This window comes from Paenibacillus sp. USDA918EY (assembly GCF_009870825.1).
Classification (GTDB): Bacteria; Bacillota; Bacilli; order Paenibacillales; family Paenibacillaceae; genus Paenibacillus_AQ; species Paenibacillus_AQ albilobatus.
In genome coordinates, this window is record NZ_WTWY01000018.1 from 1 (window position 1) to 115,343 (window position 115,343).

Here is a 115,343-nt window from a genome sequence, read left to right on the forward strand (position 1 = left end):
ACAAAGGCTTTCAGCCGCAGAGCAAACCACCCGTTCACACGGGTGGTTTTGATTTGATTTCGTGAAATTGCATATTGACACGGTAATAAAATCAAAATAATATATATTTACTTTACGGTATAGTATTGTAATTTAAAGCTAAAGGAGGCTTACCTCATGGAAGGGAACTTATCGACGAATGCGGTACATTTGGCCCAGCATAAGGATCGGCGCAAATGGTGGTCGTTAACCATTGTTTTGTTTGCGACGTTTATGGCCATTTTGGACGTTTTTATCGTGAACGTTGCGATACCGCAAATGAAAAAAGGGCTAACCGCAACGGATGCGCAAATCGAATGGGTCGTCGCAGCTTATACGTTGGCCTATGCGGTACTTCTCGTAACCGGAGGAAGATTCGGGGATCTTTTCGGCAGGAAGAAAATGTTTATCGCCGGCGTGACCGGATTTACCGCCGCTTCTTTGTTATGCGGCCTTGCGGATACTGCCTCTTGGTTGATTGCTGCAAGGATATTCCAGGGCGTGTCGGCAGCCGTTATGGTGCCGCAAGTTCTTTCTACGATCCAGGCTTCTTTCCCCAACCAGAAAGAACGGGGCGTTGCGCTCGGAATATATGGGGCCGTCATCGGAATAGCGTCGGTTGCCGGTCAGATCATCGGCGGTTTGCTAATCGAATGGAATATGCTCGACATGGGCTGGCGAAATGTTTTTTTCATTAACATTCCGTTTGGCATTGCAGCCATTCTGGGGGCTGTATTCATTCTGCAGGAAACGGTTTTGGAAAAAGCGAAGCGAATTGATGCGATCGGGGTTATTCTCATCACGGCAGGACTTCTCCTTTTTGTGTATCCTTTCATCGGCGGAAGCGATCTGGGGTGGCCGGCATGGACCTGGGTATCGCTCGCTGTGTCGATTCTGGTCCTATCGTTTTTCCTCCAATATGAAAACCGATTAAAGCAAAAAAACAAATCTCCTTTGATCGACTTGAAGTTATTTCAAAATTCAGCCTTTAATTTCGGCATGATCGTCATTTTGGCATATTACTCGGGCAATGCGGGATTGTATTATGTTCTCACGTTATACTTGCAGCAGGGGCTTGGACTCGAACCTTATTTGTCGGGCATGACCTTTCTTCCGCTTGGATTCGGCTTTGCCGTCTTTTCAATGCTCACTCCCCGGCTTGTCCGCAAATTTTCGATCAATATCGTTTACGCCGGGGTAATCATTATGTTCTTGAGTTATGTTGCAATAATTGCAATCATACGATTATCAAGCGGCGAAACTTCTGTACCTGCATTGGCTGCCGCTTTGTTTTTCGCAGGTGTCGGCCAAGGGATGATTGCACCGCTCCTCATTCAAAGCATTCTCGCCAAAACCGCCAAAGAAGACGCAGGTACGGCTTCGGGGGTACTGACCACGTTTACCCAGGTTTCCCAAACGCTTGGCATTGTCGCCATAGCCGCCGTGTTTTATTCCATCCGGGAATCTCATCATAATGATTCCATCGCTTTTCAGAGTGCGATTTGGATATTGATCTGTTTGTGCCTGGCGATTACGGCCGGATTGGTCAAATTGATATCGGCTAACAAGCCGCGAGCCGGACAATAAACACCCCTTTCAAGCCACAAATAGCCAGTCGTCGGAATGGAATCCACGACTGGCTACTAAGGTGTCGGATTGAACCCAAGCAGGGTCTACTCATAAATGATTAAGATTTAAGCGACAGCGCAATTCCGGTAAAAATGACGCCAAGCGCATACGCTCCGGCATCGGGGTAACCAATGCTCCGGTCGCCGACTGTCCCTGCGCGCCCCATCCGGGCTGCGATCGCTTCGGTTTTTTTGGCGCCTTCGACCGCCGCCTCGGATGCCGTAATTCCGGCGGAGATAAGATCGGAGCCGGCTTCAGCGGCGTTTGCCCACGCTTCCGCGTAAGGAACGAGTGCGTCAATCAACGTTTTGTCGCCGACAACCGCCCCTCGTCCGAAGGATCTCTCGCCGGTGTCCTGGATTCCTTTGACCACCGCGCTCATCATTTCGGAAATTTCAGGAACGGAAAGCTCCTTGCGTACTCCAGCATATTTTCCTGCCGCCCGGAACGCCGAACCCCAAATCGGTCCCGAAGCTCCGCCGCAATGCTCCATGATCACCAGCGAACAGGCATCCAGGAACGAGCCGATATCCTTTGCCTGGGAGATCACGTCGTCCCATTCCGCTTTGAGCTGCTTGAATCCTTTCGCCACGCTCATGCCGAAATCCCCGTCGCCTGCATGGGAGTCCAGCTCGCAGAACGGAACTTCGTTTTCGATGATCACTGCGCTCATTTTATCGACCAGATAAATCATGTTGTCCAGCGACAGCTTGCCGCCACGAATGACGGCATGTTCTTCGCCGGTAACCATGCCGAACGATCCCGGTTCTCGCTCTGCCTCCTCGATCGCCGCCCCGCTATAACGAACCGGCTCGAACGGGCCGCGGACGACCAGCGCCGGCGTCTCGCATTCCGCAGCGAGCAGTTGCTTCAGCCGGTCATTTAGCCTCATGATCGACACGGATGCGCCCGCCATGTCGATGCTCGTCATGTAGTTGCCGACGAACACCTTGTACACCGTGATTCCGCGTGAGTCGAGCTCGCGCATCACGGCGTGGTTCAACAGATAAAGCTCCTGCAGCGGCGTCCCTCCGAAGCCGTTTACCAATACGGCGACCTCTTCGTTTGTGTTCCCGTTGATCTTTGGACTTTCCAGCAACGCAGTCACCATTCGGGATGCGATTTCGTCCGCCGAAATCATCTTCTCCCGCCGGATGCCCGGTTCGCCGTGAATGCCTACTCCATATTCCATTTCCTGCTCGCCAATCGCGAAGGTCGGAGTACCTTTCGCCGGCACAGTACAGGAGGTGAGCGCAAAACCGATGCTTTTGACGTTATCGATCGCATCTTGGGCAGCCTGCTTCACCTGCTCGAGGGACATGCCCGCTTCCGCCGCCGCGCCGGCGATTTTATGCACGAGCACCGTGCCTGCCACACCTCGGCGCCCGACGGTGTACAGGCTGTCTTCCACCGCAATGTCGTCGTCCACTTGGACATAGTCGACCCGGATGCCGTCCTCGCCGGCAAGATGCGCCGCGTTTTTAAAGTTCATGATGTCGCCGCTGTAGTTTTTGATGATAAGCAGCGTGCCTTTTTCGCTCGCCGACGAGCGGATGGCCTGATAGACCTGGATTTGCGACGGCGAAGCGAACACGTCGCCGCAAACCGCGACGTCGAGCATCCCCTTGCCCACGAACCCCGCGTGAGCGGGCTCATGGCCGCTTCCGCCGCCGCTGATCAGCGTAACCTTTTGCGGATTCATCTCCTTTTTCTTGATGATTTTATATTTGCTGTTAAACTCGAGTTCCGGATGGGCCATGACGAGGCCGCTAAGCATTTCCCTGACAAGTGTCTCCGCCTTATTCATGATTTTTTTCATCGTATCGCATCCTTTTGCTTAGTTTGAAGCCCAGCCCGATTCGGTCAGCAACGAAGATAGCCGAGGCCACGCTTCTTCCGTGATCGGGAATGGCATCAGATGGTCCTATACATGTTCGTTATAACTGTACCACTTGCCCCGCGGCAATTTCGACCGGGTCGCCTTCCGCGCTGATCCAGACGGATAACGCCGACGGATTATGGACGATGCGGTTGTCCGCCGAAAAACGGAGCCGCTTCAACGCGTCCGAATAGGCATAGATTTCGGCGTTGGTCGCGTACCAAATGTCCTTCCTGCCGCCGGCGATTTCGCCGAACCGTTCGATCAGCTCCCAATTCCGGTCGTTTTCGAATTCATAGCTATGTCCCCATACGTATAAAAGCGCCATGTGCGAATGCCTCTGCTCCAGAGATACGAACTTCTCCGCATATTCCGCCATTTGTTTATGATGGCAGGTCGGATGCCAGCGGAGCGAGTCTTCGGGCAAAGCAAACGAGCCGTGGCTGTTGACCGTACGGGCATATTCGATGCCGACGGAACGAAGCAGGTCAACCACTTGATCGCTGTAAGTACCGTACGGGTAGCTCATTCCTTTTACAGGGACGCGGATAAGAGCCTCCAGCGCTTTCCGGTCCTCCACGACCTGCCAAACGATTTGCTCCGCCGGCGATCGGTCCAAAAACGGATGGCTTACGGTATGCGCCGCGATTTCATGTCCGCGGTACAAATCCTCCACTTCGGCCGGATCGACGTATCCCTCTCTGCCAAGTGTGCCGCTATTTAAGTGAAACGTCGCCTTGAGCCCGTAATCGTTCAGCATTTTTACCAATCTGCGGTCATGCTCCCTGCCGTCATCGAAGCTGAGCGTCAGCGCTTTGTTCACGCCATTCGGAAACCGGTCAAATTGTATGCGCATTCAAGATCTGCCTCCCCCAAAAAATGAATTACTTGTCCAATACTATATTCAATTCGAACTGCGAAGTAAATCGGTCCGAAAGCCGTGTTTTTGTGTACCGTCCCCTCCTTGTTGATCAAACCTCTGCGCCCACACTAATAAAGGCCATTCTTAAAATTTCGATCATTCCGATTTATAAAAGCGCTACTCCGCGACACGGTCCGCTCTGTTCATCTTCCTGAATTGGTTGGGCGAAGTCCCGTTTTTCTTTTTGAATACCGTTATAAAATAAGAGCTGTTTTGAAACCCGATCCGCTCCCCGATGTCCTTTACGTTTAACGTTGTCGCGAGCAGCAGCTGTTCGGCTTCATGCAGCCGTAAATCGGTCACGTATTGCGTAAAGGACACGCCCATAACCTCATTAAACAGTTTGCTGAAATAAGGCACGGAAATGTTGAGCTCGGAGGCGACAAGTTCCGCCGAAAGACCGCTGCTCCGGTAATGGTTTCCGATAAATTCGCAGGCGATCCCAACAACTTCGGCGCGATCTTGGTGCCGGTTCATTTTCAACTGTTCGATGATAAAATCGGCCAGCTCCCCATAAAACGCCTCGACCCGTTCGAGCTCCGCAAAATGCTGCACGATGCCGTAAAGCGAATCTTTCCCGTAATTTCTTAGCAGCGGCGTAAAATCAGCCATCGTTCCGAATTCGGTTTCAATCGTCGTCACCGATTGCCGCAACGCGGCACGGATGTCCGCCGGCGCGTTGCGGCGCAGCGCTCCGAACCATTCGCCGAGAATTCTTCCTGCCTCTTTTCGGTCATTTACTTTGATGGCTTCGAACAGGGACCTTTCCAATTTGACGGGATAACGAGATGAAGATTCCGTTGAGGCCCGAATCGCATCGAAATGATAGACCATTCGGCGATGGTCCACGTAACTGTACTCCAATGCTCCCCTTGCATCCTCAAAAGATTGCCCCAGCTCCCCGATCGACACCGCCCGGCTGCCCACGCCGATTTTCATGCGGAAACCCGTCACCCGTTCAGCCTGCTGCGCCAGCAAGTTCAGCCGATGGGTCGAGGGATGGTCTTCGGGCTCATGCATCAAAATTGCAAATATGTGCCGTCCGATATCGACCTTTTCCATCTCTTCCCGTTCCCGAAAAATGCGGCGCGCCAGTTCGAAAACGGTATCCTTGACCAGCCGGATTCCCGTATCCGCCACGTTCCCTTCCCTTTGAATCGGACTCTCTACGACGACCGCCACCGCCCGCATCGGTCCGGTATGCAGCCTTATGCCATGCAGTGCGGAATGCAAATCCTTCATCGTTTCGTCGGTGGCAGGCTCGCCAAGGAGAATATCCTTAAGACGGCTTTCTTTCAGCCTCTCCCTGTGTTTGACCGCTGAATCTTCAAGGGACGTGACTTTGCCGATCAAATTTTTGAACACGTCGCTTAAATACGCGGCTTCATCGCCGGTTCCGCCGTCAGCTTCCCCGGTTGCCTGTACCGGATGGCTTCCTTTGACCATTTGAACCACGTTTCCGATGGGGCCGTATAATTTACGGTTCATTAGGATCGTGGCCGCAAAACATGCGAAAAGCAGCAGCAATGATATGATGATAATGTTTCGCTGAAGTATAAAGCTTCCTTTTGTCAGATACGCATAGCTCGTCGCATTCAGCAAATACCATTCAAGCTTGTCGTTGTATGCATACGTGACCAAAGATTTGGACCCGCTTATCGAATCGACGAAGCTGCCGGAAACGTTGCCCGACTTCATCACTTTGCCCATGAATTCGGCGCCGGAAGCGGCGTCCATGAACGCCTCGGGCTTGTCGCTGCGGGTGATCAAAATGCCGTTTTTGTTCGTGACCATAAAGCTGGATTCCGGGGAACCGCCCATTTTGTCAAACAATTCCTGAAGGGCCGACAGTTTTAGATTAATGAAGATCGCATACTCCGACCTCGCATCGGACGGAATGAAGATCAGGGAAAGAATCGGGTTGTCGTAATGCTTGCCCGAATAAACGTACTGCTGTCTGTGGGGAAGAAAAATCATTTTGCCCAGTCCGCTTCGAACCTGAATCAGCTTGCGGGCTTCCGGATCAATGTCGAATATTTCAACGTCCTGCGGGATCGAATGGATGAAATTTTCCGTCTCCCCGTTATACAAATATACGGAATCGATAAAATCATTCGCATTGACGGCATCGTGAAGCTTGCGGTCCAGGACGAGCGAATCCGCCGGATCCAGCCGGAGCGCATACAGGCTTTTGATCACGTCCTTATCGTTCAGAAGCTGCTCCCCGACCCGAAACGCTCTTTCATACAACATTTCAATGTTGGCATTGGTTTGATCGAGCAGCTTCCGGTGCGTTTCCGAGATTTGCTTCTCGCTGATCATATTGGTAAACGTGTAGTTGACGACCGAAAGAATGAGCAGGCTCAAAACAAAAATGATCGTGTTGGCAGCGATCAATCTGAACAGAAAGCTTCGGGTCGGCACATGCCATCTCCATTTCATCGGGTTCACCGGCGCTTCACATCCCTGTCGTTCTTGATTCCTAAATATATTGGCCGTTGATCGGCCGAATCCTTCCGATTCGAAGGCGGTCGAATCTTCCGGGATCGAGGATACAGGCCTTCCCCTGACGAGGAAGGCCTGCTTTAGTTATCGCGCCGGCGTAAGCTTGGCGTCGGCCCAATCGGCATGGTCCTCGGCGTTTCCGTCTCCGCCATCCATAACCACCAGTTTAAGCTCGTTTTTGCCGGAAATGTCGACATCGACTTGGCGGGCAGGCATGCTGCGATGCATCGCGCCGCTGTCGAACAGCTTGACGCCGTCCGCCCAAACCTGGAACACGGCCGACCCGCCGTTGCTCTCTTGATCGATTCCCACCGTGGCGGTAAACCGCTTGTAGTCTTTGCCCCCGATGGAGTAGCGGATTTCCGATGAGGCGTGGGTTCCCAAGCCCTTCTCGTAAGAACGGCTGCCTTTGCCGTCATACAGGGTCAACGCGTTTCCGCCGACGCTCCAATCTTTTCGCACCCGGCCCCAGCCGCTTGTTGCGTCCGCCCATTCCATATCGCTTAAATACTGCGGCGCGTCTGTGAAATTGAACTCAAAATCATCGCGGTCCGTGAGCTTCATCCGGACGGTGCCGGAATATCCGGAGCTAATGGCAATCGGTTTTTGTACCGGATTGGCTTCGATCCATCCGGGGAACCCGGCGGGATGCGACCAGCCGTTCCGGATGTGCAAGCGTACCGAACCGTCCGCGTTCAAAGATGCTTGTACCGATCCCGAGCCGTCGCCCTGGACGGTTACGCGGTTCCCGGATTTCCCGAAAATGAGGGAAGCGTAGTTTACATTGGTCTTGGAGGCCCGGAAATCCGCCGTCCCGAGTCCTTCCTTCTCATCCTCCATCCAAGGCCAATCCGGTTTGACGCCGTATTTCTCTTCCCCTTCGGCCCGTTCCTTGTAAGCTGTACCGGTGAGTCTGCCGATTTGGCTTTCCGGATAAACGTTCCATTCGCCATTTCGATCCCATGTGATCCGGTCGGCACCTGCAGCGGCATCAAAGGATACGCCGACGGCGTCGTAAGTTTCCGGCGGGTCCGCAACGGTATACGTCGTGGAAATGAGCCCTTTGCCGTCGATCCGCATCTCGAAATCCACGCCAGTCGCTCCGTATTTGCCGGAAATGCGGATAACGGCTTCTTTGCCCGAAATGCTCCGGCTGATCCCGGAAAGCGTCCACGCCCCCAGCTTCGACGTATAGCCCAAATCCAAATACGGCCCGCCGGTCAGGAGCGTTTTCCCTTGATATTCGCCGCTTGTGATCATGCCCGTCGTCTTGCTGAAGACCATCCGAAAATCTTTGCCGGTAACGATGATGTCGCCTGTCGTTTCCTTAATATCCGGGGTTTTTCCTTGCGGCTTCCACGGAACAATCGTTTTTTGCCCGATGGTAAGCATGTATTCGTCAACAAGCGGGTTCGCTGCGGTATGGTCATCCCGGTATATTTTCAAGCGGATGGCATCTCCGTTTTTCCACTTTCTTGCCGGAAGCGCCAGCTGCCCTTGGCTCATCGGCTCTACGGATGGCCCCTGAATTTTTCCTTTTTCTTTCCCGACGCTCCACTCAATGGTGACCTCGCTCAAGTTCGTATGATTATAACGATTTTCGATCGGGATCGCGAGCGGTTTGCCGGCTCCCGGGTTCGGAAATGTATCGGCGTTAATCCTTACGGGCGAATAAGCTTTTTTGACGTTCCAGTACTCCGGCTTTTCCCTGTTCCATTCGTCGAGGATGCCCCAGTTGACCAGGAAGCCCGGCCAGATCCCGTTCGGACCATAAAAGCGGAGATCGCGCGAGTGCCATATGGCTCCGCCGAGTACGCCCGGCGTCTCATATAGATCATCCCACAACCGGTGGAGTGCGGTGCCGTAGAAATCCCGATATGCCGGATCGTCGTCGATCCAGTCGCCATAATAGACATATCCATGAGCATATTCGTCATACAGCTCCGGTTTATCATGCGCGCCGAAAGTATGGCCGTAAGGAGTGTAATGAATGCTGAACAAGTCGGTATACCCGGCCGGAGCGTTGAACCCCCAGCTGAACTTCACGGGACGTGACGGATCGACCGCCTTGACGTAATCATGTGTGGCAGCCACATTGCTCCCCCACGCGCTTTCATTGCCGATGGACCAGATTACGATGCTTGGATGGCTGCGGTCTTTCTCGATTGTTTCAGAGAACTGGCCCGTATAATTGTTTAAATATTTGGGATCGCTGGCCCTGCCGTCGCTAACGAACATGACCGAGTTTTCCTGTTCGACGTAAAAGCCGAGCTCGTCGGCCAGATCCAGCACGTATTCGTACTGCGGCCAATGGGATGCGCGAATGTAATTGACATTGGCTTCCTTTAGCTTAACAAGCGACTCGCGATCATGCTCCGGATCGGCGGCGACGCCGATGAGCGGGGAAGACTGATGCCAATCCACGCCGCGCAGCTTCACGACTTTCCCGTTTACCAGCATGGTGTTGCCGTCCATTTTAATCGACCGGAAGCCGACCTTGCGGATCACGGTTTGCACGGGTTTGCCGTCTGCCATGACCGTGGCTTTTAACGTATAGAGCCGCGGATGCTCGGCATCCCATTTGGCGGGCTTGGCGACCGGAATTTGGATTGATGCTTCCGGCTGATCTCCCGTCACGGATATGACGGACGGTTGAATCGGCACCTCTTTCCCGTCCGGATCAGTAAGCTGCAGCTTAACTTCCCCCTGCTTCGCTTCCTCCAGCGCCATGCCTGCCGAAACTTTTAAAATCGCGTCCGAATAGGCGGCATCAAATTCGGTTTCCGTCTGCAGCCGGGTCATATGATCGACAGGAAGCGCAAACAGCTGTACCTGCCCGACTAAACCGCGGACGTGCTGGTATTCGATAAATCCCGTTTCCGCCGTTATGCCTACGGTGATCGTTGCGGGTTCGCCGGGGGTAACGTATTCCGTAATGTCGGCGTCAAAGGTCGTGAACCCTCCACGATGCTGACGGACCAAATGGCCGTTAACCCAAACGCGCGCGTAATTGAATGCCGCTTCGAAACGGAGCATCACCTTGCTGCTTTGAAAGGTTTCGGGAATGTCGACCGTTTTCTGATATGCGTGTTCAATGTTGCGGTCAGGGAACCAGTCGCCTCCCTGCTGCCCGCGGATGTCGAATCCGAGCACCTCCAGGTTGGCCGGAACCCGAACCTCCTTCCAATCCGACGTGTCCGTGCCGTTTCGCCAGAATCCCTGGCCGGGGTTCAGCTTGAACTTCCATGTTCCGTTTAAGCTGACGACGGGGTCGGGTACGCCGTTCACGGATGCCGGGAGAGGAACGATGACCGGCCGCGGCCAACCGTTGGTTTCCGGTCCGGCCGGTACGTTCGGCATCGGATCGCTTGGCGTTCCCCAAACCGCGAATTCGCGGATGCCCGCCTTGGTGCCGGGCTCGAGCCCTGTAACTGTGACCCGGACATAACGCCGGGCCGTCTCCAGGAAGCGATCTTTTCTCACCTGATCCCGGCCGGAGATCCCCGTTTGGTCAGCCGCCTGATACCAATGGAGGGCGTCGGCGGACACTTCGATTTTGTATTTGTAGTTTTTCGCTTCATTCCAGGTGATCTGCGTACCCGTCAGTTCGTAATCGCGGCCCAGATCGACCAGCAGCCAGCTGTTTGGCTCCGTGCTTCCCGCGATCCATGCGGTTTCGTCCTTGCCGTCCACGGCATTCGCAGGACCAGCCGTCGGCTGCGACGACGATGCGGACGCCACTTTGCTCAGCGCGACGTTGGTTTCATCGCGCAAAAGGCTGTACGTCATGGATGCCGTAAGGCTTTTGTTCGTCCCATCCGTGACGTAAGCGCGGATCGTAACATCGTCTTCGATGACAATAGGATCCGCATATTGTTTCTTGGTCGCCGATGTCAACGGATCGGAACCGTCAAGCGTATAAAAGATGGAGGCTCCCGGAACGGAGCTGGACAACGCGACGACCGTGCCCGCAGCCACCTCTCCCGGCGGCGGGTCAGCCGACAGCGGTATGACTTCATATTCGAACGCTTTGACCTCGCTATCCTCTTTTCCCTCCATGGCCGCATAGGCCTGCAGCTTGGTTATTTTGCCGATACCTTCGCCGTGTAGAACGATCGGTTCCTTATAAGGAGTCTTTGTATCTGATGTCCTTGGATCGGTGCCGTCGGTCGTATAATAAATCGTTGCCCCAGGCTGGCCGCCGAACAGCTCGACCGCTGTGCCGTCGATCACCGGTCCCGGTTTGACGCTTGCCTCCACAGGCAGCACGACGGCCGTGTTGTAGAGCTCAAACTCCCATATGGCAGCGGCAATGCCGACTTTCTCCAGCTGGTGAAGCCTGACGTAACGCGCTTTTGTCGGTGTAAATCCATACACCTGGTCCTTCAAATCGTCATTGCCCGTTTCCTCGGCCACCGTTGTCCATCGGTTTCCATCCTCAGACACATCAATCGTAAACTTGGTCACGTAATTGACGTGATCCGGATTTTTTCGGAGGACGGCATAATTAACGGGCTGGCTGCGGCCCAGATCGACGGTCAAGTCCCACAGCACATTTTGCTCCGGTTGGGCGTAGGTTCCGGGATTGCCGTCGATGGCGCGTCCGGCGACATTGCCCCAGCCTGCAGGAGACGACATTTCTGCGGTCGCTGTCAGCGCCAGGTTCGGATATTGGGAAAAATCCTCCGTGAGAACCCGATATTCAAAGCTCCCCACCTCGCTCGTCCCCCCTTCCTTTTCATCGATGGCAACCGCTTTGATGCTCATATCGGACTCGACTGTAATCGGCTCGGTATATTGCCGCCGGGTTTCGGATGTCACCGGGTCGGTTCCGTCCGTCGTGTAATAGACGGCGGCCGTGCCCGGAGAGCTGGAGAGCTTCACCTGCGTTCCCGGCAGGACCGTTCCGGATTGCGGCTCAGCCGTCAGGACGGGGACCACGGCCGCCTGCGCGTACAGTTCAAGCTCGCTGATCCGTACGGCAGGCCAATCGACGCCTTCGGCCGTCTTTTTGGTCACGTGGAGCCGGACATATCGGGCCGATATGGCATCCGGCAAAACTCGGTCGGTCACGGCATCCAGGTTGCCAACCACCGAATCCGCCGTTTGCCAGGGGCCGTTCATGTCACCCGAGCTGTATTCCAGTTGGAAATCCTGCGTAGCCCACGTGCCCGCCGCGCCATGGTACGCCGTCCAGCGCTTGATCGGCTGAACGGAGCCCAGGTCCACCATCGCCCATTCGTCGGCCAGCGGACTGCTCTGCCATCCGGTATCGCTTGTGGACCACATGCGGTCCAAACGGCCGTCCGTCAAATAGGCGCCGGGATGCTGCGGAAGCGCGCTGCTCACCGTCACCGGCTTGTTGAGCGCCAAGTTCATCCCGGAAACGGCAGCGTCGGTGCTGCCGGGCGCTGCCGCCTCCTCTTCCTGCTCAGCATTCGGCGCTGTCTGTTCCTCCCCTATCGGCTGGGGTTGGACTTCGGCTGGGGGAGATGTTTCCCCTGACTGCTCCTGCTCTGATTCAGGCGGCTGAGCGCCGGGAGGTTCTTGCGCCGCCGGTTGTTCGGCTTCAGGCCGTCCTTCTTGCGGCGGCGCCCCTCCCGGGATCGGCGTCTCGGTCCCTGAGCCGGCGGCAAATACCCTTGGAGAAATGAGCGAATCGGGAACAAATTGTCCAAGAAAAAGTGAAACGGACAAAGCGGCAATGGCCAGTGATTTCAACTTGAGCATTTCGGAAATCCCTCCCCAATTTTTCAAAATGAATGCGACGAGCGAACTGACACCTTAAGAGCCGTTATTTCTTCTTGGAAGCGATAAATGCATCCAGCTGCCGCTGCATCTCTTCGATGACTTTGTCGATTCCTGCCGATTTTAGCTTGCTTTGGAATTTCGGATAAAATTGATCATAGTCCGAAAATCCTGCATACGCCGCATCCACATATTCCTTTTCGACGGCGTTGATTTGGGCCATTTCGGCTTTGACCGGATCGGCATTAAACCGGAAACCGAGCGTAGGCGCCTCAACCGCCCCTTTATCCCATTTTTGCAGCGATTGGATAAGCTCCGGGCTGACGTGCTTGCTGAAATGTTTTAGGCGAATATCGTCCCAGGCCCAGTACACCTGATTGTAGGTTTGCTGGTCGCCGATGCCTTCAACGGAAATGGCGCTGCCGTCCATTTTATAGTTGACGTCCTTCACGCCGTAAGAAAAAAGGTCGTAATTCTCTTGCTGGCTGCGGAACCAATTGACGAAGGCAACGGCCCCTTCCGGATGTTCGCTCGTAGAGAATACCGACAGCAGGTTGGAGGCGGCATCAAAATTGTATTTCGGCTTGTCGGGATTCAGGAACACGTCCTCCAGATCCCCTTGGGGAAGCGTTTTCTTGAACGCGTCGATCCGTTCCGTCGTTTTCAGCACGTTGGACCAGATGGCCGCAAGTTTCCCGTTATTGAGCGCGGCTTCGGGATCCTTGATTTCCTGGGCATCCTTCGGCATCCAGCCGTTCAAATACCATTTTCGCTTCGTGTTCACGATGTTTTTAAAAATTTCGGATTCGTAGAAGTTGTGCACTTTCAGCTCCGGATCCGCAGGATCCACATATCCCGGCCCTGCTCCCATGTCGCCGACGGGCAGATAAACGTCGCCGAACTCCCGCAGCAGCGCGCGGGTGCCGTCATTGGCGATCGGCATCATTCCGGGTTCGTTTTTCTTGATCGTATCGAGATAGTTTTCAAAATCGGCGAGCGTGCGGATTTCGGGCAGGTTGTATTTTTGGCGCAGGTCTCCCCGAATCGCAAAGAAGTTGTTGTTTTCGGCCGTCGGCACGAGCGTAGGGATGCCGTAAATCCGGTTATCGATCGAAGCGCTGAGCCAGTTGGCCGACGGAATGCTCGCCTTCAGGTCCTTGCCGCTTGTTTCAAGCCACTCGTCTAGCGGCGCCACGACATGTTTGGAAACGATTTGGGATAGCCAGCTTACGTGCGTCCATGCCAAATCGTATTTTTCGCCCGAAGCGGCGATCAGGTTCAGCTTGTTGGAATACTGATCCCATGGGAAGTACGTAAATTCGAGCTTCAACGGCAGCCCATCGGCGTTCAGCTTGTCTTCAAGCGCTTTCTGCACATTCGCCAGATCTTTCGGCGCGTCGCCGGGAAGCACGATTTTGACGGTTCCGCCGACTTGCGCTTTTTTCTCTCCTCCCGTGCCCTGTTCGTTTTTCTTCCCGCCCGCGTTCCCCTCCTTTTCGGACGCTGAACCGCCGGAGCCGGAACAAGCTGTGAGCAGACCGCTTAGCATCATCGCCAAGATAAGGATGGAAACAAGCATCTTCTTTTTCGTCACCATATAGAACCTCCCCCATTAAGTAGAAAAAAGCTATCTATGTTGAACCGTCTTCGGACGGCTGCAACCTATCCTTTGACCGCGCCGATCATGATGCCTTTCACGAAATACCGCTGAATAAACGGATAGACGAGGATGATCGGGCCGATCGTGACCAGCACCATGGCCATCTGCGCCGTCTCCGACGGCAGCGTCTGGCTGCCCGACACCAGATTCCCCTGCGTGCTCATGTAATTGATCATGGATTGGATTTTGAACAGGATGAATTGAAGCGGGTACAACTTCCGGTCGTCGATTAACCACAACGCAAGTCCCCAATCATTCCAATATGCGAGCGAATAAAACAAGGCCACGGTCGCGATAATCGGCGTGGAAAGCGGCAGCATGATTTTGGCAAACACGTAAAACGGTCCCGCCCCCTCCATTTCAGCCGATTCCATAAGCGCCGGCGGCAGCGACTTGAAGTAATTCCGGATCAGGAACACGTGAAAAGGATTGACGAGCATCGGCAAAATCAATGCGGCCAGCGTATCCTTCAGGTGCAAATATTTGGTGACGAAGATGTACCATGGGACAAGCCCCGCGTTAAAAATCATCGTAATGAAAATAAACAAGGCGATGCCGTTCCGGTATTTTACCTTCTGCCGGGCCATCGTGTGGGCAAGCATGGCGCTTAGCAGCAATCCGAGTCCGGTCCCGATCGCCGTCACGGCGATGGAAACCATATACCCCCTCCAAATTTCATCTCCGGAGAAAATGAGGCGATAGGCATCCCATGAAAACGTGTCCGGAAACAACGAATATCCATGCTGTATGACCGAAGATTCGCCGGAAATCGAAACCATGACCGTTAATAGGAACGGAATCGTCGTAAAAGCGCAGAAAGCGATCGCGATGAGATGAAATAATGCTTGTGAAAACGAGTACCTTGTTTTTTGTGCGTGCATGCGATCATTCCTCCGTTAAAACAGCGCGTTGTCGTTGTTCATTTTTTTGACGGCCCAATTGCAGCCGAGAACAAACAGAAATCCGCATATCGACTGGTACAGGCCGACGGCTGCCGGCATGCTGACGTCCCCGACGTTTTTGACCGCCCGAAACACGTAAGTATCGATGACGTCCGTCGTTGGATACAATAGCCCGTTATCGCCGACAATCGAGTAAATCGTTTGAAAATCCCCGTAAAAAATTTTTCCGACCGCAAGCAGCGTGACGATCGTGATGGTCGGCACAAGCAGCGGCAGCGTAATGTACCGGATGCTTTGCCAACGATTGGCGCCGTCCAGCGCGGCCGCTTCAAATAATTCATCGTCGATGCCGATAATGGTCGCCAAATACAAAATGACCGCATAACCCGTATTTTTCCAAACGTACACGCCGACAAGGATCGCCACCCAATACCCCGGAGCGGAATACCAGTCGACAGGCGCCAAATGCAACAGATCCCTCAGCTGGTTCACCAGCCCGTATTTGGAGCTGAACATCAAGTAAACGAAGTTGCCGACGACGACCGCCGAAAAAAAGTACGGCAAAAACATGAGGCTTTGATACATTCTGCGAAAAAAGCTTTTACGGATTTCGTTCAGCAAAATGGCGAAGGCGACGGCGATGAGCGTCCCGAAAACAATGTAATTGGCGTTGATAAACAGCGTATTAAACGTCGTTCTCCACGCATAATCGCCTTGAAAATAAAACGCGAAGTTCCTCAGGCCCACCCAGGGGCTTCCGAATATGCCGTCCTTGAAGTTGTAATCCTTAAACGCGATCAAAATCCCCGGCAGCGGCAAATAACAAAACACCAGGAAATATAGCAGCCCCGGCAGCGCCATCACATAATACCACCGGTTGCTTCGCAGTTCCTTGAGCATACCCTTCATACCATCGAATCGCTCCCCCAACATGTGAATTCGCCTTGTAAGCGTTGTCATCAACGATGATAGAAGGTTTGCTTCGGAAAGGAAATTTCACTTTGTTAAGATGATATAAAAATTTTACGAAACGGCCTTTAAAATTTTTAAGCGGATGCTAATTTTTGCAAGTTGGACGAGGGAATACGCATATTTTTTCTTTTACCGGCCGCTCAGAGGATTCCTGTTCAAAAGGTTCAAGCTGTGAACAAATCTCCTCCTCGACTTTCCTTTTCCATAAAAAAAACCGCCTTAAAAAGGTTAAGGCGATTAAATATAGGCATGTGCGATAGCGCTATTTTTTTACACTAATTGAAGCAACCGAATGATTTCGCCGTCCACGATTTGTTCCGTAACTTTCATAAATCCCAGCGACTCGTACAAATTTGCCGCAACCAGATTTTCGGGTCGATGTCCAATCATCACTCTTTTACAGTTTATGGCGCGCATATGTTCCAACAATTTTTTCATCGCTGCTTTGCCATAACCCTTGCCTTGATGCCTTTCATCGATCATGAAAGCCGGTATCCAGCAGTTTCCTTCTTCATCTGGCTCCGGGCAAAATACAATAAAGCCGACCAAGCTGCCGCGTGAGATTATGGCACGAAGTTCGAAATGTTCCATAAATTTGGATTCGGCGATCCAATAGACCACCGGAGCCGGAAATACGTTCAATTGTTCCGTCTTTACCTTTAGCCCGGTACAAGCATACCAGTTTTCAGCCGACACTGCTTCAAGTCTGATTTCCATTCAATATTCCCTCCCGAAGATGGTTCTGCGGAGGAAACTTAACGGCCGCTCCCCCGCTGTTTAGTGCATGTTTCCTCTTTTGATCATTTGGATATTTTTCATACCACATCACTCCCTTCAATAAATGGACGCGAAACTTCAAACTGTTGAACGCATCAAATATTCCGAGACTAACTAGTTGACATCGCCAAGATAGCGGATAGATGACTCTTTTTGACGGATCATTTTGGTGAGCGCTTGTGGATAGATTCTGATTTCTTCCAAATGATCGAGCTCGACCCATTCGGCGCCAATTTGGTCTTGGTCGGGATTCGTTCCGTTTAAAAATGCTGTCGTCTCGGATAATAATGAACAGTTGAAATAAAATTCGACTTGATGAATATCCGAATCCCATTTCGCAAATTCGTGATTTTTGCCGATATATTCGCGAATATAGACAAGATCGTGGACCTCTACGCCGGCTCCTAATTCTTCGATGCATTCCCTGTAAACGGCATCTCTTAATTGTTCACCGGGGTCTTGCCCTCCACCGGGGAATAAATAATAGAAACCAAAATCATCCCTGTTTTTCGTTAACAATATTTTATTTTCGCGAACAATGATCGCCTTTGCCGAGTTTCTTATAGGTTTCATGACGCCTCCGTTTTTGATTACTTGTTTACGAACAGATTACCAATGCTTTAATAATGGTTTCGGCGCATTCTTCTGGCGAAAAAAGGCTCGTGTCGACCGAACAGCTGTAATGTATGTTATCCGCCATGAGTTGGCTCTGCCATTCGGATTGATCTTCCGTTCTGTCGTGACGTTCCCGGTTGCGCTGTCTGCAAACTTCCAACGGGCAAAACACCTCAACGATATCGAACGGATATCCTGCAAAAATTTCCCGGACCTTGTCATAGTGGGGCTTCAATTCGGGTCTTTCAACTAAAATGCCATCAACGAGAACGTTCTTTCCCAGATCAGAAAATAACCTTGCGGTATGATACATCATCCAAATGGCTTCGCTCAAATATTTCCAGTAATCTTCCTGCAAGTATTTATTGCCGATCATTTGCTCGAAAAGATCGTTGGCAACCACGTAAAAAAACTTCTCAGATCTCGATTGGATAACGTCTACAATAGATGTTTTACCTGAACTCGTCACGCCGTTTAAAAAAATAATGTTCCCTTTCCCCATTCCTCTTAGCTCCTCATAAAACATGATTCCCACTTGGATTTTACGTTGTTTTCGGACCGCAGACCGATAGAACATCAATGCTTAAATCTTCTTCAACATCAACCGTCTCCGCAATGCTTCCACTTCTTCCGCCGCCTCCATCTGCATCTCCGCGATCCGCATGAGTTTTCGGCTTTCCGGTGACTTCGGGTCCTGTTCCAACTTTTTCAGCAGCTTGGGCACCTCCCAAACGGCACGCAGTGCAAAGGCGGCAAGACATCCGAAGCGGGGAAGCGCCTCGTCGCCATACCAACCTGCACCCTTCAACCCTGTGATGTAAGAAGATATGAAAAGCTCAAGATCATCCCTGCACGACTCAGACGGAATTTGCCCACGGCTGACGGATAATCCGAAAAAGCGGCCCAGATCCTCGCCGACACCGGAAATGCTGACAAACTGCCAATCGATCAACGTTGGGCTTCTTTCATGCAAGCCATCGGGCGTCAGCAAAATATTGGATTCATAATAATCCTGATGGGAGAACGTTCTCGGCAGTCTCTCCAGCGCCGCCAACCATTCTGGAATGCTGGTTTCCACCATGGCGAATCGGTCGATGACAGAAACTAAACCATTACACGAAACAGAGATGTGCTGCACCATGGGCTCCTGATACGCATCGCGGTATCTCTTGCATTCATTGATCCAAGAACGCAACCAGTGACGATTGATCCACGAAAAATCGGGCAGCGGCTGGCCGAGTAAATAGGCCGCGTGAAACTCCCCCAGCTTAGCGGCTGCAAATGCGTAGTCCTCCCGTTCCCAGCGCTTGGATTCATGCGGCATGTCCTCAAGCCATAACCATACGGACCCGTCATCCTGTTCATCGATCGCATAGCATTCCGGCGCCCGGAAACTTGCAGGCAGGCTTTTCAGCAATCCAGACTCGTAAGCGAGCACCTCGCGGCGCCAATAATTGTAGTGGGCCGGATCGTCCCGGTTCGGGTCGGCCAAGACGATTTTAAGAATTGCGGTCCATGCGTGAACCGCTCCCCTGACAATGTGTTTGCCTGAAACGCGGTATACCCCGTCCGTCACGAAATTCCGGTTCTTCGGCCCGATCGGCTCGCAGACCCATTGGGAAAGGAACCCGTCGTCCGTTTGAAGTATCTTTTTTGCGATTGCTTCCAGTCTGGTTTCGCTAATTTGGGAACTTACGCCTGTTTCGCTCATAAAGGTTATATCCTCCTTCTAAGGATATTAGGGACATATTTGCCTAAGAGAGATATTCGCCTTGCTGCAGCAACTCCCCTTTTCTCCCTCGTTATTCTAATCTTCATTGACGAGATGGAGGCATACCCGGGGTAACCCAAGTTCAAGGAAAATGAACGAAACCGGAAGTCCTGCCGCTATTGGCGGAACCTCCGGTTTGATTTCTTCTTTAAATGAGATCTTATTGCCCTTCTCCAAGAGGGGTCGATATGTCTATTTCGCTCTTGTAGCACTCTTGCAGCCTTCCGGGCCAGCCGGTAAAATTGATCAGCGCATCATCCGCATGGGTCAACTGATCGATGGAGCCAACGTGCACGGTTTTTCCACACCATCCATGCTGTTCCAACACAAAAACAACCATCCTTACTGCAATCAACGGAATAATAAATACTTGCGTTTTTGCACCGTTTCGTTTAATTTAGTTTTCGAACCGATTTTTCGTTAAATTTTTCCAACCCAACCAAACTTGTTGAGAAGGAGCTTATGATTTTTATGATCAAGTCACTTGGAAATCGCCTTTTAATCATTTTTCTCATCATCGCCTTGTTATCAGGCTGCAGCATTGCCAAAAAACAAATCGTCCCTCAAGACGTCGATCCGGCTGCCATATTGCACGGTATTTATAATTTTGAAAATATCAAATCGGTCAAATCCGTATCCCAAGTGCCTTTGAATGAAATTTCGAAACTCGCTGATGACATCGACATCCATTATCAATATGCCTTCATGGTGAAAGGGGCCGTGGACCAGCAAAACAACCCTTTTCCGGACATGCTGTACGTCATTGCCGCAATCGAAAACCGGAGGGAACACGGGGAGATGGATATCTATAAAGTAGAAGGCAATATCAATGGGAATTACTCGTTATTGCGACCAAGATACCATTTGTTTGACGTCAATGTCTGTTACGGAAAAACCAAGTCCGAATGCAATCCTAAAAAACATCCACCCTATGAAGCTATTGGTATTACTTTTGAACTGGATAAATTCAAAGACTTCAGGCCAAAAAAGAAAAACACCGTGAATATCGAAATAGGTTTCGCTTTCGGAAAGAGTAAAAACGAGCTCCGCGGCAATTTTTTTAACGATGCCGGACCGCAGAAAACGGGAGGAAAGTGGGACCCGTTAGAGCTGCCGGCCGATTTTAATTGAGATCATACAAAAAGAACAGGCATAAAAATGATAACATTCATACCATTTTGAACACCTGAGAGCTAAAGGCGCTTCTTGTAGAGAGCATCGTTGCGCTATATTTTGCCTACAAACGCCCCAACCGGTTTAGAAATGACGAGCTCTCCTCCTTTTTCGCGGATCAGTTCTTCCGTCAATTGAAGAAAACAAGGAGCAATGGCTTCGCGAACTTCTTTAGACAGGTTTTCGTCGTTCATAGGCCCTTGATACAGCTGCGTTGCCGCATAATATCGAAATACGGGCTCCGGCTCTTTCACCATAAAACCGGCTTCGTACGTCCAACATTCGACCTGCTTGAAATGTTTGCTTAACGTTTGCTCCCCGTTCTCCAAGGAAAACGTGATCAGCTCTTCCTTCACGCCAAAAGGAATGCCTAGCCGGTCCATCGTGTTCAGGTGCAGTTTGAACAACTCCGGCATGCCTTTTTCGCTGTTGGTTGTTGCAACCAATCGGCCCGTTTGCTTTAGAATTCTACGCATTTCCGCAAGTCCCCGATTGAGATTCGGAAGATGGTACAGCATGTGGTTTGCCATCACGAGATCGAATTGTTTGGATAAAAATGGGAGGTTCTCCGCATCGGCCTGCATAAGCAAAACGGGCAGTGATTCCTTTTCGGCTTGAACCCGGGAAGGAATCATGACCCCCTCGGCCAAATCGCATGCAGCCAAAAAACCGCCGCTGCCTTTCAGCATTCGGCCGACAGGCAGAGAAAATCTCCCGTTTCCCGCCCCGACGTCAAGCACGAGTTCACTTCCCGTCAGCTTCAGCTTGCCGATTAACCACTCTTCGAATGTCTCTTTTTGCAAGCCGTACGATTCCAAGACCTCATATTTCGCCTTCAGATTCTGTTCCGTGCCATAAATGGATCGAATGGCGTCTTTATCGTGGGATCCTTCGTAATAATTCCGGATTTCCTGCATTAGTACGGCCTCCCTATTCCTTATGATCATGACGAAATGATCTTGTATTGTTCCTCACGTGTTCCGCTTTCGTCCGCAAATTCGCCGCTGCCTTTAAAAATCCATTTTATTCAAAACGCAGGTTGATTATAATCATGTCATGATCAACTTTGAAAGGAAGTGGCTCATGATCAAAACGGCCCGAGTGCCTTTGACCGCGCTGGTTTCGGTTTTGGATCCCTCCTCCCCGGACGGGCGTACTTGGTACAAGAAAAAAAGAAACTTGCTGCGGATGGCCCTTATCGTGTTCTGCTTGATCGGCATGTTGGTCGTTTTTTTCAAATACGGCGGCGACGAGCGCAAGCATTTATGGATCGGCATTGGCGGGTACAGCGGCGTACTGTTTTTCTTCAGTTTCATTCCTACATATGTCTTTTATCGAATCCGCCGCCGACGTGCAGGAATGACCAAAGCAGACCTCGGTTTCATGGCGTTTCTCGTCTTGTTGTCCCTATACCCGCTCATCATGCTCGGAATGGTGACGGCCGATATCGTGCAGGGCCCGATCATTAAAGTAATCCATGTTGAGGACAAGTGGAACCCGAAGCGCGGCGGAGACATGGTCAGAACGAGCGAAGGCACGCAATACGAAATTGCCGACCCCAAGATTGACATTAGGGAGGGGGGCACCTACCGTGTCAAAGTGCTGAAACATTCCAAACTGATCCTGGAAGCGAAGAAACAGCGCTAAAAAAGCAAATTTGCCTAGGGCAAATAACGTGCTCCCGGTGTCAGCCAAAAGGAACTATGAAGCATCGATCCTTCGTATTTCGTAACGAAAGCCGACGGCGTCCTGTTTTCCAACACGGACCCGACGGCTCTCCATTTTACCCTTTTTCCAGAAAGTTATGGTCAAAATAAGCTTTAAAATTCGGATACAAAAAAACAAGATGCTCTTGGAGTTTCTTCCGATCCGTATGTACTTCGTCCAAATCGAACAAAATTTCGTGGTCAATCTCGTAAATCGCCTGATGCTCCCCGTCCGGTCCGCCACCCACGTCGATGCACCAAATGCAGCCGTACTCCGCATCCCATGTGAACGGAAGATAACCAAACCTGCAGAGCAGCGGGTTGTACATATTCCGGATATTTTCGAGCGGCTCATTCGTGTCCTGTTCCGGAACAGCGTTGAAATAATGATGATAGGTTGAGATGAAAGCCTTGTACCATTCCGGAAACGTCAAGCCGAACTCTTTTTCCAGCGCGGATACATCCTCTGCGGTGACGGTAGACGGCACCAGCTTCCAAACGGACCATTCCCCTTGGCTGTCATCCGCTTTCATCGCAGCGGGCACGCCGGGGCGCATCCATACGCAAAACCCCTCCTCCCAAACCTCGCTGTGCCGGTCATAATAAGCTTCAAATCCTGATTTGATGTAGTCACGTATATTCATCGGAGATTCCCCTTTAATATAAAAAAGTCCGAACTTCAAATGCGGCAGCCCGTACGCTGCTTCCACCGGTTCGCATTTTTATCGTAACCCAAGCCGGAGATCCAAAGAAACCCCTGAAAGAGAAAAAATAAAAAGCCGCAGGAAAGCGACTTTTCAAAATGTGACAAACGGCCATATAAGCTCCCCTTCCCGCCTGTGTCCGTCGACAAAAATTCAGGAAGCTATTTTGCGCCGAATCCAAGCAACTACAACCAGCAAGATCGGAATTAGCACTAAGGTTATAATCGACGAACCCGTCCCCCCGGTCGGGAAATAGTGAAGCATTTGCTGAAAGTTTTTGGCCACCCAAATGCTGAATACGGCGATCAGCAGGCCGACCGGAAATACCAGCGGGCGATAATCTTTAATATTAAGCCATTGCGAGACGCTCAAAACAAATGAGTAATGCCACATCGAAATCTGCACGAATCCGCCCAGAATCCACAGCGCCATGACGATGGCCTCTACGTGCGAGAAAAAATCGGATATGTTGATATAACGCGACGCCGACAGAAAAGGAAACGTCAGGTTGGCCGTCGTCTCCCCGAACAGAAACAGACAGGTGGAATTGGTGATCACCATCGTGAACATCATAAGGATGACCGCGAGCAAACCTCCTTTGAGGCGATTATCCCCTTTGCGAACGGAAGGATAAAAAGAGGTGATAAACAAAAATTCCATAAACCAAACCGACGGTTCAAGCGCCCCCTTGACCGAAGGAAGCACCCCCAACCCGAACACGGGAAGGATATTCAAAAAATCATATTCCGGCAGCAGAAATATAAAGATGGACACGACGAATAAAAAGAAAATCGGGCCGAAGATCAGGGCAAATCTGCCGATGACCTCTACCCCCGATCGTACGGCAAAGGAACACGTGACCACGATACACCCGACAATGACGGTAATCGGCGTCTGCGACAGAAACGCCTGTACGATAAATTCGGCATATTCCCTCGTAATAAGCCCGATCGCGTCGATTTGGAAAAAAAGGATCAAAGCTCCCAGCACGCTGCCGATCATTCGGCCAAACACGCGGTGCAGGTGCTGAACCATCGTTTGTCCCGGATAGAACCTGTTCATGATCCACGCCAGGAACACGCAAACGATGCCGAATATCGAACCGATGATCGGCGACAACCACATGTCCTGTTTGGCATACATGGCCGTAAACGAAGGCACGACAAGAATCGAGGTGCCGCCGACCATCAAATACATCATGAAAACGAGTTGCGTGCCCGAGATTTTTTCCTTCTCCATTCTGTTCCGACTTGCCTCCTATCCTTCAGGATAAAAGATGTTCCAGATCGGCCTTGTCGCATAATTGATCAATTCGGTCGGCCCCGGCATGCGGGGGAAAAACATGAGCAGCAGCGCAATCGCCCACCCGGCCGCGGTTATAACGGCAAATGCAATCTTCTCTTTTTTTGCGCCCGTCCGCAACCTCGGGTAATCATAAGCAAAGATGGCTGCGGCCAGCAGGGTAATCCCCAGCAATTGAATTACGATCATACGTCACCCTCATTTGTAGCTTTTTCCGGAGAAACCAGGCCATAAAATTTCCACCTTAGAATCGGCATTCAGATCGACGTTTTGAAAAATATCGTCCCAATGCCGCTGCTCCCTTACCCACGTTTGCGGATATTTCCGCCAGAACGCATCCGAAAACCCGAAAACGTCGGCGCCGGTTTCCCTTTGGATGAGCCGAAAAGTGGCCTGGATCCGTTTTTCGATCTCCCGGTTCATTTGTTCTTCCACGTGCCGTACTTCTTGCGGCTTCATCAGATTGACGCGCGTTTCGTTTTGGAGAATGCTCGCCTCGCCTTCGAAACGGACAATCATGCGCCACCGATCGCCGCGAATAACGGGAATTAGCTTCGTGCGGCCTTTGATGACCCTGGCGGTCATGACGCCTTCTCCTTTGCCGCCTCTTTCGTTAACATGAAACGTAACATTCGTCCTTCTGAGCTTATTCAGGATCAGCAAGGTATCGCGTTTCGCCGTATCGTCGAATGCTCCCTGCAGTTTTCCATCCTTAATGACGGCAGCACCGGAGATGAACGGGAAGGGGCTGCCGTCGTTATCTTCCTTTCGAACGATATACGGGACTACCGCGGCTTTCGAGCGGCCTGTAAGCATCTCGCTCAAATCTTTGAGCGAAACATTCATGCCGAATGGCAAAATAGCCATCTCCCGCAGCGTTTCCGCAACGTCCCTTTCCATTTTCGGATGAATGTCCAGAATCTTCTTGGCATCTCCCTTGCTGATGAAAATGTAAGCCCGCTCACGCGGCTGCGGATGCCGAAAAATAAAATCGATCTGGTCGAGTATGCCTTGTTTCGCCAGCCGTTCCCCGATAATGAATACCTCGCCGTGACCCCAAAAAACTTTTCGCGGCATCTGCTCCTGCAGCTTTGCGGCTGCCTCGGCCAAGTCGGTCCCGCTGGCGCTTTGAACGACAATCGTGTCGCTTCCGGAGCTCCCGCCCATGCCGCCGCTTCCTTCGCTGCCGGATTGGCTTGGCGTGAACACCTGTACGGAAAGCTCGATGTCACCGTTTTGCCCGACATCCAGCCCTGCCGCCATGATCAAGGCAAGATCATTCACCTCCGTGCGATCCCAGCATCCGCCCAATAAAGGAAGCAGGCCAAGCAGAAGGCATGCAGCGCCGATTTTTTTTAGAACCTTCATCATTTGCTACCACCCCGGGATGAGCCTGGCCGCTGATGGGGCCCTTGACGGTATCGGTTCCAGAATCCCGTTCTGGGCCTTCTGTTCATTTTCCAAAACGGCGCGCGGACCGCGACGTCCTTCAATTGGTTCCAGCGCGTAACGGTCACGATCGATGTATACGGCGCACCAAACGACCGGAGCGAAAACAAATGGGTCAATATAAGCGCAAAGCCCATCATCAATCCGAAAAAGCCCAGCGTCCCCGCCAAAAGCATCATCGGAAACCTCAGCAGCCTGATGGAAATCCCGAGCGTAAAATGCGGTATCAAAAAGGAGGCGATGCCCGTGATTGCCACGACCATGACCATCGGGGAAGAGACGAGCCCCGCCGCAATCGCGGCCTGTCCGATAACGAGCGCCCCCACGATGCTGACCGCCGCGCCGATTTGTTTCGGAAGCCTTACTCCCGCTTCGCGCAGCGCTTCGAACGTGATTTCCATCAATAACGCCTCGACAAGTGCCGGGAACGGGATTTGTTCCCTTGACTTGGTCATATTCAAAAGCAGCGTGGTCGGAATCATTTCCTGGTGAAACGTAACGACGGCCACGTAAAATGACGGGCCGATCAGGGCAATAAGAGCAAAAAGATAGCGAAGCCAGCGGATAGCCGAGCCGATATAATAACGCTGGTAATAATCTTCAGGCGAATGCAAAAAAGCAAAAATCGAAGTCGGCGCGATCAGGACGATCGGCGTGCCTTCGACCAGGATGGCTGCCCTTCCTTCCAAAAGATTGGCCGCCACGACATCCGGCCGTTCCGTCGTTTGCAGTTGAGGAAACGGCGAGTATGGATTGTCCTCGATCAGTTCTTCAATGTTGCCGCTCTCCAATATCCCGTCGACGTCGATGCGTTCAAGCCTCGATTCGATTTCCGAAATCAAAGCGGGATCGGCGATATCGTTCATATAAGCGATGACGACCTCCGTTTGGGAGTATCGTCCGATCCGCATCGATTTCATCTTGAGCGTCGGCGTCTTCAGTTTACGGCGAACCATGGTCACATTGTCGATCAATGTCTCGACAAAACCTTCACGGGGACCCCGTACGACCGATTCCGCCTCCGGTTCGGTAATCGAACGTTTCTCCCATTTTGCCAAAGAAAACGAAAGCGCCCGATGTTCGTCCTCCATGAGCAGCACCGGGTTTCCGTTTCCGACCTCCATCACGGCCTGCTCAAGCGTCTTTACTTGGGAAAACGACGATACGGGCAAACATTCGCATAATGCGTTCAGCCCTCCCTCATCATCCGCCAGCTTTTGCAGCGCAGGGTCAAGAATATACCGGTTCAGCATTTCGTTGTCGGTCATCCCCGTCAAAAAGACGATGACCGCCGCCTTTCGGCCGCATTTGAGATCGTGAAAAACGACATCAAAGCAATCCGCGTACAGCGCTTTGATCCTCTCGATATTGTCCATAAGTCTGGGCGTTATTGCGGATTCACCGCTGTTGTTCATCTCCGCACCTCCCGGGCAGCGATTCGCTATTGATGCCGTGCCGCTTTAACGGTTTCCGTTTAGTATGTTCTTTCGCGCCTGAAAAATTCGGAAATGCTGCAGGTTTTTCTCTTTGAAGGCATAACCCGGTGAGGAAGGAAAACGGATGATTCAGCGATTCAGCGATTCATCACGAAGTTTTTGGCGGTGCAGCAACACGTTTTGCCGGATGATTGCACGGATTTATTCGGTTGTTATCGCTTTTGAAAACCCGAATTCCCGAAAAAAAGCACCCGATGCGCATGTGCGCACGGATGCCTATATCCTTAATGGCCTAAGCTTCTATTTCTTCATGGAATCAATAACCGGCACATACCTGATCCCGGAGACGATAAAAATCTCTAAGCTGATCCTGCTCGTAAGCGTAACCCGCGCGGATCAGTAAATCCTCCCTGCAGCGGGCCGCGACCAGCTGAAGCCCTACGGGGAGCCCTTCGACGGTCAACCCGCACGGAATGGACAACGCGGGAAGTTCCGCCATATTGAAAATGCCGGTGTACCGCGTCATAGCGTCAAAGACGCTTTCCTTGTACGAACCGATCTGCACTTCGTCAACGCCGATTTTTCTGGCGGGAATCGGTATCGTCGGCGTTGCAAGCACGTCGATGCTTTCCCTAAACAGCTTGTCGAACGCCTTCATATAGACTTCTTTCATTTTGTGCGCTTCAATATATTGAATTGCCGTAATATCCAGCGAGGATTCGAGAAATGCCCTGCCGTCCGCCCCGTATTGGGACAGGCAGCATTCCATCCGGCTTTTGTGCACGACGCCCGCTTCCGACGCGGCAATCGTTAGCGAAACGTCGGCATTGCCGGCGACGAACGACACGTCCGTGTCGATGAGGATCGCGCCGAGCGACTCGAGCGCATTCAAAGCGCTGCGGTACAGCGCGTAGGTATCCGGATCGATATGCTCATTGAAGTAGCTGGTGGGAACGCCGATCCGAAGTCCCCGAATGTCGTGCTTGAGATAGGGAAGATAGGATTGCTTGGTCATGGCTCCCGCAAGGATCGCCATATCGGTCATCGTTGCCGTAATCGGACCCACATGGTCGAGCGTCCATGATACGTAAAACACGCCTTGGGTCGGCACCTTGTTATAGGTCGGCTTCAATCCGATGACGCCGCAGGATGCGGCCGGAATCCGCACGGATCCGCCGGTATCGGTTCCGATCGAGGCTACCGACAGGTCGGCCGCCACGGCGGCCGCCGATCCGCCGCTCGATCCTCCGGGCGAATATTTCGGGTTCCAGGGATTATGCACCGGACCGTAATGGGGATTGTTGGACGTTACCCCAAGCGCATATTCGTGCAAATTGTTTTTTCCTAGCAGAATGGAATCCTCTCCGAGCAGCCGGTCAACGATTGCCGCATTTTTGCCCGGAACGTGATTCGCATCGATCGAGGAGCCGTTTGTTGTACGTATGCCTTTGGTGTCGATATTGTCTTTGTACGCAAGCGGAATGCCGTACAGCAAGCCCGTCTGTTCGCCGGCCTTGGCTTTGGCTTCGATGGTTTTCGCCTCTTGGACCGCCCGTTCCTTGGCCGCCGTGATATAGGAATTCAGCTTCTTGTCTTTTAATTTTATGCGTTTTAAATACCCTTTTGTTATTTCGAGCGGCGTATACAAATGATCCGCGTAACCTGCCTGAAGTTCTTGAATCGATTTTCTGCCCATGGGCCAATCGCTCCTTTCGGCATTAACATGTTAGGGTTTCAAAGCTCTTCTAGCATTCGCATCCCTTCACCTTATGCCGAAAAAGATAGATTGGTATGGGGAAACATTCAAACCGGGCCGAAATTGGCCGGATATATTACGGCTGCTGCCATGCTTGAAACTTATTGCCGTCCGGATCCTTGAAGGTTAACTGCAAACCGCAGCCGCCTTCGTCCCGGATTTCACTTTCCGCCCAAGCGCCGGATTCCTTCAAGGAAGCTCCCAGTGCATGTATATCGTCCGTCTCGAAGCAAAGCGGGAACATTTCATAAGGGCTTCCGGTTTCATCCCAACCCGTCGTCTCAAATCGAAGCGGATGACCGCCGGGACTTGGCAGCAAAAACAGCCACTGGCCGCTGCCCATGATCATGATCGCTCCACGCCCGGGCTCAAGCGGCGAACGAAGCTTCAAGCCAAGCACGTTTTCGTACCAGCCCACCGCCGCAGGAACGTCGCTCACAGGGACGTATGCGCATTCTATGCGCTTTAACAACGCATTTTTTTCCATTCTATCGCCTCATTTCATCAAAATGGATGACGCCGGAATGCCCTCGCTTCCCTCTGTGATGGACGATTGAAGCATTGCCTGCAGGATCCGAAAGCAAACATGCGTTCTCTTATTTATAGTTCGCCGCTTCGGATTTATTTCCTTCTTATCCTTGAATTTCCCGGAAAAATTCTGAATCGTTTAAGTACCGCCGCTTTATTCAAATTGTAAAACGCTCCATGAAACTTCTCGCAAACGAAAACAATCTTTCCCCGATATGCAAGGACCAATCCAACATATTGCCGAAAACGAGAGCGGATAAATATAGAATCGCTGCGATCAGCAGCACGTTCATTATAATTTTATTGATCTGCTTTTCTTCCATCGTCATCACCTTTATTTTTCAAAATGCGAGTCGATCCAAGGAAGGACTACTTGAGCCAGTATAATCGGAGTCGCCCGATTCGCCTATCGATTTGGATGACGACAACCTTACAGCCTTGTAAGCCGAGTTGTAAAGTGAATTTAGATGTGGATGAAGGTTCAACGAAAACGAAAATAAAAGGCACCCGGTTTTGAAGATATAAAAAGCAACAGTTTCGAAGCGATGGCTTCCTTGTTTTGCAAGGAAAAATTCCACAAAGCGCGGCCTGTCTTCCGTGACAGCACTTTCGATAAACGTTTTCCTTATGCAAGGTTTTCCGGAAAACCAAGGTAAAAAACGGCTATAACCGATCTCTCCCCGCTCCATAAACCGAATTACGGCTAAAATAATAAGCAATAAATCAAACGGAGGCGATTTGCTATGCGGCAATTCACAAACAGAACCCATTCGAAAGGACAAATCATGATGAAGAAAACGGTGATCTTAATATATGAAAATAATCAATATTGGGGTGTTGGCCCATGTTGACGCAGGAAAAACGACGCTGACGGAACAGATCCTGTATCAATCGGGCGTAAAAAGCCGGGCCGGGTCCGTCGACCGCGGAGATACGACGACGGATTCGCTCGACATCGAGCGGAGAAGAGGCATTACGGTAAAATCCGCAGCGGTATCTTTTTGGGTCGGCGACAAGCTGAAGGTAAATGTGATCGATACGCCGGGACATGCCGATTTTATTTCGGAAGTCGAGCATTCCCTGAGCGTCCTGGACGGGGTGATTCTCGTCATATCCGCGGTCGAGGGCGTTCAGGCACAAACCCGGGTGCTCATGCAGACACTTAAGCAGCTGGGCATGCCGACCCTGTTATTCATGAACAAAATCGACCGCATGGGCGCGGATTATGCTAAGGTCCGGAACATGATCCGGTCGTTATTGGATGAGCATATTTGCGAAATGAACATCGTGGAGAACGAAGGCTGCGAGGAAGTGCGCCTTCAGGAAGCCGATCCGGTATCCGCCCGGTGGCTCGAAACCTTGGCCGCTCATGACGATGAATTGCTTCGGTTGTACGCGGAGGACGTTCCCTTAACGTCCGAAAGGCTGCGCAAGGAATTGATCCAACAGACAAAAGACGGAAAAGCCTTTCCCCTGTTCGCCGGTTCGGCCGCCAAAGGCATGGGCGTCAAGCAGCTGCTTGATTGCCTGGGCGACTTCATACCCTCGAACGCTGCGACGGGGAGTAAGCCGGCCGAGGACCGCCCGTTGTCCGGCATCGTGTTTAAGGTCGTTAAAGATCGGGCGGGTGAAAGAGCGGCTTTTATCCGATTATTCGCGGGGCAGCTCCGGTTGCGGGACGAAGTGCAGGTGATTTCCCGGAATGGCTCCGCACGCATGCTTAAGGTCAAGCAGCTGCAGTCCCTTCAGGGGGATAAAAGAACTGCCGCCGGCTTGGTGAGTGCAGGAGACATCGCGGTGATGACAAGCGCGGAGCTGTTTGTGGGCGACGTGATCGGCGTTCGATCCGGCCGGATCAGGGACTTCGCCTTTCACAAACCCCCGATTCAAGTAAACGTGCTTGCGGAGCATGCCCAGGATCCGACGGCTCTTTCCCAGGCGCTTAGCGCTTTGACCATCGAGGATCCATTTTTGGAGTACCAGCATGATCAAAATACGCAGGAGCATACGATCCGGGTGTTCGGAAAGGTTCAGCAGGAAGTACTGGCCGAGACCATTTGGGAGGAGTACGGCATACATGTCTCCTTCTCCCCTCCAAGGGTGATGTGCATCGAAAAACCGGTTGCTTGCGGAAAGTCCGCGGAATTTATCGGGGAAGCGGGCAATCCTTTTTGGGCGACCGTCGGTTTCCGGGTCGAACCCGGCCCTGCCGGCAGCGGGTTAACCTACAATTTGGAGGTTGAGCTCGGGTCTCTCCCCCTGTCCTTTCAAAAAGCCATTCAGGAGACGGTCGCCGAAACGTTGAACGAAGGATTGTACGGCTGGCCCGTAACCGATATCACCGTCACGTTGACGCATACGGGATACGCAAGCCCCGTATCCACCGCCAAAGACTTCCGGCGACTGGTTCCGCTTGTGCTGATGGATGCCCTGTCGAGGGCTGGCACGGTCGTTTATGAACCTGTCGGCAGCGCCCGCATGATCGTGCCCGAAACCAGTTTAAGCAAAGTGTTGTCCCGGCTGGCCCAGCTGGAAGGAACGTTTCAGGAGCCCGACTTTCAAGGCAAGGTTGCCCATTTGAACGCGGAGATCCCGGTGCGGACGGCGGACGCGCTGAAAGCGGAGCTGAACTCGTTAACGAACGGCGAGGGCATGCTGTCGATCAAGCCCGACGGCTATGCCAAGGTGTGGTCCGCATTCCCGGAAAACGAGCGCAGGCAATTAAATCCGCTGAATCGCGGGGAATATCTACTGCGCTTGAACAAAATCATGGAGTAAACAAAAAGTCCCGCTTGCCTTGGTGGCGTTTGCGGGACTTGCTTTTCAATAACTTATTCAGCGATTTTTTTCTCCATAACGTAATCGTCCATCACAAAACCGTTTCCGATGTCCGCGACTTGCGTTCGTACGGTTTTGAAGCCTTTTTTCTCGTACACGGCGATGGTGGAATGATTGTGCCTGTTCACAGTCAGCCAGATCGAACCCAAGCTCCGCTTTTTGCATAACTCCGTCAGCAGCTTCATCGCTTGGCTGGCATACCCTTTTCCCCGATGTTCCTTAAGAATGTAAAACTTGCTAAGGAACAGCCTGCCATCCTCCTCTTTTATGCCCAAATAGCCGATGTTGGCGCCGTGTACGTTCATAAAATAATATTCGTATCCTTGACGCTTCGTCTGGTCCTGGATGGCCGCGACGGATTGGAACTTCTCCACCATGTATTCGATTTGTTCCTTCGAGATGATGCTTACGAAATATTCAAACCAAATACGCGAGGCCATGTCCGCCAACGACGCGATGTCTTCTTCCGTTTCGGCTTGCAATAATGTCAGATCCATCATCGACCTCCATCCTTCCCGAATATCGAAAAGCTCGATACCAAACGTTTAGTTCCGTAAACAAGACGTTATTCGTCCAGCAAAGCCGCTTGGCGTTTATAATGATCTTCGATCACCATGCATGCCATCGCTTCGATCACGGGCACGACGCGCGGACAAATGCAAGGATCGTGGCGGCCGATGGTCGCGATTTCCCGTTCGTTGCCTTCCATATCCACCGTACGCTGCGGAGAGGAAATGGACGACGTCGGCTTGACGACAACCCGGAACACGATCTCATCTCCGGTGCTGATGCCGCCGATGATGCCGCCCGCATGATTGGTCAAAAACCCGCTTGCGTCCATCTGGTCGTTATGCTCGCTGCCCCGCATGTTGGCCGCTTCGAAACCGGCGCCGAATTCAATCCCTTTAATCGCCCCGATCGACAGCATCGCCTTGGCCAGCTCCGCATCCAGCTTGTCGAATACGGGCTCCCCGAGCCCCGGCGCCACGCCGCGAATCCGGCATTCCACGATGCCGCCGCAGCTGTTGCCTTCCGCCGCCAGCCGTTCGATGAGTTCGACCATGCGCTCCGCCGCCGAAGGGTCGCATGCCCGTACCGCGTTGCGTTCAATAACGTTTTCGTCAAAAGTCTCGCACCGAATCCCTCCGATTTCCAGCGAGTAGGCGACGATCGAAACGCCGCGGCGTTCCAGCAGCCTGCGGGCCACTGCTCCTGCGGCCACACGCGCCGCAGTCTCTCTTCCCGAGGCCCTGCCGCTGCCGCGGTAATCGCGGATGCCGTACTTTTTCTCATAAGTGTAATCCGCATGTCCCGGTCTGTACATGGATTTGATGTCATCATAAGCCGACGGGCGCATATCCGTGTTGTTCAGCATGATGCAAAGCGGAGTTCCCGTCGTACGCCCCTCGAACGTTCCGGATAAAATCCGGATTTTGTCGTATTCTTTCCGCGGCGTCGTCACGGACGATTGCCCCGGCTTCCTCCGGTCCATTTGGACTTGGATATATGCCTCATCCAGCTCAACGCCTGGCGTAACGCCTTCCACGATCACGCCTACCGCTTCGCCGTGCGATTCTCCGAACGTCGTCATTTTTAATCTTTCGCCAAACGTGCTTCCGGCCATTTTAATTCCCCCTGGGTCGTTAGGATTTCTTCTCTTTTAGTTTAGCGGTATACTTGAAAATAAATGAAATTGCAATTTTCGATGTTTGTCATAGAGAGGGTTGATAACAAATGATGATCAATACCGAATGGTACCGGATATTTCTTCATGCCGCCGAAAACTCCAATTTGACCAAAGCCGCCCAAACCCTTCACATGACGCAGCCTTCCGTAAGTTACGCCATCAAACAGCTGGAGGAGGCGCTCGGGGTCGCCCTTTTCGACAGGCTGTCGAAAGGCGTACGGTTGACGCAGGAAGGACAAGCGTTATACATGCATGTGCGGCAAGCATTCGAAGAGCTTGAATCGGCGGAGCGTTACATGAAGAAGCTGAAGCGCTTCAGCGAAGGCAGGCTGCGAATCGGCGCCAACGGGGCGATTATCAAGGAATTTCTCCTGCCTACGCTGGACGTCTTCCATGCCCGCTACCCGCAAATCCGCATCCAGATGTCCCAGGAAAAAACAAGCCGTATTTTGGAGCGGCTGAAAAACGGGACGCTTGATCTCGGCTTCGTCCATCTCCCGATTTCGGATGATGAGATCCGGATCCATTCCTCCCATGCCTCATCCTATTGCGCCGTTGTTGGAAACGCCTTTGCGGACCGGGCGCAAAAGCCTTTGCCGACGGCGGAACTGACCCAGCTCCCTCTCCTGATGTTAACGCCGGGCAGCTCAACCCGTTTGTTTATCGAAGGATGGTTCCGATCGCAGGGATTCGAGGTGGACGCTGACTTCGAATTAAACAATTTGGACATGCTCGCCGAATTTGCCAAACGCGGGTACGGGGCCGCCTTTTTGCCGAAAAGTTTCGTCGCCCACTATATCGCGGACGGTTCCCTGCTGGAACTCGAGACCGAAACCCCGCTGCCCGAACGGCGTTTCGGCATTGCGATTCCGAAGGACGTATCTTTGTCCATCGCCGCCGGCGCATTTTTGGAATTGCTGAATTAGCTGGAATGGCCGAACGATCTTGCTTAACCTAGCCGCTGTTATATGGCGCCGACCTCGAGAATGATTTTTCCGATATTGCGGTTTTCCAGCATGTGCATGTGAGCTTCCTCGGCTTTATCCAAAGGGAAGATGGCGTCGACGATCGGCCGCATCTCTCCGTTTACAAAATACGGCAAAGCCGCGCCGTAAAATTCTTTTGTCAGTCGTGCTTTATAATCATCGTCCCTTGGCGTGAGCAGCGTACCTGTCAATTCGATCATTTTGCTCATAAGCGGGAATAAATCCACCTGCTTGACTACGCTGCCTCCAAGGATGCCGATCAAAACCCAGCGCCCGGACGGCTTGATGCTTTTCAGGTTGCTTTCCCAGTAGTCGGCTCCGACAAAATCCAGAATGACGTCGACTCCTTTGCCTTCCGTCGCTTTCAGCACTTCCTCGTCAAAGTCCTGCTCCTTGTAATTGATGAGGACGTCTGCGCCCAGTTTTCGGCAAAACTCAAGTTTTTCGCGGCTTCCGGCCGTCACGATGACTTTGGCGTTGCGCAACGTTTTGGCCAATTGAATGGCCGCCGTACCTACGCCGCTTGCGCCGGCATGGATTAACACCGATTCGTTCTCCCGGAGTTTTCCGATCCAGAACAACGTCTGATAAGCCGTCAGAAATACTTCCGGGATCGCGGCCGCTTCCGCGAACGTAAACGACTCCGGAATTTTCATCGCCCGCTCCGCAGGCATGACCGCATATTCCGCATACCCTCCTCCGTTCACCAAACCCATGACGCGATCGCCGGCTTGAAAGCCGGATTCGCCGTTCGCCTCCGCCACCGTTCCGGCGACTTCAACGCCTAAAATCGGGTTGGTCATATATCCCGCCTTTCCTTGGCGGGTGACGATATCCGTTCGGTTGACCGCCGCGGCATGAACCTTGATCAGCAGTTCCCCCGCAACGGGGCGCGGAATTTCCACTTCTTTCAGTTCCAGCGGATGACGCTCGCCCATTCTGTTTACAGTTATTCCTAACATTGACGAAACCTCCTGCGTATAGATTTGATGTATGTGATTTTATGATCGCCAAGACGGCTGAATATATGATGAAATCCAAATTTATTATAATGCTTAACCTTTTTCATCACCAAACAGGTTCGGGTCGTGCCGTCCATTGCAGCTGATCGCAAAAGGCGAATAAATCTGCCAATGATTGACCAAATCTGTTCAGGATGTTAATCTAGCGAAAGTTTGATGACTCTGCTTAACCCTCCTACATTCGATAAAAGGAAAGGTTTTTGAAATGCCGATCTACAGCCGCATCGCCATCATGATGCCCCCTTTTCCCTAGCTAGGCTCCTATTCTTGACGTAACGGAATATCAGCTTTAGCTTGTAGGAGGGCTAACATAAATGATAAAATACGCAGCACCGTCTTTATTGTTGATGATTGTTCTTGTGGCGTTTCCGCAAATCAGCGAAACCGCCTATACGCCGTCGCTGCCCGATATTTCCGCGGCGCTCGGCGTTTCGAACAGCTCCGTTCAGTTCACCCTCAGCGTTTATTTTATCGGATTTGCGCTGGGCGTTTTCGGCTTCGGGTGGCTATCCGACCTGATCGGGCGCAGGCCGGCCATGCTTGGCGGCCTCGTGGTCTACGGCGTCGGCAGCTTGTTATGTTTTTTTTCGGAATCCATCGCCCTGCTTCTCATCAGCCGGTTTATTCAGGCCTTCGGCGCGGCAACGGGGTCGATCATTACGCAAACGATGCTTCGTGAAAGCGTTCCGGGGGAAAAACGGCATGCGATGTTCGCTCGAATATCGGCCGTCATCGCTTTTACCCCTGCAGTCGGGCCGCTGATCGGCGGATGGATCGACCAGGCCTTCGGTTTTAGAGCCGTCTTTTTTTCGCTTGTGGCGATGAGCTGTTTGCTGTTTGTTTACGCTTTTTTGAAACTGCCTGAAACGGCGGATGTGTCCGCAAGGACGAAAGCAGCCGTTTTTCCTGTCGTGAAAAAGATGCTGTCATTGCCGCGGGTACTGGCGTTCGGAGCATTGATCGGCGGAATCAATGGGGTTTTATTCAGCTATTACGCGGAGGCTCCCTTCCTTTTTATCGAACGCTTTCGCCTTTCGCCGGGAGTTTACGGCTTTTTGGGTATCTTTGTGGCGTCGGCATCCGTCGTGGGCGCCATGATCTCCAAAAGATTGCTGCGCACTCGCGCTCCGGAAACGATCATTCATCTGGGCTGTCTCGTGATGGCGTCAGGCGCGCTTCTGTTAACGATCGCAAGCTGCTTGCCGATGCTGCCGGACATCCTGGTCATGATCGGCATCGTCATCACGATGTTTGCCTTGTTCATCGGATCCGGAATTGCGCTGCCCAATTGCCTGAGCCTGGCGCTTGCGGATTTTAAGGACGTGATCGGGACAGCCGGCGCCGTATTCAGTTTGGGATATTATTTGCTGGTCAGCGCGGCCACATGGGGAATGAGCGTTCTTCATAACGGATCGCTGCTGACGATGCCGTTGTATTTTCTGGCCATCAGTATCGGAATGCTGCTGATCGGCTGGAAATGGATTCGAACGAACGCATAAATGTTGTTCCTGATAGATGTTCGAAGGAGCGATAAACCGGGGCAATCGGGAGTATTGGCAGTCCAGCGCTTTAAGAAAAGCCGCTGGACTGCTTTTTTTTGCAGGATCAACAGTTTGTAAAACGGTACCGGATAAAGGCGTCCGTCAGCCAACTGCTTATGTGTAGTTTTTTTGCTGATCGGTCTTTCGTTTGCGGTACCATGGCAGCGTCGACAGCGGCGCATCCACTTCCATTTCGCAAGGTCCGGTTACCCGGCTGCCGTCCGCTCCCTCCCAGGCGCCGGAAGGAAAGAACACCCTACGGGACACAGCTCCCTTATGCAATACCGGCGCAACCAAAATATCGTCTCCCAGCATAAACTGGTCGTTTACCTCCTCATATCCTTCATCCGGAAATACGTAAGCCAGATGCCTCATGATCGGCTCCCCGGTTGCAGCCGCAGATTTGGCAAGGGAGGCGATTTCCTCCCCCATTCGGGCGTGGAGACGCGCCGCCTCGATGCAATACTCCAAATGCTTCTCGTCCAGCACTCTCCATGGTGCGGTAGAGAATTGCATCATCGGGAATAACGCAGAGCACTGCGCGTATCGGACGAACAGCTCGGCATCGACTTCAAAATCGGGCCTGATCAAATCCCCGTATTGTCCGCCGCCGACCATGTCCGGACAGTTAAACGCATATCCCGCAAGCCCTTGCGCCAGACCGTTGGGGATTAAGCTGGCCAGGCCGTCGCGTCCCCAGCTGTGGTTTTTGTCGCTGAGCCGCTGTACCAGCGGCTGCCCTGCGCATTTCCAGCAAGCCCGGTATTCGTTGAAAGCATACCGGAGCCCGATGCGCGCCCAGGCCTCGCATTGGCCGTTTGGCGTCATCGGCAGAGCGCTGACGTCGTCCGGCCGGTAATATTGGGGATCGCCCGCATCCAATTTAAAACCGTCCACCCCGTAGGCGTCGATAAGCCGGTCCAACTCGCCGGCAAACCAGTTCACCGCATCCGGATTCGATCCGTCCAAAACGGCGCTGTACCCGTTCCACCATTCGCGGATGACCGGACTGCCCGATGTGTCCCGCAGCAAACAGCCCCGTTCCCGAAGCCCGCGGAACACCTCCCCGTCCGGACTGATGAATGGGCAAACCCATAGCATGACGCGAAATCCGAGTTCATGCAGCCGATCGATCATCCGTGCCGGGTCCGGGAATCGCCCGGGATGAAATCGAAGCGTGCCGTAGTCTTCGTGCCAATTGTCGTCGATCATCAAAATGCCCGGCGGCAGCCCATGGGCGAGGATCGCTTCGGCATAGGCGAGAACTTTTTCCTGTGTGGGCTCGTAGCTCATTTCCATCCAGGTGTTGTACTGGGGAACGCTGAAAAATCGCAAATCCGGATGCGTGCCGGTTGGCGGGAAATGCGTCCGGGAAGCCCGAAGGAACGCATCGCGCAGATTTTCCCCTTCGGTTCCGATCGTAATGTCCGCCTGGGCAGCTTCAATAACCAATCGGCCGCCGGCAAAAGAATAACGGAAAGGCTCCTCCGACCAAACATACCTCCCTTTGTTGGACAGCAGAAGCGGGCTCCCCTGATTGTAGGCTAGATCCCCGGACAGATCGCGTGCATGGCGTTCCCTGAAAGGCATCAGCGTTCCGTCTTGGACCACCCCGCCCCACCAGCATTCGCCAGGCAATAATGGAATCGTCATCTTTTCGTTATACATGGCTTCTCCTCCCCATTTCGGCCGAGACACAGGATGCGTTCTTGGCTTTTTTTCAATGAAAACCCTAAAATTACGCGATACCGACTGCGTTGCATAAAGCGGTGTGAAACCTCAGCCTCCCGGCATCTACAAGCTTTTGTCGATAGGAAAAGAAAGCCCCGACCATGCTTTGCGCGAGGTCCATTCCTGATCCGGATCGCGCCAAAACGGAGACTCCGCAGGCAGACCCAGCGGCAAAAAGACCAAGGAACATAGATACACGCTTCCTGCCGATATGTATAATTCTCCGATTTCCGGCTGGTCCCCGCAAAAGCCGATGCTGAGCCATCCCCGGTCGTCGTAAAAACCGGGAGCTTCCGCCATCCGTTTGATTACGGCAGTCAATGCGCAGCGCACTTGAGGCGGGGCCAGTTGTTCGGGGAGGTCTTCCCGAAGCGCCATTTGGCTTAAAGGCTGAAATGCGCCGAAGCGGTATGCAAGAGAGCGGCCGATCGGGGGAAACGTGCCTTCGGGAGAAATGAGCCGTTCCTGAATCGCCGCATACCGTTTCGCCCTTTGAAGGACGACCGGACGGCTGGCGGCCCAATCTTGATACTGATCGCCGACCGTATCCAAAATGTCGATCAGCATCGGTTGGATGACGAATCCGTTGTAATAATCCCAGGCAAACTCTTCCCCGTCCGAATACATCCCGTCGCCAAAATACCATTTTTCATGCTGCTTTAAAGCAAAATCGATCCGCATCGGGTCCCACTGTTCGCCGATCCGGAACAAACATGCTTCCACGGTCGCCGCGAACAGCAGCCAATTGCTGTAAAAAGGCCTTACCCTCCGCAGCGTATACAGCGCATTCGCGACGTTTTTCTTGACCCTTGCATCCAGCTTATCCCATAGTTCGGTCGGGGCGCGAAGAATCGCCTGCGCGAGAAAGGCCATATCGACAAGCGGCTGCTCCCCTTGAGTGAGGTTCACGCAGTCTGGGGAGTCCGGGTCCGTCCCGGCATCGATCGCCCGCCTTGCCAGCTCGGCATACCGTTCGCGTAGTTCTCCTTCCTCTCCGCTCCGTCCGCCCGTTTCCAACCAAGGCGCCATGCCGGTCAGCAACCTTCCCAAAGCCTCAAGATGCATGTATGGAATCCGCGACGGGTCCCCTTTGACCGGCATCGATGCTTTCAAGCGCTTTTCGGAAAGCGCATTCAAAACGGGCTCCGCAATGCGGCTCATCGTATCGATCCAATACCTTCTGCTATCCGTTACCATGATCAATCGCCCACCTCTTTTTTCGTCGAAGATGTATTTCAACAAAATCAAGCCATAACGAGCTTCCTAAACCTTTTCTTCGCGTTCCGCACATTTCCTTTTCGTTTCTTCAAATAATTCGACAACTTTCTTCCCGCAGAAAAAAAGCCCTTGCCGGCATGATCCGGCCAAGGGCTTTTAGCGATAACATGGTCACCTTCATAACGCGCAGCTATTGAAAAAGGAACGTTCCCGATCGAGATAGGCATATGAACAAACACGACGCCGACTGCATCCGCATGTGCCGATTATTCCAACGCTCCATCCTGCTCCGATAACGAATACAAAGGCACTTCCCGTTCATCTTGCGGATTACCCAACGGGTAAATGCGGGCGGTTTCGTTTTGCTCGTCGACATGTTGAATGTAGATCGGCGTCCCGTCGCACATGACGTTGGCCATGACCGGGGACGATGCGATTTCCTTTGCCCTTTGTACATTCATGCGAAAAGGCCTCCTTGATTGATAGGTTCGCCTTTTACTATGCGCAAAGCAAATATTGGCTATTCGCTTTTCGCCGCCTCGCGGCCGAAAACCTCGAACTGGCTCAGCGCCGGGAACGGCGAGGGTTCATTCGATTGGACCAGATCCTTCAGCGTAACCCACTCCACTTTTCGAGGTTCCAGGACGATGATCTGCTTCCGGTCGGTTTTGACCAGGTCTGCAACATGTTGGCTCCCGTCCGAAAAAACCAGCGTAACCCGTTCCCAATAATTATCATGCGGAAAATCCGCCCGGATCGTGATCGCCACTTTGTCGATGTCGACCGTTCTGCCAAAATGGACCGTAATCTCCGCATCCTTCCGCTGGTTGATTCCCCAAGACTCAAAAGGCCACTTTCCGTGGGAATAATTCATGCTGTTGCCGTTGATCGCGTTCCGTGCGGCAAAAACGGATTCGCCCCGGGTTTCCACGTTTGCGCTCGCATGGGGAAAGCAGGAGTGGTTATCATGATGGTCATAGGCATTCAGCGCCACGTTTTTGTATGCGTTGATTTCATCCTCCGCCGCCAGTCGCGCGTTCAGCGCATGCAGCTCGCCGGAAAACGCTTTCGGGGAATAGGAAAACTTTTTCTCGCCGAACGGAACGGGAAAGCGGAATTCATGCTCCTTTAAATAGATAAAGGCCGGGCCTATGGCATCGTCAAGTTGCATAATCAAATATACGTTTTTTGATTCGCTTTTTAAAACAATTTCGTCCCCCGGCTGATAGTTGCCGGAATAAACGAGCTGGACCTGTCCATCATCGGTGACGGCCGCTTTTACGGTTCCGTCGCTGTCTAAAACTTCAAGCGTGATACGATCCAATTGGCATCCTCCCATCTGCATGTCAATGTCATACTTTACCACAATAACATATCTTGCTGAAACAAGGTATCAACAAAATTACAGGCACCGGTTTCGGTTTCCGGCAGGCTTTCGGGGTCCGATCAGCGGAAATTCTCCGATTCTTAAACGGGCGCACCCATAAGGAATCAGCTGAAGTTCCGTCGCCGGCTGGCCGGCACAGTCAGGGTTCATCGGCGGTGCGCCGGCATTGTTCCCCTCCATCTTCCAGTCTTTGATCAGCTTGCCGAATGCCGTGATCCGCACGGGCGCACCGTCCCGGGAAAAAGGCTGCACGGGAATTTCCGATTCCGCGACCTCAAACCCCGTGTCGGACAGCAATCCGTATTTCCATGCGGAACCCGGATACACTTCCCAGTCATGGAACCTTTCGCGCCGCTGGATCATCTGCCAGTTTTCCTTGATCGGCAGCACGTAGACAAGCGGTCCGCGCTCCACGCTGACCGCGTATTGGTTGCGGGAAAAGGTCCTGACCGTCATTGGCAGCTCAAGATTGATGACATCCCCGTCGCGCCATTCCCGCTCCAGGCGTGCGTAACCGTTTTGAACTTGAATGTCCACCCTGCCTTGATTGACGGTGACCTCAGGCCGGTCGCACCAAACAGGAATGCGCAGCGAAACGGCAAAGGTGTCCGGACGCTCCAAATGGATATCTATTCTTACTTGCTCGCGGAACGGATAATCGCCGGTTACGGTAAGTTTGGCGGCCGTTCCGCCGCCGACGCTCGCTTCAACGGTACAAGGCGCATAGGAGACGGCTGCAAGCCCGCCTTTTTGATCGCTCATCCACAAGTGCGAGGCATATTTCGGCCAGCCTTGATGCATATTTGCTGTACAGCAGCCAAAATTCGGCTCCAGGCCGAAAATGTTCGCATCCGGCCCGTTCACCCAGCTGCGCGGGGCCACGTTGCATAAAATCTGGTTTACCTGCTGGTCGTATTGGTGAGCGCTCCAATCGGGAGCGATCCCCGCAGGCAGCGCATTAAACGCCACCTTTTCAAGGATATCCCCGAATCGTCCTTCGCCGAAAATCCGGGTCAGCTGCTCCATCGAAAACATGTATTCGACTACGGCGCACAGCTCCACGCCTTGACTCGGATGCGTTCCCGAAAGAAACTCGTCGCCGGAAAACATGCCGTGAGCCTGACCGTGATACGTCATCAGCGAGTCGATACCGCGATGAACCGCGTCGCGTTCGAACGCATCCCCGGTCAACTCATAAAGAACGCCGGGTGTCTTGATGCCCATCGCTACGTTGACGACGTGGGTTGTCCAGTCAAATGTATCCACTTTGCGCCAAAACGGAAAGTCGTGAAAAATATCGGTCCAATCCGTCGTCTGGCTTGCAACGATGTCCGCCAATTCCAGCAGAAAGCTATCCTGCGTTCGCTTATAAAGCCAGATTATGCTTAGAAGCATCTCCGCGCCGCGTGCTTTGGCCCATCCCTGAAGCGGTTGTTCCCCGATCACGCGATGGACGCAACCAAAAAATCGGGTCAAAAGTGGAACCACCCGTTCATCCCCGGTCACTTCTCCATATTGCACGATGACCTTTAACATAATCATCAAATGCCACCAATCCTGGGATTTGTCGACGTCGTGATTCGGCGTTTCGATCCGCTCAGGTCCAAAACTTCCGTCATCTCTTTGGTTCGCCAGCGTCCATTCCACCCATTTCTTCGCTTTGGCAATCAGTTCCCCGTCTTCGAGCAAATAAGCCAAGGGCAGCAGACCGTCCACATAATACGGCCCCCGTTCCCAGCTTTCTCCTTTGCCTCCGATCCAGCCGTTATCCGGTCCCACGTCCGGCCAATGCTCCTCCAGGTGTCCGGTTAACCCGTCGGCTTGGATGCGAAGCTGATCCTTCAACCAGCCCATCGGTTTAATCGCTCCAAGCGGCAAATCGTCAAATGCAGTTTCGAACAATTTCACGTTTCCCGCTCCCCTTCCATTCGATTTTGGCATAAACGCCGTTGCTTCTTTCGAAATATAACATGATCGTTCGGCGGTTTCGATAACCGAAAACAACCTGTTTTTATCCGATCGCAACCTGTATGGCATCCTTCGCTTATTGGCATCCCTCCGTATTCTCGTTATGATAATAGCAATAAAAGCCAAAGGAAGGAGGAGAGCAATGTTCCATTTCGTATCTCCGCCCCTCCCCCACTACGTTTCGTGCGGGGAAGACACGTATCCTCCCGGCGGAACCCATCCGGACCGGAGCGGCATCGGCGTTTTCGACCTTCTTGTGGTAACCAGTGGATGCTTGTATCTGGAGGAGGAGGGCAGCCCCTTGCATATTGCGTCCGGACATTACGGGATTCTGCGCCCGGACCGGTCGCACAGAACCGCAGAGCCTTGCCGGACCGAAACCCATTTTTATTGGCTTCACTTCCATACGCTCGGAAGCTGGAACGCCTCATCGGATGGGGCATCCTATTGGGCGGAACCGGAGGATACCCCTTATGCCCGGATCGAGAAATTTTCGATTTACATTCCGCGGACGGGAAAGCTGGAGCCGACCGGGCCGGCCGGATCGGCGGTACGCCGCATCATGCTCCTGAATGCGGAGCAATCCGCAAAAGCGCGCTGGGATCGGCAAATCCTTTTGCAGGATCTGCTGTCCGCGCTTCAATATCAAGGAGGCGAATACGCGGAAAGCCCCCATGTTCGCGTCGCGGAACGGGCGGGCGAATTTCTTCGCCGCCATTATAAGGAACATATCAGCTATCAAATGTTATCCGAGTCGCTTCATTTCCACCCCAACTACATTTCGTTATGTATGAAAAAAACGTTTGACTGCACCCCATTGGAATATTTGACGAGATACCGGATCGAGCAGGCAAAACGAATGCTCATTCATACGGATGAACCGATCGGCCGGATCGCGGAGCTTGCCGGCTTCAGGTCCTTTCCTTATTTCGTGAGATGTTTTGCCCGAAATGCGGGACAACCCCCGAATTCCTTCCGAAAGCTTTTCAGAAAATAATAGGCACGACACGGATGAAATGGGTTCGATAATAGGCCTCCGTCCGTTTCACCTTTTCCGATGCGGATTAGACTAAATCAACAGACATATACCTCATGCAAATGATCCGTATTTTTTATGGTCAGGGGGAATCTCCATTGAGCAGGCAAATCATCATCAACGCCGACGATTTCGGGCTGTCGCCCGCCGTCAACGGCGGCATTATCAGAGCCTATCAGGCTGGAGGAATTACCAGCACTTCCTTGATGGTCAACATGCCCGGCTCTGAAGATGCGGTCAACGCCTCCCGATGGCTGCAGGGACTCGGCATCGGATTGCATTTCAACCTGACTTACGGAAAGCCCCTTTCCAACCCTGCGAGCGTACCTTCGCTCGTAAGGCCGGACGGCGTTTTTCACGACGGCAGAACCATGCGCTTTCGGGATGCGGCCGATGTGAAGAAAGAACTGGATGCGCAGTGGAATCGCATGATCGGCACCGGCCTTATTCCTACCCACTTGGATTCCCATCATCTGCTGCATCAAAACGATCCCGTGATTTATAAGGTTATGGCGGAAAAAGCCGTCAAAGAAAACGTGCCGCTTCGGAGGTCCCAAATCGTTCATCCGCTACGTGACGTGCAGCTGCCCGGCATGACCGACGCCGTACTGCTTGATTCCTATGGCGACAGCGGAGCGAAGCAAAGATTGATGAGGTATTTGCGATCGCTTCCGGAAGGGATCACGGAGATCGTATGCCACCCGGGATACGTCGATGACGTTCTGCGCGGAATATCGGAATGGACGGACATCCGGGAGCGGGAACTATCCGTGTTCACCGATCCCGACTTGGCTTATGCCATGCAGTCGATGGGCATCGTTCCGGTCAATTATGCTGCATTGAATTGGCCGGCGGACGTCCTCCCTCCCGCTCCACTTTCAGGCCATAAACTCCCACGGGTTCGCCGCAGCCGCGGCAAGACGGGCAAATCCAAGTCCGCAACGCGCGCCGGGAACGCATCTAAATCACGAAGAAACGCCCGTCACTTTCCCATGTCGCGCAGTCATAAACGAATTTAGCCCTCCGGTTCATTTTCTTTTTCTCTCTAAATACCGAGCCCTGCCGTTTTATTTGACGGAAAGGCTCGGTTTCTTTATGAAAAGCAGCCGCTTCCCATTCATATGAAGTTCATATTTTTTATGGATCTTGGCTTCAGTCGAACCGGATTCCGAAAAACGCATGAAGTCGATCGCCTGGCTTTTTCCCAGGGCGGATCAACCGTTTGATTGTTTCTTACATGCCTGTAAGATTCGCGTAAGGATCACAAATAGCTTGATTAGCGGACTCATCGTATACTGATACATGTTCACGGTCGATACAATGCGAAAGGGGTTCATATGGAAGTTAAACAACGCAAAATCATTATAGCAATCACAATTTTTTATGCCATCGTCATTTTATACCTCATGTTTTTTGGCTTCGGACGGATCGATGCATCCAAACAAACTCATGAGTATACCTTTATGTGGTTACCCGACTCTGTGTTCAGTTTGAGATTTCCAAGGACATCCGATCTGCGTTTTTCTATGATATGGTTGTTCAATTTCAGCAATGTGGCGGCATTTATTCCTTTTGGCGTCTTGATCCCTTGGCTGTTTCGCCTGAAGTTCCTCCCTTTCATTTCGCTTTTTTTGGCGGGCATTTTATTGCTGGAAACGCTGCAGGCGCTGACGTTTCTCGGCAGCTTCGACATCAATGACGCGATTCAAAATTCAATCGGCGCCGCCATCGGATATGGGGCAATGGCATTCGGATTCCGCGCGTCCAACATCTGGAGCAAGCTTGCACGGACCGGGATGTTAGCCGTTGTTCTGACCGTAGCGTTCGTAGGCTTTTCCGAAGCGGTTACGGCAACGTTCGCCAAAAAGGAAGGTCCGGCCATCGCTTTAACAGACCTTCCGGAAGCCAACGGCCAGTCGTCCGCAGCGAATCACCCCCAACCCTTCGCCATCGGCGGCGAAAAGATCGTACCACAACTCAACCTGTATGCAATCGAAGGCAAAAAAACGGGAAGTTATACTTACCGTATCGGAGGTAAAGAAGGGATCCTTGCAGGTTATTACGGATTACCCGATCAGGCAAGCAAAGACGGGAAAATAACGATTTTCGTCAACGGCAGCGAAAGGCTTACCGTTTCGAACGAGAATGGAGACAACCAAATCAACGAATTCGAACTGCCTCTCGAAAAAACGGATGAACTGACCGTCACCCTTGAAGGCGATGAAAAGTTGTGGGACGTCACCTTTAAAGAAATGAAACACTGGTGGGAATGAAAAAAACAGCAAGCTCCCGGAATCGGGGGCGTGCTGTTTTTTTGTCGAAACTTACTTCGGCTGAATATATCCTTCCGCTTTCAGCAGCTCGGCGATCAGAACGGCGCCGCCTGCCGCTCCGCGAAGCGTGTTATGCGAAAGGCCGACGAATTTATAATCGTAAATGGAGTCCTCGCGAAGTCTGCCCACCGACACGCCCATGCCGCGTTCAATGTCGCGGTCGAGCTTCGTTTGCGGACGGTTTTCTTCCTCAAAATACGTGATGAATTGCTGCGGCGCGCTTGGCAGCCCGAGCTCCTGCGGACGTCCTTTGTATTGACGCCAGCGTTCGATGATCTCTTCTTTCGAAGGCTTGTTTTCGAAGGAGACGAACACGGTGGCCAAATGGCCGTCCGTCACCGGAACGCGAATGCATTGCGTCGTGATGAGCGGCGAGCTGGCTTTGACGATTTCGCCGTTTTGCAGGCTGCCCCAAATGCGCAGCGGCTCCTGCTCGCTTTTTTCTTCTTCGCCGCCGATGTAAGGGATCACGTTGTCGAGCATTTCAGGCCAGTCGGTAAAGTTTTTGCCCGCCCCGGAGATCGCCTGATACGTCGAAGCCACCACTTTTTCCGGTTTGAAATCAAGCAGCGCGTGAAGCGCCGGCACGTAGCTCTGAATGGAGCAGTTCGGTTTTACCGCAATAAAACCCGTTTTGGTGCCCAGGCGTTTTCTTTGCGCTTCAATTACGCCGATATGATCCGGGTTGATCTCCGGAATGACCATCGGAACGTCCGGCGTCCAGCGATGCGCCGAGTTGTTGGAGATGACGGGAGTCCCGGTTTTGGCGTACGCCTCTTCCAGCGCCTTGATCTGGTCTTTGCTCATATCTACGGCACAGAAGATAAAATCGACCTGGGAGGCAAATTCTTCGACTTGCGAAGCATCCTGCACGACGATATTTCTAACCTGCTCCGGTATGGATCCGGCCATTTTCCATCTGCCCTGCACGGATTCCTCGTACGTTTTGCCCGCCGAATTTTTGCTTGCAGCAATCGCGGTCACTTCGAACCAAGGATGCTGATCCAGCAGCTGGACAAAACGCTGACCAACCATTCCCGTTCCTCCGACAATACCCGCTTTCAGTTTTTCAGCCATAAGTTTCAAATCCTTTCGATAGTGTCATCATGTTTGAGGTTTGTTTAGATCGTCCGCCAACCGGACCGGTATCATCAATCTTCCTATACTCATTACCTATTCAGTTCGTCTGTGCGGCGTACATGTCGTACATGCAGCATCGAACCTTGATACAATAAAAAATCCCACCCCCAAGACCGTAGTCTCAGGGACGAGATTTGAACACTCGTGGTACCACCCCAAATTCGCCAATATGTCGCCATATTGGCCTCTTCAAGTACGGCATGCGATCCATGCATATACTCTAGCCCTGTAACAGGAGCACCTGGCACACTATCCCCGTGATCCGGTTCCAATGTGCTGCTCGGAGGCTTTGTTCAATAAATAACCCTTTGCTCCTTTTCAGCGGACGGAGCTCTCTGTGAAAGAATCGATTTATTTACTCTTCTCTTCATCGCATTTGATATGATGCAGCATTTAATATTACGTTTATCATATAAAAAAATCGGCGTGAGGTAAATATGTTTTTTGAAAATTCATAAAACCGATCAGCCTAACGTTTCCTTCACCGTTTCTTTCCATCGCGTCAGCACTTCGTCCGGATTTTTTAATTGAATCTGTATCCCCGAAGTAATATCCGCGTATTTGGCCACATCTTCTTTAAACGAAGCGACGACGGCCGAAAACCGCTCCAACGGATGTTTAGCTTCTTCCGCCATCCCGATCCGCGAAAGCGAAAGGCGTACGTAATTCACTTTTCCTTTATAGACGGCCACGAGAAGCGCTTTTCCGCTTCGAATGCAGTTTTGGGTCGTATTCGTTCCGGGCCATAAGGCCAACCGCAGCGTTTTTTTGTCGAGCGCGACGATTTCCCCGACGCTGATCATCGCATTATGAGGCCAGCCATCGTCGGTTACGGTCATCAGCATCATCGCTTCATGTTGTTTTCGGTCGAGCCGTTCGCCGTCCAGCAGTTCAAAAAGATCATCCGAAATTTCGATCGTTTCCATGGATAATATCTCTCCCTCTTCATCATGATGCAAATACAAGAAAGAACCAGCCTGTGGAAGGCAAGCCCTTTGTTAAGCATAACATGCAATCGTGTTCGATAACTGTGACGCCGGATGCTCCGCAAGACGCTCAACGTTTGTTTTCCATCAGCTTTCGCTTTCCGCCTGCTTCCGGATGGATTCGACCGTGATCGTGAACGCTTCCGCCGCTTTGTATGCATCGAGAGCGTCCTGTAGGCGTTTCGCCTGTTGGCTGAACTGCCTTGGACGGTCTGCATGTTTAACGAGAGACCGCGCAGCAAATAGAAGTTCTTCGCGAGCAGCCTTCACCGCCCGGTTGTGAGTTTTCTCGATCATTTGGACAGCCATATGGGCATAAATCGCCGAAAATTCCTTGTCATGGATTTGCTGCTCGCGGGCGGCCAGATCGCTTTCGCTTATATCCCAATCCCCGGAATCGGTTTTGGTAGCCGTCAAGCGGCCGTCATTGATCATATTCAGCACCGTTTTGTAATGAACCCCGAGCAGCACGGCAGCTTCTTTGGCATTCATAAACGCGTTCACCTCTTATCCTCAATTATCCCTATAATAAAAGATAAAAAGTGGTATGTAAATTAAAAAGGTTCATCTTCATACCACGTGTTTTTAGACAGAAAAAATAGTCCGGCGAACTGCCGAAGCAGTCCGCCGGAACATGCGGATGTTATGGATACAAACCGATCTCGGCGATTTGCAGCTCTGCTCCGCCGTTGTTTGCCGTAACGTTCAATCGGTAATATTTAAACGCTGTCGAATTGTTCAACCCATAAGTTTTCGTCTGAAAACGGCTTGAAAAACTTTCGTTCGAGCGGGTATCCAGCGTCGTCCAGTTCGTGCCGTCGTTAGAACCGAGAAGCGTCCAGTTTTTCGGATCCCTGGCGGGAAAATCATTGGCGGACGTGATCGAATACGACGCAGCGGCATGGGCGGCGTTGTTTCCGAACTGATACTGAATCCAGCCCGAATTCGCAAAAATAAGCCATTTGGTCGCGCTGCTGCCATCGAACGCTTTTTCTTTCTCTTCTCCGGCCGGGCTGTTCGTCGAACTTGCCGCAGCCGTCCCGCCGGTCGTCAGCGATCCAGAGCTTGGCGAGGACAGCGCATTGTTGATGGCTGCCGCATAATCGGCCGCCGAACCGGCGCTCGGATTATTCAATATCGCGTCGTAATACCAGATAAATCCCCCGGTAATGCCCGCCGACGCCTTCCAACCGGCCATCCGGCTGGCGACCTGCCCCGGCGTATTGCCGCCGCTGGACGTTTTGCTGTCAAGTCCCGGCATTACGGTCATTCCCATTTGGCCGTTCCAGTAGGCAGGATCGTTTCCGGCGCCTCCGTCGTATACCTGCAAGTAAATGCGGTCCACGCTAGCGCCGAGCTGGGATTTGACGCTTTTCCAATAGCTGACATTGGTATAAGGACATAACGTGATTGTGAATCCAAGATCGGACAGCATTTTGCCGAACGACACCGATGAGGCGACGTCGTACAAATCTTCGTTGTCGAAGCTCACGGCATCGGCCGACGTGGCGTTTTTCAGCGCGACAAAATTTTTGTACAAAATGCTGTTCGTGCCGGTGCCTTGGGAAGCAATCAGGTTTTTAATGTTTTGAAAATCGCTTACGCCCCAAGAGCCGACGCTGATTTCGAGGCGTTTGACCGAGGTCGGCGCTTGCTTGAGCGTTGCGAGCTGGCCCGGCCAAGCCGAATTGCCGACATAGCTCCCGTTGGAAACGACGAGCTGATCGTTGTAATAAAGATCTCCGTTGCCGTGGACGTGGATCGTCCATAACATCACGGTCGTAAAGCCGGATTGTTTCAGAGTGTTCATCGTTGCCGTGCCGCCGGAATAAAACGGTCCGCCCCCGTAAATGACGGATTCCGATTCCGTTTGCGCGGACGCGCCCGCCGGAAATAACCCGACCAGGATCAGGCAGCTGAGAAGCCAGTAAAGCGTTTTTCTTTTCATTCGTTCACCTCGCGGAAAAATGGTAAAAAGCGTTCTGTGCAACAAGAACTCGACGCTATCTAACGATATGTGTCAGCTCTCGGGTTTTAGAATCGAACCGCTTGCACGAATTTCGCTTTTTTCCAAAATCAGCCGACGAGGAGAAAATGAAGATATCATTTTACCAGTCCGTCGTAATCATTAAGCATGGATCAGGCGGCCGCTCCTTAACTTGGATGGCTGGCTCAGCTTCCCGAAAGAGGGGCCCAAACGGCCCGCGTCCAAGCAAGACGCATACCGGCCCGCTCCATGTTGTTTTGGCTTGTGCTCCCGAATGCGGCCTGGGCGGCGACCAATTCGCATCCGGCTTGATAGGCTTCATGCATCCGCCATTTCAAAAGCGCAGACTGCAAGCCTTTGTTCCGAAACTCGGGATGCGTAGCCGCAAGCGTAAACGAGGCAATCCCATCGGAGACATGCATGACGCCGACCGCTGCGGGCTGATCCTGCCAATAGGCCAAATACAATGTCCAACCCGGCCGGTTCAGCAACCCGATATTGTTCTCCGCAAAATGATGTTTATGGGCGATATCCATTCCGGAGCCGACGCAATGAATGCCTGCATAAGCATCGAAATCCGCTTCATTGTCCACCTGGCGAATCGTGACGCCTGAAGGGAGTTCCGGCTTTTGGGGGTCAGGCATTCCATACAGGACGGAATGGAAACCTTGCTGGAACAGCCCGTTTTCCGCCACATGGCGGAACAGCTTCGGGTCCGTATCCACCGGATCGATATCCAGCAGAAAAGCACGATTCCGCTCTTTATAAAACCGGATGATATCTTCAACCCTGCCTGCGTCGTCACCAGACAACCCCTTGACCGAATTAAACAACCCCCAAGGCATCGTTTTGACGTAAAAGGCAACGGCGCTTCCGAAGGTTTGAATTTCGACGCCTTGCGGATTGCCCGGTTGTTCGCCGATGGAACGGATCCGCGAGGCCGTAAAGCCGATTTCGGCCCGTTGGATTCGCTTCGCTAAAGCTTCATGGGTCACTGGCCATGTGTGCACCTCTTCAACACTCCTTTTTAATATGAACATTATGTTGCAGGCACGCATAGGCCCGATGGATGCAAAAAACCGCAGATGAACAACGGTCCATCTACGGCATTCGACGTAAGAGGCAAAACCCTATCCATGATAAAAACATCATTCTAGCATTTCACATATTTGCCTTTATTGTATTTGACTGCATTTTTCTCGTCAATCGATTTTTAAACCGCATAAGGCTGCGGCACCATGAAAATTATTTTAAATCGCTTGGAGCACTGCCGCTCAAGCATGTTTCAGCAAAAACCGCTGTCCATATTCCCCGTGATCGTGGATCGACGGATGTTCGATTTGAATGGTGGAATGGGCGATGCCGTATTTTTCCTGCAACAGCGCATTGATCGCAGAAATAACGTAAAAAGGCTGCATGTCTTTCCGAATGAACACGTGGGCGGTCAACGAGTAATGCTCGGTCGAAACGGACCACAAATGAAGCTCATGCACGTCTTCAATTCCTTCCAACGCGCGGATATCTTTCCGAATGGCGTCCAAATCGAATTTGTCCGGCACCGATTCCATCAGCACGAGGTAGGATTCGCGGATGATTTTGGCCCCTCCGGTAAAAATAATTCCCCCGATGACCATGCTGATCAGCGGATCCAGAAATTGATATCCGGTAAAATGAATCAGTACGGCCGATACGATGATGCCGACGGAGCTCAGCAGATCTCCTAAAAAATGCCAAAGCGCGCTTTTCACGTTCAAATTTTCTTCTTCCCTCATGCTGCGGCTGAGAACAACGGTCAAAACGATATTGACGATCAGCCCGATCACCGCGATGGTCAGCATCGTCGGCAGCTTCACGTCCACCGGATGGATCATGCGCTGAATGCCTTCCACGAAAATGCCCAATGCAATGACGGCCAATGCCAGGCCGTTCAAAAACGATGCAATGATCTCAAACCGCAGAAACCCGAACGTGTATTTCCGGTTCGGCTTCCGGGTGGCCATATATATGGCGGCCATGCTTAACCCTAAAGCCAATACGTCGGATATCATATGCGCGGAATCGGATAACAAGGCCAAGGAATGGGAGATCAGCCCGCCCGCGACTTCGACAATGGTGAAAAACAATGTCAGAAGCAGGGTAATCCAGAGCGTTTTTTTCGAAGTATGCTGCTCTTTGACGTGGTCCAGATGATGATAGTCGTAATTTTTCATGTCTTCATTCCTCCTGTATTTAAATTAGAATTATTCTAATCTGATAATTTATATAATCAATATACACGTTTTTGTTTAAGCGGTCAAATGAACTTTTCTTGGATCTTACAAATGATTTTCATTACCACACCAACCCACGCCAACAAAAAAAGCTGCCGAGTTTTCACTCGCACAGCTTCGCCGAAATCATTTCTAAATTTGGGGTTTTTCGAATACCTGTTAGGTTCGTCGAAACCTTTTTCCGTATACCCTGGGCCCTGTATTTGAAATCAGGTTCGGGTACTTGTTATGCATAGATTTCCAATTCTTTCTCAATGCGCTGCCTGATAAGATCGAGGCATTCTTCAGCCGTTTTGGCAAAAATCCGCTTGCCGTTGACGAGCGCATAGGGCCTTCTCGCGCAAATGCCGCAAAACGAGAGGCAGGTGCTTTCAAGCACGGCAACCTCCGGATATTCGGCTTCCAATAGGTCGGCGATATCGATCGCCCGAATGAGACTGCCGTCGCAAATTTCGACGATGATGATTCCCATGGCTTTCCCTCCCCGAGAACAGAAACGATGGTTCGTTCGCGATTTAGACGGGACTTGCGGAAAGCAGCTTTCTTGCATTGGCCTCATCTTGTTTCATTTGCGCGATCAACGCATCCAATCCCGTGAACTTGATTTCGCCGCGCAAATAATGCGTGAAGCCGATCGTTACGGTCCGGTCGTACAAATCCCCGGAAAAGTCAAGCAGAAAAGCTTCGATCAAATACCCTTCTCCATCGACGGTCGGGCGATACCCCGCGCTGATCAATACGTCGTATCGATCTTTCCCCTCCGGTTCGCCGTGGATTTGGGCCGTCCCCACGTAAACGCCGGGCTTTGGAAATACATAGTCGTCCACGCCGCCCATATTAATAGTAGGAAAACCGAGTTTCCTTCCGAGCTTCTGGCCGTGAATGACGATCCCCGTAACAGAGTATGGACGGTTTAAAAGGGCTGCCGCCGCTTCCACATGGCCGTTTGATATGTCGGAACGAATCGCCGCGCTGCTTATTTTCGCCCCGTTTTCGGTGACGAGCGGGATCACCGTCACTTCCGCGCCGATCCGGGAACAAAGCTCGCTTAGTTCCTTCGTACCGCCTCCCTGTCCGTGGCCGAAGCGAAAACCTTCCCCGACAACGATCCGTTTGACGTTCAGGTTTGAAAGATGCTCCAGCACGAATTCCTCCGCGGAAACCTCCGCATATTCCTTCGAGAAACGAATCCGGTAATAACGTTCGACGCCATATTGCTCAAGAATGCGCAATTTGTCGCCGTCCGGCGTGATTTTCCGCTTGAACGCCTCATCCTGTTTCAATACCCAGAGCGGATGCTCCGAAAAGCTCATGACGGCAAGCGACTCCCCTTCCCCTTTCAACCGACGGGCCGTTTCGAGAATCGCCTGATGTCCTTTATGGATTCCGTCGAATTTGCCGATCATCAGTACGACCGGTTTGGAATCGACAGGCGGCTTTGACGAGATATCAATGACTTCCATAACAAAATCCCCCGCTTTGATCGTTTATTCATGATTGTTTGTTTAAAATGAAATTTCATTCAAAAAATAAGCACTTAGTAAAGTCAAATGTATAAAAAGTAGGTGACTCCATTAGAACATAATGGTTGGAAAAAATCAATCGCTTTCCAGGGACGCAAACATCGTAACGGCTCTTCGTGGCGGAATGCAGATGAAGCATACTTTTTGAAAGCGGCTATGCATAAATAAGATAGAAATATTATACTCGCAAACAGGAATAACTCCAATACCGTTCTTTTTATGCAAAGGAGGATTTTGCAAAGTTCTGGCAAAGAAAAAACCCGCAAAAATGCGGGTTTTGAGCGTCCGGGTAACCATTAGACCCGAACGGCGTATTTGTCTCGCGAAATTTTCGTCGCTTCCACCATGTTGCGCAAGGAGGCGATGGTTTCATCCATACCCCGGGTTTTCAACCCGCAGTCCGGATTGATCCAGAACAGCTTCGGATCGAGCACGCGCAGCGCGCGGTCGATCATGCCGGTCATCTCCTCGACGCCCGGAACGCGCGGACTGTGGATATCGTATACGCCGAGACCGATGCCAAGCCCGTACGTGTTTTCCTCGAAGCTGTGGATCAGTTCGCCATGGCTGCGCGAGGTTTCGATCGAAATGACGTCGGCATCCATCTCCGTGATCGAATCGATCATGTCATGGAACTCGCAATAGCACATATGCGTGTGAATTTGCGTCGTATCCTGGACCGTGCATGTCGTCAAGCGGAAAGCTTTTACGGCCCAGGCCAGATATTCCGCCTGATCTTTTTCCTTCAGCGGCAGCCCTTCGCGGACGGCAGGCTCATCGACTTGAATCAAGCCGATACCGGCTTTCTCTAGCGCCTCTACCTCCTGTCTCAACGCATAGGCCAGTTGGTAGGCGATTTGTTCGCGGGAGATATCTTCCCGGACGAACGACCAGTTCATGATCGTAATCGGGCCGGTCAGCATGCCTTTGACGGGGCGGCTCGTTTTCGATTGGGCATATTTCGTTTCCTCGACCGTCATCGGCTCTTCGAACGCAACGTCCCCGAATATGATCGGCGGTTTGACGCATCGGGAGCCGTACGACTGCACCCATCCGTATTGCGTGAACGCAAAACCTCCGAGCTTTTCGCCGAAAAACTCCACCATGTCCGTCCGCTCGAATTCGCCATGGACCAGCACGTCAAGCCCGATGTCCTCCTGCAGGTTGATCCACGTATCGATTTGATCGCGGATGAAGCCGGCGTATTGTTCGCTGCTCCATTCTCCTTTTCTCCACAGCTGCCTGGCTTTGCGGACCTCGACCGATTGCGGAAAACTGCCAATGGTCGTCGTCGGAAGAACCGGGAGCTGCCATTTTTGCTGCTGGGCGGCATGCCGTTCGGCAAAAGGCAGATTCCTTCTGCCGTCCTGCTTGCCGATGACGGCAACCGCATCTTGGATATCGCTCCGGTTGCGCTCTTTTGACTGCATCAACGCCCCGATCGCTAGGTCGCAAGCTTCGAGTTCGCCGGCGACGGCGTCCTTGCCCGAGGAAACGGCTTTGGTCAAAAGTACGATTTCGTCCACTTTCTCGTCGGCGAACGCCAGCGCGTTTTTCAGTTCCGGCAGCAGCTTCGTTTCGTTTTGGACGGTGACGGGGACATGCAGCAGGCTGCACGAGGACTGCACGACGATCCGGTCGGCCGAAACGAACTGCTGAAGCGTCTCGAGCAGTCCGAGCTTTTCGCGGAGCGGCGCCTTCCAGATCCCCCTTCCGTCGACGATACCCGCTCCCAAAACTTTATCCGCAGGGAATCCCGACGACTTGATCGACCGGATATTTCCGGCGAATCCGTGCACAAAATCAAGCCCGATGCCCTGAACCGGCAGCGCGACGATTTCATCGTAATTTTCGATCGCTTCGAAATACGTTTGCAGCATGACGTTAAGGGCCGGGACCTCTGCGGCAAACGTGCCGTAGATGGTTTTGAGCCGCCCAAGGTCTTCGCCGGATAGACGGGTGACCAGGATCGGCTCGTCGATTTGCACCCATGCCACCCCTTCAAGCGCAAGCTCCCGAAGAATTTGCACATAAAGCGGGAGCAATCGCTCAAGCCAGGCATCCGTTTCGGATTCGGAGTACCCTTTGGACAGTTTGAGGAAGGTCAGCGGTCCGAGAAGGACCGGTTTCCCTTCGATGCCGAGATGTTCCTTCGCTTCCCGATAGGCTGCCAGCGGTTTGTTTTCGGTAATCGCCGGCGTCGCCCCATCCAATTCCGGAACGATATAATGATAGTTGGTATTGAACCACTTCGTCATTTCGCTCGCCGCCGCATTTTTCGTGCCGCGGGCGATTCCGTAATAAACGGACAAAGGCACGGCGCCCCCGTCATAATCAAAACGCTTCGGAATAATGCCGAACATCGCGGCCGTATCCAGAACATGGTCATAATAGCTGAAATCGTTGACCGGGATCAGGTCGATGCCTTTTTCCCGAAGTTTGCGCAAATGGTCCAACCGGATGTCCTTCAACCGGCTTTGAAATTCCGTTTCGTCGATTTTTCCGGCCCAAAACGCTTCCAGCGCTTTTTTCCATTCACGGTTCGATCCGATGCGCGGGTATCCCAAAACACTGCTTTTTGTCATCTTGTAACACTCCTAATTAAGATTTTGCCAAATCCTAAATAAAATGGTTACAAGAAAGATATCACGTATTGATGGATATAGCGTAACTGTATTATCCTATATCCAGTTATAGTTAAAAACTATACTCAAAGCTTCCGTCTTTCGATTATGATAAAGAGTTGATTACCACTCGGGAAACTTGCTTTTCCCAGGAGTCGCTGCCGGATAATTCGATTTTCAAATACTGGGTGCCTGCGGGCATTTGCAGCGGTGTATACGTTTTTTTGTACCATTTGCTTCCGGTGTAGCTGCCTGGCGTGCTCGTATGGGCAATTTGCGTCCAATGCTCGTTGTCGGCCGACGCGTAAAACGCGACGCCGTCCCAAATGCTGAATTGATACAGATCCGCTTTAAAATTCGTAATGTTCGGAACGTTGTAAACGAAGCTTTCGGTGGTGCCGTTATTGCGTTTTACCCGGGACGTATCGCCGTTAAAATATCCGCTGTTGCTGGAGTCCATGACGAGGCCGCTGGTGTGGGAGTAGGTTTTGGACCAGTCGTTTAATTCGTCCGTGAGCGTTTGTTCCTGGAGAGACGGCGAGCCGTTTTCGCCGGTGTAGGTCACGACGCTTTTTGGAGGAAGAATGGCGTGAAATTTTCCGTTTTGCAAAGGAATGGCTGGACCTGCGGCCAGATTGAGGTTGTCGTTGGTCGTATAAGGCGTCAGGCGGCCGGCCGTAAAACCGCTTGGCACAAGGTCGAATTCCGACGTGGCGTCGTTGTCGTTAATGGCGACGATCGTGAATTTGCCGGTGGCCGGATCTTTATAAGCCGAGGTGTATACGCCCGATTGGGGACTGTCAGGGGCTCCGATCCGCACGTAGCCGGGTTTGATGAACTTGCTGAAATTTCCGAATGTATAGTAGCGTTTCGTTACTGCGTACGTGTTGGCGGCTTTGTCGACATTGATAAGCCCTTCGTCGTTGTTGCCCGGGATCGCGCCGGTCCAATCCATCCACGCATTAACGCCCGCCTTGGTCATGAAGTTATGCATCTGCTTGGCGAATTTGAGGCCTGATCCCATGCCCGGATCGTAGGAGTCGACCTTGGACACCTCCGTCATCCATACCTTTTTCCCTTTGGAAAGGGCCGTCGAAAACGGGGTTGTCGGCAGCTCCGTATTGATAATCGGCACGGGGTAATTGTGGCCGGCGACGATATCGAGCCTTTCGGCGGAAGCGGGATCGTTTAACGAATCTTTGATCAGGTCCTCGGACCACCAGGACGATTCGCCGGCGATGACTTTGGTCGCTTGAACGCCTTCATTGATCATGGCCTGTTTCAAATAATCTTTCAGGAACACCTGGAAGTTCGTCGAATTCCATTCGCTCGAATCCCAGGACAGAAACGTCATGGAGTTGGGTTCGTTGGCGATCGAAACGGCGTACAGATCCAGGCCGAACTGCTGCTTGTATGCCTTGATGAATTTGGACATCAGCGCAGCGTAATCGCCGTAATTCTCCTGCTTCAAATACCCGCCGTGAGTCGTCGAGTTGTTCGTTTTCATCCACGCCGGAGGACTCCAGGTGCTGGCGATCAGTTTATCGACTCCTCTCGCTTTCGCCTGCTGCATGACCCATACCTGATCGGGTCTTACATTAAAATCGTATTGCCCCGGAGCGGGATTGAACTCGGGGAACAACGCGCCGCGGAAAATCGATATGCCGATCCCGGTATCGGGCCTGAACAGCAGGTCCATCACCTCGCTCCGAGCCGGTTCCCTCAAATCGTAGATGGCATCGGACCAACCGGCCTGCGAAACTCCGAACCCGTCGATCTCCTGTTTGACATCGTTCCAATTGACGGTGACATCCGATGCCGCCTGCGCGGTAAACGGCAAGGCCGCAGCGGCGAGCAGCAGCGCGCTTAACGTCATGCCCATCAGTTTTTTGACGAAGGTTCTTCCCATAACAAAACCACCTTTCGCAGCGTCATAAAATCAATGTAAATCCGCTTCACAACTCCGAGAAAAACAGAACGATGCTTTCCGAACCCGTTTCAAAGCTTTTACCGCGACTAGACAATCCCCTCCCCCCCTTTTTTTCCATTTGAAAGTGATTGTAAGCGCTTGCAACTAGATTATATCCATCTCTTTTTCGCCGCGCTACCAGGATGATGACTTGCTTTTAACACTTCCGTGACTTTTTTGGATGACCTCGTCATATAACAAAGAGGCAGGTTTTAAAGCCGGAATACAAAATAAGTCGCAAACTTATTGTAAGTTACTTGACAATGTATATGCGATGATATTATGATACTAACAACCGAATCAATTCATAACACGATTACTACAATCCGATAAGGAGAGAAGAAGAGATGTCTAAACTGAACATTGGTATTATTTTGGGAAGCACCCGCGAAGGCCGTTTGAGCCCGCAGGTTGGGGAATGGGTCAAAAAAATCGCGGACGAACGCGGCGACGCGAACTATGAGATCGTGGACATTGCCGAATACAAGCTGCCCCTCCTGGGAGAAGCGGACGCTTCGGAACAAGCTGAAGCTTGGAACAAGAAGCTTTTCGAATTGGACGGCTTCGTTTTTATCGTGCAGGAATACAACCACAGCATCACCGCTTCGCTGAAAAACGCGCTTGATTATGCTCGCGATGCATGGATTAACAAAGCTGCAGGGATCGTCAGCTACGGTTCCGTCGGCGGCGCCCGTGCGGCGGAACATTTGCGCGGCATTTTGGGCGAATTGTCCGTGGCGGACGTTCGTATCCATCCGGCGCTGTCGCTGTTCACCGACTTTGAAAACTTCTCGACGTTCAAGCCTGCCGATCTGCATCTGACGAACCTGAACGGAATGCTGGATCAAGTGCTTGCATGGAGCGGCGCGCTTAAAACGTTGCTCTAATCATCGCAGAACGGGACCGTCCCTGGCCGAAGCCAAGGGGCGGTTTTTTGTTGCCTTCAAGCTCCCTTTCGTTCCTCTATCGAATATCCGCCCCCTCTGCGTATAAAAGGACGCTCCCTCGCCTATGCTCGGTTGCGTCCTCCTTCATTCACCTGCGATTTTTAATGTTGCTCGGCACGCCGCATTTTGCAGGGCTGTCTGCTATTTCATCTGCCAAAGCGCTGGAACGTTCGGCGGTTCCCATCCGGGCAGGGAAGTATGCGGTTGGCGGCAGATATAGGTTTTCCCTTGATAGACTGCTTCGTCTCCGGTTTTGTAGCTGACATTCGGAGCCCATGCTTGAGCGCCGCCCTGCGCATCCGTCGTGGCGGTCACCGAGGTTCCCGGCGAAACGTTACCCGCAGCGTCCCTTGCGGTGACGGTAAACGAATAGGTTGTATTTGGCGTTAAACCGCTGATCGTGGCGCTGGTTCCGCCGACGTTGACGCTGCCCGTTCCGTAGCAAACGGTATACCCTGTAACGCCGACGTTATCCGTCGAAGCGGTCCAGCTTAACGTCACGCTGGTAGCCGTTTTGGAAGCGACGGTCAAGTTGGTCGGAGCCGTGGGCGGAACCGGATCGGGAACCGGCGGGATTAAGGCATCCAAATAAGCGCGGTGACTGTTCGAAAACTCGAAATTGTTGTACCGGTCCCAGTTGATCGACCAAGTCATCAACCCGCGGAAATCCGGATATCCGCCCGTGTTCCCCCTCATTTTGTAGCCGGGCAATTGAATCCCTTTGATCAGGGCGTCCAGCGCCTTTTGCACTTCGCTGACGGAAGTGAATCCACCGCCTGCATTCGCGTTCGCCGGCAGCCCCAACACCACTTGGTCCGGTCTAAGCGCCGGGAAAAAGCTGTTTTGATTTTTGGCCACCGGAAACCCGGTCAGCAGCATATCCGCCATGGCGACGTGGAAATCGGCCGTGCCCATGTTGTGGTATTGATCGTCAAGCCCCGTAATCGGGCCGGAATTGTAATTCTGTACCTGCAGCCAGTCAAGGATATCGCGGGTCGCGTAGATGACGGGGAGATAGGCCCCCGCGCGGTTGTCGCAGCTGATGCAGCTCCCGCCGTAAAACGAATAACCCAGCTGCACGAAAAAGGTCTCCGGCGCCATCGTCAAATAAAACCGATCCGTTCCGAAATGATCGTTAATGGTGCGCAAAGCCGAAATCAAATTCACAATGACCGGAGTGGTCGGATGTTTGAAATCGTTGTCCCCCGCGTTCAAATAAAGCGAATGGCCTTCAAAATCGACGTCCAACCCGTCAAATCCGTATTTTTCGATGATCGCCGTGACGGAATTCACGAAATTGTCGCGGGCTGCCGTACTCGCAAGCTGGACCTGCCCGTTCGCGCCGCCGATCGAAATGATGACCTTTTTCCCTTGGCTTTGCAAATAGGCGATGTCCGCCTTGAAATCCGCATCCGTGTAATTATAAGGCATAAAGGCGATTGTGCCGTTCGTCGCTCCGGAAGCGGGTTCGGCAAAAGAAACGTTGATCACGTCGAACTTGGGAGACACGTCGCGAAGCCTGATAAAACCGGAGCCGTTGTCAAAGTTATGCCAATAGCCCACCATCGTTTTGCCGGTCACGGCGGCATGTACTTTCGGTATTCCCGCCCCTGACCACTGGGACAACGTAAAAACAATAAAAAAAGCCAATGCGATACTCCACGTTTTTCGGAATGCCATTCGGTTGAGGATCATGCGTTTCTTTCCTCCTATCATTGGACTTGACAGCGCTTGCAATTGTTTGAAAGCAATGGGTTGCCGGAAAACTCCCTCCCTTCGGCTTCGTTTTTGCAGGCTAACTTATGCGCAAGCGTTTTTACTCCTTCATTATCAAGAAAAGACACGGCGTGCAGAAGGGATATTTTTATAATAAAAAGGGATAAATTCCTTTAATTGTCTCTCGGAGTCTGTTATAGATGTAAGTTCACGCACGGTTTGAGGTCCATACACCCGGGCGTCCTTCGCAACTGAAAAAACGGCAAACCCGGGTCGGGTTGCCGTTTATTGATCATCTATTAATAGGCCAGTACGCTTCCTGAATACGTAATTTTTTGTTCGAAAACACCGTTTTTGTTGATGGAATGAATGCAGGCAATTCGGTAATAAAAACCTTTAACCCCGACAAAGACCGCATCGCCTGTCACAAAATCGGACGAATTTCTGGAGAAGAGGTTTGAATTGACATTCACCCAGCCCGTGCCGGTAAACCGCTGCAGCGTCACGTCGGCTTTAATGACGTCAACGACCGTCGTAGCCGTCGTTTGCGCATTGACGCTTAGCTTTCCGTCGCCGATCGCCGAAATATTGGCGTTTCCATCAGCAAGATACAAATAATTGCCGTTAAGGCTCATGTTATTGTAAGTCTCTGGAGGAGGTGGTGTGAGAGCACCAGGCTCAGTCACTGCAGAAGAAGCGGAAGTATTGTCGGCTGCGTACGATTCGGCTCCCGCCCCGGTCGCCAGCAGCATGCTGAGCGCAGAGACGGCAACGGTCATGGATAATAGCTTGCGAACATTGGATTTCTTCATACTCTCACCTTTCCTTGAATGGTTATTTTTGGAATACACTAGTTATAACGTAAATCATTTGGACAAGGTTTCACTATTTTACAAATTTTTTTTGTGAATTTGCTTCGGATCCTCTTTTGCTGTCTTTTGCTGTAGTATAATAAGTTATCGCTCCACTTCGTGGCATTTTAAATCGAGGAGGAATAACGAAAATATGATCCATTCGGAACAGGAGCTCATTCGTCTCGTGCAATCGGACGACTGGATGCTGGACATCCTTCATGTCGCCAAAACGCTGCAGCTTCCGGACTGGTGGGTTTGCGCCGGTTTTGTCCGCTCGAAAATTTGGGATGTGCAGCATGGTTTTATCGAAAGGACGCCTTTGCCGGACGTGGATGTCGTCTATTTCGATCCGGGCAATCCGGACGAAGCCGTGGAAAAAGAGCACGAAAGCAAGCTGTTTTCCATCCGACCGAATGTGCCGTGGTCCGTGAAAAACGAAGCCAGGATGCATAAGATGAATCAAATGCCTCCGTTTGTTTCATCCGTCGACGCCATTTCCAACTTCACGGAAACCGCCACCGCCCTTGGCCTGACATTGGACGAACATGACCGGATTGTGCTGACCGCCCCGCATGGCATACAGGATGCGATCGACTTGATCGTCAAACCGACACCCTACTACATCACCACGCCGGAACGCGCACAAATCTATGAAAACCGGGTCAGGAACAAAAACTGGAATACCATCTGGCCCAACCTCACGATCGTACATATTCGGGAAAACTAACGTGTCGTAACATCGAGAACCCCGCATCAAAGAGGCCTCCATGCCGGAGACCTCTTATCCCTCTCTAACGTTTATTTGCTTGCGTTGCCGTAAAATCGCACCTCCGGGTACGCCTCATTCGGTCCTTTCAGCAGCGTTCCGGCGTTTCCCTTCAAATGTTCGTCGAAAAATTCCAGCACGTACCGATCGACGATTTCCGCGCCCCGGCCTCCCTTAAGTGCACCCGTCATTCCCGTCCATGGGAGCAATGGGGAGAACAACTGCAAATCCGTGAAATTATAATGTCCCGCGCCGTCGATCTCCACGAAGTTTCCGCCGTGTTCCACTGCTTTTTTAGAAATCGAAAACTCTTTTTCGAGATGTTCGAGACTGGTTTTATCGATGCTCTTGTCGTTCTTCAGGCGTTCCATATTTTCGAAATAACCCTCCGCCCTCATGAATAAAAAGGGTTTGTTCGGCGCTTCCCGGCCTTCCAGCTCGAAAACGGTTCCGTCCATATCGATTCCCGCCTTGATCCGGTCGTCCGTATAGGACGCTTCAAACGCCGTAGACCCACCGAAGGAATGTCCCATGACGCCGATCCGCTCCATATCCATCATCTCCTCCAAACCGGATGCACCCGCTCCCGAGTTGACCGCTGCCAATTTGTCCAAGACGAACCTGACATCCCCGCTCCAAATTTTCCCGACGTTCCTTCCCTGCTCCAAAAAATGATCCTCGTCCAAGACCGTTCTATAGTCCGTCACCCGGCCGTCCGGAAAAACCGTCGCCAACGTGCTGTAGGTATGGTCGATCGCGGCAACGACGTAGCCGTGGCTCGCCAGGTTTTCAGCCTGCGAAGCGTGAAGCACCATCCCCGTGCCCATGCCATGGCTTAGGATGACCAGAGGATACGGCGCCGCTTCGCGCACCGCTTTGGCATTTGGATACGAATGGGTATCGATATATTTCCAGTAGCCCAATATCCATGACGGAATGCCGATCTGCTTGGCGTAACTTCCGATATAGGCATCAAAGTCGTGTTTGTTACGGGGCAAAAGCGGCTCAGGACGTTCGCCGGCCGGTTTGTCCGCGGGATACCACACACGTACCATCAATTCCCTATGATCATCAGGATTGTCCGTGAATATTTCTTCCCGATTTTCATCTACAAAACGGAACGTTTTCGTGCCCACCTGATATTTTCCTCCCGGTTCGGGAAAGCGAACGACAGGCAGCAAGGCGGATAAGCAAACGGAGACCGATAAAAGCAGCACGGCGGCTGCATATGTAACGTATTTGAACCATCGCCTTCGGGATTTCACCGGCCTGTTCGCACCAGACAGAAATCCTGCCGCCCAATAACAAATACAAATCAAAGACAGCGCATATACGATCCCCATCTGCCAGCGGTATCCCTCCACAATCAGTTGGGCCGCCAATATGCCTAAACTGATCACGCCCAAAATGGCCGCCGCCATATGTTTACGAACGGTTTTTGTCGTCAAAGCCAGGGAACTCAGCCTCATAAAGCAAGAAATGGACAAAAGCGCTTCAAATAACCGCATACCTTCCTCCTCCTGGAAACTTCACATAACCGTCACCAACATCATAAATGTTTAAGGTTAAAGAAAGCATACCTTTTCGTTTAAAAAAACATTAAAATTGCGCTTGCGTTTCTTCAATGCGTTCCACCCGACCGACGTGTACAAGCAATCGCAAAAAGGCATGATTCCCGTCGGGAACCATGCCTTTCACATTTTTGGACTATCAAGATTAGATTGTTAAAACTACGCCAAATGGCAAGCCACGAAATGGCCGCCGCCGGCGTCGCGGAACACGGGCACCTCTTCTTTGCAGCGGGCTACGGCAAACGGGCAGCGCGTGTGGAACTTGCAGCCGGCCGGCGGGTCCGCCGGATTGGGGATGTCCCCTTTCAGGACGATCCGTTCTCGTTTCAGCTTCGGAATCGGGATCGGCACCGCCGACAAAAGCGCTTTGGTATACGGATGAAGCGGATTTTTGAACAGTTCGTCCCGGGATGCGGTTTCCATCATCGAACCCAAATACATGACACCGATCCGGGTACAAAGATGCTCGACGACGCTCAGGTCATGGGAGATGAACAAATACGTGAGCCCCCGCGTTTCCTGCAGCTTACGGAACAAATTGATGATTTGGGCCTGGATCGACACGTCCAGCGCGGAAACCGGTTCGTCGGCAATAATCAGGTCCGGGTTCAAAATGAGCGCGCGGGCGATCCCGATCCGCTGACGCTGCCCTCCCGAAAATTCGTGCGGAAAACGGTCGATGTGATAGGACGACAATCCGCAGGATTGCAGCACCTCAAGCACTCTCTCACGGATTTCCTCTTTGGGCACGAGGCCGTGATCGAGCAGCGCTTCCCCGATGGCATCGCCTACCCGAATCCTCGGATTAAGCGAACTGTACGGATCCTGGAAGATAAGCTGCATGCTGGGACGGATTTTGCGGAGCTCCTCGGCGGACAATCCGTATACATCGATGCCTTTGAATTTCACCTCGCCGCCGGTTTTTTCGGTGAGGCGGATGATCGTTTTGCCGACCGTGCTTTTGCCGCTTCCGGATTCGCCGACAAGACCGAAGGTTTCCCCGCGCGCAATCGTCAGGCTGATGTCGTCGACCGCCTTTACGTGTCCGACCGTCCGGTTCAGCAGCCCTTTTTGGATCGGAAAATACTTTTTCAAATGATTGACTTCAAGCAATGCCTCAGGCATGGACCAGCGCCTCCTCGTACAGCCAGCAAGCGGCTTTCTGCTGCTCGCCGACTTCTTTCAAAACAGGCTGCTTCGTTCTGCAAATGTCCATGCAGTGCTGGCAGCGGTCGTGGAAATAGCAGGATTCCGTCAACTCCAGCGGATTCGGGACCTGGCCCGGGATGGAATACAGCTCATCCGTGCGCTGATTGATGATCGGTTTGGATTTCAGCAACCCTTGGGTATACGGGTGTTTCGGCGATTGGAACAACTTGACGACTTCGCCTTCTTCCACGATTTTGCCCGCGTACATGACGATAACGTAATCCGCCATTTCGGCCACGACGCCGAGATCATGGGTGATCAGCATGATGGACATGTTGTTTTGTTCCTTGAACTGGCGGAGAATGTCCAGAATTTGCGCCTGGATCGTCACGTCGAGCGCGGTCGTCGGTTCGTCGGCGATGAGCAATTTCGGATTGCCCGAAATCGCGATGGCGATCATGATCCGCTGCAGCATGCCTCCGCTCAGCTCATGCGGATAAGCATCCGCGATCTGCTCGGCACGCGAAATGCCCACTTTTTCGATCAGCTCGATCGCCCGTTTCCGCGCTTCCTTCTTGCTCAGCTTCTGATGGACGAGCAGCGGCTCCATGATTTGCTGACCGATTTTCAAAACCGGGTTAAGCGAAGACATCGGCTCCTGAAAAATCATCGATATTTCGTTGCCGCGGATGGAGCGCAGCTCGTTTTTGCTTAATTTCAAAAGATCCCGGCCCTCGAATTCGATTTGGCCGTTGACGACTTTGCCGCCCGGTTCCTCGACCAAACCCATGATGGACATCGCGGTCACGCTTTTGCCGCAGCCGGATTCCCCGACGATGCATACCGTCTCGCCTTGGCGTACGCGCAGGCTGACATCATTGACGGCTTTGACCGTGCCGTTTTCGGTATTAAAATGCGTGCTGAGATGATTTATTTTCATTAGATCTTTCATCGGAAGTTCCCCACCTACCTCTTCTGTTTAGGATCAAGAACGTCTCTGAGGCCGTCCCCGAAAATGTTGATCGCGATGACGGTGGCGAAAATGGAAAAGCCCGGTGGAACCCACAGCCATGGATGCTCCTGAAAATCGATCAGGTTGTTTGCCGCGTCGATCATGTTCCCCCATGTCGGCGTCGGCGCCATGACCCCAAGCCCGAAAAAGCTGAGCGCCGATTCGCTGAGAATCGATCCGCCGATGTTCAGGGTCGCGATGACGATCAATAACGGGACGATGTTCGGCAGCAAATGGTTGAACAGTTTGCGGCGGTCCCGGAGGCCGAGGACGACCGCGGCCTGCATGAATTCCCGTTCCCGAAGGCTCAGCATCTGGCCCCGGACCATCCGGGCGAGGCCCGGCCAGTTAACCAAACCGAGCATCAACATGACGATGTACATCCGGTATTCGGTCGGCACCTTCCAATCGGAAAGCAGCGCCCCGAAAATAAACAGCAGCGGCAGTCCCGGAATCGTCAGCAAGAGATCCGCGATCCGCATAATGATTTGGTCGACGATGCCCCGGTAATACCCTGCGATCGCTCCAAGAAGCGAACCGATAAAAACGGACAATACCATGGACGCCAGGCCGACGGTAAGCGAAATGCGGCCGGCCTGAAGCACGCGGGTCAAGACATCCCGGCCAAGGGCGTCCGTCCCCAGCCAATGCTTGAGGCTCGGCGGTTTGTTCATCAAAGCCATATTGACTTTATTGTCGGTGTAAGGCGAGAAAAACGGCCCCACAAAGCAGGCCAAAAACATAATAACGACAACGATAAGCCCCGAAACGGCGAGCTTGTTTTTCATCAGCCTGCGCATCGACTGCCTGAAAAGGGACGAAGATTTCGCGGAAGCCTTGTTTGTCCCGACCGCTCCGGGGATCGGAGTGCTGTTCAATGACATATCTGGTCCCCCTTCCTAGTGCAGCCGGACGCGCGGGTCGGCAATATGATACAAAATGTCGGAAAGCAGCGTACCGATGACGGTCAACACCGCTAACAGCATCGTAAAGCCCATAAGCAGCGGATAATCCCGCAGCCCGAAGGACTGGATGTACAGCTGCCCGATTCCCGGCCAGTTGAAAATTTTCTCGATGATGAGCGAACCGCCGAACAAGGACGGAAGCTCAAAGCCCACCAGCGTGATGGCAGGCAAAAGCGCATTGCGAAGCGCGTGTCTGAAAAGCACCTTGTTCTCCTTCAAACCTTTGGCCCGCGCCGTGCGGATGTAGTCCTGCTTGATGACGTCGATCATGTTGCTGCGGAAATAGCGGGTCAGGGAACCGACCCCAAGCAGCGTCATGACAACGACAGGTAGCGTCATATGGTGAATCACTTCTTTGACGTACGCCCACCCCGTCGCGTTGCTGCCCGTCGTCAGCATGCCGCCCGGAGGCAGCCACTTCAGGTCGACGGCGCATAATTTGATCAGGAATAAACCGATAAAAAACGACGGAAGCGACATCGCCGCAAAAATCAAAACCATCACCAGCGTATCGAACCACGAATACTGCTTGTACGCGGAAACGACGCCGATAATGACGGCGATCACCCACGTTAAAAACGTGGACACGACGGCAAGCAGGAAGGAATTCCAGATGTATTCGTTAAACAGCGTCAGCACCGGCTTCTGCTGGGCCAGGGAGTATCCGAAATCGCCGTGAAACGCGTTTTTCATCCAAATGCCGTACCGTTCGAGCAGAGGTTTATTAAACCCGTATATTTCCCTCAGCTCGGCTTTGCGCTCGGGACTTAACTTGATGTTGTTGCTGATGAAATCCCCCGGCGTCAGCGCGTACAAGCAAAAAATCAACAGCGACGCAGCCAGCAAAATGATCAGCATATAGCTGATCCTTTTCGTTAAATACGCACTCATCATTAGCCTCCTAATCGCATGGTCCCCCGCCCGCGGCGATCAAGCCGCGAAGCGAGGGACGTAAATGTTTGCCGCGGGTTATTGCGCCGGTTTCAGCGTCCAGTCCGGAAGACTGTTGGCCAAACCGACGAACGGGCTAACGGAAAGATTGTCGATTCTTCCATTGTATCCATAGACGGTTTTTTTGTAGCTCGTGAAAATGATCGGCAGTTCATCGTTCAGCAGCTGGAAGATTTCTTTGTAAACTTGTTTCCGCTGCTCGATGTCGGACGTAGCCAAACCTTTTTCATACAATTCTTTGAATTTCGGATTGTCGTAGCCTTTGATCTCGCCGTCCATGAACTGCACGATGCCGTCGGAAGGGTCGGCCAGCATCGGCGTCGAGAAGGAAACGAGATCGTAGTCTCCGCTTTCCACTTTCGATTCGAGCGAGTTGAAGTCCGCGAACACTTCCGGCTCGAATTTCACGCCCAGCGCCTGGAAGTTTTCTTTCGCCACCGCGATGAAAATGTCGGTCTGCTTGCTCTTCGATCCCAAATAGTGGATCACCAGCTGTTTGCCGTCTTTTTCGCGGATGCCGCCGGCGCCTTCCTTCCATCCGGCTTCGTCCAGAAGCTGCTTCGCTTTTTCCGTATCGAATTTATACGGGTTGATGCCTTCTTCCGTATAGGCCCAGGAAATCGGGGAAGCCGGGATGTTCGCTATCGAACCTGCTCCCTGGTTGGCGTCCACGTAGATGCTTTGGCGGTCCAAACCGTACGTGAGCGCTTGGCGGACTTTTTTGTTCTTCAACGCCTCGTGCTCCAGGTTGACCTGCAGGTATCCGTATGTGCTTGGCGTGTACGGAATGATGTTTACGAAACCGAGGCTTTTCAGCTTGTCGATGTTTTCCGTCGTGGCGCTGAACGAAGCATAGTCGACTTCGCCGGTTTCGAGGTATTGCCAAGTGTCGCCTTCCGACGTTTTATAAATAAAACGTTCCGTTTTCGGTTTGCCTTTGTAATAATTTTCGTTGGCCACGAAGCGGACTTCCTGTCCCGGAATGAATTTTTCCAGCTTGTACGGACCGCTGCCGACCGGATTCGAATGCAGTTTTTTGATGTAATCCAATTGTCCGAATTTGTAGTCTTTGCCGTAATAGGCTTTGGACAATATCTGTCCTCCCAACATGACGAGCGCGGTGGCGTTCGGTTTTTCGAGCGTCACGGAAATCGTCTGCGGATCGATGACTTTGATCCCTTCGATGCTTTGCGCTTTGCCTTCCTTATAAGCCTGTGCCCCTTTAATGGCGAGCGTCGGAATCATGGAATCCCCATCATACGATTTGTCGAACAGGATCGTCCACGTAAACGCCACGTCATCCGCCGTCAACGGCGATCCGTCGCTGAACTTCAAGTCTTTGCGCAGATGGTATGTATAAGTGAGCTGATCGTCCGAAACATCCCATTTTTCGGCCAAATCAGGAATTGGCAGCCCTTTATCGTCTACCGTTACCAGGGAGCTGAACAATAACGAGTTGACGTTGCCGTCATAGCCGCTTTGGGTAAAGTAAGGCGTAAACGCGCCGCTCGGATCGGTAAGGCCGACGATGATCGTATCGGTCCGCTGCTTTGCGACGGCCGGAAGTTTCGACATATCCGCTGCCGCGTAAGGTTCCTTTAATCCGGATTCGCCGCCCGGCGTTGCCGCAGCCCCTTCATTCGAACCTTGTTCCGTTTGCGCGGCATTGCCGCTTGCGGCCGGATCCGCATCGTTTTTGTTCGAGCACGCCGCCATCAGCAGCGAGCCGACAAGCATGAGTGAAGTTAATAAAATAACGCCCTTTTTCATGAAACGATAACCTCCCATTTTGTACCCATCTCGATCATTCCTATAAGATAAGTATGAATTAAGATTCCATTAATTATTGTCTATTATAGGAACCAAACCGAGTTCTGTAAATAGAGAACTTAAAAAGTTTTCTGAAAAAATTTTTATAAGGCCCCTGCTGTATACGCGAACTTTTATTTTCGCGGCCGATCGAACGCCAAAAAACCTCCTCACCGCCGTGTCCGGCAAAATAAGGAGGTTTCCGCTTGCGTCAGTCTTCTTCTATATAACGGTATATACGTTCCTGAAGCTCGTCCAAAGCCCGTCTTCTCAAGCTGTATTCGGTCAAATTCTCGCCTTCGAAATGGGCGTAAAGTACGCCGGCGCTGCGGAGTTTCGAGATATGATCGTGGGTGATGCCCTTGGATAACTTTAAATGGCCGACGATTTCCGTGAACGTGCGCGGGCCCCGGTTCAAAAATTTCAATATTTTCATCCGGTTTTTTTCGCCGAGACTGCGGAGCAACCGGAGATCATGCGTCGGAATGAGGTCTTCATCCCCCAAATAGATGCGCGCATTATAATGGCAGACGAGCATGCTCCCGTATTGGGCCACCATATTCAGCGGCTGAAAATGGTATTGAGGCACGAGAACGAGCTTCTCGATTTGGGGCAGCGGCTTGAAAAGCATGCCGTTCGTCGTTTCGTCGACGAATTCTTCGCCTTGGATTTCGTCCAGGCGCCGCAGCCTGTCCTGCTTCTCGCGCTCTAACGCAGGCAGGATCGCCGGGTCTACGTGCTTAAAATACTGCTCGTGCCACTCCCGAAACAGGTGCAGCATTTTTTCATGGAAAACCTCGATGTCTTCCTCCGGAAATTCGTTGCCGTTGGCGGCGAAAAGCTCGATCAAATCGCGGGTGCCCAGCTGTCCGAACCAATCGAGAAACCCGTCAACCCTCAAGCCCTTTGGAGCAACAAAAGCGGTCAAATACGCGAAGCCCCAGTCTCCGTTAACGAGCATGTCATCCAGCAGGCGGGCAAATTCAGGCGTGAGCCGCTCCTTTGTTTCTTGTGCCCAGCATGGGGCGAGGTCTATCTTTTTGTGTGACTTTCGACATATGTAGGAATGCAAGCTATTCATAAACTCGTGAACGGGTTCAAACGCAATTTCTATATCAAACGCCAACTTGTCTCTCCTCCCTCCCAAAATATGAACTAAATTGACTTCATTATATCGTGAACACTTTAACGCATTCCACTATTTCAATCGAAATACTTAGTAATTTATGGCGTCGTTGTATAATGGCTCTCTTGAGGTCCGATGCAGACAGTTGCCATCATACCAGAAAATCCACCCGTCGTTCAACATTGCAATATCCCCCGCAAAATAAGGCGCCTGGCTTCGATATATCGATTCAGGTCCGTTGCGGGGTCTTTCAAAAAACATCAACAAAAAGACACGGGCCAAATGCACCCGTGCCTTTCATCTATTTCACACTTTATGCGCCCGCTTCCTCCGCCATAACCTGCGGGATCAGAAGCTTAATCCTTGAAATGCGCTTGTGATCCGTTTCTTCCACTATGAAAATATGTCCATCGATTTCAGCCGATTGCCCCTTATGAGGCGGGATCGTCTCGATGTGGGAATACAGCCAGCCGCCTACGGTGTCGTAGTCCGACGTATCCAAGTCGAGTCCGAATCGGTCGTTGATTTCATCGATAAGCATCAACCCGTCAATCGAATATTCATTCTCATGAATCTTCTCGATGCCAGGACGTTCTTCGTCGAATTCGTCCTGGATTTCACCGACGATTTCTTCCATAATGTCTTCCAGGGTTACGAGCCCGGATGTGCCGCCGTATTCATCGATCAAAATGGCAATCTGGGTCTTCCCCCGCTGCATCAGCTTCAGCAAAGCGCTGATCTGAATGGATTCCGGTACAGCAAGGATCGGACGAATTAAAGCATTATATTCGGTAGCCGTAGAACGAAGCAAATCCTTAATATGAATGAAGCCGATGATATGGTCCTTGTCGCCGTCGCAGACCGGGTATCTGGTTCTCATGCCTTCGTAAGCAATTTCAAGATTTTCTTCGCGGGAAAGCTGCGTGTTGAGGCAGATCATTTCGGTACGGGGAATCATGATTTCCCGCCCGGTCGTCTCCGCAAAATCGAAAATGTTGTCCACGAGCGCAAGTTCCGTATTGTCGATGAGCCCGTTTTTGTTGCTTTCCTTCATCAGAATCCTGATTTCTTCCTCCGTATGGGCGGATTCGGATTCCGAAGCCGGGGCGATCCCGAACAGGCGCAATAGCGCGTTGGCAAGCCCGTTTAATACCCAAATGAACGGATACATCAGCTTATTGAAATAAACCATTGGAGCGGCGGACATAAGCACGACCGATTCCGCTTTGCGGATCGCCATCGATTTCGGCGCCAGTTCTCCAAGCACGATATGAAGAATCGTAATGATGAGAAACGCGATAACCACGGCGATGCCGTGTACTGCGGCTTCTCCAAAGCCCAGGGCGTGAATCAGAGGTCGGACCAGACTTGCCACGGCCGGTTCCCCTAGCCATCCAAGTCCAAGCGATGCCAGCGTGATGCCGAGCTGGCAAGCGGATAAATAAGCATCCAGATTGTTGACGATGCTGCGGGCAAACGCCGCGCCTTTGCGTCCTTCGTCAACCAAAGTTTCTACGCGGCTGCTCCTGATTTTTACCATGGCAAACTCCGCGGAAACGAAAAAACCGTTCAATAATACAAGTACCACTACCCAAATCAAATTGATCAAACTCGGTAAGGGGTCAGTCAATCTTCTTCCTATTCACCGCAAGTCTTGACCGGCAAATAGGTACACCTCCTTCGTATCGTAAAATGATGATTCCTGTCATGCATAAAAATTGTGTTGGCCGTCAACTTCCCAATGGATCCATCTCCTATCTTTAGTTAAGGTTTTTCGCAAAATCCTCTTGTGTATGATTTTGGAATATATATTTAATTATATATTTATACACTGGACAGTCAAACCTTAAGGTAAGTCTGTATATGACAGGGACCCGTTGTTTTTGCAAGCAAACATCCGCTAAGCAGGCAAAAAGAGCCGCCCCCTGTCTTTTATGACATTAAAGGCGGTCTTTTCGGCGCTTTAATCCAAATACGGAGATAAACTTCCCGCCGCACTCTACATCTAGAGGAGCGGCAATCCCCCGTTACCGGCTTTGGGGCGGATTGCCGATCACGCCGGGATATTGGTAAACAAGGGGCTCGTTAAACGTGATGAAATCCAGATTCAGCGTCAACAGCAGGATGCGCTGACCGGTGGACCGTTCGGAAATGATGATATGGTCCCGACCGGCGGCTTCGATGACGCCTGTGAAAATTTTGGCGTTCCATTGGGAGTTGTTTTCGTAAGTCATGTAGAAAGTTCCCGTTTTTCCCAAATTCAAACGCAATATGTTTTCTACATAGGACTGCTCGAATTGCTGCGGCGCTTGGACTACCGCTCCCGTCGGGGTCATCGGGCTGCCGCTCGTGACTGAGGGCGGAACCGTTCCCATTGTTCCCATCGTTCCGGGAGTTCCCATCGTTCCGGGAGTCCCCATTGTTCCTGGCACTCCCACCGATCCGGGTGTTCCCATGCCGCTACCCGATATTCCCGGATATCCGCTGCCCATCGGATAAGGCGCCGGACGAAAAAATTGAGGCATCATACGTTCAAATCCTCCTTAATTAAGTACAATTCGTAGCTTTTTTCGTTATTTTCGAATCAATACACGTTCGGACAATCCGCGCTCGAAGGACTAAAGAAGCAGTGATTTTTATAACGTCCGGTATTCGCCTGGTTAAACCAGGTCGACGGACAATTGCCCGTGGGGCGGAAAAACCATAAAGCGTTGGAAGCCGGCCAAAACCGTTCGCCGTTAATATTGCGCTGTGCAAGCCTGATGTCCTGTTCTCTTGCCCTTTGATAAAAATACGACTTCGTCGGGGCTTCAAAACCGCCTGGGCTTTGATAAACCATATCCCTGATGCTGCGGATATTGTTGAAATCCAGACAATTTCCGAGAATCCGGTTCACGCCGACGTTGCCGACCATCAGCATTCCAAGACTCCCTTCACCTTCGGCTTCAGCCCTCATCAAACGAGCGAGCAGTCTGGTTTGCCCTGTATTCGTTTTGATAACAGCCAAGATTCTACCTCCCTGCAAGAATGATTTTCCATATAAGTGTATGTGCATTCGCCCAGATGAGTGACAACAAATCGCTGCAACTTGTACTTTATTGCGACAAGGATAAGCCAATTCTGACGATTTTCCCCTTCCATTCCCGATCGGCCGACAAAAAACAAGCGTCTTCTCCGGTTATCATCGGAAAAGACGCCAATTCCTTCGGGTCCACATTTCCTCCAAAAATTAACGGCAGTCCGCTCGAATTATACGGACGAATTGGTCAGCGCATCGACCTGCCGGACGATTTGGCTTGCGATCAAGCGAAGCGCGGCCGGATCCAGAGCCGCATCGAAAGCTTCCCATGCTTCGTCGCGAATCCGCTTGATGTCCGCCAAAATGGAAATCGAATGTTTCATGGATGCCGAATATCTGCTCCGGATCTCGGCGATTTCTTCCGCGAACGCCTCGTCCGTGCCTGGTTTTATGGCCAGTTCGTACACGTCGAGAATGCTGTCGCCTTCGCGGCTCGGAAAATGCTCATGCGGCGCGGTGCTGTCGAAAACGGCCAGGCTGAGCTCCGGAAAAATGAGCATATCCAGGCTGTTCGGATCAAAGCCGCAGTGGTAAATTTCAGTGTCGATCCCCCGCGTTTCCGCTTCTTTAGCCAATTTTTTAAACATGGTGGATTTGCCGGAACCCGGACGTCCCTTCACGAAGATGCGCGTGCGGAGCGTTTCCGTCAAATTCGGCACGTAGTCGATTGCCCCTTGCCACGTCGCCGCGCCGAGGAACCGGCGGGTAACGTTCGCTTTTTTGGAACGGAACGGGATCAGGTATTCGTCGGCAAATTCGGCCGTGATTTGATTGGCGCGGTCGCGGTCCAAGTTATCGATATAAAATTTTTCCCATTCGTCGTGTATGCGCAGCGTTCTTAAAAAAGAGTCGAACGCCTTCGCGTACAGGTCCGCGATTTCCCGCTCCTTCTCCTTCACCTCGGCTTCGGCTTCTTCGAAGAGCCCTGCCCGCAGCGCCGCGGTAGCGTCGATCACGCGGATTTCCGTGCCTTCAAGCACGGGATCGGCGCTCCACGCGTTTCCGTCGACGATGCCGATCCGCGCTTCCTCCAAAATGATGCCTTCCAGCCGCTTGCTGTCCAGCGTTTCATGTATATAATGCTTCGTCCAGCCGTTGTCTTTCCATGCTTCGGCCAGCTCGCCAAGCACCTGGGAGGTTCCCGGACCGATCCGCCCGTCGATGACAAATACCGTATCCAACCCGCTTAAAATGGAATCGTACAGCGTATACAATCCCGCCGCCGTATTGCCGCGCCCGAAATAGTGTTTCTCAAGTCCTGCCATTTGCGTTCACGCTCCTTTATCTCACTCGCATTGCCAACACCTTATGTTATGCCCTTTAGGCTTTCTGTGTGAATGCCCAGATGATCCGGCCTTAAGTCCGGCGCCGCGAAGCGGCATGGAAATCTTATATATTAAAAAAGCCTCTTCCCGGCTTTAAAGGCACGGGCAGAGGCTTTGACGGAGAAATTCGTTTTAACGGGTTACGGCTTGGCATTTCGCCAATAATCGTAGGCGTGCACCACGTTGCCGGTATAGGAAGGGGAATTCGAGAACAGTTCCGGCAGCTTGGCAAGCTCTCCCTCCATATATTCCGCCCCTTTTTCGAAGAAGCTGATGTGGGCGCCCTCATCATTTTCTTTCATCTCCACCGAAATGAGGATCGGCTTGCCCAATTCGTTCGCAAATCCGATTTCTTCTTTGGAGACGCCGGCGATGCCGTTGGACCCGGCGGCCGAATTCCGGAATGCCATCAACGACACATGGTCCATGCGCTGAATCATCCATTTGCTAAGCGAAACGTCATCGCCGGGGACTTTATATTTATCCAGCCAAACCGCCAAATCCATGCTGGCTTGCAAATGGGAATCTTTCTTCAGCTCGGTGACGAACGCATCCAGATTGGATGTCCATTCCGATATGACCCGCTTGTCATCGGTTTTCCATTCCGGCAGGACATACGGCTCGATATCCAAATGGATGCCGTGGAAACGTTCGTCCCCGTTCACCGCACGGTTGTAGTCTTTGACGTAATTGACGAGCTTCATCATTTTGGGCCTGCTTTCCTGAAGCGCCCAAACCGGGTGTCCTCCCATCGCATGGACTTCAATCCCCGCGGCGGACGCCTCTTTGACGAAGGTCCGATACGCGCTGAACGGCTGCTGCAAATCGAGGCGGACGTAAAGCCAGTTGAGCTTTTTCTCCTTGGCAAAGTCAAGGATTTCCTGTCCGTTCTGCAGCACCTGGTTCGCTTCCCAGATATACGTGCCTCGTACCGTTTGATCCCGGTTGACCGGTTCCGCATCCGGAACCATGTCCCCTGGATCGGGCTCGGGATCCGGCTTTTCGCCGCCGCCTTCGTCGGGCATGTTCTCCCAATAGCGGAAATCATGTATGGCGAGTCCGGAAAAAGAAGAATGCGAGCTCAGTTGTTCGGATAACGCCGAAAGCGATTGGTTCATCTGTTCTTTATTCCGGCCGTAGAACGTGGTGTGGCTTTCCCCCGGCATTTGCTTCGTGTTTACGCCGATCAGTACTTTTTTGCCGAGCCTGTCGCCCAAATCGAGTTCGTCTCTGGACAGCGGGATGATCCCGTAATCGGAGTCGATTTCATTACGGTAGGCGAGCACGGTGATGTGATCGAATTGACGCATTAGCCATTCGTTGAGAGATCCGCCCTCCGACGTGCTGTAACCGTCGAACCAGAAAGGAATATCGATGCCGAGCTCAAGCCCGGAGCCGGATGTTTTGCCCAGAAAAGCGGTCAAGTTGCTCTCCCAGGTTTGAATGACGGCATTCGGATCCTCTTCCCACTGGGGTAGAACATAAGGTTCTATATCGAGATGGATGCCATCGAACCGGCTTTCGGGCGGCGCGACGGCATTATAGTCCATCGTCCATTCGGCAAGGCCAAGCATGCGGTCCAGATATTTCGGCAGCGCCCATCGCGGATCCCCGCCCATCGCATGAACGGCGACATTCCCTTCGTGTGCGCGCCGCACGAACGTTTCGTAGGTCTCTTTAGGCAAATCCCGATTGATTTGCAAATAGATCAGATTGATGCCTTCTTTGTGAGCGAAATCCAGCAGATGTTCTCCACCATCCTCGATTAGTTCCGTCTGCCAAACCCAAGTGGCCTTTACTCCCTTCGACGGGGAGTCGAATCCTGTAAGCAGGACCGCGGCCAGAATCAGCAGGACAGCGAGCCATCGAGAATTTTTGACAATCATAATTTCCCTCCATTCCTATGTGAGGACTCCCCAATCCTCAAGTAGTAAACGGAGTAATTATAGCATTGATCCCCTAAAAAAAGATGAGCCGTAATCCTTAAAGGAACAGGCTCACCTTATGGTCCGGCAAACGAAACTGCATAAAAGGAACTATGCCGGTGACGGCGTGTCCGTCGGTTCGGCGTGCGATAGTGAAAAAATGGAAAGCTTTAGGGCCAACTGCGCAGGAGAAAAGTTACGGTTCGTAAATCATTTTTCGAGTCATTCCCCCATCAATCACCAAATGAGTCCCGGTTACGAAAGAATTGTCCGGGTCTGCCAAATATAGGCAGGCTTTGGCGATATCCTCCGGTTTGCCTACCCTTCCGGCCGGATGCTGCTCATGATCCGCTTTTTTCAAAGCGTCGTAGCTCTGCGTTTCGATCCATCCCGGACTGACGCAATTGACGCGGATCCGGTCCGGGCCGAGCGATACGGCCATCGCGTGGGTCAGCGCCACGATCGCCCCCTTCGAGGCGGCGTATGCTTCCGAGTTCGGTTCGGACATCAGCGCGCGCGTGGATGCAATGTTGACGACGGCTCCCGGAACGCCATGCTTTTTCATCGAAAGGGCCGCTTCCCGGGTGGCGAGAAAACAGCTTCGCGCATTCGTATTCAAGACGTCGTCCCATTCCTCGACCGACAACTCCAAAGGAGACTTCCAGCGGGAAACCCCTGCATTATTGATCAGCACGTCGATTCTGCCGTATTCTTCTTCCGCGGCTTTCATAAGCCGCTTTATGTCTTCCTCTTTTCGTACGTCGCAAGGGACAAAAATAGCTTGTCTGCCTTCATGCCGAATGGCCGCCGCCGCTGCTGCGCCTTGATCCCCGTTCAAATCCGCCAGGACGAGCTTTGATCCTTTTTCCGCAAAAGCCTTCGCCACGCCGTACCCGATGCCTTGGGCCGCCCCGGTCACAACCACGACAAGATTTTCAAATGACATGTCTTATTCCTCCTTGGTACTTGCCTATCCTGATGCCTCTACTTTACTTTCACCGGAGCCGCGTTTCAAGAAACATTCGAAAACCGCAAAGGACCGCATCCCCAAACAGATGCAGTCCCTTTCATTCGGCACGCGTCAATTCCGTATTACAACCGCTCATAATTCCGATATCGCGCCCCCGCTTCGGCTTCTCCGGCAAACCGCATGCGCCGTTCAAAGCCTTTGTACCTCGTGCCTTGAAACGTAAGCCTTCCCGAATCCCCTTCCGCGCACAAGCCGAACTCTTTGCCGCTGACGGGAAACTCCATCCGGTCTCCGCTGTCCACTTCGAACGTAATATAATAGACCGTATTCGTATGGCTGGTCATCTGATCATTCGGTTCATGCGTATGGCGTTGATGGACTTCGGTCCGCTTACTGACGATCCGGGAGTCGACCGTGAGAACAGGCTGTTTGTTGTTCCGCCCCCACTGCAGCAATCCTCTGCCGGCAGACACAGCGATGATACCGATAATGGCAACAAAAAAGATCGGCATGACTTTACCGAAGAAGTCAAACATCCAAAATGACGATTCCCCTGGCATGCTTCCCCCTCCTTTTCAACTTTAGGCTGAGCGATGCTTCCTATGCGGGCCTGTTCATAACAAGTATATGCGGGGAAAATGACAAAAAAACCACTAGTCCTTGTCAGACAAGCATTTCATGAACTTTTTCCCGGTTATTCGCAAGCGGCTTCGCACAATTTTGCATCCGGCAGGAGAAGCAGCGATCCGATGTTGGGGCAAAACCCGCAAGAAACCGCCTTCCAGTTCAAGCGATGATCTTGCGGGCCGCCATCATGCGGAATCCATCATTAAACTGTATTTCACTTTAATTACAGTAGGTAAAGTGCATATGGTCTACTGATTAATTTCAATCTTATACATGTCCGGCGTTAAAAACGCTTTATCCTTATTTTCGTCGTACCATTTGGCATACCATTCGTCTACTTGCTGGCCTCCCGCTTTATCCCATACGGATTTGATGTCCTTCATGGCCTGGTCCACCGAATACGAGGAACCGCTGACCACGACCTTGTTGATAATATCTCCCATAGGTTGGCCTGCGTTCGATTGGATCAACTGGATGTTCTGCGGCGGAGAAGGCATATGCTCATCCGACGCGATCGACGCCAGGGGCCGGGAAGGATCCAGGTAAGCCTCCTTGGCTTGATCGATGATGCCTAAAAATTCCTTCTCCAGCGGTTTCGAGGGATCGAGCGTGCTCGCAAACGTTCCGCATTTTCCGAAATCCGTTTTGTTGGTCAGCATTTGATAGTCGATATTGTAACTGAGCTCTTTATCGTTTTTTTCTTTATCGATGACAGCCGGACAGCCGCCGGCCTCCTTCCAATGCTCGCCTTCAATTCCGTAGCGCAGCGTCTTTTGAGTATCCTTTTTCACAAGGAAATCGACATACTTCATGACGGCTTCCGGATTTTTGGCTCTGGCATTGACGGCCGCTGTCATTTGGATCGGATTTTGAACCGCCGGACTGAATTGGCCGAATTCGCTTTTAGGGAGCGGTATGGCTCGGATGACTGCATTCGGATCGTTTTTGCGCAATGCTTCCAGCAGCTGCAGGCCCGGGGCATCCGCACCGTTGTTCATGCCGAACATGCCGAGCTTCCCGTTGATGAAGTCTTGTCTCGCTTTTTCCCCGTTTTTGTCGGCCAGAAAGTCCTTGTCGACCAAGCCTTCATCGTACAGTCTCTTCTTGAATATCGTTGCAGCTTTCTGCCGGTCCCAATCGTGAATCAGCTTTCCGTCCTCAATGACCCAGCCTACGTTTTGGAAGATCTTATCCGTAATATTGGCCGTTACAAAACTAAGGCTGTATCCGTAAGTATCCTTTTTCCCGTTGCCGTCCGGGTCCTGCTCCGTAAATGCTTTGGCCACCCGATACAGATCTTCGGTCGTCTTCGGAACGTCCAAATTCAGCTTTTTAAGCCAATCCTCCCGGATGTAAAGCACATGGTTGGTTGCCAGTCCGTTGATATGCCCAAACTCGTACATTTTGCCGTCCGATTTTATGGCGAGCTTTTTTAAGAGCGGGTTTTGTTCGAGCAGTTGCTTGTAATCGGTGCTGTATTTTTCGATCATGTCGTCGATCGGCATCAGCTGCTTCTGGTTGTACAGTTGGTCCCGAAGACCCGAGTCGTATTCGAAAATAAGATCGGGCGCCGTTTTTGAAGCAAACAATGTATTGTACTTTTCTCCCGACTCCCAGCGGGGAATCGCCGTAAATGTAACGTTAACCGGCCCGTTTTCGTTGATCCATTTCGTCCAGCGGTTTTTCTCGACGGTCCCTTCGCTTGGCGGAACGCTTCCCCGATCATAGATCGCGGAGGAGATGGACGGTTTGCCATCCGTAGTGCTGCCGTCCCCCTGATTTCCTCCCTTGGCGCAGCCTGCCAAAGTCAGCGACAAAAGTGCCGCAATCGCGATGAAGGTTCCCATTTTTTTCGTCGTGATCATATTTACCCCCATAAATATCGACTTTTTATTATCCTTTAATCGCGCCGATCATGACGCCCTTAACGAAATGCTTTTGCAGGAACGGATAAACGGCCAAAAGCGGAGCGATCATGACTACGATCCCGGCCGATTTTACCCCATCCGGCGTCAGCTGCTGGATTTCATCCGGCTGAACGTTGTTGATTTCCGACAGCAATGACTGGCTGTAGATCATTTGCTGGACCAACACCGTTAAATTATGTTTTTCCGGACTGTTGATATAAATCAAAACGTTCATAAATGAATTCCAGTATCCCACCGCGTAAAAAAGGGTAAGCGCGGCAATAACGGGCATCGACAGCGGCAGAAAAATTTGACCGATCAAGCGCCATTCATTGCATCCGTCGATTCTTGCCGCCTCCTCCATCTCGGCCGGAAGATGTTCAAAATGGGTTTTGAGCACAAGCATGTTGAAAGCGCTCACCAAACCGGGCAGCCACAGGGCGCTGTAATGATCCACGAGTCCCAGGGCTTGTATCACCAGATACGAAGGAATAAGCCCGCCCCCGAACAGCATTGTAAATACGATGGCCAGCGTGAAAAACCGGCGTCCGTAGAAATAGTCTCGGGACAGCGGATAAGCGGCCATCATGGTCGCGATCATGCTAAGCACAACTCCGACGACCGTAATCTCCACGTTGTTGATCAGCGCGCGGACGATGCCGGTTCCAACGAACAACGCCTTGTAGGAATCCAGCGAAAAACCCGAAGGCCATAACGAAACTCTCCCCGAAGCGACAGCATGCGAATCGCTGAATGACACGGATACGATGTTCAAAATCGGCAGGAGGCAAAGCAGGCCAAACAGTGAAAGAAGCGCGTAATTAAACAGGTAAAATACTTTTTCGCCAAGCGTATCCCTCATCCCAAGCATCCCTCCTTACCAAAGTCCTTGGCCGAATTTTCTGGCGATCCGATTGGCGGTAACGACCAGAATCAGGCCGATGATCGATTCAAACAATCCCATTGCCGTCGACAGCGAAAATTGCGCACCCTTTAAGCCAATCCGGTAAATATAGGTGCTGATCACTTCGGAAATGTTGGAGACAACCGAGTTTTTCAGCATAAACACCTGGTCGAATCCCACTTCCATGACGTGGCCGATATTTAAAATAAACATCATGACGATCGTGGGCAATATACCGGGCAGCGTCACATTTAAAATTTTCTTCCATTTGCCCGCGCCGTCGATGCTGGCGGCCTCGTAAAGGCTAGGGTCGATTCCGGACAAAGCCGCCAAATAAATGATGGCCCCCCATCCCGCTTCTTTCCAAATGCCGGACCCGATAAAAATCGCAATCCATGAACCTTCTTTGTACAGAAACGGATAGGAAAAACCGAACCAGGCCTGCAGCAAATGATTGACAATTCCCGTTTCAATCGAAAAAATCGTCAGCACCATCCCGCCCAAAACGACCCACGACAGGAAATGGGGCAAATAAACAAGCGTCTGCACGGTCCGCTTGAACCACATTCTGCGAACGTCATTCATCAAGATCGCAAGCAAAATAGGAAACGGAAATCCGATGATCAGTCCCAAACAGCTTAACACCACCGTATTTCTAATGATCGATAGCGTCTGCGGATTGGAAAAAAGCATCCGAAAATTCTCCAGCCCGACCCATTCGCTCCCCCATATGCCGTCGGCAAAATTGTAATTTTTGAAAGCGATCACAAGTCCGGCCATAGGAAAATACTTGAACACGATGAAAAATACGATGATCGGAATAAACAAGATGAAGAGCGGAATATTGCTCTTGAAACGTTTGCGGCGGCTTCCGGCTTCATTCATTTTTAATTTTTTCTTTCTATCCCCCCCATTCCCATGCGCTCTCCGCGGCCGGATCACCACGGTATCTGTTTTGATTGCCTTCATGCTCTCCCCCCTTTCTTCTCCCGGCTTGATCCGGAGTGCCTTTACGATAATGCAGCGCCTAAGCCCAATTCAATAAACAGTTTTCCTTCCATGCACAATGCTCGGTTTTTCCGGCGAAAACCCTTGAATTACCGGCTGTTTTTCCTGAAATCGCCCGGCGTTAACCCCGTCATTTTTTTGAAGACACGGATGAAGGAAAATGCATGCAAATACCCTGAATGAACGGCAATATCCTTGATAGCCAGGTCCGTGTCCACCAGCATTTGCTTGGCGTGCTCCATCCGAACTTGCGTCAAATAGTCCACAAAATTCACGCCGTATTCCTCTTTGAACAGTTGACTAATATATTTCGGATTCAGCCCAAACGTATCGCTCAGGTAGGTCAACGACAAATCCGGATTGCCGTAATGCTGCTCGATGTAGGTTTTAATTTCACGAATTTGATGATGGTTGCGCTTCCCTTCGCGTAGCTGCTTCAATCGTTCCGCCGTATCCGCCAAACATTCGCGCAATTGAACATAAAGTTCTTCCGCCGTATCGAATTGTTCCAAACATTCATGAAGCCGGTCCGCCGCCCCCTCTTCCCAAAGCTCCCGCACATCGGCCGTAAGCCCTCCTGTTTCACGCTGCAAGTGGTAAATCAGATAACCTCCTACATTTTCAAGTTCTTCGCGCGAAAGCAGCATGGCCCGGAGCTCTTCAAACAAGCGTTCAAAATCGTCCAGCCACTCCGCATTTCCCATTCTGAATTTCCGGGCCAGGGAGCGGATCGTTTGAAGATGGGAAAAGATTTCCCCCGGATTCATCCCTTCGATCTCTTCATAAGCGATCGTTCGCCCTGTCCCGAGCACGGTTTTGTATCTTAATGCTTCGAGGGCTTGCCGGTAGGATTCCGGAATGTTCGCAGGGGGCTTTACTCTTCCGCCTACGCCGACGGTGACGGTAAATCTCAGATTGCCGGCGATCCAATCCAGCCATCTCCTGGACGCGTGCAAGATGTCGGACTCCGTCGCCGGGTCGCGACGATATTGATACAATACGGTCATTTGCCTTGGATTCAGCCATTCCGTCCACATGTTTGCTTCGCCATCGGAAGAAAGCTCCCGGACGATGCTGCTTAGCACGAATTTCAACAAATATTGATCCCGCTTGGAATATTCCGCCGCAAACCGTCCATAATGATCGAGTTCCAGTACAATGACCTGGAATGCTGCGCAGTCCGCAGGAAGCTCAAGCAGCGCCGTCTGTTCGCCCCATTCCCGCTCCTCGATGATCCGGTTGCCCTCCATTAATTCCTCAAAGAAAAATTGACGGCGGTAAACAAGATCCTGCCGCTGGCGCTCCTCGTACCGGATCGACTGTTCCATCAGATTGTCCACCGCGTTTTCGATAAACTTGAACTCATCCTTGCCCGATTGGGGGAGCAAATCCAGCATTTTCCCCCGCGACGCATGCTGGATTCTCATGAGAATCGATTGGATCGGATTATAATTCCGCCTTGTTACGAGCACGATTCCGATAATCCCGATCATGATCGCCAATCCTCCAACCGTGAGCAGTATTTCTGCAAATCCCGTAATTAAATTGAAAATGCCCGTATACTTTATGCCGGATTGCAGCTCCCAACCTGTATACTCGGAACGTACGCGGGCCGTCTTTGGGTTGTCGAAAAAGGTTTGGGGGGAAGCCTCATCATGCTCCTTGAACAGATACTTGCCCTTCTCGTCGCGAAGCCCGATGCTGGTATATTCCGAACCCATCACATTCTCGATCAGCTGGGATATGGAGCTCGTCCGGATATTAACGACGATGAACCCTTCTCCGCCGCTGATGACCGGGACCTGACGAACTAACGACACGACGTCCGCCGGGTTTCCTTCCCCTCGAAACTCCCGGTAGCTCCTCACATCGGACCAAACTTTCGCCGGGCCGTCCGGCTCGTCAAGCAGCCCTTGGATAAATTCGCGGTCCCCGCTTTGGTCTATCGGAAGCAAGGAATCCGCAGATAACACGGCGCCGTCCCGCTGGCGGTATAAATAGATGGAATCGATGCGGATACTTTGGATGCCGGTCATCAGGCTCCGCAGCATATTCGAAGGCTGGTACAGCGTATTAAACGTCGTGCCTTCTTCCGGCGGGTAAAAAAACTGGGCAAGCGCCCCGCTTTTTCCAAGTTCCTTCAACACGGCGGCATCAATCGATTTCAGCGATGCATCGAGCAAATCCATCGCATGTGCGGCTGATGCCTCATTGGCTCTCTCCGACGCTTTCTTGGATATTTCGCTCATTGCCATGGCCGAGATAAACCACAGCAAAGAAGTGATCGCCAGAAAGATCGGCAGGTACGATAGCAGCAGCCTGTAAAACCATTTTTTGCGCATTTGTCATTCCTCCATGGTGTTCTTCGGTTTCAAAACAGTTCCAAAACAATGTGTCGATTCTAAACAGTGGCACCCTAGTACGCTCCGGCACAGGCATGAACGTCACTTTTTTTAGTATATAAGCCTGCGACGATAGCGTGATAGAGTGTTTTGCGTTCCATCCCAAACCCATCTATCAAAACAAAAAAAGAACCGCTGCAACAATCGGGGTTCCCGATCGTTTGCAAGGGTTCTCTAAAAATTGTTATTGGTCAGCTTTTCATGCGGCAACTTGTTGTTCAAGCTCCGTTTTTTATGATGCGCTCTTTTTATGTGTGAGGAATAGACTTGGGATGAAGATGACCGCAAGGACAACGGCGGACACGAAAAATCCGGCATGGTAACCTTTTAAGTCATTGGAAATCGTGGGTTGCATTCCTTGTACGGCAGCTGCGACTACGGTTGCGATCACCGCTGAACCAAAGCTGGAACCGACGTTTTCAATCATATTGATCCCGACACCCGCTTCCGGAAGTTGTTTGCTGTCAAGTCCCGTATAAGCGTCACTGGTGAGCGGGAGCATAATCCCTCCAAAACTGGTGCCCCGGATGAACAATACGATGGAAATCCAAATCATGCTTGTTTTATCGGTGATAAAGATGAGCGGGATCGATCCGATAAGCGAAAGAACAAGGCTGGCCATAACGACGTATTTCGCGCCGATCTTATCGATCATTTTTCCGATCATCGGCCGAGTAACGAGCATTCCGACGCCTTGAGGAATTAACGCAAGCGCTGCTTCGATTGCCGTGAAATGACGGAGGTTTTGGAAGAACAACGGCAGGATTAGCATTGGCCCCATGACGGCAATATTCGCTAAAAACAAACCGATGCTTGCTGCTGCGAAGCTCTTGTGCGCAAACAAATCCATGGGCAGCACGGTTTGATTTTTTCTGATCCGATTGTATACGAAGTAAATAAGGGCTAAAGCGAGGCCGATACCCACCCATAGAATGGTTTCGCGATTGGTAAAAGATGCATGGTCCGCCGCTTTCGTAATTCCGTAAATCAATGCCGCACTCATGAAGGACAAATCAATAATCCCAAACACATCGAGTTTACCGTCTTTGTTGAACGGTTCAAAGTCCGGAATCTTTTTCATCATCAGCGGTGCAGCGATCAGAACGATGAACACGTTGATGAAGAATATCCAATGCCATGATGCGCCTTGAACGATGAAGCCACCGATGACAGGCCCTAAGATCGGTCCGAGAATCATAGGCGTGCTGACGATGGCCATCACTTTCCCTACATTTTCAGGACCCGCTGTTTTAACCAAAAGAGTTGACATGAGCGTGGTAATGATCCCGGCGCTGAATCCTTGGAGCAAGCGGAAGAAGATGAAGCTGGAAATATCCCAGCTGATTCCTGCTAAAACAGAAATGATCCCAAAGGCGATCACCGCCCCGATGTAGATTTTCTTACCGCTATATTTGTTCATCAGCCAGCCGGATACGGGAACTGCAATCGCAAGGGCTAACGCATAACCTGTTACGGACCATTGAACGGTATCCAAAGTCGTGTTGAAATCCTTATTGAGTTTGTCGATGGCGATGTTCACCATCGTGGAGTCAAGCATTGGGGCGATAGCTCCCAGTGCAATAGCCCAGGCAGCCATGAGGATTTCTCGGGGTAATCCCGGTTCCTTTATATTGTTTTTTGTCATTTTATTCTCCTCTCTCAGACGTTCTCATTTGTTTCCTTGTCAACAATATCGCAATTTTGTTTCCTTGTCAACAAAGTAACCAGAATAAAAAAGCAGCCCGCTCTCAATAGAGCAAGGCTGCCTGTGGTTTCATTTTCATATTCGAGGATTTTGCAAAAATCCAAGGAGCGACTCTCAATCAGCAATAGATAGAACGAAAGGGTTTAGTTCGTCTATATATATTGTATCCGGAAGCGGCTGGAATCGAATTTTGCAAAGTCCTGATTCAAATGGATTCCGTCTTAATTAATACTTATCCCCTGTTTCTTTATTTCTGCATCCAAATGCCTGCTATACATTTCGATGAAGCGAAGCATACTTTCAAATTGTTCTTCGGTTACCTGCTCAAACACGGCTCGATCCCGCTCTTGAAACTCTTTGTGCAGTTCCTCATGGATGTTATAAATGGCTTCCCCTAGCGAGGTAAGCCTAAAATAGATTTCTTTCTTGTTTTCCGGCTTCTGGTAGCTATCGATCAGGCCCTTTTCCATGAGCTTCTTCGTCAATTTACTTATGGCGCCTCTCGTCATATATAAGGACTCGGCAAGTTTAGTCACGTTGGGATCGATATGCTTTCCAATGGATTCGATACAATGTACCTCGGAAGGCTTATAACCCTTAAGACTGTCTTCCATCTTATTCTTATTAAGCCAAGCCATCTTGTTAAATAAAACCCTGAACTCCAAGAGGACCTGTTCTTGTTTGTTCATCGCCTATCCTCCCACCCGTTGGTGCATTACCATATTATATGGAGTTTTTGTTTCTATTTCAACAATGTAACAATACACGACGCTTCTATGTGGTGCATTGAATCTCAAAAACCTTGCGAATTGCAATAAAATAGGGAAATTTAGCATGATCTCAAATCAGAATCACGCTAAATTTCAAAAGAAAAATAGGGTTGTGAAACGGAAAGCTCATTCGTTTCACAACCCTATGGGTCCACACTCTGAAACGGAGAACATCCCGTTCTCCCTTCATGTTACAACACTCTCCACGTGACTCCGCCGTCGGTTGTCTGAAGAAGCCGCGAGCTTTTTTGCTCGTTGTTGCCGATGAGAAGCCACCCCACAGTTGGAGACGAAAACTGCAGCTTGACGACTTCAGGGTACTGCTTCAGCTTTTCCTTCAGCGCTTCATCGCTGGCCATCGCCGACCATGCTTTGCCTTGGTCGACGGTATGATACAGCGTGCTGCCGACCAGTGCCCATCCTTCGCTTGCATTAATGAAGGCAGGCCGCAGCGATTGGTTCAGACCTTCGCTTGCTTGAAGCGCGAAGTTGGCAAAGGTCCACGTCTCGCCGCCGTCTTTCGTGAAATAGCCGTTATATTTGGTGCTCTCACCCAGCTTGCAGCCGATCGGAATCCATCCTTCCTGACGCGAAGCCCCAAAAAACTCAAGGTTCCCCGCCGCATAGGAGACGCACGGCTTCAGCTTCTCCCTGTCAAAAATGGACGGGCCCGCGGTCCATTTCTTCCCTCCGTCATTCGTCCGGTAGAGTTTCGGTTCGCCCAACTCCTGAACCATCACGAAACCGTTCAGCGAATCCCTGAAGTTCAGGCCCACCGTATATCCAAGATGCGGAATGGGACTGCCGGCGCCCGATTTTCCCGGATCGTAGACCGTGTTCTGCATCGCGACGTTCCAGACGGCCCCGCCGTCATCCGTGCGATAGAGCACCTTCAGCTCCTTGCCCGTCGATGCCTCCTCCGTCGTCATCATCACGCCGTGCAGGGGCGAATCGAAATTCAACGCCGATACCCTGTTTTTTTGCGGAATCGAAGAAATGTTCCAGGTTTCTCCCCCGTCGCTCGTGTGCAAAACGATCGTTTCCGACATTCCCGAAGGATCGCGGACGATCCATCCGTGCATCGGGTCCGTAAAATAGATATCTTTTCCGTACTTGGGGTTCGCCGGAAACTGCACATTGGCCGACGGCGAAATGTTAACCCAGGTCCGGCCGTTGTCTTCGGTTAAATACAAACGAAGCTCATTGCGGGTCAATCCCCAGGCAATGCCCTGCGTTTCGCTTAACAGCTGAAAATCGGTCAGCTTGGTTTGAATTTTATATTTGCCTGCATCATTTTTTGGGCTTACCTTGTTCTCTGCGCTCGGAGCCACCACCGTCAACGTCTGGCCTTCGTCGGCCGCCGGTTCGGCGGCATCCTGCACGGTGGGAGCTGACGCCGGCGCCGCGGTGTGTCCCTCCCCGGAAGAACAAGCACTTAACAATAGGCAGCACAGCAAAGCGATTCCAAAGAGCGGTTTGCGCCAACTCATCCTAGTTCCCCCTCTCCTGAGGACAGCCTGTCCTTTCAAAAAAAGAATCCCCCAGCTCAAATAATATAACATATTGAAGCGTTTGCGCCAATGAAGCAGGGGGAAGCAAGGACCTGCTGCCTTTTGCGGCAAAAGGCGGCGAGGGGATTGAGCCAAAAAATGCTCATTCTCGTTCGGAACCGCTAGATTTACTGCTTCACCCAGGCCGTCCGCAAATCCATTTCCCGGATGCATTCTTCGCTGTCATGCGCGTCGTTGCCGATCAGCGGCGTGACCGGGTATGCCTCCATTTCCTCGTCGGAGTAGGTTTGCAGGAGCGAGCTTAGCCGGTGAAATTCGCCGGGTTCTTCATTCAGCCAGTCTTTTATCGCTTCCTCCGGCAAAATGGCCGGCATCCGGGGTTCCTCCAAATTTCCGATCAAGCGGTTGGCGCTTGTCATGACCAGCGTAAAGGTCCGGAGCGGCTCGCCATGGTGATCTTTCCAGATTTCGTATAGACCGGCTACTCCGAACATCCCGCGGTTTTTCATCACCACCCGCACGGGGTGCGCCTTTTTCCCTTCCTTTTTCCAATAGTAAAACCCGTTGCACGGAATAACGCACCGCTGTTTCTCGATCATTTTGCGGTACGAAGGGTTGTCCTTCACCGTACGCAGGTCGGCGTTGACCGCGTCTTTCCCCCAGTAGGGAATGAAACCCCAACGGAACTCGTCCAGGACGCGCTCGCCGTTTTGCTGAAGTATGACCGGAGTAAATTGGGTCGGACTGACGTTATAACGGTTTCTGTAATAATACATCACGCGGTCAACTTGAAAATGGTCCATCAACACCGGCAGGTCGGCGGCCATTGAATAACGCTGGCACATGCAGCATCACCCTCCTCTTATGGACGTTAGTTTTCGCCATAAGAGGAAATTTATGCATATTTTCCAAAAAGCGCGCCATCTTCAAATATAATGGGTCGAGTTCCATGTATGTGGGTGCATACAAAAAGAACCCGCAATCCTAAATGATTGGGGTTCTTTTGCCCTCTAATATCGGTTCATTTATTATAAAGCACGCGTAATCAGCTGATCCCGTCTCGGGCCGACCGAAACATATTTCGCTTTGACCTGGACGGCCGATTCGATATATTCGACATAACGCCGGGCGGCCTCAGGCAGTTCCTCAAACGTGCGCGCTCCGGATATATCGCATTTCCAGCCTTCAAAATATTGAAGCACCGGCTTCGCACCGTCAAGCATGGCGGTTACCGGAAATTGATCTGTTACCGTTCCGTCTTCCAGTTCATACGCAGCGCATACCGGAATTTGGTCCAGATAGCCGAGCACATCCAGATTGGTCAATGCGATTTCGGTCGCGCCCTGCACCATGCAGCCGTAGCGCGTCGCCACCGCGTCGAACCAGCCGACCCTTCTCGGGCGGCCCGTCAAAGCGCCGTATTCGCCCGCATCGCCTCCGCGCCGGCGCAATTCCTCAGCTTCCGCTCCATCGAGCTCGGTCACAAATGGCCCGGCGCCGACGCAGCTGGAATACGCTTTGACGACGGCAACCACATCGGTGATCGCATGCGCAGGCAGCCCTGCCCCGACCGTTGCGAAACCTGCCAAAGTCGAGGAGGACGTCGAAAACGGATAGATGCCGTGATCCGGATCGCGAAGCGCCCCGAGCTGGCCCTCAAGCAAAATGGAGGCTCCGCTGCGGTAAGCTTCATTTAGCATTTGGGTCGTGTCAACGACGTAAGGCCGAAGCTTTTCGCCCATTTCCAGCAACGGCTTCGCCAGCTCTTCCGCCCGTATAGGCCGTTTACCGTACAAATGCTCAAGCAGCACGTTTTTGGCGTCAAGCAGTTGTTCCAAGCGCGGTATCAATCTTTTCCCGTCATATAAGTCCGCAACCTGGATCCCCAGCTTTGCATATTTATCGGCATAAAACGGGGCGATCCCCCGTTTGGTCGAGCCGAAACTCCGCGCGCCCAACCGCTCTTCCTCCAGTTCGTCAAAAAGCCGGTGCACCGGCAGAACGATCTGAGCCCGGCTTGAAACGGCCAGCTTCGGTTCCGGCACGCCTCTCGACAACAACTCGTCCCGTTCCTTCAGCAGCATTTCAACATCCAGTGCCGTTCCCGGACCGATCACGTTGACGGCTTCGGGGTAAAATACCCCCGACGGCAGCATATGCAGCGCAAATTTTCCGTAATCGTTAATGATCGTGTGTCCCGCATTGCTGCCTCCTTGAAAACGGACCACATAAGATGCATCCGCCGTAAGAACGTCGGTCATTTTGCCTTTGCCTTCGTCTCCCCAGTTAGCTCCTACAATCGCTGTGACTGGCAATTGCATTTCCTCCCCATCGCTTGATTTTATCAACAAGGATAAGTATAATTCCGGTTATCGCATAAGTGAAATTGATATTAATAATCCTTGATATAAACAGGAGTAATGACAATGGATACGAATATGGAATGGTACCGCGTTTTTTATTGGACCGCCAAGCTGGGCAGCTTAACGAAAGCAGCGGAAGAATTGCACATTACGCAGCCCGCGGTCAGTCACACGCTCAAGCAGTTGGAGGGCAGCCTTGGAGGGCCTTTGTTTTTTCGCACGTCCAAAGGAGTCGTTCTCACCGCCGAAGGCGAGGTTTTGTTTCAATACGTTGAACAGGCCATTCACCTGCTTGAAGTCGGCAAGAAAAAAATTGCGGAAATGCAAAATTTATTGCATGGAGAAATCCATGTCGGCGCCAGCGACACGTTATGCAAGCATTACCTGCTGCCCTACCTCGAGCAGTTTCATGCGAAGTACCCGGACATTCGCGTGCACGTTACGAATCGTACGACGCCGGAAACCTTGGCGCTTTTAAAAGAAGGAAAAATCGACTTCGGGATCGTCAATCTGCCCGTGTCGGACCCCAAAGTCGATTTCCGCCAAAGCTTGGTGCTGCAGGATTGTTTGGTGGGCCATCCGCAATACGTTTCCCTAACGCAGGCTCCGTTTCCCCTGGCTTCCATCGGCCAATATCCGTTGCTGCTGCTGGAACCCGGAGGAAGCACGCGGCATTATCTTGACGAATACGCAAAATCCAACGGCGTCGGGTTGAGGCCCGAATTTGAATTGGGAAGCCTTGATTTATTGGTCGAGTTTGCCCGAAGCGGCTTCGGTTTGACGTTTATCGCCCGCAATTTCGTTATGGATGAACTGGCGACCGGCAAACTGATCGAAATTCCGCTGGATCCGCCGATCCCGGAACGACGGGTCGGGATTGCAACTTTAAAGGGCGTCCCGCTATCGGCCGCTTCGAAAAGCTTCATTGAGTTTTTACCGTAGTTATCGTGTCCCCTGGACTTTTGTCCACTTCCAGATGCAGCCGTTCAAGGGGGACGTTTAGCCACGCCGTACATGGTGCGGCTTGTTACTTTTCCATGCTAAGCCGCCCGATTTTATCGCATTCTTCCGCAAACCAGACGTCCCCGTTTTCGGACACTGCGATGCCATGCGGTTCCGCCATGTCGGTCGGAATCATATATTCCGTCATGGCGCCCTCGATCGTAATCCTGCCGATGCGGTTACCTCCCCATTCGGTAAACCAGAGGTCTCCTTGAATTCCCGGCGCAATCGCATGCGGCCGTGCATTCGGCGTCGGAATCGCGTATTCCTTGATCTCGCCGCCGGTCGTGATTCTTCCAATCTTATTCCCCATAATTTCGACGAACCACAACGCGCCGTCGGGTCCGTTTGCGATTCCGACCGGTCCGGATTGGGGCGTCGGAATGTCGAACTCCGTGATTTCCCCCTCCACGGTGATCCGGCCGATTTTATTTCCCTGATTTAACGTAAACCAAAGCGCTCCGTCCGAGCCTTGGGTTATAAAGGAAGGGAATGATTGGGTATTGGGCAATTCGTATTCGGTAATTTCGCCTGCGGGTGATATTTTCCCGATCCTGTCCGTGTTCATTTCCGTAAACCATATCGCGCCATCCGGACCTTCCGTCAAGCCGAAAGGCGCGGCGTTTAGCGTCGGAACGTCATATTCGGCAAAAACGCCGCCGGGCTTCCATCTCCCGATTTTATTCGCGTGATATTCCGTAAACCAGACGTCCCCCCGGGAATCGGCAACGACCGACATCACGCCCGCTTGCGGCGTCGGGACAACAAAAGAGCTTATTTCTCCGCATTCCGTTATCCTTCCGAGCCGGTTTCCCTTCTGCTCCGTAAACCACAAAGCACCGTCCTTGCCGCAGGCCATACCGTACGGTCCGGAATCTGGCATCGGCACCTTATATTCGCTAAATGTCCATTTCATGTTTAATTCCTCCTTGATCATGTTCACGGAATCAGGGACATAAAATCCGCGCAAAAAGCCCCTGTTCCGTAATCCGGACAGGGGCAGGCTGACGCGAAATGACAAGCCGTTCATCATGGAACGGCACACCTCGTGCATATATCGAGCAAAGCCTACACTAACCCTATCCGGAAATGAATCGTTTAACACGATTTTTCGCTGAAGACAGGATTAGTAGATCATTGGCCTTGGTTCACCCTTTCAATGCTGGTTGGGTTAACCATATCACAAGTTCTAATATGAATTCAACATCAAATGACGGTTCAACTTTATTTGCAAATTACGCTTTGAAGAATTCGAACAACACGGGTGCAATAGCCTCCGGCGACACATCATGCCCCTGACCTTGCAAAGCTTTGTATTCCGCGTGCGCGACGTTATTTGTAACGGCTTTAGCCGCATCGCGGAACATCGGCTCGCTTTGGTCGCCATGAATCACCAGCGTGGCTGCGGTGACGGAGGTCCATTTATCGTACGGCAAAGGTTTGCCTGCCATGACCTCACGGGAGATGATGCCGTCATAAGCCAGCGTGTGCGCCACAGCCTCCATCTCCGGCCAGATCGGGGCGGCTTTCATTGGAGCCAGGTACTCTTCGGGGATGAGCAATGCTTGCGTCATAAATACCTCGACGGCTTTTCCCGGGTTGCCTGCGGCGACGGCCTCATGGATTTGTTCAACATAATTTTCCGGCAGCGAAGGTCTGCTGTCATCCAAAATGAGCGGCGGCTCGTATACGGCAAGCTTCGTGATTTTGGACGAAAGGCGGCTTGCAGCCTCCAGCGCTAAAATGGCGCCCGATGAAATGCCGTAAACATACGCGGTGCCGCCAACGTGATCGATGAGGGCCTCAATATCTTCGATCTCCCGCTGCACCGTATAAGGAAGCGTATCGCCGCTATCTCCCCGCCCTCTGCGGTCATAATTAATGACTGTAAATTGTTCAGACAATAGACCGGCCAACTGCATCCATTGCGGGTGTGAACGCGTACCCAGCGCGCCCCCTACCATGATCACGGCATCCCCCGATCCCGACTGCTCGAATGCTATGGGAGTACCGTCTTTTGAAGTGACCTTATTCATCATATCTCTCCTCTGAATGGACTAGAGCTGCAGGTGTGCGATGGTCTTGGCTGCAGTGATAAGCTCCTTCGGCAACAATATACCACACAAGGAATATTCCTGTAAAGGGATATAAGCGATTCAAGGCTAGCTGCAAAGATATTCATCATTCAAAACTAGAACCTACTCGTAACGAATTCCGTTGGACAGTTCCTTAAGCGCTCGCGCGTCCAAAATGTAAATCAAATCCTTTTCTTTGCGGATAACGCCTTGTTCGGATAACTTCAGTATGACGCGGTTCAAATGACGGGACGTCGTGCCGATCAAATCCGCGATTTCCTGCGTATTGGCCGTCCGGATTTCCTCGCCGAATTCGCTTTGTTCATGCAGGGTGGACAGCAGGTAGCAGGCAAACCGGTTTTCGACGCCGGCCAGCAAGTTGACTCTTGAAGCCGTCGTGCAGGTCTGAAGCTTAAAGGTAACATGGGTCAACAGGAACATTAGAAATTTCGGATCGTCCAATAAATGCCCGTAAGCATACGAAAATGGAACCGCCAGGCACAACGTGCGCCGAACCGCTTCCACCCGGGACTGCACCGGCACGTCCTGGATCAGCTCAATGTCCCCCATTACTGAAAACGGTTCGCAAAACCGAAGCAGCAGCGCTTTTCCCGTCTGCACGCTGGATGAAATTTTGATCCTGCCCTCCACCAAAAACAACAGCGCATCCATCCGCTCTCCCTCGGCAAGCACGATTTCGCCTTCTTCGTAAAGGCGGAGTTCGAACGGGATGCCGGAAATGGAGGCGAACAGGCTTTCCAGATCGAATTCCCGCATTTTCTCTTGCAATAGATTGGAATCGTGTAACACTTTCATGTGATTCGATGATCCTTTCAGGACATATGTCCTTTCCATGGTCGCCAACGCCTTCTAAGATATAAACAAAAAGACGAAGGATGTGCAACAAATGAAATTCGTATTTGATCTCGACGGTACGCTTTGTTTTCAAGGCAAGGCGCTTGGCGTCGCCATCGTCAACGCGATCGACGAACTGACTCATCGCGGCCACGAAGTTATTTTTGCTTCCGCGCGCCCGATCCGCGATCTGCTTCCCGTCCTTCCCCCGCATATGCACCATTATCCGTTGGTCGGGGGAAACGGCGCTTTTGCAGCCAAAGATAACCAAATCATGTCGACGGTTCATTTTGAAGCGGATACGCAAAAACATCTGCTGGCGATCATCGATGAACATCGGCTCCCCTATCTTATCGACGGTGAATGGGACTACGCCTACACGGGAAGGGATGATCACCCGATCCGGCGCAATGTCGATCCGCAGCGGCGCGCACGCCAGGTCCCCCTCTCTTCTTTGGACAAAATTGTAAAAATGGCGTGGCTGGACGTCCCGGACCGCAAGCTGCTGCTCGGTAAACTGTCGGCATTGCCCGTTGTGGTGCATGAGCATGGAAACGAAGGCATATTGGATATTAGCCCTCCCGGCATCGATAAGTGGAGCGGGCTCATCAAGCTTGGACTGGAGGACAAGTCGTACGTCGCTTTCGGTAACGATGCAAACGATGTGACGATGTTCCAGCACGCCCATACGGCGGTTAAGGTTGGCAGCCATCCAAGCCTTGAGCCTTACGCGGCGGAACAGCTTCCTCCGGATGAGATCGTCATTGCCCGCAGGCTGCACGCTTTTTCCAACGCTTATTCCAACCCCAAACTGGCATGAAACGCATCATGCAGGGACCGATGCCTGTCCCGGAAAAAACGGACGCTCCCCTCGCCGGCAACCCGGCCCCGATGTAAAAAGACGACGTGGTCGGCCAACTCCTCGGCCACTTCCAGCTGATGCGTCGAAAAGATCATCGTGCCGCCGTCTTGCCGGATCTGCTTGAGCAAACGAACGAATTCCCGGGTCCAAAACGGATCGAGGCCGTTCGTCGGTTCGTCCATGAGCAGCGCGGGCGGCTTTGCCAGCAGGGCTTGGGCCAGAAGGAGCCGCTGCCGCATCCCTTTGGAAAAGGAGCCGACCCGCTTTTTCCCGGCGGCTTCCAGGCCGACCATCGCCAGAACTTCTTCGACCCTTTCCTTGGAAACCTTTCGGAGCGACGCCCAAAAGAGCAGCGTTTCCCGTGCCGCAAACCCTGGCTGGAATTGAAAATCATCCGGCATGTAGCCGATTTGTTCGGCATACAGCCGCCGGTTGTGCTCCCGGCTGATGCCGTTCACAGATACGCTCCCGGCCGTCGGCTGCAAAATGCCTGCAAGCATGCGCAGCACGGTGCTTTTTCCGGCCCCGTTGCCGCCGCACAATGCCAGGATGCCGCCTTTCTTCAGGCTGAAGGAAATATCGCTTACGATCGGCTGCTTTTTTATGCTTTTGGATAATCCTTGAACCTGTACGATCACATCATCCACGCCGGCGCCCCCTTTCCCATATCCAATACACAGCTGTCATCAAGCAAACCGACCACATCAGGCATGCCGCACCAAAAAGCAACCCCCCGCCGGGACGCTGAATCCACTCGACCCATCGGTAATATTCCGGACCCAAAATGGAGCCGCCTCCCAAACGGACGACGACAAAAATCCGGACCAACTCGGCGGGATTCAGAAACGTGAACGTCACCAGCAGCGGTTTGATCCACAAATACGGCAGCAGGTTTAAAAAGGAAAGCAGAAACGCCTGCCAGCCGATGACGGCAAAAAACCAGACGGATACGGAAATCGTCAGCGCGTGCCATCGGTTTTTGGACAACGAGCCGACAAACATGGCCAAGCCTAAAAACAGCAGGACCAATAAACATGAAAAGATGAAGAACAAGCCGTACGTATTAAAGTCGAGATTTGCGCCGATCATGCCGCCAAGCATGCCCATCAGGCCATACCCGAAAGACGTCACCGTCAGCAGCACGACAAGCAGCCCCGCATATTTCCCGGCAACGAAAGCGAGCGTTCCGAGCGGATACGCGGACAGAAGCTGCCAGCTTCCGTCTTCTTTCTCGGAAGTAAGCGAAAACGCTCCGATAAACAACGTCATCAAAGGCAGCAGATACAAAATAAGGCTGAGCATCGATGCTGTTACTCCGGAATACCCTTGCACATAGTTTTGAGCGTTAATGCCAAGCAGGCACAAACTAAAAACGCTGAACAAAATCAGGAAGGAATACGACCAAGGATTCCGGAACCCTAACCTGATTTCCCTTTTGGCCAATTGGATCATATCCGACATGTTTGCATCCCCGGTTCCTTTCGTTTATGGGTGGTCCGAATTCCCCTGCTTGCGTTCGCTCGTCCCGTCCATTCCTTTCATGTCCTTCATGTCTCCCGATCCGCTTTCCTCATGCCCCATCATCATGTCTTTATTTTGCTTCCAATCATGATTGGCCAGCTCTTCCGCGCTCATGACCTTCCCGGCCTCTTCTTTGGCAACAAATTCCTCGGCCGATTTTTTGTCCGTGAAGCTGATCACCCCGTAAGCCATGGGCGTGCGGATGGACGGATCATAAACATAGGTGGCCTTGTCATGTTCGATCCACGTTTTATCGTTGTAATCGCGAACGAAATCCATGCCCAGCTTTTCCTGCGCATGCTCCTTTTCCCATTTTTCCATGCATCCGATATCGTCGAACTTGTAATTTTTTCCGTCCGCCAACGTCAGCTGCGTCGCGTACACGCCGTCTTTGACCTGCATTTTGCATTCCTCGCAAATATCGACGGCTTCGTCGATGGGCAAGGCTTCGTATTTTTTTGCACCGCAGCCGCTCATAACGAGCGCGCCAAGCGTCACCACGGCGACCGGCATCCAGAATCTTTTTGTTTTCATGTTCGAATTCCCCCTAAAACGATTATCGATATCGCAGCTGCAAGCAGTACGAATCCGACGGCGGCTACGGCAACGTTATCCCCTGTCCGGCCACGTGCTGCCGCTTCCTGAATATCCAATTTCATCAACGGTGCGTCATCTTTGGCGGCTTGAACGCCTCCCGAAAACATCTCGCTCAAAAAATTCATCCCCGGAGACTGGAAAAACAGCTGGTAAGCCGAATTCCCCGCAATGACGTTCTGATAGAACGGACGAACCGAAAACGGCAATTCGCTGATTCCGTCATTCGTCAAATCGAGTCCCTGAAAGGAGTCCCAATAGTTCCCCGTTAAACGGTTGCTCCCGCTTTCTTTTTCCGAAGCTTCGATGACATTTGCGACAAACGCATTATGTTTCATTTCGTTCCTGTCCGAGCGGAACATTTGGATGCCGACAAAATTGCGGATGAGATCATTGTCCGTCAGCCGGTTTTCCGCAGCGTTTTCCATATAAATCCCGACCCGGTTTCCTTCGAGCACGTTCCGCTCGATCCGGGATTGGCGCACGTCGTATAGCAGAATCCCCTGCGAATTGACGTTGCCCTTTTGCATTCGGAATGCATTGCCTGAAATCGACGTATTGGACACGACCATCACCATCGCCCCGGTAAAGTTGAATTCCCCGGTGTTATCCGCCACTTGCGAATCGTCTATGTACATCAGGTGAATGCCATACCGCGAATAAGAAACCCGGTTCCCTTGTACCGTTTCGTTGCGGCCGTTTTCCATGTAAATCGCATCCCGCATATAAGCGATTTTGTTGTTCATGATGTTGTTATTCTGAGCGTTGTAAAGATCGATTCCATTCCCTTTTTCTTCGGGATGAGCGGCGGTCTCCGCAAAAGAGGCGATGTCGTTGTTTCGGATGACGGCGTCATTCGCGTCCCGCAGCATCATGCCATGCCCGCGAGTGTTGATCTTCAGCCGCTCCAATTGAACCGAACGGGCATGAACCTCAACGCCGGCCGTATCCCCTTCTCCTTGATGTTTAATCATCAGTCCGCTCAACCGGGTTCCATCGGCTTCAACGGAGATGGCGGAATTGGCGCTGTCGTTTATTATGGTTGCTGCACCGTCTCCTTCGATGGTGACGGATTTGCGGATGATGACGGGGCCAAGATAAGTTCCCGAAGCGAGCCGAATCGTCTCCCCAGTCCGGGCCTGATCTACGATCGGCTGCAGGGGAACGGCGGCGGATGCAGCTGCCCTACCTGAAGCGGATGGAAACAAAACGAAAAAGCAGCTTAGGAGCGCAACGGCCCATACAAAACGAAATTTGGACAGCGGACAACACCTCCATGGGTTCGGTTTACGTTACATATTCTACAGAAGTCGCCCTTCGTTCCATATAGCCCGAGTTGGCTAAAATTCCCGTTAATTGTGTCTACTTTGTGATCCGCTTTATTCCGATTTCCTGTATATTCCCTCGTACTTTATCGATTTATCGTTAAACGTTCGATCATCGCCAGCGCAATTCAACAACTCGCCTTCAAACGTTGCATCAACAAAAAAAGCAGGGAGATGCCTCCCTGCTTTTTAACGCCGCTATACGATTTCAACTTTATTTTCGTTTATATTCAAGCACGCGCTCTTTGCCGTCGAACGGGTTTGTATAATAAAAAACGAGTTTTCCGTCGGCGGTCGCTTCGTAAAATTTCAAGTCGTCCCCGAAATAAGGAACGTCATTTTTTTCGGAGTATTCCTGCTCTTCCGGAGTCAGCAGCTCTTTGTAAAGGAGAACCCGGGTATTGTCCTTTAAATTGACCAAGGTCAGCAGGCCCGTGTCGTTTGGACGAATGAGCAGGTAATCGTCGCCCATGGCGGCAACGGTGTATTCCTCGTCCTTTCCGCCCAAAGTCGGCAAATCGTACGTTTTTAGCACGTTGCCGTCGTTATCTAACACCGTCAGCGTTTTTCCGTCCAGGAGCACCGGATGATTGTTATATGAAACGATGCTTCGTTCAAAGCGCTTAAAATAATAGGCTTTGGCTTGCTTCAAAATTTTATTGTTTTTGACGTATGCCGTATAAACGTCGTTATGAATGTGCGGTTCCCCAAAGTTATCGACAACTCTCAGCATCAGGCCTCCGCCCGCTAAAGGCTGCGCTTCAAAGCCCGTTATAAATTCCTTGATATCAACATTCAGTTTGCCGACGGATTGCGGCTTCACGTTTAAGGGATAGGATATGAAAACCTCGCCGGTTTTCGGGTTCAACCACGCTGCGGTATTTACGCCGCCGCCTTTAACGTAAGGAGAAGAGTGCGTAATCGCAACCGTCCGTTTAGCTGCCATCCACTGCACTTGAATGCCTAAGGATTCGGAGATGAACCGGAGTGGAACATACGTGCGGCCCTGGATAACGCGCACAGGCGTGGCCAGCTTTACTTTTTTCCCATTGATCACCGCCTCTTTGCCTCCCGGCGGCATGGTGATCAACGTACCCGGATAAGCGATGGAAATGTTTTTCGTGGCGATATCCCAAAAAGCTTGGAGTCCCAGCAAATCGCCCAAATCGCGAAGCGGGATGTACACCGTCCCGTTCTCCATGATCGGCGCGGCCTCAAAGGAATAGGTCCCTCCGTTTAAAGCAACTTGAATCGGGGCGGTTTTCTTTTGGGCCGCCGCGGCGGACGCCACAGGAACCGTGTTCGAAAACAAAGGAGCAGCGGTCAACATGGCAGATAAGCTAACGGCTGCAATGGCCGCCGCGGATTTCGATTTTAACGACATCTTTTTTTCCTCCCTGGCAATCGCTTTGTTGGCTTGCAGCCAAATAGGGCGCAATTTTTTTTATGTTTTTCTTGTAGCCTGCTTCTAATAGACGTCGGTTCCCCGGAAAAGTTACGATCAAGGTATTGTCACTGAAAAAGTTCGACGGGATGGTACGGGGCATCAAAATCATATAAGCAAATAATTTTCATTTGCAAGATGGAAGAGGATTCTATAAAATCTACCATATTGACAAAAAACGATCCCATTCCGACAGGGGAGGAACGATTTAAATGACCATATACGCGGCGCTGCTTCGCGGCATTAACGTCGGCGGGCATAACAAAATCAAAATGGCCGAGCTTCGGGAAGTACTTGAGAAAGCGGGATGCAAGCAGGTTCAAACGTATATCCAAAGCGGCAACGTGATATTGGCCTCGGATCTGGACGCCGATTCCTTGCAGGATCTCATCGAAAAGGAAATCAATAGCGCTTTCGGGCTGAACATTCCCGTCATCATCCGCAGCGGCGCGGACTTTACGGCGATTCTCCGGCAGTGCCCTTATGATGAAGCTTCGCTTCAAGAAGGCGAATCCATCCATGTGTCGATGCTTTCGGGGATTCCGACGGCTGAAGGCATGGAGCGCCTCGCCGCGGTCGACCGCGGCATCGATGAATACACGATTATCGGCCCCGACCTTTACATGCTGATCCGCAACAAATTCAACGAATCCAAGCTGGCGGACAGTTTGAACAAGCTGGGCACGCCGGGTACGGTTCGGAACTGGAAGACGATGAACAAACTGGCGGACATGGTTAAGGAACTGCAAATGTAACGAAAAAAGACGAAGGTGCGCCCCGTTACGCGGGGATTGTCCCTTCGCCTTTTCCTTTTTTCGTGGACCCTTCAACCGCTGTTGGCCAGCAGCATCCTCATTTTCCATCCGTCACAACCATTTGAATGGATGACGACGCTACCCCTTCGTCCCTCCCTGCATGCTGAAACCTTTGGACATAAACCGCTGCGACAGAATATACAGCACGATCGACGGTATCGCATATAACACCGAAAACGCCGCCAGCCTGCCGTAGTCTACCATGCCGTATTGGCCGAAAAATTGATAAAGCTTTAAAGAGGCGGGAAAGTTTTCGGGATTTTGCAGCAAAATGTAAGGAACGAAAAAGTTGCCCCAGCTGCCGGAAAACGTAAAAATCGCCACCGTGCAGATCCCGGGCACCATGAGCGGAGCGACGATTTTTCGAATGCCGGTTAACACCGACGCGCCGTCCACCCATGCCGCCTCTTCAAGATCTTCGGGCACGGAATCCATGAAATTTTTGATCATCCAGATCCCGTACGGCATGGACGAAGCGACGTAAAAAAGCACGACGCCAACGACGTTGTCATACAGCTTCAACGTGAGAAACAGCTGATACACCGGCACCATGACGGCCGTAATCGGCAGCGAAGTCATGAACAATATCGTCAGCATAAACGGTTTCTTGTATTTCAACTGATAGCGGGACAGCGGATAGGCGGCAAGCAGCGCGAGCAGGACGACGACGAGGGCTTGACCCAGCGACATCAACAGGCCGATGGCAAAAGCCCGCTGGTTTTCATGGCTGGTCAGCACATCGACATAGTTCCCGGCCGTCAGCTGCTTGGGCATTTTCAGCGATTGCATCGCATTCGGATCGACGGATGCCACCAGCACCCACAATAGCGGCAGCAAAAAACAGATCCCGATCAACGATAAAATGACATAAGGAAGGATTCGATAGATAAGCTTGCGCTGTTTGGCGTTCATACGAAATCTCCTTTACTCTTTTAACGAACGGATATAAAACAGGCTGAGCACGATGCCGAGCAGCAGCAACAGAAGCGAAATGGCCGTTCCGTAACCGAGCTGGTAGTTCACGAAAGCCTGGTTGTACATAAAAATCGGCAGCGTCGTCGTTTTGGTTCCCGGACCGCCGCCCGTCATGGCGTAAATGAGGCCAAACACGCCCAACGTTTGCAGCGTGACGAGCATCATGTTGGTCGTGATCGTTTCCCTGATATAGGGAATGGTGATCCGGAACAAAATTTGCAGCCTGGATGCGCCGTCCACGACCGCCGCCTCCTCGATTTCGCTCGGCACGTCATCCAGCGCCGCCTGAAAGACAAGCATCGAAAAAGCGGTCCCGTGCCAAATGTTCGCGAGAATAACGGTCAACATCGGAACGGTATACAGCCACGTGACCGGCGAGATGCCAAAAGACGTAATGATTGCGTTCAGCGTGCCTTCATCGCCGAAAAAGCTGTACAAGCATAGGGCGCACACGATTTCGGGCGTGACCCAACCGGCCAATACGACGGTGCCGATGACGCGCCGGAACGTCTTGTTTTTATGCTTCATCAGCAGGGCGATCAGAAAACCAAGCACCTGCTGTCCGATCACGGCCGAACCGATCAGGAATATGAGCGTGTTCCAAATGCTGATTCGAACCGTCGGGTCCTGGAACATCCGCGCGTAATTGTCCAGCCCGACGAATTTCAACTCTTTTGCGGCTTCCCCGGTTAACGCCAGGTTCGTAAAAGAGTAAAAAAACGTCAGCAGGATCGGATAAATAAAAAACAGCAGCATGATGACGATGGAAGGCAGCAGAAAATACAACCAGGTCCAGTTTCTTTTTCTAAACTGAGGGGATGATACCGAGACTCCGCCCATGGACGCGACTCTCCTTTCTCGGATGAAATGCGAACACCGCATGCCCGCGCTTCGCACCGATGACGGTTTCGCGCAGGCATGCGGGGCTTTTTATTTTTCTATGACATGATCCTGCCCGACGATCCGGGTGACGTCCTGCGCGTACTTTTTGGCTGCATCCGCCGCGGCTGTGCCGGTCGCGACCGACTCGACCATCGTTTGGATTTGCGTCGACACTTCCGGATATTTGTCCTGGGCGGGTCTGAATTCAGCGTTTTGCAAATATTCCGTCGCGATTTCGTTAAACGGCATTTTCGTATATTCCGGATCTTTGGCGACATCCGCCCGTACCGTAATGTTTCCGGACGAAATGACAAGCTTCTTCGTGTTTTCCTTGTTCAAAGCGAATTTGATGAAATCCCAGGCTTCGTCTTTATGCTGCGCGTTGCTCGGAATGGACAGCGCCCATCCGCCCGCCAGCGTGATCGTGCCCGGATCCTGCCCTTTGCTGGTCGGCATCGGCGCGAATCCGAGGACGTCTTTGTATTCCGGCCAAGGAGCGGCCCCGCTATCCAGGTAATTGCCCGTAATCCAGGAGCCGTCCAGCGAAATCGCCAGCTTGCCCTTCGGCAAATATTCGCGGGTCGCGGTGTTGCCCGCCTGCCCGTTCAACACTTTCGAAAGCGGCGGGCCGAGCCTTTCCTTCGTCACCGTCTCGATAAAGCCGAGCGCATCGTTGATGCCTTGGCTTTTGACGGTCCATTTTTTGCCGGCGTCGTCATAAAGCCGTTCGCCTGTTCCGTACAGCAGCATTTCGTACGTCTGCATCGAGGTCGCTTCCCCGGTCGCTTTGCCAAGGTTCATCCAGATCGGGACGACGTCGCCGCCCGCTTTTTCCTTGATGGTCCGGGCTGCATCCAGCACCTCATCCCACGTTTTTGGCTTCCAATCTTCCGGGAGTCCCGCTTTCTTGAATATCTCCTTGTTGTACCAAAGCCCGCGCGAATCCGTATTGTACGGTACCCCGTACACTTTGCCGTCGCTGGCCGTAACGCCCTTTTTCATCGCTTCGATGAACGAGCCGTTGCTCCAGTCCTCCCAGCCTTTCAGCCTGTCATCCATCGGTTCCAGGAAGCCGGCGCTTGCGTCCGAATTCAGCATGAACGTATCCTCGGTGACGATATCCGGAGCGGTGTCTTTCGATTTGAGGGCCAGCGCGATTTTGGCAAAATAATCTCCCTCCGATGCCTGGATCGGGGTCGGTTTGATTTCGACGTTTTTATTCGGATATTGCGCGGAAACCTCTTTGATCCATTTATATAACGTCCCTTTTTCGCCGGTGCCGTCGTCGCGGTACGTGATCGTAATCGTTTTCTTTTCTGTCGTGCCTTTGTCTCCCCCGCCCTGGGACGGAGCAGGATCGTTTCCCGTTCCTTTGGGAGCCGAACTTGATCCCGGACTGGAACAACCCACGGTCACGGCTAGCAGCAAAACCGACGACATCAGCGCCCATTTCCGTTTTGCGATCATCATCATATCCCTCCTTTTTTCGCTTCGAAAGCGATTCCGTATTTCATCTTTATTGCGTTTTGTCCGCAAATATTCAGTTCCTGATTGTAAAAGTTGCAAGAAACGAGTTCTGTGGAATCAAGCCGATTTTTGCAGCCTCCCTTCCGCTTCCCCCATGTCCTGATTCCCATCTTCCATTCCGCCAAATACGATAAAAGCGAAAAAAATCGCCCATCAGGCCTTTTGCGCGGGCCGGCCAAGGTTTACTTTCTTTTTTTTGACACTTCGAAACGACGGCGTTCGCCAGGTCTGATCCTAAAGGCCGTCCCTCTTCGGTCTCATACCAGATAAATGTAAAAATTGTAAAATGAAAATGTATTTTACTAGTGTTCAATTAACGTCATGGAAAAAGGGGGGCCGGAGTCGAAGCATTCCATTATCGATTAAAGGAGGATATGAATTGAGCAGAAAAAAAAGGACTACAATTCGCGGGTATTCCAAGCTTATGTTAAGCGCCGTGCTCGCGGCAGGAATGATTTATCCCGGTGCGGTTTCCGCGGCCCCGGCTGTGTTCAAACTTCCCGAAAACGCCAAAATCAGCTTGGATTCCCTACTAAAGCAAGGAGCCGCAAAGGATTTGCTGAAACAAAACGCTTCCGGGCTTCAAGCGTTCTCGACTGCTAAAAAACCACAAAACTTCGTGCCCGAATCCGACAGCAGCGAGCCGGTTTCCGTTATCGTCCAGCTTGAGAACGACCCGCTGAAGGTGTACGAAAGCAAACCGTCCTTGCGTGCCCGTTCTTCCATCGGCAGCTATCAGATGCAGCTGAACCAAGAGCATCTCACGTTTAAATCGGCCGCGCTTGCCAAAACATCCGCTCAATTTCACCGGGAATATTCGAAGGTGTTTAACGGTTATGCCGTGACGTTGCCTGCGAATCAGGTCGACCAGTTGCTGACGCTGCCCGGAGTGAAGGCTGTTTTCCCTAACGCGGAAGTCCAAGCGCTCCCGATTGAGGAAAAGCCTGAAATTACCCCCTACATGGACGAGAGCGCTCCGCTGATCGGCGCGAACGAGATGTGGAAATCGGGTTATGACGGCAAAGGGATCAAGGTAGCCGTCATCGATACCGGCATCGATTACCATCACCCCAGCTTGAAGGACGCTTATAAAGGCGGATATGATTTTGTGGATAACGACGGTGACCCGATGGAAACGCTGCCCGATTCCAGCAAACCGCCGAAAGACGGCAAACCTTACGAAACCTCGCACGGCACCCATGTTTCCGGCACGATTGCCGGCCGGGGGGACCCGGATCATCCCGACACAGGCAGCGGTTGGGTTCGCGGCGTAGCTCCTGCTTCCGACCTCTACGTATACCGCGTGCTTGGTCCTTACGGCTCGGGCAGCACCGAAAATGTTATCGCCGGAATTGAAAAAGCGGTCAGCGACGGCGTGGACGTCATTAACCTGTCCCTTGGTTCTTCCATGAATAATCCTTATACGCCCGACTCGATTGCGGTGGACAATGCCGCTTTGGCCGGCGTGACCGTGGTCGTCGCCAACGGGAACGAAGGCCCCGGCGACGAGACCGTCGGCAGCCCGGCTTCAGCGCAGCTGGCCATTTCCGTCGGCGCTTCGACGCCGCCGCTCAACACGCCGATCTTCATTTCCGCCAACTTGGGTACCATCTATGCCCAGCTGGCGGCCGGATCGGAAAAGCTTGACGACACGGATGCCGGCCTCGAGCTGATCTATGCGGGACTCGGAAAAGCGGGCGATTACAAAAACCTGAACGTTGCCGGCAAAACGGTGCTCGTCTCCCGCGGCGAAATCTCGTTTGCCGAAAAATCCGAAAACGCCGCGGCAAACGGCGCAAAAGCGCTCATCATTTTCAACAATACGGCAGGCGAAATCAATGCGACGATCGAAGGCGCAAAGCAATCCGTGCCAACCTACACGATTACGCAGGAGAGCGGCAAAAAGCTGAAAGATGCCATCGATAAGGGAGATAATCATGTCGCCTTCAATTACAAGAAGGAACAGGATTTGCTTGCGGACCTGAGCTCCAGAGGCCCTTCCCTGCCTTTTTACAGCATCAAACCGGATATTGCAGCCCCGGGCGTGGGCATCAAGTCATCCATTCCGGCTTTCGACGGAGATTATGCGAACGCCTACGAGGAATTGCAGGGCACCAGCATGGCAACGCCTCATGTGGCCGGTTCCGCCGCCCTCTTGCTTGAGAAAAGCCGGAAAGACGGCCTGACGCTGAAACCGGATCAAATCAAGGCTTGGTTAACGAACAATGCCTTGTTGATGAAGGACCGTCAAGGCAGGCAATACGGCGTGAACGAACAAGGCGCAGGCCGGGTCGATTTGAAAAACACCGCCGCAGCCGAAGCGATCGTGAAGGTCGAAGAAAACCTGCCGTCCCAGCTGCAAACAGGCGAGGTCCAAACCGCTTATTCGGGCAGCCTCTCCTTCGGACAATTAGGCGCAGGAACGACCACAACAAGAAAGCTGACGATCGATAATATCGCGGGCAGCAATCAGCACTACGGCGTGTATGTCGATTGGACAAGCAACAGCGGATTGTCGCTGATTCCGGAGCTGTGCGATATCCATTTGAAGTCGAACGAGTCTTCCTTTAATCTGCCGGTCACGCTCACCATTCCGGAAGGAACGCCGGAGGGGATCTATCAAGGAAACATCGAATTTACGCAGATGAAAACCGGGCATCAACTGCATGTGCCGTTCAGCGTATATGTCGGCGAATCCTATGATCAGCCTGAAATGTCGAATGTGGAAGTCGATCCGATCTACCTTTCGACGGCGGAAGGCGGCAAAGGGGTTACGGTTTATTACGCGTTAAACGAAAAAGCGGATGATTACGCGTTTATCGTCGCTCTCATTAACGATGACGATACGCTGGAACCCGTCGGTCAAATCTATCAAGACGACTTTGCGGATAAACTCGATCCGTTCTACTATTCATTTGATTGGGACGGAACGATGTATGACGATCAAGGGAACCAAGTAAAATTGAACAAAAAAGACCATCCTGACGGTATTTATGCCCTGATCCCTGTACTTATAAAAGCGGGAGCCAAGGAACCGACGCTGGTGCTCGATTCGGCAAAAGCGTTCCTCCTCGACAACACGGCGCCGATTGCGAAACTTCCGGAAGAAGTAGCGGTCAGCCCCGACAAACCCGATGAAGGCGTGCTGCAAGGAAGCATTAAAAGCGACTTGCTCCTGAACTTCGGCCTCGGAACCTATCAAGACCTGATCCATGTGAAGGCGGTCGTGGATACGGCGGATCCGAAAAACAAAGAATTTAAAGGCACCATCGATTCCGCCGGCAAATTCACCGTCAAGGTTCCCTTGAAGCAAGGGCAGAACAAAATCGAACTCTACGTATCCGACGACGCCGGAAACGGTTCGGCCTCGCCTGCCAAAACTTATGAGTACAACTTAAAAGGCGACGGCACGGACGTGAGTCTCGCAACGGTGCAAAGCAGCGTGTACACGAATGAACCATTTGACGTCAACATCCATTTCGACGGCCGCGACGACATTCAATCGATGACCGTTAAAGTGACTTATGACGCCAAACTGAAGCTGAATCAAATCGTTCCCGGCGCCAAAGAAATTGAAACCAGCTCCTTGAATGATGCCGGCAAGAAAACGGCGACCTTTGGTTATGATTTGGATCAACCGGCAAAACAAGGAACCCTGGGGCATTTCACGTTTACCGCACCGGAACCGGGCACTTATTCCATTGACCTCGGCGGAGCCGAAATGATCAATACGGATCAAAAAGCGGTTAAGGCATCGACGTTAACGGGCATCCAAGTCATCGTATCCGACAGAAAGAAAACGGACGACAACCCAAAACCTGACCAGAGCCAGCCGGTCACCGATACCGGAACAGATTCGGAACAACCGGACGACACCGGAGTTGCATCGCCGGAAACATCTGTAAGTCCGGAAAAAGATCAAGTATCGGGCGCCTTGCAAGTGACCAAAGACAAATTTGAATCGGCTCAATCCGTTGGGGCGTTAGAGAAAACCGTCCCGGATAGAATGCCTTGCGCAAAACCGAATCCGAATCCGAATCCGAACCCGAATCCGGGCGGCGGTAACGGAGGCGGTTCGTCGCCAGGTGGAGGCGGCTCGTCGACAAGCGGAGGATCGGCATCAACTCCTGCTGCACCTAGTACGCCATCCGGTTCCAAGCTCACAGCCGGCGTGTTGACCGAAAAAGGCACGGGCGATCAAAAAACGGCTGAACTAAATATCGACGCCGCGTATGTGACCGGGCAGCTGAATAAACAGGACAGCAAAAACGTGACGGTAGATATTAGCGACACGGCCATCGAAGCCTACCATCCATTTAGCTTGAAGCTGAACAACGCGCTAACGGATCAATTGCTGAAGTCGGCCAAACCGCTGACCATAAAAGGCAATGGTTTTGAAATCAACATTCCGGCCGGCACCCTGAAAAGCTTTGTCACGAAAGACGGTCTTTCCGTTTCGTTCAGCTTTACCAACGCTGCCGCAGGAACGGTTCAGGCTCCGAACGGCGGAACCGCGAATATCGTTTCGGGCGCCGTGACGTTAAACGACCCGGCGACTGCATTGACCTCTCCGGTATCCATGACGCTGACGCTGGATTCGGCAAAAGTGAAAAACCGCGGCAAAGTCGGCGTCTTCTCAAAAAATAACGAAGGCGTATGGATCTATGCGGCACCGGGCAACAACCAATCGGGCGCCGTGACGTTCCAGGTTTCCAAGCCGGGCGCGTTCCTCGCGGCCGAAGCGCTCAAAACCTTTACGGATATTACCGGACATTGGGCCAAAAACGAAATCGAGGTGATCGCTTCCCATTACCTCGCGAACGGTAAGGACACAACGGATACTTATAAACCGAACGACCAAGTCACCCAAGCGGAATTTCTGGCGCTGCTCGACCGTCTCCTCGGAACGGGCAAAACATGGAGCGACCGCGCGGCTGAAACAGGCTCCAACCATCCGTTAAGCCGCGAAGAACTCGCGATTCTGCTAGCTAAAGCATTGGGCGCCGATTCGACCGGAGCAGGCTCCGAGCTTGCTTTCAAGGATCGGGACGGCATCCAGGATTCCGCTAAAGGAGCGGTCTCGTATGCCGTGGAAAAAGGTTATCTGAAAGGCAATCCGGACGGAACCTTTAATCCGAAAGGCCAACTGACCCGAGCCGAAGCCGGCATCATCTTGTATCGCATTCTTCAGGATTTGCAATCCAAATAATACGAAAGCAGCAGGCTGCGAAGCGAAATCTTCCGCAAGCCTGCTGCTTTTTCATTTCACCCGGTCAACCTGCAGCAGCGTTACATCTTTCTCCTCATAGGTGCCTCGAAGCGCTTCCTCAGTGACGACGCCGAGCTTGACCAACCCGGCTATTTTGCCAGGGTCGGGTTTGGAGAGCAGCCTCCACACTTCCAGATCCGGCAAAGCGTTAAACAGCTTGTCGTCGTCGTATTCTTTCCTCAGCTGCGAGACTAATCTGACCCTGTACGGCCCGAAGACACATTCCGCCGTCCCCTGCTCCCGGCAATAGCCGACGATCTCGTCGCGAAGCTCCTTTAGCTCCTGCTCGGTTTCTTTTTGCTGCTGTTTCAGCTGAAAGTATCTTTTGACGATCTTGTCCACGTTCCCATCAATCCTCCTTCTTCTACATATGTATGCAGCGTAAGGCATGGATTAGGACGTATTCCGGCGGCCAATAGAAATGTGATGAATGTCGTTATTTTGATTTCTTCCCCTGATCGGGAGTCCGAGCTGCCGTAATGCGATTTCCTCCGATTTTCGGTTTACATCCCTGCTTTTACGATGTCCCCTCCCCTTTTTCGAAGATATGGAGATAGGTACGGAAGTTAAACCTATTAGGTTCGAATGATCAAGATAAGCAGGACTTTGTTGATTTTATTATTGTGAATTTTTCATATATTGAAATTTTAATATAGTAGACCAAAAACGTTATCTTTCAATAAAGAACGCCCCTTATTAGGAACATCCGTTCGTGTACGAATATTCGTTTATTTTGAGCCGCCGGCCTCGTAGACGACGTTTCCGTTTACCACCGTCATTCGGACGATGTTCCCCAGCAGCGCGTCCGGGTTTTCGAGAAACGGGTCGCTGCCCAAAATCGTGAAATCCGCCGCATAACCTTTTTCGATCACTCCCCGATCCGATTCGTGTCCGCATGCATAAGCGCTCCCTTTCGTATACAAGGAAACGGCCTCATACATGCGCAGCCGCTCCTCCGCCCCGTAAACGGTGTTCCGGTACGGCTGCGTGCGGGTAACCGCCGCATGAATGCCCTCGAGCGGGGAAACCTTTTCGATCGGCGCGTCGGAACCTCCGGCGCAAGGAACGCCCCGGCTTAACATGGTCTTCCAGGCATAAACCAGTAAATCCTTCGGATCGCCGATCCGCTCCATGACCCAAGGAAAGTCCGATGCCACAAAACTCGGCTGTATATCGGCTGCGACAGGCATCCGTTTCATCCGCTCGATCAGTTCCGGGCGCAAAATTTGGCCGTGAATCAGGCGGTCTCTTTTCCCGTTCGGGCAAGGATGTTTCTCCAAATAAGTTAACACCAGATCAGCCGCTCCGTCCCCAATCGCATGCGCGGCGACGGCCATGCCGAGCCCCCTTGCCTTTGCAATCAGCTGCTCCAGTTCATGTTCCGCGTGAACGGCCACGCCCGTTGTCGACGGGTCATCCGCATACGGACGGCTTAGCAGCGCGGTTCTTCCTCCAAGCGCGCCGTCGGCAAACAGCTTCATCGCTCCAAATTCAAGCAGCGGCGATAGGATTGCCTCGCCTTTTCCCTCCGCCAGCCACTCATCCAAGGCCAAATGATGCACGAGCAAATGCGCCCGGAAATGCTTTTTCCGCCCATGAATGACCGTATGAAAAGCGTGCATGGTCCGGCGGCAGCTGCCGTAATAGCTTAAATCCTCCGTGTGGCCTCCCGTCAGCCCTTTTGCCCAACAGACTTCGATCGCAGCCGTAAGCGCGGCTTCCAAATATTCATCCGTCGGCCCCGGCAAAACCCGAAGCACCAGATCCTGCGCCTGCTCTTTCAAAATGCCGTTCAGCCGCCCCTTTTCGTCCGTTTCGAGCACCCCTCCTGCCGGACTTGGCGTATCCTCGTCAACCCTTGCCGCCCGCAGTGCCGCCGTATTAACCGCGATAACATGCCTGCATACCCTGCGCAGAAGCACCGGATGATCGGGGGCCACGGCGTCCAGCAGCCTGCGTTCAGGCAAGTCCCCCTTGGACCATTCGTTTTCGTTCCAGCCCTCCCCGATGATCCACATCCCTTTCGGCAGCGCGGAAGCTTGCTTCTTTACGGCCTCTAGCACATCTTCCCTGCTGCTGCAGCCCCCGAGTTGAAGCTTGAGAAAGGTTTCCCCATGGCCGATCAAATGCATGTGGCTGTCAACGAAGCCCGGCAGCATGACGCCCCCTTTCAAATCCGTTACCTCGACGATCCGCCCACGGTATTTTGCCTCCAGCTCGTCCGCTCCACCGGTTTCCACAATGGTTCCGCCTTCGGTATATACCGCCTCAACCGCTTCATGCTCCCGCTTCATCGTATAGATTGTGCCGCCTTTCCATAACGTGCCCATCGTATTTCGTATTCCTCCTTTGTCTCTCCTATTGTGAATTTTTCATATGATGAAATTTTGATATTTATAATGAATATTATGCATACCATTTATCTTCTTCGCTTCTTTCCCCAAGGCAAGAAACGAATATGAATCCCCCCACAAAGCGAGGCATCTATTACTTCAAAGCCTATTCATGTACTTGGCGGAGCCCGAAAAATATCCTATAGATCGAAAAAGCGGCCTGCATAGGCCGCTTTTTCGCGCCGCCGCAGCCGCCGATCAGGTTTTTCCCACCCAATCTTCTCCGGCGACCTGCTTCCAGCGGGCGCGTATGTTCCCGTATTCCTGTTCGGACAATGTGCTTGTACGGAGCAGCTCGGCGTTTTCTTCCCATCGGCCCGGCTTTTGCGTTCCAACGACCGCCGTGGCCACGCCGGGAACGGTCAATGCAAAACGGAGCGTCGTGGCGATCGTCCGACGATGATCCGAAAGAAAATCGTATCCCAGCTCTTTCAGCCTTTGCCAGTACACGTATGGATATGCCTTTTCCGGCAACGTCTCGTAGGTCCAGGCGACATTGGCGACCGGCCGTTTTGCGACAATGCCCATCTGCCTCTCGACGGCTTCCGGCAGCACCAGGTCGATCGCCTCCTGATCGGCGATGTTCAGCGATATCATCAGGCTGTCGAACAATCCGGTCTGCACCGCGTACAAAGCATCCGTCCGGTCGCCGCTGTAGCCGATAAAACGCGTTTTGCCCTGCTCTTTCGCTTTTTGCAGCACCTCGATGACGACGCCTTGGCGCAATATTTTTTCCGAGCAGCT

Annotated in this window: 93 protein-coding genes and 1 other annotated feature (1 of these 94 running past the window's edge); of the genes, 16 read left to right on the forward strand and 77 right to left on the reverse strand. The window is 52.1% G+C overall.

Annotated elements, in window-relative coordinates:
- Window positions 1–156 precede the first annotated feature (156 nt).
- Window positions 157–1,605 carry an MFS transporter gene (locus GQY55_RS25610; RefSeq protein ID WP_160044757.1) on the forward strand — a complete coding sequence of 483 codons (1,449 nt, stop codon included), beginning with the start codon at window positions 157–159 and terminating at the stop codon, window positions 1,603–1,605.
- A gap of 100 nt (window positions 1,606–1,705) precedes the next feature.
- Here the strand turns inward: GQY55_RS25610 and dhaK are convergent, their stop codons facing one another.
- From dhaK to GQY55_RS25665, 11 genes are all read right to left on the reverse strand, one after another.
- The gene (gene dhaK, locus GQY55_RS25615) at window positions 1,706–3,466 is read right to left on the reverse strand and encodes a dihydroxyacetone kinase subunit DhaK (RefSeq protein WP_160044758.1); all 1,761 of its coding nucleotides are present in this window, start codon (window positions 3,464–3,466) and stop codon (window positions 1,706–1,708) included.
- Between the two features lie 118 nt (window positions 3,467–3,584).
- Window positions 3,585–4,382, reverse strand: coding sequence for a polysaccharide deacetylase family protein (locus GQY55_RS25620; protein ID WP_160044759.1), 798 nt, complete (start codon window positions 4,380–4,382; stop codon window positions 3,585–3,587).
- Window positions 4,383–4,565: 183 nt separating this feature from the next.
- Window positions 4,566–6,890 (reverse strand): helix-turn-helix domain-containing protein, encoded by a 2,325-nt coding sequence (locus GQY55_RS25625; RefSeq protein WP_236575867.1) that lies wholly within the window; start codon window positions 6,888–6,890, stop codon window positions 4,566–4,568.
- A 147-nt stretch (window positions 6,891–7,037) separates the two neighbouring features.
- On the reverse strand, window positions 7,038–12,683 hold the full coding sequence (locus tag GQY55_RS25630; protein WP_160044761.1) for a discoidin domain-containing protein: 5,646 nt from the start codon (window positions 12,681–12,683) through the stop codon (window positions 7,038–7,040).
- Window positions 12,684–12,747: 64 nt separating this feature from the next.
- A complete protein-coding gene (locus GQY55_RS25635) occupies window positions 12,748–14,295 on the reverse strand; it encodes an ABC transporter substrate-binding protein (RefSeq protein WP_236575858.1) in 1,548 nt (515 codons plus the stop codon).
- 68 nt (window positions 14,296–14,363) lie between these two features.
- Window positions 14,364–15,242, reverse strand: a complete 879-nt coding sequence (locus tag GQY55_RS25640) for a carbohydrate ABC transporter permease (protein ID WP_160044763.1) — start codon at window positions 15,240–15,242, stop codon at window positions 14,364–14,366.
- 15 nt (window positions 15,243–15,257) lie between these two features.
- A complete protein-coding gene (locus GQY55_RS25645; RefSeq protein ID WP_236575859.1) occupies window positions 15,258–16,172 on the reverse strand; it encodes an ABC transporter permease in 915 nt (304 codons plus the stop codon).
- Window positions 16,173–16,505: 333 nt separating this feature from the next.
- On the reverse strand, window positions 16,506–16,952 hold the full coding sequence (locus GQY55_RS25650; RefSeq protein ID WP_160044765.1) for a GNAT family N-acetyltransferase: 447 nt from the start codon (window positions 16,950–16,952) through the stop codon (window positions 16,506–16,508).
- Window positions 16,953–17,126: 174 nt separating this feature from the next.
- On the reverse strand, window positions 17,127–17,585 hold the full coding sequence (locus GQY55_RS25655; RefSeq protein WP_160044766.1) for an NUDIX domain-containing protein: 459 nt from the start codon (window positions 17,583–17,585) through the stop codon (window positions 17,127–17,129).
- Between the two features lie 25 nt (window positions 17,586–17,610).
- The gene (locus tag GQY55_RS25660; RefSeq protein ID WP_160044767.1) at window positions 17,611–18,129 is read right to left on the reverse strand and encodes a phosphotransferase-like protein; all 519 of its coding nucleotides are present in this window, start codon (window positions 18,127–18,129) and stop codon (window positions 17,611–17,613) included.
- An 81-nt stretch (window positions 18,130–18,210) separates the two neighbouring features.
- Window positions 18,211–19,338 carry a phosphotransferase gene (locus GQY55_RS25665; protein ID WP_160044768.1) on the reverse strand — a complete coding sequence of 376 codons (1,128 nt, stop codon included), beginning with the start codon at window positions 19,336–19,338 and terminating at the stop codon, window positions 18,211–18,213.
- Window positions 19,339–19,489: 151 nt separating this feature from the next.
- Between GQY55_RS25665 and GQY55_RS25670 the strand changes: the two genes are divergently transcribed.
- Both GQY55_RS25670 and GQY55_RS25675 read left to right on the forward strand, forming a co-directional pair.
- Window positions 19,490–19,822, forward strand: coding sequence for a hypothetical protein (locus GQY55_RS25670; protein WP_160044769.1), 333 nt, complete (start codon window positions 19,490–19,492; stop codon window positions 19,820–19,822).
- A gap of 47 nt (window positions 19,823–19,869) precedes the next feature.
- Window positions 19,870–20,529: a hypothetical protein gene (locus tag GQY55_RS25675; protein WP_160044770.1), complete on the forward strand. Its 660-nt coding sequence runs from the start codon at window positions 19,870–19,872 to the stop codon at window positions 20,527–20,529.
- A 95-nt stretch (window positions 20,530–20,624) separates the two neighbouring features.
- Here GQY55_RS25675 and GQY55_RS25680 read toward each other — a convergent pair whose 3' ends face one another.
- The gene (locus tag GQY55_RS25680; RefSeq protein WP_160044771.1) at window positions 20,625–21,488 is read right to left on the reverse strand and encodes a class I SAM-dependent methyltransferase; all 864 of its coding nucleotides are present in this window, start codon (window positions 21,486–21,488) and stop codon (window positions 20,625–20,627) included.
- Window positions 21,489–21,627: 139 nt separating this feature from the next.
- Between GQY55_RS25680 and GQY55_RS25685 the strand changes: the two genes are divergently transcribed.
- Window positions 21,628–22,218 (forward strand): hypothetical protein, encoded by a 591-nt coding sequence (locus GQY55_RS25685; protein WP_236575860.1) that lies wholly within the window; start codon window positions 21,628–21,630, stop codon window positions 22,216–22,218.
- A 136-nt stretch (window positions 22,219–22,354) separates the two neighbouring features.
- Here the strand turns inward: GQY55_RS25685 and GQY55_RS25690 are convergent, their stop codons facing one another.
- The 8 genes from GQY55_RS25690 to GQY55_RS25725 all read right to left on the reverse strand — a co-directional run bounded on the left by GQY55_RS25690 (window position 22,355) and on the right by GQY55_RS25725 (window position 29,775).
- The gene (locus GQY55_RS25690; RefSeq protein ID WP_160044773.1) at window positions 22,355–22,921 is read right to left on the reverse strand and encodes an SMI1/KNR4 family protein; all 567 of its coding nucleotides are present in this window, start codon (window positions 22,919–22,921) and stop codon (window positions 22,355–22,357) included.
- 213 nt (window positions 22,922–23,134) lie between these two features.
- Window positions 23,135–24,220, reverse strand: a complete 1,086-nt coding sequence (locus GQY55_RS25695) for a GerAB/ArcD/ProY family transporter (RefSeq protein WP_160044774.1) — start codon at window positions 24,218–24,220, stop codon at window positions 23,135–23,137.
- An 18-nt stretch (window positions 24,221–24,238) separates the two neighbouring features.
- Window positions 24,239–24,472, reverse strand: coding sequence for a hypothetical protein (locus tag GQY55_RS25700; RefSeq protein ID WP_160044775.1), 234 nt, complete (start codon window positions 24,470–24,472; stop codon window positions 24,239–24,241).
- A 9-nt stretch (window positions 24,473–24,481) separates the two neighbouring features.
- Window positions 24,482–25,651: a Ger(x)C family spore germination protein gene (locus GQY55_RS25705; protein WP_236575861.1), complete on the reverse strand. Its 1,170-nt coding sequence runs from the start codon at window positions 25,649–25,651 to the stop codon at window positions 24,482–24,484.
- Window positions 25,651–27,147, reverse strand: a complete 1,497-nt coding sequence (locus GQY55_RS25710) for a spore germination protein (RefSeq protein WP_160044777.1) — start codon at window positions 27,145–27,147, stop codon at window positions 25,651–25,653. Before GQY55_RS25710 ends, GQY55_RS25705 begins: the two co-directional genes overlap by 1 nt.
- Window positions 27,148–27,484: 337 nt before the next feature.
- Window positions 27,485–28,864, reverse strand: coding sequence for an amidase (locus GQY55_RS25715; protein WP_160044778.1), 1,380 nt, complete (start codon window positions 28,862–28,864; stop codon window positions 27,485–27,487).
- 136 nt (window positions 28,865–29,000) lie between these two features.
- Entirely contained in the window at window positions 29,001–29,396 is a 396-nt protein-coding gene (locus GQY55_RS25720; RefSeq protein WP_236575862.1) for a VOC family protein, read from the reverse strand.
- Between the two features lie 214 nt (window positions 29,397–29,610).
- On the reverse strand, window positions 29,611–29,775 hold the full coding sequence (locus GQY55_RS25725; protein WP_160044780.1) for a hypothetical protein: 165 nt from the start codon (window positions 29,773–29,775) through the stop codon (window positions 29,611–29,613).
- A 490-nt stretch (window positions 29,776–30,265) separates the two neighbouring features.
- Between GQY55_RS25725 and GQY55_RS25730 the strand changes: the two genes are divergently transcribed.
- The gene (locus GQY55_RS25730) at window positions 30,266–32,230 is read left to right on the forward strand and encodes an elongation factor G (protein WP_160044781.1); all 1,965 of its coding nucleotides are present in this window, start codon (window positions 30,266–30,268) and stop codon (window positions 32,228–32,230) included.
- Window positions 32,231–32,283: 53 nt separating this feature from the next.
- On the opposite strand, the gene GQY55_RS25735 is transcribed toward GQY55_RS25730, so the two are convergent.
- Window positions 32,284–32,787 (reverse strand): GNAT family N-acetyltransferase, encoded by a 504-nt coding sequence (locus GQY55_RS25735; RefSeq protein WP_160044861.1) that lies wholly within the window; start codon window positions 32,785–32,787, stop codon window positions 32,284–32,286.
- Between the two features lie 68 nt (window positions 32,788–32,855).
- A complete protein-coding gene (gene aroC / locus GQY55_RS25740; RefSeq protein ID WP_160044782.1) occupies window positions 32,856–33,914 on the reverse strand; it encodes a chorismate synthase in 1,059 nt (352 codons plus the stop codon).
- Window positions 33,915–34,024: 110 nt separating this feature from the next.
- On the opposite strand from aroC, the gene GQY55_RS25745 reads away from it, so the two are divergent.
- Complete coding sequence (locus GQY55_RS25745; RefSeq protein ID WP_160044783.1) at window positions 34,025–34,903, forward strand: LysR family transcriptional regulator; 879 nt, start codon at window positions 34,025–34,027, stop codon at window positions 34,901–34,903.
- A 38-nt stretch (window positions 34,904–34,941) separates the two neighbouring features.
- On the opposite strand, the gene GQY55_RS25750 is transcribed toward GQY55_RS25745, so the two are convergent.
- Window positions 34,942–35,925: an NAD(P)H-quinone oxidoreductase gene (locus GQY55_RS25750; protein ID WP_160044784.1), complete on the reverse strand. Its 984-nt coding sequence runs from the start codon at window positions 35,923–35,925 to the stop codon at window positions 34,942–34,944.
- A 374-nt stretch (window positions 35,926–36,299) separates the two neighbouring features.
- Between GQY55_RS25750 and GQY55_RS25755 the strand changes: the two genes are divergently transcribed.
- On the forward strand, window positions 36,300–37,484 hold the full coding sequence (locus GQY55_RS25755; protein ID WP_160044785.1) for a multidrug effflux MFS transporter: 1,185 nt from the start codon (window positions 36,300–36,302) through the stop codon (window positions 37,482–37,484).
- 156 nt (window positions 37,485–37,640) lie between these two features.
- Here GQY55_RS25755 and GQY55_RS25760 read toward each other — a convergent pair whose 3' ends face one another.
- The 5 genes from GQY55_RS25760 to GQY55_RS25780 form a co-directional block, all read right to left on the reverse strand.
- Window positions 37,641–39,194, reverse strand: a complete 1,554-nt coding sequence (locus GQY55_RS25760; RefSeq protein WP_160044786.1) for a glycoside hydrolase family 31 protein — start codon at window positions 39,192–39,194, stop codon at window positions 37,641–37,643.
- A gap of 126 nt (window positions 39,195–39,320) precedes the next feature.
- Window positions 39,321–40,454 carry a DUF2264 domain-containing protein gene (locus GQY55_RS25765; RefSeq protein WP_160044787.1) on the reverse strand — a complete coding sequence of 378 codons (1,134 nt, stop codon included), beginning with the start codon at window positions 40,452–40,454 and terminating at the stop codon, window positions 39,321–39,323.
- Between the two features lie 287 nt (window positions 40,455–40,741).
- Window positions 40,742–40,936 carry a small acid-soluble spore protein H gene (locus GQY55_RS25770; RefSeq protein WP_160044788.1) on the reverse strand — a complete coding sequence of 65 codons (195 nt, stop codon included), beginning with the start codon at window positions 40,934–40,936 and terminating at the stop codon, window positions 40,742–40,744.
- 59 nt (window positions 40,937–40,995) lie between these two features.
- The gene (locus GQY55_RS25775) at window positions 40,996–41,799 is read right to left on the reverse strand and encodes a carbohydrate-binding protein (RefSeq protein ID WP_201452241.1); all 804 of its coding nucleotides are present in this window, start codon (window positions 41,797–41,799) and stop codon (window positions 40,996–40,998) included.
- Window positions 41,800–41,877: 78 nt separating this feature from the next.
- Window positions 41,878–43,770: a beta-L-arabinofuranosidase domain-containing protein gene (locus GQY55_RS25780; protein WP_236575863.1), complete on the reverse strand. Its 1,893-nt coding sequence runs from the start codon at window positions 43,768–43,770 to the stop codon at window positions 41,878–41,880.
- Between the two features lie 202 nt (window positions 43,771–43,972).
- On the opposite strand from GQY55_RS25780, the gene GQY55_RS25785 reads away from it, so the two are divergent.
- The 3 genes from GQY55_RS25785 (at window position 43,973) to GQY55_RS25795 (ending at window position 47,139) form a co-directional block, all read left to right on the forward strand.
- On the forward strand, window positions 43,973–44,827 hold the full coding sequence (locus GQY55_RS25785; RefSeq protein WP_160044790.1) for a helix-turn-helix transcriptional regulator: 855 nt from the start codon (window positions 43,973–43,975) through the stop codon (window positions 44,825–44,827).
- A gap of 137 nt (window positions 44,828–44,964) precedes the next feature.
- Window positions 44,965–45,885: a carbohydrate deacetylase gene (locus tag GQY55_RS25790; protein WP_160044791.1), complete on the forward strand. Its 921-nt coding sequence runs from the start codon at window positions 44,965–44,967 to the stop codon at window positions 45,883–45,885.
- 318 nt (window positions 45,886–46,203) lie between these two features.
- Window positions 46,204–47,139 (forward strand): VanZ family protein, encoded by a 936-nt coding sequence (locus tag GQY55_RS25795; protein WP_160044792.1) that lies wholly within the window; start codon window positions 46,204–46,206, stop codon window positions 47,137–47,139.
- A 51-nt stretch (window positions 47,140–47,190) separates the two neighbouring features.
- Here the strand turns inward: GQY55_RS25795 and asd are convergent, their stop codons facing one another.
- From asd to GQY55_RS25845, 10 genes are all read right to left on the reverse strand, one after another.
- Window positions 47,191–48,276: an aspartate-semialdehyde dehydrogenase gene (gene asd / locus GQY55_RS25800; RefSeq protein WP_160044793.1), complete on the reverse strand. Its 1,086-nt coding sequence runs from the start codon at window positions 48,274–48,276 to the stop codon at window positions 47,191–47,193.
- 183 nt (window positions 48,277–48,459) lie between these two features.
- Window positions 48,460–48,719: a binding site (T-box leader), on the reverse strand.
- A gap of 84 nt (window positions 48,720–48,803) precedes the next feature.
- Complete coding sequence (locus GQY55_RS25805; RefSeq protein ID WP_160044794.1) at window positions 48,804–49,265, reverse strand: pyridoxamine 5'-phosphate oxidase family protein; 462 nt, start codon at window positions 49,263–49,265, stop codon at window positions 48,804–48,806.
- Between the two features lie 147 nt (window positions 49,266–49,412).
- Window positions 49,413–49,817, reverse strand: coding sequence for an excisionase family DNA-binding protein (locus tag GQY55_RS25810; protein ID WP_160044795.1), 405 nt, complete (start codon window positions 49,815–49,817; stop codon window positions 49,413–49,415).
- 151 nt (window positions 49,818–49,968) lie between these two features.
- Window positions 49,969–51,273, reverse strand: coding sequence for a discoidin domain-containing protein (locus GQY55_RS25815; protein ID WP_160044796.1), 1,305 nt, complete (start codon window positions 51,271–51,273; stop codon window positions 49,969–49,971).
- A 224-nt stretch (window positions 51,274–51,497) separates the two neighbouring features.
- Window positions 51,498–52,322: an N-acetyltransferase gene (locus GQY55_RS25820; RefSeq protein ID WP_160044797.1), complete on the reverse strand. Its 825-nt coding sequence runs from the start codon at window positions 52,320–52,322 to the stop codon at window positions 51,498–51,500.
- A 264-nt stretch (window positions 52,323–52,586) separates the two neighbouring features.
- Window positions 52,587–53,522 (reverse strand): cation diffusion facilitator family transporter, encoded by a 936-nt coding sequence (locus tag GQY55_RS25825; protein ID WP_160044798.1) that lies wholly within the window; start codon window positions 53,520–53,522, stop codon window positions 52,587–52,589.
- Between the two features lie 286 nt (window positions 53,523–53,808).
- Window positions 53,809–54,054, reverse strand: a complete 246-nt coding sequence (locus GQY55_RS25830) for a DUF1450 domain-containing protein (protein ID WP_160044799.1) — start codon at window positions 54,052–54,054, stop codon at window positions 53,809–53,811.
- A 43-nt stretch (window positions 54,055–54,097) separates the two neighbouring features.
- Entirely contained in the window at window positions 54,098–55,045 is a 948-nt protein-coding gene (locus GQY55_RS25835) for a bifunctional riboflavin kinase/FAD synthetase (protein ID WP_160044800.1), read from the reverse strand.
- Between the two features lie 356 nt (window positions 55,046–55,401).
- A complete protein-coding gene (metE, locus tag GQY55_RS25840) occupies window positions 55,402–57,690 on the reverse strand; it encodes a 5-methyltetrahydropteroyltriglutamate--homocysteine S-methyltransferase (RefSeq protein ID WP_160044801.1) in 2,289 nt (762 codons plus the stop codon).
- Window positions 57,691–57,835: 145 nt separating this feature from the next.
- On the reverse strand, window positions 57,836–59,638 hold the full coding sequence (locus tag GQY55_RS25845; RefSeq protein WP_160044802.1) for a glycoside hydrolase family 30 protein: 1,803 nt from the start codon (window positions 59,636–59,638) through the stop codon (window positions 57,836–57,838).
- A gap of 407 nt (window positions 59,639–60,045) precedes the next feature.
- On the opposite strand from GQY55_RS25845, the gene GQY55_RS25850 reads away from it, so the two are divergent.
- The gene (locus GQY55_RS25850; RefSeq protein ID WP_160044803.1) at window positions 60,046–60,585 is read left to right on the forward strand and encodes an NADPH-dependent FMN reductase; all 540 of its coding nucleotides are present in this window, start codon (window positions 60,046–60,048) and stop codon (window positions 60,583–60,585) included.
- A gap of 201 nt (window positions 60,586–60,786) precedes the next feature.
- Here the strand turns inward: GQY55_RS25850 and GQY55_RS25855 are convergent, their stop codons facing one another.
- Window positions 60,787–62,340: a carbohydrate-binding protein gene (locus GQY55_RS25855; RefSeq protein ID WP_160044804.1), complete on the reverse strand. Its 1,554-nt coding sequence runs from the start codon at window positions 62,338–62,340 to the stop codon at window positions 60,787–60,789.
- 320 nt (window positions 62,341–62,660) lie between these two features.
- Window positions 62,661–63,173 (reverse strand): hypothetical protein, encoded by a 513-nt coding sequence (locus tag GQY55_RS25860; protein ID WP_160044805.1) that lies wholly within the window; start codon window positions 63,171–63,173, stop codon window positions 62,661–62,663.
- A 193-nt stretch (window positions 63,174–63,366) separates the two neighbouring features.
- Here GQY55_RS25860 and GQY55_RS25865 point away from each other — a divergent pair, with 193 nt between their 5' ends.
- Window positions 63,367–63,942 (forward strand): nucleotidyltransferase family protein, encoded by a 576-nt coding sequence (locus GQY55_RS25865; RefSeq protein ID WP_160044806.1) that lies wholly within the window; start codon window positions 63,367–63,369, stop codon window positions 63,940–63,942.
- A gap of 71 nt (window positions 63,943–64,013) precedes the next feature.
- Here GQY55_RS25865 and GQY55_RS25870 read toward each other — a convergent pair whose 3' ends face one another.
- The 23 genes from GQY55_RS25870 to GQY55_RS25980 form a co-directional block, all read right to left on the reverse strand.
- The gene (locus GQY55_RS25870; RefSeq protein WP_160044807.1) at window positions 64,014–65,489 is read right to left on the reverse strand and encodes an alpha/beta hydrolase family protein; all 1,476 of its coding nucleotides are present in this window, start codon (window positions 65,487–65,489) and stop codon (window positions 64,014–64,016) included.
- A 222-nt stretch (window positions 65,490–65,711) separates the two neighbouring features.
- On the reverse strand, window positions 65,712–66,677 hold the full coding sequence (locus GQY55_RS25875; RefSeq protein WP_160044808.1) for an ABC transporter ATP-binding protein: 966 nt from the start codon (window positions 66,675–66,677) through the stop codon (window positions 65,712–65,714).
- Window positions 66,670–67,653, reverse strand: coding sequence for an ABC transporter ATP-binding protein (locus GQY55_RS25880; RefSeq protein ID WP_160044809.1), 984 nt, complete (start codon window positions 67,651–67,653; stop codon window positions 66,670–66,672). Before GQY55_RS25880 ends, GQY55_RS25875 begins: the two co-directional genes overlap by 8 nt.
- A gap of 14 nt (window positions 67,654–67,667) precedes the next feature.
- The gene (gene opp4C, locus GQY55_RS25885; RefSeq protein ID WP_160044810.1) at window positions 67,668–68,597 is read right to left on the reverse strand and encodes an oligopeptide ABC transporter permease; all 930 of its coding nucleotides are present in this window, start codon (window positions 68,595–68,597) and stop codon (window positions 67,668–67,670) included.
- A gap of 15 nt (window positions 68,598–68,612) precedes the next feature.
- On the reverse strand, window positions 68,613–69,569 hold the full coding sequence (locus GQY55_RS25890) for an ABC transporter permease (RefSeq protein WP_160044811.1): 957 nt from the start codon (window positions 69,567–69,569) through the stop codon (window positions 68,613–68,615).
- Between the two features lie 78 nt (window positions 69,570–69,647).
- Complete coding sequence (locus GQY55_RS25895; protein WP_160044812.1) at window positions 69,648–71,399, reverse strand: ABC transporter substrate-binding protein; 1,752 nt, start codon at window positions 71,397–71,399, stop codon at window positions 69,648–69,650.
- Between the two features lie 250 nt (window positions 71,400–71,649).
- Complete coding sequence (locus GQY55_RS25900; RefSeq protein WP_236575864.1) at window positions 71,650–72,399, reverse strand: ArsR/SmtB family transcription factor; 750 nt, start codon at window positions 72,397–72,399, stop codon at window positions 71,650–71,652.
- 478 nt (window positions 72,400–72,877) lie between these two features.
- Window positions 72,878–74,194 carry a hemolysin family protein gene (locus GQY55_RS25905; protein ID WP_160044813.1) on the reverse strand — a complete coding sequence of 439 codons (1,317 nt, stop codon included), beginning with the start codon at window positions 74,192–74,194 and terminating at the stop codon, window positions 72,878–72,880.
- A gap of 397 nt (window positions 74,195–74,591) precedes the next feature.
- Window positions 74,592–74,984: a spore coat protein GerQ gene (gene gerQ / locus GQY55_RS25910; protein ID WP_236575869.1), complete on the reverse strand. Its 393-nt coding sequence runs from the start codon at window positions 74,982–74,984 to the stop codon at window positions 74,592–74,594.
- A 164-nt stretch (window positions 74,985–75,148) separates the two neighbouring features.
- The gene (locus GQY55_RS25915; RefSeq protein ID WP_160044814.1) at window positions 75,149–75,571 is read right to left on the reverse strand and encodes a cell wall hydrolase; all 423 of its coding nucleotides are present in this window, start codon (window positions 75,569–75,571) and stop codon (window positions 75,149–75,151) included.
- Window positions 75,572–75,813: 242 nt separating this feature from the next.
- The gene (locus GQY55_RS25920) at window positions 75,814–76,908 is read right to left on the reverse strand and encodes a hypothetical protein (RefSeq protein WP_160044815.1); all 1,095 of its coding nucleotides are present in this window, start codon (window positions 76,906–76,908) and stop codon (window positions 75,814–75,816) included.
- Window positions 76,909–77,108: 200 nt separating this feature from the next.
- Window positions 77,109–78,854 (reverse strand): hypothetical protein, encoded by a 1,746-nt coding sequence (locus GQY55_RS25925; protein WP_160044816.1) that lies wholly within the window; start codon window positions 78,852–78,854, stop codon window positions 77,109–77,111.
- Window positions 78,855–79,089: 235 nt separating this feature from the next.
- A complete protein-coding gene (locus tag GQY55_RS25930; protein ID WP_160044817.1) occupies window positions 79,090–79,839 on the reverse strand; it encodes an SDR family NAD(P)-dependent oxidoreductase in 750 nt (249 codons plus the stop codon).
- A 146-nt stretch (window positions 79,840–79,985) separates the two neighbouring features.
- Complete coding sequence (locus tag GQY55_RS25935) at window positions 79,986–80,423, reverse strand: DUF2500 domain-containing protein (protein WP_160044818.1); 438 nt, start codon at window positions 80,421–80,423, stop codon at window positions 79,986–79,988.
- Between the two features lie 315 nt (window positions 80,424–80,738).
- A complete protein-coding gene (locus tag GQY55_RS25940) occupies window positions 80,739–82,355 on the reverse strand; it encodes an extracellular solute-binding protein (protein WP_201452243.1) in 1,617 nt (538 codons plus the stop codon).
- Between the two features lie 28 nt (window positions 82,356–82,383).
- Window positions 82,384–83,259, reverse strand: coding sequence for a carbohydrate ABC transporter permease (locus GQY55_RS25945; protein ID WP_160044820.1), 876 nt, complete (start codon window positions 83,257–83,259; stop codon window positions 82,384–82,386).
- A gap of 15 nt (window positions 83,260–83,274) precedes the next feature.
- Window positions 83,275–84,270, reverse strand: coding sequence for an ABC transporter permease (locus GQY55_RS25950; protein WP_373309199.1), 996 nt, complete (start codon window positions 84,268–84,270; stop codon window positions 83,275–83,277).
- Between the two features lie 128 nt (window positions 84,271–84,398).
- Window positions 84,399–86,651 carry a helix-turn-helix domain-containing protein gene (locus GQY55_RS25955; RefSeq protein ID WP_160044821.1) on the reverse strand — a complete coding sequence of 751 codons (2,253 nt, stop codon included), beginning with the start codon at window positions 86,649–86,651 and terminating at the stop codon, window positions 84,399–84,401.
- Between the two features lie 292 nt (window positions 86,652–86,943).
- Window positions 86,944–88,356 carry an MDR family MFS transporter gene (locus GQY55_RS25960; protein WP_160044822.1) on the reverse strand — a complete coding sequence of 471 codons (1,413 nt, stop codon included), beginning with the start codon at window positions 88,354–88,356 and terminating at the stop codon, window positions 86,944–86,946.
- Between the two features lie 281 nt (window positions 88,357–88,637).
- On the reverse strand, window positions 88,638–89,105 hold the full coding sequence (locus tag GQY55_RS25965) for a MarR family transcriptional regulator (RefSeq protein WP_160044823.1): 468 nt from the start codon (window positions 89,103–89,105) through the stop codon (window positions 88,638–88,640).
- Between the two features lie 272 nt (window positions 89,106–89,377).
- Window positions 89,378–90,676 carry a WD40/YVTN/BNR-like repeat-containing protein gene (locus tag GQY55_RS25970; protein ID WP_160044824.1) on the reverse strand — a complete coding sequence of 433 codons (1,299 nt, stop codon included), beginning with the start codon at window positions 90,674–90,676 and terminating at the stop codon, window positions 89,378–89,380.
- A 188-nt stretch (window positions 90,677–90,864) separates the two neighbouring features.
- On the reverse strand, window positions 90,865–91,542 hold the full coding sequence (locus GQY55_RS25975) for an SOS response-associated peptidase (protein ID WP_160044825.1): 678 nt from the start codon (window positions 91,540–91,542) through the stop codon (window positions 90,865–90,867).
- Window positions 91,543–91,725: 183 nt separating this feature from the next.
- Window positions 91,726–93,012 (reverse strand): adenylosuccinate synthase, encoded by a 1,287-nt coding sequence (locus tag GQY55_RS25980; RefSeq protein WP_160044826.1) that lies wholly within the window; start codon window positions 93,010–93,012, stop codon window positions 91,726–91,728.
- A gap of 111 nt (window positions 93,013–93,123) precedes the next feature.
- Here GQY55_RS25980 and GQY55_RS25985 point away from each other — a divergent pair, with 111 nt between their 5' ends.
- Window positions 93,124–94,002, forward strand: a complete 879-nt coding sequence (locus tag GQY55_RS25985) for a LysR family transcriptional regulator (RefSeq protein WP_160044827.1) — start codon at window positions 93,124–93,126, stop codon at window positions 94,000–94,002.
- Between the two features lie 85 nt (window positions 94,003–94,087).
- Here GQY55_RS25985 and GQY55_RS25990 read toward each other — a convergent pair whose 3' ends face one another.
- The 3 genes from GQY55_RS25990 to GQY55_RS26000 form a co-directional block, all read right to left on the reverse strand.
- Window positions 94,088–94,978, reverse strand: coding sequence for a Vgb family protein (locus GQY55_RS25990; RefSeq protein WP_160044828.1), 891 nt, complete (start codon window positions 94,976–94,978; stop codon window positions 94,088–94,090).
- A 319-nt stretch (window positions 94,979–95,297) separates the two neighbouring features.
- Complete coding sequence (locus GQY55_RS25995; protein ID WP_160044829.1) at window positions 95,298–96,098, reverse strand: alpha/beta fold hydrolase; 801 nt, start codon at window positions 96,096–96,098, stop codon at window positions 95,298–95,300.
- A 162-nt stretch (window positions 96,099–96,260) separates the two neighbouring features.
- Entirely contained in the window at window positions 96,261–96,953 is a 693-nt protein-coding gene (locus tag GQY55_RS26000) for a Crp/Fnr family transcriptional regulator (RefSeq protein ID WP_160044830.1), read from the reverse strand.
- Window positions 96,954–97,044: 91 nt separating this feature from the next.
- Between GQY55_RS26000 and GQY55_RS26005 the strand changes: the two genes are divergently transcribed.
- Entirely contained in the window at window positions 97,045–97,812 is a 768-nt protein-coding gene (locus GQY55_RS26005) for an HAD-IIB family hydrolase (RefSeq protein WP_160044831.1), read from the forward strand.
- Here the strand turns inward: GQY55_RS26005 and GQY55_RS26010 are convergent.
- The 5 genes from GQY55_RS26010 to GQY55_RS26030 all read right to left on the reverse strand — a co-directional run bounded on the left by GQY55_RS26010 (window position 97,788) and on the right by GQY55_RS26030 (window position 102,678).
- On the reverse strand, window positions 97,788–98,501 hold the full coding sequence (locus GQY55_RS26010) for an ABC transporter ATP-binding protein (RefSeq protein ID WP_160044832.1): 714 nt from the start codon (window positions 98,499–98,501) through the stop codon (window positions 97,788–97,790). The two genes, GQY55_RS26005 and GQY55_RS26010, sit on opposite strands and share 25 nt — an antisense overlap.
- Window positions 98,494–99,315: an ABC transporter permease gene (locus GQY55_RS26015; protein WP_160044833.1), complete on the reverse strand. Its 822-nt coding sequence runs from the start codon at window positions 99,313–99,315 to the stop codon at window positions 98,494–98,496. The genes GQY55_RS26010 and GQY55_RS26015 overlap by 8 nt, the downstream gene beginning before the upstream one ends.
- A 24-nt stretch (window positions 99,316–99,339) precedes the next feature.
- Window positions 99,340–99,909, reverse strand: coding sequence for a nitrous oxide reductase accessory protein NosL (locus GQY55_RS26020; RefSeq protein WP_160044834.1), 570 nt, complete (start codon window positions 99,907–99,909; stop codon window positions 99,340–99,342).
- The gene (locus tag GQY55_RS26025) at window positions 99,906–101,177 is read right to left on the reverse strand and encodes a right-handed parallel beta-helix repeat-containing protein (RefSeq protein ID WP_160044835.1); all 1,272 of its coding nucleotides are present in this window, start codon (window positions 101,175–101,177) and stop codon (window positions 99,906–99,908) included. The genes GQY55_RS26020 and GQY55_RS26025 overlap by 4 nt, the downstream gene beginning before the upstream one ends.
- 331 nt (window positions 101,178–101,508) lie before the next feature.
- Window positions 101,509–102,678: a copper amine oxidase N-terminal domain-containing protein gene (locus tag GQY55_RS26030; RefSeq protein ID WP_160044836.1), complete on the reverse strand. Its 1,170-nt coding sequence runs from the start codon at window positions 102,676–102,678 to the stop codon at window positions 101,509–101,511.
- 272 nt (window positions 102,679–102,950) lie between these two features.
- Here GQY55_RS26030 and GQY55_RS26035 point away from each other — a divergent pair, with 272 nt between their 5' ends.
- On the forward strand, window positions 102,951–103,493 hold the full coding sequence (locus GQY55_RS26035; protein ID WP_160044837.1) for a DUF1697 domain-containing protein: 543 nt from the start codon (window positions 102,951–102,953) through the stop codon (window positions 103,491–103,493).
- Between the two features lie 138 nt (window positions 103,494–103,631).
- Here GQY55_RS26035 and GQY55_RS26040 read toward each other — a convergent pair whose 3' ends face one another.
- From GQY55_RS26040 to GQY55_RS26050, 3 genes are all read right to left on the reverse strand, one after another.
- The gene (locus tag GQY55_RS26040) at window positions 103,632–104,465 is read right to left on the reverse strand and encodes a carbohydrate ABC transporter permease (protein WP_160044838.1); all 834 of its coding nucleotides are present in this window, start codon (window positions 104,463–104,465) and stop codon (window positions 103,632–103,634) included.
- 12 nt (window positions 104,466–104,477) lie between these two features.
- On the reverse strand, window positions 104,478–105,368 hold the full coding sequence (locus tag GQY55_RS26045) for a carbohydrate ABC transporter permease (protein ID WP_160044839.1): 891 nt from the start codon (window positions 105,366–105,368) through the stop codon (window positions 104,478–104,480).
- Window positions 105,369–105,458: 90 nt separating this feature from the next.
- Window positions 105,459–106,880 carry an ABC transporter substrate-binding protein gene (locus tag GQY55_RS26050; protein WP_160044840.1) on the reverse strand — a complete coding sequence of 474 codons (1,422 nt, stop codon included), beginning with the start codon at window positions 106,878–106,880 and terminating at the stop codon, window positions 105,459–105,461.
- Between the two features lie 436 nt (window positions 106,881–107,316).
- Here GQY55_RS26050 and GQY55_RS32005 point away from each other — a divergent pair, with 436 nt between their 5' ends.
- Window positions 107,317–112,146 (forward strand): S8 family serine peptidase, encoded by a 4,830-nt coding sequence (locus tag GQY55_RS32005; RefSeq protein ID WP_160044841.1) that lies wholly within the window; start codon window positions 107,317–107,319, stop codon window positions 112,144–112,146.
- A gap of 51 nt (window positions 112,147–112,197) precedes the next feature.
- Here GQY55_RS32005 and GQY55_RS26060 read toward each other — a convergent pair whose 3' ends face one another.
- The 3 genes from GQY55_RS26060 to GQY55_RS26070 form a co-directional block, all read right to left on the reverse strand.
- Window positions 112,198–112,548, reverse strand: a complete 351-nt coding sequence (locus GQY55_RS26060; protein ID WP_160044842.1) for a hypothetical protein — start codon at window positions 112,546–112,548, stop codon at window positions 112,198–112,200.
- 386 nt (window positions 112,549–112,934) lie between these two features.
- Window positions 112,935–114,536, reverse strand: a complete 1,602-nt coding sequence (locus GQY55_RS26065) for an amidohydrolase (RefSeq protein WP_160044843.1) — start codon at window positions 114,534–114,536, stop codon at window positions 112,935–112,937.
- A gap of 261 nt (window positions 114,537–114,797) precedes the next feature.
- Window positions 114,798–115,343, reverse strand: partial view of an aldo/keto reductase gene (locus tag GQY55_RS26070; protein ID WP_160044844.1) — the 3' portion only. 345 nt of this gene lie beyond the right edge of the window; only the last 546 of its 891 coding nucleotides appear in the window; its start codon lies beyond the right edge, outside the window — the gene reads right to left on this strand; it ends in the stop codon at window positions 114,798–114,800.

Coding starts and splice junctions, on each gene's coding strand:
- GQY55_RS25675 (WP_160044770.1), top strand. CDS start 19,870: ATGATCAAGTCACTTGGAAATCGCCTTTTAATCATTTTTCTCATCATC.
- GQY55_RS25850 (WP_160044803.1), top strand. CDS start 60,046: ATGTCTAAACTGAACATTGGTATTATTTTGGGAAGCACCCGCGAAGGC.
- GQY55_RS25930 (WP_160044817.1), bottom strand. CDS start 79,839: ATGTCATTTGAAAATCTTGTCGTGGTTGTGACCGGGGCGGCCCAAGGC.
- GQY55_RS25890 (WP_160044811.1), bottom strand. CDS start 69,569: ATGAGTGCGTATTTAACGAAAAGGATCAGCTATATGCTGATCATTTTG.
- GQY55_RS25655 (WP_160044766.1), bottom strand. CDS start 17,585: ATGAAACCTATAAGAAACTCGGCAAAGGCGATCATTGTTCGCGAAAAT.
- GQY55_RS25680 (WP_160044771.1), bottom strand. CDS start 21,488: ATGCAGGAAATCCGGAATTATTACGAAGGATCCCACGATAAAGACGCC.
- GQY55_RS25660 (WP_160044767.1), bottom strand. CDS start 18,129: ATGGGGAAAGGGAACATTATTTTTTTAAACGGCGTGACGAGTTCAGGT.
- GQY55_RS25985 (WP_160044827.1), top strand. CDS start 93,124: ATGGATACGAATATGGAATGGTACCGCGTTTTTTATTGGACCGCCAAG.
- GQY55_RS25705 (WP_236575861.1), bottom strand. CDS start 25,651: ATGAAGGTTCTAAAAAAAATCGGCGCTGCATGCCTTCTGCTTGGCCTG.
- GQY55_RS25870 (WP_160044807.1), bottom strand. CDS start 65,489: ATGCGGTTATTTGAAGCGCTTTTGTCCATTTCTTGCTTTATGAGGCTG.
- GQY55_RS25950 (WP_373309199.1), bottom strand. CDS start 84,270: ATGAAGGCAATCAAAACAGATACCGTGGTGATCCGGCCGCGGAGAGCG.
- opp4C (WP_160044810.1), bottom strand. CDS start 68,597: ATGTCATTGAACAGCACTCCGATCCCCGGAGCGGTCGGGACAAACAAG.
- GQY55_RS25700 (WP_160044775.1), bottom strand. CDS start 24,472: ATGATCGTAATTCAATTGCTGGGGATTACCCTGCTGGCCGCAGCCATC.
- GQY55_RS25970 (WP_160044824.1), bottom strand. CDS start 90,676: ATGAGTTGGCGCAAACCGCTCTTTGGAATCGCTTTGCTGTGCTGCCTA.
- GQY55_RS25945 (WP_160044820.1), bottom strand. CDS start 83,259: ATGAGGGATACGCTTGGCGAAAAAGTATTTTACCTGTTTAATTACGCG.
- GQY55_RS25745 (WP_160044783.1), top strand. CDS start 34,025: ATGATGATCAATACCGAATGGTACCGGATATTTCTTCATGCCGCCGAA.
- aroC (WP_160044782.1), bottom strand. CDS start 33,914: ATGGCCGGAAGCACGTTTGGCGAAAGATTAAAAATGACGACGTTCGGA.
- GQY55_RS26065 (WP_160044843.1), bottom strand. CDS start 114,536: ATGGGCACGTTATGGAAAGGCGGCACAATCTATACGATGAAGCGGGAG.
- GQY55_RS25865 (WP_160044806.1), top strand. CDS start 63,367: ATGATCCATTCGGAACAGGAGCTCATTCGTCTCGTGCAATCGGACGAC.
- GQY55_RS25670 (WP_160044769.1), top strand. CDS start 19,490: ATGAACGAAACCGGAAGTCCTGCCGCTATTGGCGGAACCTCCGGTTTG.
- GQY55_RS25625 (WP_236575867.1), bottom strand. CDS start 6,890: ATGAAATGGAGATGGCATGTGCCGACCCGAAGCTTTCTGTTCAGATTG.
- GQY55_RS25735 (WP_160044861.1), bottom strand. CDS start 32,787: ATGGATCTGACATTATTGCAAGCCGAAACGGAAGAAGACATCGCGTCG.
- GQY55_RS25610 (WP_160044757.1), top strand. CDS start 157: ATGGAAGGGAACTTATCGACGAATGCGGTACATTTGGCCCAGCATAAG.
- GQY55_RS25925 (WP_160044816.1), bottom strand. CDS start 78,854: ATGATTGTCAAAAATTCTCGATGGCTCGCTGTCCTGCTGATTCTGGCC.
- GQY55_RS25960 (WP_160044822.1), bottom strand. CDS start 88,356: ATGACAAAAAACAATATAAAGGAACCGGGATTACCCCGAGAAATCCTC.
- metE (WP_160044801.1), bottom strand. CDS start 57,690: ATGACAAAAAGCAGTGTTTTGGGATACCCGCGCATCGGATCGAACCGT.
- GQY55_RS25940 (WP_201452243.1), bottom strand. CDS start 82,355: ATGATCACGACGAAAAAAATGGGAACCTTCATCGCGATTGCGGCACTT.
- GQY55_RS25685 (WP_236575860.1), top strand. CDS start 21,628: ATGATCAACTTTGAAAGGAAGTGGCTCATGATCAAAACGGCCCGAGTG.
- gerQ (WP_236575869.1), bottom strand. CDS start 74,984: ATGGGGACTCCCGGAACGATGGGAACTCCCGGAACGATGGGAACAATG.
- GQY55_RS25620 (WP_160044759.1), bottom strand. CDS start 4,382: ATGCGCATACAATTTGACCGGTTTCCGAATGGCGTGAACAAAGCGCTG.
- GQY55_RS25755 (WP_160044785.1), top strand. CDS start 36,300: ATGATAAAATACGCAGCACCGTCTTTATTGTTGATGATTGTTCTTGTG.
- GQY55_RS25825 (WP_160044798.1), bottom strand. CDS start 53,522: ATGAAAAATTACGACTATCATCATCTGGACCACGTCAAAGAGCAGCAT.
- GQY55_RS25785 (WP_160044790.1), top strand. CDS start 43,973: ATGTTCCATTTCGTATCTCCGCCCCTCCCCCACTACGTTTCGTGCGGG.
- asd (WP_160044793.1), bottom strand. CDS start 48,276: ATGGCTGAAAAACTGAAAGCGGGTATTGTCGGAGGAACGGGAATGGTT.
- GQY55_RS25725 (WP_160044780.1), bottom strand. CDS start 29,775: ATGGAAGAAAAGCAGATCAATAAAATTATAATGAACGTGCTGCTGATC.
- GQY55_RS25765 (WP_160044787.1), bottom strand. CDS start 40,454: ATGGTAACGGATAGCAGAAGGTATTGGATCGATACGATGAGCCGCATT.
- GQY55_RS25995 (WP_160044829.1), bottom strand. CDS start 96,098: ATGAATAAGGTCACTTCAAAAGACGGTACTCCCATAGCATTCGAGCAG.
- GQY55_RS25895 (WP_160044812.1), bottom strand. CDS start 71,399: ATGAAAAAGGGCGTTATTTTATTAACTTCACTCATGCTTGTCGGCTCG.
- GQY55_RS26030 (WP_160044836.1), bottom strand. CDS start 102,678: ATGTCGTTAAAATCGAAATCCGCGGCGGCCATTGCAGCCGTTAGCTTA.
- GQY55_RS25640 (WP_160044763.1), bottom strand. CDS start 15,242: ATGCACGCACAAAAAACAAGGTACTCGTTTTCACAAGCATTATTTCAT.
- GQY55_RS25830 (WP_160044799.1), bottom strand. CDS start 54,054: ATGGGAATCATCATCGTCGAAATTTGCGACGGCAGTCTCATTCGGGCG.
- GQY55_RS25860 (WP_160044805.1), bottom strand. CDS start 63,173: ATGAAGAAATCCAATGTTCGCAAGCTATTATCCATGACCGTTGCCGTC.
- GQY55_RS25815 (WP_160044796.1), bottom strand. CDS start 51,273: ATGAAAAGAAAAACGCTTTACTGGCTTCTCAGCTGCCTGATCCTGGTC.
- GQY55_RS25880 (WP_160044809.1), bottom strand. CDS start 67,653: ATGAAAGATCTAATGAAAATAAATCATCTCAGCACGCATTTTAATACC.
- GQY55_RS25805 (WP_160044794.1), bottom strand. CDS start 49,265: ATGGAAACGATCGAAATTTCGGATGATCTTTTTGAACTGCTGGACGGC.
- GQY55_RS25690 (WP_160044773.1), bottom strand. CDS start 22,921: ATGAATATACGTGACTACATCAAATCAGGATTTGAAGCTTATTATGAC.
- GQY55_RS25900 (WP_236575864.1), bottom strand. CDS start 72,399: ATGCTCGTTAACGGAGACTGGGGCTTCGCGTATTTGACCGCTTTTGTT.
- GQY55_RS25955 (WP_160044821.1), bottom strand. CDS start 86,651: ATGCGCAAAAAATGGTTTTACAGGCTGCTGCTATCGTACCTGCCGATC.
- GQY55_RS25845 (WP_160044802.1), bottom strand. CDS start 59,638: ATGGGAAGAACCTTCGTCAAAAAACTGATGGGCATGACGTTAAGCGCG.
- GQY55_RS25630 (WP_160044761.1), bottom strand. CDS start 12,683: ATGCTCAAGTTGAAATCACTGGCCATTGCCGCTTTGTCCGTTTCACTT.
- GQY55_RS25965 (WP_160044823.1), bottom strand. CDS start 89,105: ATGAACAAACAAGAACAGGTCCTCTTGGAGTTCAGGGTTTTATTTAAC.
- GQY55_RS25695 (WP_160044774.1), bottom strand. CDS start 24,220: ATGGAGAAGGAAAAAATCTCGGGCACGCAACTCGTTTTCATGATGTAT.
- GQY55_RS25770 (WP_160044788.1), bottom strand. CDS start 40,936: ATGAATGTACAAAGGGCAAAGGAAATCGCATCGTCCCCGGTCATGGCC.
- GQY55_RS25795 (WP_160044792.1), top strand. CDS start 46,204: ATGGAAGTTAAACAACGCAAAATCATTATAGCAATCACAATTTTTTAT.
- GQY55_RS25935 (WP_160044818.1), bottom strand. CDS start 80,423: ATGCCAGGGGAATCGTCATTTTGGATGTTTGACTTCTTCGGTAAAGTC.
- GQY55_RS26000 (WP_160044830.1), bottom strand. CDS start 96,953: ATGAAAGTGTTACACGATTCCAATCTATTGCAAGAGAAAATGCGGGAA.
- GQY55_RS26045 (WP_160044839.1), bottom strand. CDS start 105,368: ATGGGCGGAGTCTCGGTATCATCCCCTCAGTTTAGAAAAAGAAACTGG.
- GQY55_RS26040 (WP_160044838.1), bottom strand. CDS start 104,465: ATGAACGCCAAACAGCGCAAGCTTATCTATCGAATCCTTCCTTATGTC.
- GQY55_RS26050 (WP_160044840.1), bottom strand. CDS start 106,880: ATGATGATCGCAAAACGGAAATGGGCGCTGATGTCGTCGGTTTTGCTG.
- GQY55_RS25730 (WP_160044781.1), top strand. CDS start 30,266: ATGAAAATAATCAATATTGGGGTGTTGGCCCATGTTGACGCAGGAAAA.
- GQY55_RS25835 (WP_160044800.1), bottom strand. CDS start 55,045: ATGGAAGTCATTGATATCTCGTCAAAGCCGCCTGTCGATTCCAAACCG.
- GQY55_RS25710 (WP_160044777.1), bottom strand. CDS start 27,147: ATGAACAACAGCGGTGAATCCGCAATAACGCCCAGACTTATGGACAAT.
- GQY55_RS25750 (WP_160044784.1), bottom strand. CDS start 35,925: ATGTTAGGAATAACTGTAAACAGAATGGGCGAGCGTCATCCGCTGGAA.
- GQY55_RS25665 (WP_160044768.1), bottom strand. CDS start 19,338: ATGAGCGAAACAGGCGTAAGTTCCCAAATTAGCGAAACCAGACTGGAA.
- GQY55_RS26005 (WP_160044831.1), top strand. CDS start 97,045: ATGAAATTCGTATTTGATCTCGACGGTACGCTTTGTTTTCAAGGCAAG.
- GQY55_RS25715 (WP_160044778.1), bottom strand. CDS start 28,864: ATGGGCAGAAAATCGATTCAAGAACTTCAGGCAGGTTACGCGGATCAT.
- GQY55_RS25875 (WP_160044808.1), bottom strand. CDS start 66,677: ATGCCTGAGGCATTGCTTGAAGTCAATCATTTGAAAAAGTATTTTCCG.
- GQY55_RS25760 (WP_160044786.1), bottom strand. CDS start 39,194: ATGTATAACGAAAAGATGACGATTCCATTATTGCCTGGCGAATGCTGG.
- GQY55_RS25645 (WP_236575859.1), bottom strand. CDS start 16,172: ATGAAGGGTATGCTCAAGGAACTGCGAAGCAACCGGTGGTATTATGTG.
- GQY55_RS25855 (WP_160044804.1), bottom strand. CDS start 62,340: ATGATCCTCAACCGAATGGCATTCCGAAAAACGTGGAGTATCGCATTG.
- GQY55_RS25975 (WP_160044825.1), bottom strand. CDS start 91,542: ATGTGCCAGCGTTATTCAATGGCCGCCGACCTGCCGGTGTTGATGGAC.
- GQY55_RS26020 (WP_160044834.1), bottom strand. CDS start 99,909: ATGAAAACAAAAAGATTCTGGATGCCGGTCGCCGTGGTGACGCTTGGC.
- GQY55_RS25650 (WP_160044765.1), bottom strand. CDS start 16,952: ATGGAAATCAGACTTGAAGCAGTGTCGGCTGAAAACTGGTATGCTTGT.
- GQY55_RS25810 (WP_160044795.1), bottom strand. CDS start 49,817: ATGAATGCCAAAGAAGCTGCCGTGCTGCTCGGGGTTCATTACAAAACG.
- GQY55_RS25920 (WP_160044815.1), bottom strand. CDS start 76,908: ATGGCAGGACTTGAGAAACACTATTTCGGGCGCGGCAATACGGCGGCG.
- GQY55_RS25990 (WP_160044828.1), bottom strand. CDS start 94,978: ATGAAATGGACATTTAGCGAATATAAGGTGCCGATGCCAGATTCCGGA.
- dhaK (WP_160044758.1), bottom strand. CDS start 3,466: ATGAAAAAAATCATGAATAAGGCGGAGACACTTGTCAGGGAAATGCTT.
- GQY55_RS26035 (WP_160044837.1), top strand. CDS start 102,951: ATGACCATATACGCGGCGCTGCTTCGCGGCATTAACGTCGGCGGGCAT.
- GQY55_RS26015 (WP_160044833.1), bottom strand. CDS start 99,315: ATGTCGGATATGATCCAATTGGCCAAAAGGGAAATCAGGTTAGGGTTC.